At 74.0% G+C, this 107801-nt stretch carries 113 protein-coding genes (1 of these 113 running past the window's edge); 68 read left to right on the top strand and 45 right to left on the bottom strand.

Features of this window, described 5'->3' with window-relative positions; translation table 11 throughout:
* Nucleotides 1-1299, top strand: partial view of an FUSC family protein gene (locus ACZ6ZT_RS10895; RefSeq protein ID WP_469717652.1) — the 3' portion only. The gene continues 942 nt to the left of window position 1, outside the view; the window shows 1299 of its 2241 coding nt (coding positions 943-2241); its start codon lies beyond the left edge, outside the window; the stop codon is at nt 1297-1299.
* 15 nt (nt 1300-1314) lie between these two features.
* Here ACZ6ZT_RS10895 and ACZ6ZT_RS10890 read toward each other — a convergent pair whose 3' ends face one another.
* On the bottom strand, nt 1315-2187 hold the full coding sequence (locus ACZ6ZT_RS10890) for a D-hexose-6-phosphate mutarotase (RefSeq protein WP_469717649.1): 873 nt from the start codon (nt 2185-2187) through the stop codon (nt 1315-1317).
* Nucleotides 2188-2662: 475 nt separating this feature from the next.
* Here ACZ6ZT_RS10890 and ACZ6ZT_RS10885 point away from each other — a divergent pair, with 475 nt between their 5' ends.
* Both ACZ6ZT_RS10885 and ACZ6ZT_RS10880 read left to right on the top strand, forming a co-directional pair.
* A complete protein-coding gene (locus ACZ6ZT_RS10885; protein ID WP_469717647.1) occupies nt 2663-3727 on the top strand; it encodes a sensor histidine kinase in 1065 nt (354 codons plus the stop codon).
* Complete coding sequence (locus ACZ6ZT_RS10880) at nt 3724-4356, top strand: response regulator (protein WP_469717645.1); 633 nt, start codon at nt 3724-3726, stop codon at nt 4354-4356. Before ACZ6ZT_RS10885 ends, ACZ6ZT_RS10880 begins: the two co-directional genes overlap by 4 nt.
* A gap of 31 nt (nt 4357-4387) precedes the next feature.
* Here ACZ6ZT_RS10880 and ACZ6ZT_RS10875 read toward each other — a convergent pair whose 3' ends face one another.
* Nucleotides 4388-4840: a MarR family winged helix-turn-helix transcriptional regulator gene (locus ACZ6ZT_RS10875; RefSeq protein ID WP_469717644.1), complete on the bottom strand. Its 453-nt coding sequence runs from the start codon at nt 4838-4840 to the stop codon at nt 4388-4390.
* A gap of 102 nt (nt 4841-4942) precedes the next feature.
* On the opposite strand from ACZ6ZT_RS10875, the gene ACZ6ZT_RS10870 reads away from it, so the two are divergent.
* A complete protein-coding gene (locus ACZ6ZT_RS10870) occupies nt 4943-5797 on the top strand; it encodes an SDR family oxidoreductase (protein WP_469717642.1) in 855 nt (284 codons plus the stop codon).
* 21 nt (nt 5798-5818) lie between these two features.
* Here the strand turns inward: ACZ6ZT_RS10870 and ACZ6ZT_RS10865 are convergent, their stop codons facing one another.
* Nucleotides 5819-6595, bottom strand: a complete 777-nt coding sequence (locus ACZ6ZT_RS10865; protein ID WP_469717640.1) for a 3-hydroxybutyrate dehydrogenase — start codon at nt 6593-6595, stop codon at nt 5819-5821.
* 10 nt (nt 6596-6605) lie between these two features.
* Entirely contained in the window at nt 6606-7631 is a 1026-nt protein-coding gene (locus tag ACZ6ZT_RS10860) for an AraC family transcriptional regulator (protein ID WP_469717639.1), read from the bottom strand.
* Between the two features lie 102 nt (nt 7632-7733).
* Between ACZ6ZT_RS10860 and ACZ6ZT_RS10855 the strand changes: the two genes are divergently transcribed.
* Together ACZ6ZT_RS10855 and ACZ6ZT_RS10850 are read left to right on the top strand one after the other, a co-directional pair.
* Nucleotides 7734-8648: an MBL fold metallo-hydrolase gene (locus ACZ6ZT_RS10855; RefSeq protein ID WP_469717637.1), complete on the top strand. Its 915-nt coding sequence runs from the start codon at nt 7734-7736 to the stop codon at nt 8646-8648.
* A gap of 84 nt (nt 8649-8732) precedes the next feature.
* Complete coding sequence (locus ACZ6ZT_RS10850; protein ID WP_469717635.1) at nt 8733-9257, top strand: GNAT family N-acetyltransferase; 525 nt, start codon at nt 8733-8735, stop codon at nt 9255-9257.
* On the opposite strand, the gene rox is transcribed toward ACZ6ZT_RS10850, so the two are convergent.
* Nucleotides 9247-10677, bottom strand: a complete 1431-nt coding sequence (gene rox, locus ACZ6ZT_RS10845; protein ID WP_469717633.1) for a rifampin monooxygenase — start codon at nt 10675-10677, stop codon at nt 9247-9249. The two genes, ACZ6ZT_RS10850 and rox, sit on opposite strands and share 11 nt — an antisense overlap.
* A gap of 188 nt (nt 10678-10865) precedes the next feature.
* Complete coding sequence (locus ACZ6ZT_RS10840) at nt 10866-12095, bottom strand: serine hydrolase domain-containing protein (RefSeq protein WP_469718262.1); 1230 nt, start codon at nt 12093-12095, stop codon at nt 10866-10868.
* Between the two features lie 448 nt (nt 12096-12543).
* Between ACZ6ZT_RS10840 and ACZ6ZT_RS10835 the strand changes: the two genes are divergently transcribed.
* The 3 genes from ACZ6ZT_RS10835 to ACZ6ZT_RS10825 all read left to right on the top strand — a co-directional run bounded on the left by ACZ6ZT_RS10835 (nt 12544) and on the right by ACZ6ZT_RS10825 (nt 15432).
* On the top strand, nt 12544-13380 hold the full coding sequence (locus tag ACZ6ZT_RS10835) for a PP2C family protein-serine/threonine phosphatase (protein ID WP_469717632.1): 837 nt from the start codon (nt 12544-12546) through the stop codon (nt 13378-13380).
* Between the two features lie 86 nt (nt 13381-13466).
* Nucleotides 13467-14423 (top strand): MASE1 domain-containing protein, encoded by a 957-nt coding sequence (locus ACZ6ZT_RS10830; RefSeq protein ID WP_469717629.1) that lies wholly within the window; start codon nt 13467-13469, stop codon nt 14421-14423.
* A 52-nt stretch (nt 14424-14475) separates the two neighbouring features.
* Nucleotides 14476-15432, top strand: a complete 957-nt coding sequence (locus ACZ6ZT_RS10825) for an aldo/keto reductase (RefSeq protein ID WP_469718258.1) — start codon at nt 14476-14478, stop codon at nt 15430-15432.
* Between the two features lie 18 nt (nt 15433-15450).
* On the opposite strand, the gene ACZ6ZT_RS10820 is transcribed toward ACZ6ZT_RS10825, so the two are convergent.
* A complete protein-coding gene (locus ACZ6ZT_RS10820) occupies nt 15451-15708 on the bottom strand; it encodes a hypothetical protein (protein WP_469717627.1) in 258 nt (85 codons plus the stop codon).
* Nucleotides 15695-15958, bottom strand: a complete 264-nt coding sequence (locus tag ACZ6ZT_RS10815) for a DUF6400 family protein (protein ID WP_469717625.1) — start codon at nt 15956-15958, stop codon at nt 15695-15697. Before ACZ6ZT_RS10815 ends, ACZ6ZT_RS10820 begins: the two co-directional genes overlap by 14 nt.
* A 257-nt stretch (nt 15959-16215) precedes the next feature.
* On the opposite strand from ACZ6ZT_RS10815, the gene ACZ6ZT_RS10810 reads away from it, so the two are divergent.
* Complete coding sequence (locus ACZ6ZT_RS10810; RefSeq protein WP_469717623.1) at nt 16216-17424, top strand: cytochrome P450 family protein; 1209 nt, start codon at nt 16216-16218, stop codon at nt 17422-17424.
* A gap of 60 nt (nt 17425-17484) precedes the next feature.
* Here ACZ6ZT_RS10810 and ACZ6ZT_RS10805 read toward each other — a convergent pair whose 3' ends face one another.
* From ACZ6ZT_RS10805 to ACZ6ZT_RS10795, 3 genes are all read right to left on the bottom strand, one after another.
* Nucleotides 17485-18039: a YceI family protein gene (locus tag ACZ6ZT_RS10805; protein ID WP_469717621.1), complete on the bottom strand. Its 555-nt coding sequence runs from the start codon at nt 18037-18039 to the stop codon at nt 17485-17487.
* Nucleotides 18040-18186: 147 nt separating this feature from the next.
* Complete coding sequence (locus ACZ6ZT_RS10800) at nt 18187-19287, bottom strand: M20 family metallopeptidase (RefSeq protein ID WP_469717619.1); 1101 nt, start codon at nt 19285-19287, stop codon at nt 18187-18189.
* 57 nt (nt 19288-19344) lie between these two features.
* Nucleotides 19345-20538 (bottom strand): MFS transporter, encoded by a 1194-nt coding sequence (locus tag ACZ6ZT_RS10795; protein ID WP_469717617.1) that lies wholly within the window; start codon nt 20536-20538, stop codon nt 19345-19347.
* Nucleotides 20539-20643: 105 nt separating this feature from the next.
* Between ACZ6ZT_RS10795 and ACZ6ZT_RS10790 the strand changes: the two genes are divergently transcribed.
* Nucleotides 20644-21240, top strand: a complete 597-nt coding sequence (locus ACZ6ZT_RS10790) for a hypothetical protein (RefSeq protein WP_469717615.1) — start codon at nt 20644-20646, stop codon at nt 21238-21240.
* A 111-nt stretch (nt 21241-21351) separates the two neighbouring features.
* The gene (locus ACZ6ZT_RS10785; RefSeq protein WP_469717613.1) at nt 21352-21708 is read left to right on the top strand and encodes a hypothetical protein; all 357 of its coding nucleotides are present in this window, start codon (nt 21352-21354) and stop codon (nt 21706-21708) included.
* Between the two features lie 145 nt (nt 21709-21853).
* Here the strand turns inward: ACZ6ZT_RS10785 and ACZ6ZT_RS10780 are convergent, their stop codons facing one another.
* On the bottom strand, nt 21854-22777 hold the full coding sequence (locus ACZ6ZT_RS10780) for a hypothetical protein (protein WP_469717612.1): 924 nt from the start codon (nt 22775-22777) through the stop codon (nt 21854-21856).
* A gap of 281 nt (nt 22778-23058) precedes the next feature.
* On the opposite strand from ACZ6ZT_RS10780, the gene ACZ6ZT_RS10775 reads away from it, so the two are divergent.
* The gene (locus ACZ6ZT_RS10775; protein WP_469717610.1) at nt 23059-23325 is read left to right on the top strand and encodes a hypothetical protein; all 267 of its coding nucleotides are present in this window, start codon (nt 23059-23061) and stop codon (nt 23323-23325) included.
* A 41-nt stretch (nt 23326-23366) separates the two neighbouring features.
* On the opposite strand, the gene ACZ6ZT_RS10770 is transcribed toward ACZ6ZT_RS10775, so the two are convergent.
* Nucleotides 23367-23984, bottom strand: a complete 618-nt coding sequence (locus ACZ6ZT_RS10770; protein ID WP_469717608.1) for a TetR/AcrR family transcriptional regulator — start codon at nt 23982-23984, stop codon at nt 23367-23369.
* Between the two features lie 126 nt (nt 23985-24110).
* Here ACZ6ZT_RS10770 and ACZ6ZT_RS10765 point away from each other — a divergent pair, with 126 nt between their 5' ends.
* A complete protein-coding gene (locus tag ACZ6ZT_RS10765; protein WP_469717606.1) occupies nt 24111-25043 on the top strand; it encodes an alpha/beta fold hydrolase in 933 nt (310 codons plus the stop codon).
* A 152-nt stretch (nt 25044-25195) separates the two neighbouring features.
* Complete coding sequence (locus tag ACZ6ZT_RS10760) at nt 25196-26140, top strand: nucleoside hydrolase (protein ID WP_469717604.1); 945 nt, start codon at nt 25196-25198, stop codon at nt 26138-26140.
* 12 nt (nt 26141-26152) lie between these two features.
* Here the strand turns inward: ACZ6ZT_RS10760 and ACZ6ZT_RS10755 are convergent, their stop codons facing one another.
* On the bottom strand, nt 26153-26974 hold the full coding sequence (locus tag ACZ6ZT_RS10755; RefSeq protein WP_469718254.1) for a helix-turn-helix transcriptional regulator: 822 nt from the start codon (nt 26972-26974) through the stop codon (nt 26153-26155).
* Nucleotides 26975-27114: 140 nt separating this feature from the next.
* On the opposite strand from ACZ6ZT_RS10755, the gene ACZ6ZT_RS10750 reads away from it, so the two are divergent.
* Nucleotides 27115-28536 (top strand): MFS transporter, encoded by a 1422-nt coding sequence (locus ACZ6ZT_RS10750; protein ID WP_469717602.1) that lies wholly within the window; start codon nt 27115-27117, stop codon nt 28534-28536.
* 42 nt (nt 28537-28578) lie between these two features.
* Here ACZ6ZT_RS10750 and ACZ6ZT_RS10745 read toward each other — a convergent pair whose 3' ends face one another.
* Nucleotides 28579-29691: an alpha/beta hydrolase gene (locus tag ACZ6ZT_RS10745; protein ID WP_469717600.1), complete on the bottom strand. Its 1113-nt coding sequence runs from the start codon at nt 29689-29691 to the stop codon at nt 28579-28581.
* A gap of 200 nt (nt 29692-29891) precedes the next feature.
* On the opposite strand from ACZ6ZT_RS10745, the gene lpdA reads away from it, so the two are divergent.
* Complete coding sequence (gene lpdA, locus ACZ6ZT_RS10740) at nt 29892-31295, top strand: dihydrolipoyl dehydrogenase (protein ID WP_469717598.1); 1404 nt, start codon at nt 29892-29894, stop codon at nt 31293-31295.
* An 80-nt stretch (nt 31296-31375) separates the two neighbouring features.
* Here lpdA and ACZ6ZT_RS10735 read toward each other — a convergent pair whose 3' ends face one another.
* The 3 genes from ACZ6ZT_RS10735 to ACZ6ZT_RS10725 all read right to left on the bottom strand — a co-directional run bounded on the left by ACZ6ZT_RS10735 (nt 31376) and on the right by ACZ6ZT_RS10725 (nt 33255).
* Complete coding sequence (locus tag ACZ6ZT_RS10735) at nt 31376-32164, bottom strand: maleylpyruvate isomerase family mycothiol-dependent enzyme (protein WP_469717596.1); 789 nt, start codon at nt 32162-32164, stop codon at nt 31376-31378.
* A gap of 91 nt (nt 32165-32255) precedes the next feature.
* Entirely contained in the window at nt 32256-32762 is a 507-nt protein-coding gene (locus tag ACZ6ZT_RS10730; protein WP_469717594.1) for a GNAT family N-acetyltransferase, read from the bottom strand.
* Between the two features lie 61 nt (nt 32763-32823).
* Nucleotides 32824-33255, bottom strand: coding sequence for a MarR family winged helix-turn-helix transcriptional regulator (locus tag ACZ6ZT_RS10725; protein ID WP_469717592.1), 432 nt, complete (start codon nt 33253-33255; stop codon nt 32824-32826).
* A 90-nt stretch (nt 33256-33345) separates the two neighbouring features.
* Between ACZ6ZT_RS10725 and ACZ6ZT_RS10720 the strand changes: the two genes are divergently transcribed.
* The 4 genes from ACZ6ZT_RS10720 to ACZ6ZT_RS10705 all read left to right on the top strand — a co-directional run bounded on the left by ACZ6ZT_RS10720 (nt 33346) and on the right by ACZ6ZT_RS10705 (nt 37017).
* Nucleotides 33346-34269, top strand: coding sequence for a quinone oxidoreductase family protein (locus ACZ6ZT_RS10720; protein ID WP_469717589.1), 924 nt, complete (start codon nt 33346-33348; stop codon nt 34267-34269).
* Nucleotides 34270-34578: 309 nt separating this feature from the next.
* A complete protein-coding gene (locus tag ACZ6ZT_RS10715) occupies nt 34579-35385 on the top strand; it encodes an ABC transporter substrate-binding protein (protein WP_469718250.1) in 807 nt (268 codons plus the stop codon).
* Nucleotides 35382-36182 (top strand): amino acid ABC transporter permease, encoded by an 801-nt coding sequence (locus ACZ6ZT_RS10710; protein WP_469717587.1) that lies wholly within the window; start codon nt 35382-35384, stop codon nt 36180-36182. Before ACZ6ZT_RS10715 ends, ACZ6ZT_RS10710 begins: the two co-directional genes overlap by 4 nt.
* A gap of 7 nt (nt 36183-36189) precedes the next feature.
* A complete protein-coding gene (locus tag ACZ6ZT_RS10705; RefSeq protein WP_469717585.1) occupies nt 36190-37017 on the top strand; it encodes an amino acid ABC transporter ATP-binding protein in 828 nt (275 codons plus the stop codon).
* A 68-nt stretch (nt 37018-37085) separates the two neighbouring features.
* Here ACZ6ZT_RS10705 and ACZ6ZT_RS10700 read toward each other — a convergent pair whose 3' ends face one another.
* Nucleotides 37086-37565: an SRPBCC domain-containing protein gene (locus ACZ6ZT_RS10700; RefSeq protein WP_469717583.1), complete on the bottom strand. Its 480-nt coding sequence runs from the start codon at nt 37563-37565 to the stop codon at nt 37086-37088.
* Between the two features lie 247 nt (nt 37566-37812).
* Between ACZ6ZT_RS10700 and ACZ6ZT_RS10695 the strand changes: the two genes are divergently transcribed.
* The 3 genes from ACZ6ZT_RS10695 to ACZ6ZT_RS10685 all read left to right on the top strand — a co-directional run bounded on the left by ACZ6ZT_RS10695 (nt 37813) and on the right by ACZ6ZT_RS10685 (nt 41132).
* Nucleotides 37813-38658: an MIP/aquaporin family protein gene (locus ACZ6ZT_RS10695; protein WP_469717580.1), complete on the top strand. Its 846-nt coding sequence runs from the start codon at nt 37813-37815 to the stop codon at nt 38656-38658.
* A 106-nt stretch (nt 38659-38764) separates the two neighbouring features.
* Nucleotides 38765-40282 carry a glycerol kinase GlpK gene (gene glpK / locus ACZ6ZT_RS10690; protein WP_469717578.1) on the top strand — a complete coding sequence of 506 codons (1518 nt, stop codon included), beginning with the start codon at nt 38765-38767 and terminating at the stop codon, nt 40280-40282.
* A 61-nt stretch (nt 40283-40343) separates the two neighbouring features.
* Nucleotides 40344-41132 carry a VOC family protein gene (locus ACZ6ZT_RS10685; protein WP_469717576.1) on the top strand — a complete coding sequence of 263 codons (789 nt, stop codon included), beginning with the start codon at nt 40344-40346 and terminating at the stop codon, nt 41130-41132.
* Here ACZ6ZT_RS10685 and ACZ6ZT_RS10680 read toward each other — a convergent pair.
* The gene (locus tag ACZ6ZT_RS10680) at nt 41104-42315 is read right to left on the bottom strand and encodes an MFS transporter (protein WP_469717574.1); all 1212 of its coding nucleotides are present in this window, start codon (nt 42313-42315) and stop codon (nt 41104-41106) included. The two genes, ACZ6ZT_RS10685 and ACZ6ZT_RS10680, sit on opposite strands and share 29 nt — an antisense overlap.
* 56 nt (nt 42316-42371) lie before the next feature.
* Between ACZ6ZT_RS10680 and ACZ6ZT_RS10675 the strand changes: the two genes are divergently transcribed.
* Nucleotides 42372-43352 carry an ArsR/SmtB family transcription factor gene (locus tag ACZ6ZT_RS10675; protein ID WP_469717572.1) on the top strand — a complete coding sequence of 327 codons (981 nt, stop codon included), beginning with the start codon at nt 42372-42374 and terminating at the stop codon, nt 43350-43352.
* A 7-nt stretch (nt 43353-43359) separates the two neighbouring features.
* Here the strand turns inward: ACZ6ZT_RS10675 and ACZ6ZT_RS10670 are convergent, their stop codons facing one another.
* On the bottom strand, nt 43360-43806 hold the full coding sequence (locus tag ACZ6ZT_RS10670) for a MarR family winged helix-turn-helix transcriptional regulator (RefSeq protein ID WP_469717570.1): 447 nt from the start codon (nt 43804-43806) through the stop codon (nt 43360-43362).
* Nucleotides 43807-43932: 126 nt separating this feature from the next.
* Between ACZ6ZT_RS10670 and ACZ6ZT_RS10665 the strand changes: the two genes are divergently transcribed.
* Nucleotides 43933-44328, top strand: coding sequence for a nuclear transport factor 2 family protein (locus tag ACZ6ZT_RS10665; protein WP_469717569.1), 396 nt, complete (start codon nt 43933-43935; stop codon nt 44326-44328).
* 16 nt (nt 44329-44344) lie between these two features.
* Here the strand turns inward: ACZ6ZT_RS10665 and ACZ6ZT_RS10660 are convergent, their stop codons facing one another.
* Together ACZ6ZT_RS10660 and ACZ6ZT_RS10655 are read right to left on the bottom strand one after the other, a co-directional pair.
* Nucleotides 44345-45136: a polysaccharide deacetylase family protein gene (locus ACZ6ZT_RS10660; RefSeq protein WP_469717567.1), complete on the bottom strand. Its 792-nt coding sequence runs from the start codon at nt 45134-45136 to the stop codon at nt 44345-44347.
* A gap of 162 nt (nt 45137-45298) precedes the next feature.
* Nucleotides 45299-45724 carry a ribosomal maturation YjgA family protein gene (locus ACZ6ZT_RS10655; protein WP_469717566.1) on the bottom strand — a complete coding sequence of 142 codons (426 nt, stop codon included), beginning with the start codon at nt 45722-45724 and terminating at the stop codon, nt 45299-45301.
* A 367-nt stretch (nt 45725-46091) separates the two neighbouring features.
* Here ACZ6ZT_RS10655 and ACZ6ZT_RS10650 point away from each other — a divergent pair, with 367 nt between their 5' ends.
* From ACZ6ZT_RS10650 to ACZ6ZT_RS10630, 5 genes are all read left to right on the top strand, one after another.
* A complete protein-coding gene (locus ACZ6ZT_RS10650; RefSeq protein ID WP_469717564.1) occupies nt 46092-46865 on the top strand; it encodes a VanZ family protein in 774 nt (257 codons plus the stop codon).
* A gap of 210 nt (nt 46866-47075) precedes the next feature.
* Nucleotides 47076-47564 carry a hypothetical protein gene (locus ACZ6ZT_RS10645; protein ID WP_469717563.1) on the top strand — a complete coding sequence of 163 codons (489 nt, stop codon included), beginning with the start codon at nt 47076-47078 and terminating at the stop codon, nt 47562-47564.
* A 39-nt stretch (nt 47565-47603) separates the two neighbouring features.
* On the top strand, nt 47604-48185 hold the full coding sequence (locus tag ACZ6ZT_RS10640) for a hypothetical protein (protein ID WP_469717562.1): 582 nt from the start codon (nt 47604-47606) through the stop codon (nt 48183-48185).
* A gap of 14 nt (nt 48186-48199) precedes the next feature.
* On the top strand, nt 48200-49423 hold the full coding sequence (locus ACZ6ZT_RS10635) for an MAB_1171c family putative transporter (protein WP_469717560.1): 1224 nt from the start codon (nt 48200-48202) through the stop codon (nt 49421-49423).
* Nucleotides 49420-51024 carry an amidase family protein gene (locus tag ACZ6ZT_RS10630; RefSeq protein ID WP_469717559.1) on the top strand — a complete coding sequence of 535 codons (1605 nt, stop codon included), beginning with the start codon at nt 49420-49422 and terminating at the stop codon, nt 51022-51024. Before ACZ6ZT_RS10635 ends, ACZ6ZT_RS10630 begins: the two co-directional genes overlap by 4 nt.
* Before the next feature lie 234 nt (nt 51025-51258).
* Here ACZ6ZT_RS10630 and ACZ6ZT_RS10625 read toward each other — a convergent pair whose 3' ends face one another.
* Together ACZ6ZT_RS10625 and ACZ6ZT_RS10620 are read right to left on the bottom strand one after the other, a co-directional pair.
* On the bottom strand, nt 51259-53172 hold the full coding sequence (locus ACZ6ZT_RS10625; RefSeq protein WP_469717557.1) for a serine/threonine-protein kinase: 1914 nt from the start codon (nt 53170-53172) through the stop codon (nt 51259-51261).
* Between the two features lie 105 nt (nt 53173-53277).
* Nucleotides 53278-53601, bottom strand: a complete 324-nt coding sequence (locus ACZ6ZT_RS10620; protein WP_469717555.1) for a putative quinol monooxygenase — start codon at nt 53599-53601, stop codon at nt 53278-53280.
* A 165-nt stretch (nt 53602-53766) separates the two neighbouring features.
* On the opposite strand from ACZ6ZT_RS10620, the gene ACZ6ZT_RS10615 reads away from it, so the two are divergent.
* The 6 genes from ACZ6ZT_RS10615 to ACZ6ZT_RS10590 all read left to right on the top strand — a co-directional run bounded on the left by ACZ6ZT_RS10615 (nt 53767) and on the right by ACZ6ZT_RS10590 (nt 58659).
* A complete protein-coding gene (locus ACZ6ZT_RS10615) occupies nt 53767-53958 on the top strand; it encodes a hypothetical protein (RefSeq protein WP_469717553.1) in 192 nt (63 codons plus the stop codon).
* A gap of 331 nt (nt 53959-54289) precedes the next feature.
* A complete protein-coding gene (locus tag ACZ6ZT_RS10610; RefSeq protein WP_469717552.1) occupies nt 54290-55870 on the top strand; it encodes a sensor histidine kinase in 1581 nt (526 codons plus the stop codon).
* Nucleotides 55871-55876: 6 nt separating this feature from the next.
* Nucleotides 55877-56281 carry a roadblock/LC7 domain-containing protein gene (locus tag ACZ6ZT_RS10605; protein ID WP_469717550.1) on the top strand — a complete coding sequence of 135 codons (405 nt, stop codon included), beginning with the start codon at nt 55877-55879 and terminating at the stop codon, nt 56279-56281.
* The gene (locus ACZ6ZT_RS10600; RefSeq protein ID WP_469717548.1) at nt 56278-56637 is read left to right on the top strand and encodes a DUF742 domain-containing protein; all 360 of its coding nucleotides are present in this window, start codon (nt 56278-56280) and stop codon (nt 56635-56637) included. Before ACZ6ZT_RS10605 ends, ACZ6ZT_RS10600 begins: the two co-directional genes overlap by 4 nt.
* Entirely contained in the window at nt 56618-57238 is a 621-nt protein-coding gene (locus ACZ6ZT_RS10595; RefSeq protein ID WP_469717546.1) for a GTP-binding protein, read from the top strand. The genes ACZ6ZT_RS10600 and ACZ6ZT_RS10595 overlap by 20 nt, the downstream gene beginning before the upstream one ends.
* On the top strand, nt 57235-58659 hold the full coding sequence (locus ACZ6ZT_RS10590) for a cytochrome P450 (protein ID WP_469717544.1): 1425 nt from the start codon (nt 57235-57237) through the stop codon (nt 58657-58659). Before ACZ6ZT_RS10595 ends, ACZ6ZT_RS10590 begins: the two co-directional genes overlap by 4 nt.
* Nucleotides 58660-58716: 57 nt before the next feature.
* Here ACZ6ZT_RS10590 and ACZ6ZT_RS10585 read toward each other — a convergent pair whose 3' ends face one another.
* Entirely contained in the window at nt 58717-59901 is a 1185-nt protein-coding gene (locus ACZ6ZT_RS10585; protein WP_469717542.1) for a terpene synthase family protein, read from the bottom strand.
* Complete coding sequence (locus ACZ6ZT_RS10580; RefSeq protein WP_469717540.1) at nt 59898-60767, bottom strand: SAM-dependent methyltransferase; 870 nt, start codon at nt 60765-60767, stop codon at nt 59898-59900. Before ACZ6ZT_RS10580 ends, ACZ6ZT_RS10585 begins: the two co-directional genes overlap by 4 nt.
* A gap of 336 nt (nt 60768-61103) precedes the next feature.
* Between ACZ6ZT_RS10580 and ACZ6ZT_RS10575 the strand changes: the two genes are divergently transcribed.
* On the top strand, nt 61104-61421 hold the full coding sequence (locus ACZ6ZT_RS10575; RefSeq protein WP_469717538.1) for a LysR family transcriptional regulator substrate-binding protein: 318 nt from the start codon (nt 61104-61106) through the stop codon (nt 61419-61421).
* Here ACZ6ZT_RS10575 and ACZ6ZT_RS10570 read toward each other — a convergent pair.
* Entirely contained in the window at nt 61397-62491 is a 1095-nt protein-coding gene (locus tag ACZ6ZT_RS10570; RefSeq protein WP_469717536.1) for a winged helix DNA-binding domain-containing protein, read from the bottom strand. The genes ACZ6ZT_RS10575 and ACZ6ZT_RS10570 overlap by 25 nt on opposite strands.
* A 115-nt stretch (nt 62492-62606) precedes the next feature.
* On the opposite strand from ACZ6ZT_RS10570, the gene ACZ6ZT_RS10565 reads away from it, so the two are divergent.
* Nucleotides 62607-63629 (top strand): helix-turn-helix transcriptional regulator, encoded by a 1023-nt coding sequence (locus tag ACZ6ZT_RS10565; protein ID WP_469717534.1) that lies wholly within the window; start codon nt 62607-62609, stop codon nt 63627-63629.
* A 35-nt stretch (nt 63630-63664) separates the two neighbouring features.
* Here ACZ6ZT_RS10565 and ACZ6ZT_RS10560 read toward each other — a convergent pair whose 3' ends face one another.
* Nucleotides 63665-64561, bottom strand: a complete 897-nt coding sequence (locus tag ACZ6ZT_RS10560; RefSeq protein ID WP_469717532.1) for a D-alanyl-D-alanine carboxypeptidase family protein — start codon at nt 64559-64561, stop codon at nt 63665-63667.
* 274 nt (nt 64562-64835) lie between these two features.
* On the opposite strand from ACZ6ZT_RS10560, the gene ACZ6ZT_RS10555 reads away from it, so the two are divergent.
* The 3 genes from ACZ6ZT_RS10555 (at nt 64836) to ACZ6ZT_RS10545 (ending at nt 68598) form a co-directional block, all read left to right on the top strand.
* Entirely contained in the window at nt 64836-66266 is a 1431-nt protein-coding gene (locus tag ACZ6ZT_RS10555) for an MFS transporter (protein WP_469717530.1), read from the top strand.
* Between the two features lie 122 nt (nt 66267-66388).
* The gene (locus ACZ6ZT_RS10550; RefSeq protein ID WP_469717528.1) at nt 66389-67198 is read left to right on the top strand and encodes a response regulator transcription factor; all 810 of its coding nucleotides are present in this window, start codon (nt 66389-66391) and stop codon (nt 67196-67198) included.
* Nucleotides 67195-68598: a sensor histidine kinase gene (locus ACZ6ZT_RS10545; RefSeq protein ID WP_469717526.1), complete on the top strand. Its 1404-nt coding sequence runs from the start codon at nt 67195-67197 to the stop codon at nt 68596-68598. The genes ACZ6ZT_RS10550 and ACZ6ZT_RS10545 overlap by 4 nt, the downstream gene beginning before the upstream one ends.
* Here the strand turns inward: ACZ6ZT_RS10545 and ACZ6ZT_RS10540 are convergent.
* Nucleotides 68589-69563 (bottom strand): TAXI family TRAP transporter solute-binding subunit, encoded by a 975-nt coding sequence (locus ACZ6ZT_RS10540; RefSeq protein WP_469717524.1) that lies wholly within the window; start codon nt 69561-69563, stop codon nt 68589-68591. The two genes, ACZ6ZT_RS10545 and ACZ6ZT_RS10540, sit on opposite strands and share 10 nt — an antisense overlap.
* A 90-nt stretch (nt 69564-69653) precedes the next feature.
* Here ACZ6ZT_RS10540 and ACZ6ZT_RS10535 point away from each other — a divergent pair, with 90 nt between their 5' ends.
* The gene (locus ACZ6ZT_RS10535) at nt 69654-69974 is read left to right on the top strand and encodes a hypothetical protein (protein ID WP_469717522.1); all 321 of its coding nucleotides are present in this window, start codon (nt 69654-69656) and stop codon (nt 69972-69974) included.
* A gap of 96 nt (nt 69975-70070) precedes the next feature.
* Here ACZ6ZT_RS10535 and ACZ6ZT_RS10530 read toward each other — a convergent pair whose 3' ends face one another.
* The gene (locus tag ACZ6ZT_RS10530; RefSeq protein ID WP_469718246.1) at nt 70071-70625 is read right to left on the bottom strand and encodes a DUF6817 domain-containing protein; all 555 of its coding nucleotides are present in this window, start codon (nt 70623-70625) and stop codon (nt 70071-70073) included.
* Between the two features lie 27 nt (nt 70626-70652).
* Nucleotides 70653-71717, bottom strand: a complete 1065-nt coding sequence (locus tag ACZ6ZT_RS10525; RefSeq protein ID WP_469717520.1) for a hypothetical protein — start codon at nt 71715-71717, stop codon at nt 70653-70655.
* A gap of 226 nt (nt 71718-71943) precedes the next feature.
* On the opposite strand from ACZ6ZT_RS10525, the gene ACZ6ZT_RS10520 reads away from it, so the two are divergent.
* Both ACZ6ZT_RS10520 and ACZ6ZT_RS10515 read left to right on the top strand, forming a co-directional pair.
* Nucleotides 71944-72561 carry a GOLPH3/VPS74 family protein gene (locus ACZ6ZT_RS10520; protein ID WP_469717519.1) on the top strand — a complete coding sequence of 206 codons (618 nt, stop codon included), beginning with the start codon at nt 71944-71946 and terminating at the stop codon, nt 72559-72561.
* Between the two features lie 307 nt (nt 72562-72868).
* Entirely contained in the window at nt 72869-73654 is a 786-nt protein-coding gene (locus tag ACZ6ZT_RS10515) for an SDR family NAD(P)-dependent oxidoreductase (protein WP_469717517.1), read from the top strand.
* A gap of 3 nt (nt 73655-73657) precedes the next feature.
* Here ACZ6ZT_RS10515 and ACZ6ZT_RS10510 read toward each other — a convergent pair whose 3' ends face one another.
* The gene (locus tag ACZ6ZT_RS10510) at nt 73658-74272 is read right to left on the bottom strand and encodes a sigma-70 family RNA polymerase sigma factor (RefSeq protein WP_469717515.1); all 615 of its coding nucleotides are present in this window, start codon (nt 74270-74272) and stop codon (nt 73658-73660) included.
* Between the two features lie 87 nt (nt 74273-74359).
* Here ACZ6ZT_RS10510 and ACZ6ZT_RS10505 point away from each other — a divergent pair, with 87 nt between their 5' ends.
* Nucleotides 74360-75277 carry an alpha/beta fold hydrolase gene (locus ACZ6ZT_RS10505; RefSeq protein ID WP_469717513.1) on the top strand — a complete coding sequence of 306 codons (918 nt, stop codon included), beginning with the start codon at nt 74360-74362 and terminating at the stop codon, nt 75275-75277.
* Here the strand turns inward: ACZ6ZT_RS10505 and ACZ6ZT_RS10500 are convergent.
* Entirely contained in the window at nt 75205-76716 is a 1512-nt protein-coding gene (locus ACZ6ZT_RS10500; RefSeq protein WP_469717511.1) for an FAD-dependent monooxygenase, read from the bottom strand. The two genes, ACZ6ZT_RS10505 and ACZ6ZT_RS10500, sit on opposite strands and share 73 nt — an antisense overlap.
* 221 nt (nt 76717-76937) lie before the next feature.
* On the opposite strand from ACZ6ZT_RS10500, the gene ACZ6ZT_RS10495 reads away from it, so the two are divergent.
* A complete protein-coding gene (locus ACZ6ZT_RS10495; protein WP_469717509.1) occupies nt 76938-77804 on the top strand; it encodes a DMT family transporter in 867 nt (288 codons plus the stop codon).
* Between the two features lie 55 nt (nt 77805-77859).
* Here ACZ6ZT_RS10495 and ACZ6ZT_RS10490 read toward each other — a convergent pair whose 3' ends face one another.
* Together ACZ6ZT_RS10490 and ACZ6ZT_RS10485 are read right to left on the bottom strand one after the other, a co-directional pair.
* On the bottom strand, nt 77860-78105 hold the full coding sequence (locus tag ACZ6ZT_RS10490; protein ID WP_469717507.1) for a hypothetical protein: 246 nt from the start codon (nt 78103-78105) through the stop codon (nt 77860-77862).
* Between the two features lie 201 nt (nt 78106-78306).
* Entirely contained in the window at nt 78307-78723 is a 417-nt protein-coding gene (locus tag ACZ6ZT_RS10485; protein ID WP_469717504.1) for a TOBE domain-containing protein, read from the bottom strand.
* A 275-nt stretch (nt 78724-78998) separates the two neighbouring features.
* Between ACZ6ZT_RS10485 and ACZ6ZT_RS10480 the strand changes: the two genes are divergently transcribed.
* Nucleotides 78999-79592: a Rossmann-fold NAD(P)-binding domain-containing protein gene (locus tag ACZ6ZT_RS10480; RefSeq protein ID WP_469717502.1), complete on the top strand. Its 594-nt coding sequence runs from the start codon at nt 78999-79001 to the stop codon at nt 79590-79592.
* 258 nt (nt 79593-79850) lie between these two features.
* Nucleotides 79851-81113, top strand: coding sequence for an SLC13 family permease (locus tag ACZ6ZT_RS10475; RefSeq protein WP_469718243.1), 1263 nt, complete (start codon nt 79851-79853; stop codon nt 81111-81113).
* A 106-nt stretch (nt 81114-81219) separates the two neighbouring features.
* Here the strand turns inward: ACZ6ZT_RS10475 and ACZ6ZT_RS10470 are convergent, their stop codons facing one another.
* Nucleotides 81220-81699, bottom strand: coding sequence for a lamin tail domain-containing protein (locus ACZ6ZT_RS10470; RefSeq protein WP_469717500.1), 480 nt, complete (start codon nt 81697-81699; stop codon nt 81220-81222).
* Between the two features lie 316 nt (nt 81700-82015).
* On the opposite strand from ACZ6ZT_RS10470, the gene ACZ6ZT_RS10465 reads away from it, so the two are divergent.
* The 3 genes from ACZ6ZT_RS10465 to ACZ6ZT_RS10455 all read left to right on the top strand — a co-directional run bounded on the left by ACZ6ZT_RS10465 (nt 82016) and on the right by ACZ6ZT_RS10455 (nt 84896).
* On the top strand, nt 82016-82972 hold the full coding sequence (locus tag ACZ6ZT_RS10465; protein WP_469717498.1) for a GlxA family transcriptional regulator: 957 nt from the start codon (nt 82016-82018) through the stop codon (nt 82970-82972).
* A gap of 126 nt (nt 82973-83098) precedes the next feature.
* Nucleotides 83099-84097: a type I glyceraldehyde-3-phosphate dehydrogenase gene (gene gap / locus ACZ6ZT_RS10460; protein WP_469717496.1), complete on the top strand. Its 999-nt coding sequence runs from the start codon at nt 83099-83101 to the stop codon at nt 84095-84097.
* Nucleotides 84098-84287: 190 nt separating this feature from the next.
* Nucleotides 84288-84896: a hypothetical protein gene (locus ACZ6ZT_RS10455; protein ID WP_469717494.1), complete on the top strand. Its 609-nt coding sequence runs from the start codon at nt 84288-84290 to the stop codon at nt 84894-84896.
* A 68-nt stretch (nt 84897-84964) separates the two neighbouring features.
* Here ACZ6ZT_RS10455 and ACZ6ZT_RS10450 read toward each other — a convergent pair whose 3' ends face one another.
* Together ACZ6ZT_RS10450 and ACZ6ZT_RS10445 are read right to left on the bottom strand one after the other, a co-directional pair.
* Nucleotides 84965-86098 carry an FAD-dependent oxidoreductase gene (locus ACZ6ZT_RS10450; protein WP_469717492.1) on the bottom strand — a complete coding sequence of 378 codons (1134 nt, stop codon included), beginning with the start codon at nt 86096-86098 and terminating at the stop codon, nt 84965-84967.
* A 33-nt stretch (nt 86099-86131) separates the two neighbouring features.
* Entirely contained in the window at nt 86132-86836 is a 705-nt protein-coding gene (locus tag ACZ6ZT_RS10445; RefSeq protein ID WP_469717489.1) for a TetR/AcrR family transcriptional regulator, read from the bottom strand.
* Nucleotides 86837-86991: 155 nt separating this feature from the next.
* On the opposite strand from ACZ6ZT_RS10445, the gene ACZ6ZT_RS10440 reads away from it, so the two are divergent.
* From ACZ6ZT_RS10440 to ACZ6ZT_RS10425, 4 genes are all read left to right on the top strand, one after another.
* Nucleotides 86992-87870: an SDR family NAD(P)-dependent oxidoreductase gene (locus ACZ6ZT_RS10440; RefSeq protein ID WP_469717486.1), complete on the top strand. Its 879-nt coding sequence runs from the start codon at nt 86992-86994 to the stop codon at nt 87868-87870.
* Nucleotides 87871-87946: 76 nt separating this feature from the next.
* Nucleotides 87947-88534, top strand: a complete 588-nt coding sequence (locus tag ACZ6ZT_RS10435; RefSeq protein ID WP_469717483.1) for a TetR/AcrR family transcriptional regulator — start codon at nt 87947-87949, stop codon at nt 88532-88534.
* 119 nt (nt 88535-88653) lie between these two features.
* The gene (locus ACZ6ZT_RS10430; RefSeq protein WP_469717481.1) at nt 88654-90207 is read left to right on the top strand and encodes a carboxylesterase/lipase family protein; all 1554 of its coding nucleotides are present in this window, start codon (nt 88654-88656) and stop codon (nt 90205-90207) included.
* A 132-nt stretch (nt 90208-90339) separates the two neighbouring features.
* The gene (locus ACZ6ZT_RS10425; protein ID WP_469717479.1) at nt 90340-91347 is read left to right on the top strand and encodes a LacI family DNA-binding transcriptional regulator; all 1008 of its coding nucleotides are present in this window, start codon (nt 90340-90342) and stop codon (nt 91345-91347) included.
* Nucleotides 91348-91409: 62 nt separating this feature from the next.
* Here ACZ6ZT_RS10425 and ACZ6ZT_RS10420 read toward each other — a convergent pair whose 3' ends face one another.
* Nucleotides 91410-92363 carry an alpha/beta hydrolase fold domain-containing protein gene (locus ACZ6ZT_RS10420; RefSeq protein ID WP_469717477.1) on the bottom strand — a complete coding sequence of 318 codons (954 nt, stop codon included), beginning with the start codon at nt 92361-92363 and terminating at the stop codon, nt 91410-91412.
* Between the two features lie 311 nt (nt 92364-92674).
* On the opposite strand from ACZ6ZT_RS10420, the gene ACZ6ZT_RS10415 reads away from it, so the two are divergent.
* The 5 genes from ACZ6ZT_RS10415 to ACZ6ZT_RS10395 all read left to right on the top strand — a co-directional run bounded on the left by ACZ6ZT_RS10415 (nt 92675) and on the right by ACZ6ZT_RS10395 (nt 96259).
* The gene (locus ACZ6ZT_RS10415) at nt 92675-93913 is read left to right on the top strand and encodes a cytochrome P450 family protein (protein WP_469717475.1); all 1239 of its coding nucleotides are present in this window, start codon (nt 92675-92677) and stop codon (nt 93911-93913) included.
* A gap of 57 nt (nt 93914-93970) precedes the next feature.
* Nucleotides 93971-94660, top strand: a complete 690-nt coding sequence (locus ACZ6ZT_RS10410) for a M15 family metallopeptidase (RefSeq protein ID WP_469717473.1) — start codon at nt 93971-93973, stop codon at nt 94658-94660.
* 76 nt (nt 94661-94736) lie between these two features.
* Nucleotides 94737-94970 carry a hypothetical protein gene (locus ACZ6ZT_RS10405; protein WP_469717471.1) on the top strand — a complete coding sequence of 78 codons (234 nt, stop codon included), beginning with the start codon at nt 94737-94739 and terminating at the stop codon, nt 94968-94970.
* Between the two features lie 35 nt (nt 94971-95005).
* Nucleotides 95006-95539, top strand: coding sequence for a DoxX family protein (locus ACZ6ZT_RS10400; RefSeq protein ID WP_469717468.1), 534 nt, complete (start codon nt 95006-95008; stop codon nt 95537-95539).
* Between the two features lie 84 nt (nt 95540-95623).
* Nucleotides 95624-96259, top strand: coding sequence for a hypothetical protein (locus ACZ6ZT_RS10395; protein ID WP_469717466.1), 636 nt, complete (start codon nt 95624-95626; stop codon nt 96257-96259).
* 75 nt (nt 96260-96334) lie between these two features.
* Here the strand turns inward: ACZ6ZT_RS10395 and ACZ6ZT_RS10390 are convergent, their stop codons facing one another.
* A complete protein-coding gene (locus ACZ6ZT_RS10390; protein WP_469717464.1) occupies nt 96335-96733 on the bottom strand; it encodes an ArsR/SmtB family transcription factor in 399 nt (132 codons plus the stop codon).
* A gap of 187 nt (nt 96734-96920) precedes the next feature.
* Complete coding sequence (locus tag ACZ6ZT_RS10385; protein ID WP_469717462.1) at nt 96921-97295, bottom strand: hypothetical protein; 375 nt, start codon at nt 97293-97295, stop codon at nt 96921-96923.
* A gap of 301 nt (nt 97296-97596) precedes the next feature.
* Between ACZ6ZT_RS10385 and ACZ6ZT_RS10380 the strand changes: the two genes are divergently transcribed.
* Complete coding sequence (locus ACZ6ZT_RS10380; protein ID WP_469717461.1) at nt 97597-99171, top strand: purple acid phosphatase family protein; 1575 nt, start codon at nt 97597-97599, stop codon at nt 99169-99171.
* A 72-nt stretch (nt 99172-99243) separates the two neighbouring features.
* On the opposite strand, the gene ACZ6ZT_RS10375 is transcribed toward ACZ6ZT_RS10380, so the two are convergent.
* Both ACZ6ZT_RS10375 and ACZ6ZT_RS10370 read right to left on the bottom strand, forming a co-directional pair.
* Nucleotides 99244-99846, bottom strand: a complete 603-nt coding sequence (locus tag ACZ6ZT_RS10375; protein WP_469717459.1) for a TetR/AcrR family transcriptional regulator — start codon at nt 99844-99846, stop codon at nt 99244-99246.
* Nucleotides 99843-101387: an MFS transporter gene (locus tag ACZ6ZT_RS10370; protein WP_469717457.1), complete on the bottom strand. Its 1545-nt coding sequence runs from the start codon at nt 101385-101387 to the stop codon at nt 99843-99845. The genes ACZ6ZT_RS10375 and ACZ6ZT_RS10370 overlap by 4 nt, the downstream gene beginning before the upstream one ends.
* 310 nt (nt 101388-101697) lie before the next feature.
* Between ACZ6ZT_RS10370 and ACZ6ZT_RS10365 the strand changes: the two genes are divergently transcribed.
* The 6 genes from ACZ6ZT_RS10365 to ACZ6ZT_RS10340 all read left to right on the top strand — a co-directional run bounded on the left by ACZ6ZT_RS10365 (nt 101698) and on the right by ACZ6ZT_RS10340 (nt 107038).
* A complete protein-coding gene (locus ACZ6ZT_RS10365) occupies nt 101698-102069 on the top strand; it encodes a peptidase inhibitor family I36 protein (RefSeq protein ID WP_469717456.1) in 372 nt (123 codons plus the stop codon).
* A gap of 100 nt (nt 102070-102169) precedes the next feature.
* Nucleotides 102170-102382 (top strand): antitoxin, encoded by a 213-nt coding sequence (locus ACZ6ZT_RS10360; RefSeq protein ID WP_469717454.1) that lies wholly within the window; start codon nt 102170-102172, stop codon nt 102380-102382.
* A gap of 152 nt (nt 102383-102534) precedes the next feature.
* Nucleotides 102535-103344, top strand: coding sequence for a maleylpyruvate isomerase N-terminal domain-containing protein (locus tag ACZ6ZT_RS10355; RefSeq protein ID WP_469717452.1), 810 nt, complete (start codon nt 102535-102537; stop codon nt 103342-103344).
* Nucleotides 103345-103500: 156 nt separating this feature from the next.
* Nucleotides 103501-105177 (top strand): NAD(P)/FAD-dependent oxidoreductase, encoded by a 1677-nt coding sequence (locus ACZ6ZT_RS10350; protein ID WP_469717450.1) that lies wholly within the window; start codon nt 103501-103503, stop codon nt 105175-105177.
* The gene (locus ACZ6ZT_RS10345; RefSeq protein ID WP_469717448.1) at nt 105174-106688 is read left to right on the top strand and encodes an ATP-binding protein; all 1515 of its coding nucleotides are present in this window, start codon (nt 105174-105176) and stop codon (nt 106686-106688) included. Before ACZ6ZT_RS10350 ends, ACZ6ZT_RS10345 begins: the two co-directional genes overlap by 4 nt.
* The gene (locus ACZ6ZT_RS10340; protein WP_469717446.1) at nt 106685-107038 is read left to right on the top strand and encodes a UBP-type zinc finger domain-containing protein; all 354 of its coding nucleotides are present in this window, start codon (nt 106685-106687) and stop codon (nt 107036-107038) included. Before ACZ6ZT_RS10345 ends, ACZ6ZT_RS10340 begins: the two co-directional genes overlap by 4 nt.
* A 95-nt stretch (nt 107039-107133) precedes the next feature.
* On the opposite strand, the gene ACZ6ZT_RS10335 is transcribed toward ACZ6ZT_RS10340, so the two are convergent.
* The gene (locus ACZ6ZT_RS10335; protein ID WP_469717444.1) at nt 107134-107370 is read right to left on the bottom strand and encodes a chaplin; all 237 of its coding nucleotides are present in this window, start codon (nt 107368-107370) and stop codon (nt 107134-107136) included.
* Nucleotides 107371-107801 lie beyond the last annotated feature (431 nt).

Raw genomic sequence — 107801 nt, 5'->3', positions numbered from 1 at the left:
CACGACGGTCCGGCCCCGCCCGCCGACGCTCCAGCGGTCCGGGCGCTGGCCGCGGCCCGGGCGCGCACCGCCGACCGGCTGCCCCCGGCCCCGGCCGACCGCATGCGCCAGGCGGCGCTGGTGGAGATCGCCGACGCCGCCCTGGTCCTCGGCCGGGCCGCCGCCATCGGCGTACGCGGGCGGGGAGCCGTACCCGACACCGACGCGGGCCGCTTCTGGTACGCCGCCGAGGGCCCGCTCCGGCTGTGGTGGGTCCGCCTCTCCGGCCACATCGGGCCGAGGTCCGTCCACTTCCAGAACGCGGTACGGATCAGCCTCGCCCTCGCCGTGGCCCGTACGGTGGCCGGGGTGGACACCCTGCCCCACGGGTTCTGGGCCATGCTCGCCGTCCTGTCGCTGACCCGCACCACCGCCCTCCAGACCCGCTCCGCCGTCCGCGCCGCCCTCACCGGGACGCTGGTGGGCGCCCTCGCCGCCGGGGTGGTCCTCGCCCTCGCCGCCGGGTCGGCCACGCCGTGCGCGATCCTGCTGCCGCCGCTGATGTTCGTCGCGTTCTCCCTCGGCCCCGTCAAGGGCGTGGGCTGGACGCAGGCGCTGTTCACCCTGGTCGTCGCCGCGGCCTTCGCCCAGCTGGCCCCGACCACCTGGCAGCTCGCCGAGGTCCGCTTCCTCGACGTGCTCATCGGCAGCGTCATCGGCATCGTCTGCGGGCTGCTGGCCTGGCCGAAGGGTGCCCACGACGAACTCGGCCGGTCCGTGGCCCGGATGCTCAGATGCGCCGCCGAGGAGGTGGCCGCCCTCACGCGCGCGGTGACGGCGCCCGGCGGTGCGCCGCCCGTCGCCGACGGCGGCAAGGGGGTCCAGCACGCGCTGTTCCTCGCCGAGTCCGCGTACGCCCAGTACCAGGGCGAGGCCCAGCGCCCGCCCGGCCCGAGCCCCGACTGGCAGAGCGCCCTCATGGCGGGCCACCACGTGCTCTGGGGCGCCCGGCGGGTCCTGGACGCGGCCCACGGCCCGCCGCCCGACCGCGCCGCGGGCGACCGGGTGCGTACGTACGGGGCCTGGGTGGCCGACGGCTTCGCACTGGCCGCCGCCCGCTTCGACGCACCGAAGGGCGGCGGGGGCGGCCCGGCCGCCCCCGGGGCGCGCGCGGCCGGGGCGGGCCCGCAGCGTTCGGACGCCACCCGGGACGCGCCCGCGCTGTTCTTCACCGCGACGGCCTGGCTCGACTCGCTCACCACCGACCTGGGCCGGATGGCCGCCGCGCACGCCGTGGAGGACCGGCCGGGGAGCGGGTAGCGGCGCGGTGCGCGCTCAGGCGCCGGCGACGCTCAGCGTGACGCCGAGGCGGGCGGGCCGGCCGGGGGTGCTCTCCAGCGGGGAGTTGACGCGGCCGGTCTCCACGCACACGAAGCGCAGGTGGTCGTCCTCCGTCAGATCGGCCATCCCGGCGGCCAGTTCGGCGCCCGGATTCCAGACGACGACATCGCTCGCCTCGCGGTGCGCGAGCCGGACGACGCGGCCGAGGGCGTCGTCGCGGACGACACTGACCCCCTCCGGCTCCGTGTAGACGCGCTCGATGTGCCCCGTCGGCGTCACCGCGCCGCCTGCCTCGTCCACGTCCACCGCGAGGAGGTTGTCGCGGTAGTGCCCGCCGAGCCCGGAGACCTCCGCCTCGCCCAGGGCGCCGACCGCCAGGTAGGTGTGCAGGGCGGCCGTGCTCTCGTGCGCGCCCGTCGCCTCGATGTCGATGGCGCAGGTCGCGCCGAGTGCGATCCGGGTGGTCAGGGTGAACTCGTGTGGCCACAGCGCGCGGGTGACGTCCGAGGACTCCAGCCGCAGGACCAGGACGACACCGTGCTCGGTCGTCTCGTGCGAGACGAGTTCCCAGTCCAGGACGCGGGCGAAGCCGTGCGAGGGCTTGGCGACGGGGCCGAACCACGGCCAGCACAGGGGGACGCCGCCGCGGATGGCCGTCCCCGCCGTCCAGGCGTTCCGCTCGCCCAGCCACAGCCCGGGGGCGCCGCCTTCGGGCTGCCAGGTGAGCACCTGTCCGCCCTGGAGGCTGACCGCGCCGCGCACGCGCGGGTGGTCGACGACCAGGATCGGGATCTCGCCGATCAGACGCCGGGTGAGGGACGGCGACAACTGGTCGAGGACGGGCAGGGCGAAGAGGTTGTCGTTCATGGGGCGACTCTTCAGAATCCGCACAAGAGAGTCAAGCCGGGCGACGCGGAACGGAACTCCGCACGGTAAGCGGGGAAACGGGTGCCGGCACGGCGGGGCCTGAAGTCCGCCGTGCCGTGTGCCCCGCCGGGTGCCGCCCCGGCCCGTCGAGAGGACCCCCGTCGGGCCCGGGCCGGGACGGCACCCGGCCGGTCTCAGCCGCTGCGGTCGACGTGCCCGTGGTTCCACGTGGAGGTGGAGCGGCCCCGGCCGGTCGTCAGCACCGACTTGGTTTTCGAGCCACGGTCGCTCCTGTCTCACGACCGCCTTGACGCGATGAACCTAGCGAGATCCACTGAATACCCGGTACCCGCCCTTTCAGGGGGGTGTGTTCACTGCGGAGGCCGTGGGTGAGTGGGGGCTCGGGACTTCAGCGCGCCCAGCGGTTCATGATCCTGGCCACCGGGCCAGCCATCTGAGCGTCGGCGTCCTCTCCGTGGCCCGGCACTCGCCCGGCGCGCCCGCCGCCTGGGCCCTCCTCGCCACGGCCCTCGCGCTCAGCCTCCTGCTCTACGGCACGGCCCGCGGGCGCGGCTGGTTCGGCCGCCACTGGGTGTGGTGCGACGTCCTCGTGACGGGCTGCGCCCTGCCCTGGCTCGCCCTGTGGACCCTGGGCGGGGCGGCCGTGTCACAGAGCGGCTGGCTGATGCTGCTGGGCGGCTCGGCGAGCTCGGCCGTCGCCGTGGGACTCGGGGTGCGGGGCGCCGCCGCGTCGGTGGCCCTGCTGCTGGCCACCTCCGTCGCGCTGCACCTGCTGGTGGCCGGCTCCCGTTCGGCCGAGCTCGTCGGACACCTCGACGCGGTCGTCTCCTCCGCCGTGATGGCGTACGTGTTCTGGTGGTACCTGCGCCGTCAGGGCGCCCTGCTGGACGCCGCCCAGCGCCAGGCGGTCACCGCCGAGGCCGAACGGGCCCGGCAGGCCGAGCGGATGGCCCACCACGCGGCCCTGCACGACACGGTCCTGGCCACCCTGACCACGATCGCCGCCGGACGGGTCGACGCCAACGCCGCCCCGGTGCGCGAGCGGTGTGCCCGCGAGGCCGCCTACCTGCGCAGGCTGGTCCAGCAGGAGGACGGGACGGCGCACCGGCCGGGCGGCCCCGCGCCGGCCGTGTCCGCCCTGGGCGCCGCGCTGGAGGCGGCCGTGCGCTCCGCCGAGTGCCTGGGCCTGCGGGTCACCGCCCAGTACCACGCGCTGCCCGCCGTACCCCGCGAGGTGGCCGACGCCCTGACGGCCGCCGTCTCCGAGGCGCTGAACAACGTACGCGTGCACGCCGGGACGGGAGCCGCCTTCCTCACCGCCGTCGGCACCGGGGACGGGGGCCTGGCCGTCACGGTGGTGGACCGGGGCGCGGGGTTCGACCCCGTCCGGCCCGGCCGGACCCCCGGGACGGGGCTGCGCCGCTCGGTCCATGCCCGGATGACCGGGATCGGCGCGGCGGCCGAGGTGGAGAGCGCCCCCGGCGAGGGCACCCGCGTGGCGCTGCGGTGGCCCGCGTGATCACCGTGGCGGCGGTCGACGACGACCGGATGCTGCTGGACGGGATGCGCTCCTGGCTGGCCGGGGTCGAGCGGCTGCGGCTGGTCGCGGCGGTCGCCACGGTGGACGCGCTGCTGGCGGCCCCGGCTCCGCAGGGCCCGCCCGACGTGGTCCTCCCGGACCTGCTGCTGCGCGACGCCTCGGTGCCGGAGGAGAACGTACGCAGGCTGCGGGCGGCGGGCAGCCGGGTGCTGGTGATCAGTACGGTGGCCGACCGCGACCGGATCGTGGCGGCCGTGACGGCCGGCGCCGACGGCTACCTGACCAAGGACCACGACCTGGACACCCTGGTCAGGGCCATCGCGACGGTGGCCGCGGGCGGGACGGCGCACTCACCGGAACTGGCCTTCGCCTGGGCCTGCGACACGGGCCGGGAACGGCCGAGGCTGGCGCCCCGGGAGCGGCAGGTGCTGCTCGACTACGCCTCGGGGCTGACGCTCAAGGCCGCCGCGCGGCGGGCCGGCATCAGCCCCCACACCGCGAAGTACTACCTCGACCAGGTCAAGGAGAAGTACCGCGGGGCGGGCCGGCCCTCCTACACCAAGACCGACCTGGCCCGCCGGGTACGTGAGGACGGACTGGACCTCTGACGGCCGGCCCGGGCTCCGGTCCCCGTACGCCTCACTTGTTCTTGAGCTTGTCCCAGACCGTCTCCAGCGCCCGGATGTCCCCGTCGTCGAGCCGCTCGTCGAAGACCTCCCGCAGGGCTTCGCGGCGGGTGGCGTCGGCCTCGGCGTAGGCCGTGCGGCCCTCGGCGGTGAGCGCCACGCACACCGAACGGGCGTCGGTGGGGGAGGGGAGGCGCGCCACCAGCCCCCGGGCCTGGAGCTGGTCGAGCACCCGGGAGACCTGGCTGCGGCTGAGGAGGGTCTTGGCGCCCAGGTCGGACGCGGCGACCGGCTCGCGCTGGACGCTCAGCCACAGCATCACCTCGAACCACGAGAGCGGCAGTCCGTGGGCCCGGGTGAGGGCCTGGTCGATACGGGCCGAAAGCGTGGTGCCCGCCCAGATCAGGCCGTAGAAGGCATGATCGCGGGGGGTCAGGTCACCCAGGGAGAGATCGGTACGCGCCATGGGGCCGAGCCTACCCGTTTGTGTGTGCGCGCACATATCTCTATGGTGTGTGTGCACGCACTTAAATCTTGCGCCTCTGTGATCACACCCCTTGGAGACCCCATGAGCACGGCCCGCACCCCCCGTACCGTCCTCGTCACCGGCACCTCCTCCGGCATCGGCCTCACCGCCGCCGTGGCCGCGGCCCGCGCCGGCTGGCAGGTGATCGCCACCATGCGCGACACGCACAAGGCGGGCCCGCTGCGCGCCGCGGCCGTCGAGTCGGGGGTCCAGGACCTCGTCACCGTCAAGCGCCTGGACGTCACCGACGCCGCCTCCATCGACAGCTGCCTTCAGGAGGTGCTCGCCGCGTACGGACGCCTCGACGCGGTCGTCAACAACGCCGGCGCCGGCCAGGTCGGCACGATCGAGCAGGGCACCGTCCAGGACGTCCGCGACACCATGGAGGTGAACTTCTTCGGCGTCGTCCAGGTCACCCGCGCCGCCCTGCCGCACCTGCGCGCCTCGCGCGGCCGCGTGATCACGGTCACCAGCGTCGGCGGCATCGTCGGACAGCCCTTCAACGAGGCTTACTGCGCCGCCAAGTTCGCCGTCGAGGGCTTCATGGAGTCGCTCGCCCCCGTCGCCGCCACCGTCGGCGTGCACGTCACCGTCGTCGAACCGGGCGCGGTCGCCAGCGAGTTCGTCACCAGCATCGGCCTGGACCTCCCCGCGATGCTGGAGGCGGCCGGCCCCTACGCCCCGGCCCTGCGGAACTACGTCGAGCGCACCATGAAGTCCTTCGAGTCGGCGCAGACCTCCGACGAGGCCGCCCGGCCCGTCATCGACGCCCTGACCGCCGACCGGCCCCCGCTGCGGGTGCAGACCTCCGACTGGGCACGCGAGTTCGTCGGCACGAAGCTCGCCGACCTCGACGGATCCGCCGTCGGCGGCCTCACCGGCGACTGGGTCCGCTGACCGGCCCGGGGGGCGGCCGCCTCAGGCGGCGGTCCAGCCTCCGTCCATCGGCAGCGAGGCCCCGGTGACGTGCGCGGTGTGCGGGCCGCACAGCCACAGCACCACCGCCGCCACCTCCTCCGGCTCGATCAGCCGCTTGATCGCGGACCCGCGCAGCAGCACCTCGGACACCACCCGCTCGGCCGGGATCCCGTGCGCCCGCGCCTGGTCCGCGATCTGCCGCTCCACCAGCGGGGTGCGCACGTAGCCCGGGTTCACGCAGTTGCTGGTCACCCCCCGCTCCGCCGCTTCGAGGGCGGTGGCCTTGCTGAGCCCCTCCAGCGCGTGCTTGGCCGTCACGTACCCGGACTTGAAGGGGCTCGCCCGCAGCCCGTGCACGCTGGAGATGTTCACGACCCGGCCCCAGCCGCTCCCGTACATGTGCGGCAGCGTCCGGCGCAGCAGCAGGAACGGGGCGGTGACCATCACCCGGAGCATGGTCTCGAACCGCTCCGGCGGGAACTCCTCGACGGCCGCCACGTGCTGGAGTCCGGCGTTGTTGACCAGGACGTCCACGGCGGCGGGCAGCGCCTCGACGGCGGCCGGATCGGCGAGGTCGGCCGGATGTGCCCGCCCGCCGACCAGCTCCGCCACCTCGGCGGCGGCCCCCGCGTCGATGTCCACGACGTGGACGAGGGCCCCCGCGGCGGCCAGCGCCACCGCACAGGCCCGTCCGATGCCGCCCCCGCCCCCGGTCACCAGGGCCACGCGCCCCGAGAGGTCGACTCCCGCGGCCCCGGCCGCCCTTGTGCTCGTCATGGCCGCAACGTTAGAGTCCCGCGGCCCCGCTGCCGATGTGTGCCGTCGCCACAGTCCGTACCGGGGAGGTGGCGGCCGCCGCCACCGCCCCCTGGGCACGGTAGCGGCCCGGGGTGGTGCCGAACTCACGGCTGAAGGCGTGCGAGAGGGCGTACGGAGTGCCGTAGCCGACCCGGCGCGCGATGGCGGCCAGCGGATCGCCGGTGTCCCGCAGCAGGGTCGCGGCGAGGTTCAGCCGCCACCAGGTGAGGTACGCCATCGGCGGGCGGCCGACCAGCGAGGTGAAGCGCCGGGCCAGGGTGGGCCGCGACACCCCCGCCTCGGCGGCCAGCCGGTCGATCGTCCACGCGGCGGCCGGGTCCGAGTGCAGCGCCCGCAGCGCGGCGGCCGTCACCGGGTCGCCCAGGACGGCCGGCCAGGTCCCGGGGGTGCCCTCGGCGAGGACCCAGGAGCGGATCATGTAGACGAGCAGCAGATCCAGCAGGCTGGGCACCGCCACGCACGCTCCGGGGCGCCGCTCGTCCAGCTCCCGCCCCAGCAGGTCGATGGCCGACCGCAGTTCGGGGTGGCTGCCCACCCGGTTCGGGAGGTGGACGACCTGGGGGAGCTCGGCCATCAGCGGATGGGACCGGCTCCGGTCGAGCCGGTACTTGCCGCACAGCATCTCCACGGCGCCCGCGCCCGGGCCGCCCGCGCCGCCCGTGTCCGCGCCGTCCGGACCGGCTCCGAGCTCGCGCCCCCGCCGGCGCGCGGCGAGTTCCTCGAACGGCACCGCCCGCGCCACGGCCTCCGCGTCGAGGGGACCGTCGCTGATCACGTGCCCCGCCCCGTGCGGCAGCAGGACGGCGTCACCCGCGCCGAGGACGACCGGCTCGCCGCCGTCGGGCAGCAGCCGGCAGCCGCCCTCCAGCACCACGTGGAACCCGGCGCCCTCGTACGGCGCGAACCGCGCGCACCACGCGCCGGACACCCGTACCCGGTCGGAGGAGGGCCGGCCGATGCGTACGGCCGAGATCGCGTCGCTCACCACGTCCATGCGCACCAGACTACCCACGCCCGTCACCGCTGAGCCGTGTACGTATCCCAGTGAGCCGATCAGGCATTGAGCGGCTCATCACGGTCCGCCTAGAGTCGGATCATGGAGAACGAGAGCACGAGCATGGTCTTCGGGGACGTCGAGGTCATCCGGGTCGTCGAATGGCAGGGCGCGCTGGTACCCGCGCGGGGGCTCGTCCCCGGAGTGGACGAGCGGCTGTGGCGCGAGAACGAGGAGTGGCTCGCCCCCGACCACTGGCAGCCGCGGGACGGCCACGCGGTGCTGGCCCTGCAGACCTGGGTGCTGCGCAGCGCGGGCCGGACCGTCCTCGTCGACACCGGTGTCGGCAACGGGCGCGAGCGGCCACAGTCGCCGCACTTCCACCACTGGCAGGGCGACTTCCTCGGCGCCCTGGACCGCGCGGGCATCCGCCCGGAGGACGTCGACGTCGTCGTCAACACCCACCTGCACGTGGACCACGTCGGCTGGAACACCCGCGACGAGGCGGGGGAGTGGGTGCCGACGTTCCCCCGCGCCGAGTACCTCCTGCCGGCGGCCGACGACTTCCACTTCGGGCCCCGCGGCGACTACGGCGGGAACGCGCGCGTGGACGACCGGCTGATGTACGAGGACAGCGTCGCCCCCGTCCACCGGGCCGGACAGGCGGTGCTCTGGGACGGGTCCCACCGCATCGACGAGAACCTCACCCTGGAGTCCGCGCCCGGCCACACCCCCGGCTCCTCGGTGCTGCGGCTGTCCTCGGGCGGCGAGCGGGCCGTCTTCGTCGGCGACATCCTGCACAGCCCGGTGCAGATCCTGGCCCCGGACCACAACAGCTGCTTCTGCGCGGATGCGGCCGGCGCCGCGGCCACCCGCCGCCGGATACTCGCCCGGGCCGCCGGTGAACGGGAGCTCGTGGTGCCCGCCCATTTCGCCGGCCCGGGCGCCGTCGAGGTCCGCGAGGCGGGCGACGGCTTCGCCCTGAGCCGCTGGGCGGCGTACGGGCCGGGCCGGTGAGCCGGGCGGCGTATGAGCCGGGCCGGTGAACACCGCTCCGTACGGATTGCCCGGTCGGATGGTCCGACTGTTACCGTCCGGAACATGCCCCAGCTCATCGCCCCCACCCCCCGCCTCCACGCCTCGTGGCTCGCCGCACAGGAGGAATGGGGCCCGGACGCCCACATGGACGGCGCCGGGCTGGGCCACGAGGACGAGGTGGACACGCCCGAAGGCTTCGCCGCCTGGACCCGGCGGCTGCACGGCTACGGGGACCGCACGGTCCCCGTCGAACAGGGCCGCGTCCACGCCACCTACTGGTGGATCGCCGAAGGCGACACCTACCTCGGCGCCATCGACCTGCGGCACTACCTCAACGGCTTCCTCCTCGACGCCGCCGGCCACATCGGCTACAGCGTCCGGCCCTCCGCCCGCGGCCGGGGCGTGGCCGGCTGGGCGCTCGGTGCGGTCCTGTACGAGGCCCGGATCATGGGCATGGACCGCGTCCTGCTCACCTGCGACCCGGGCAACGAGGCCTCGGTACGCACCATCGAGCGGGGCGGCGGCGTCCTGGAGGACGTCCGCGAGACCCTCGTCGGCCCGAAGCGGCGTTACTGGATCACCCTCTGACGGCCGCCGCCCCGAACCACCGGGCCAGCGGACCGCGCAGCTCCGCCGGATCGTCGCCGGCCCACGCCACGTGCCCGTCCGGCCGCAGCAGCACCGCCGGTACGTCCAGCTCCGCGCCGACGCCGGTGACGTGGTCGACCCGGTCCTCCCACCCGGCCACCGAGAGCCGGCCGGTGGTGTCGAGCAGCAGGCCGCGGCCGCCGTGCATCCGCTCGTACAGGCGCCCCCGCTCCAGCTCCAGGTCCCGCATCCGCCGGCCCAGCAGTTCGTGGCCCTCGCCGAGGTCGTAGCGGACGTCCACGGCGGTGATCATGCCGGTGACGTACCGGTTGACCTCCTCGAAGTCCATCAGCCGCGCGAACAGCCGCCGCAGCGCGGTCGGCCCGGCGCCGTTCCCCATCAGGGTGATCTGGGCGCGGGTGTTGTCCAGTACGGCCGCGCCGACCGGGTGCCGCTCGGCGTGATAGCTGTCCAGCAGCCCCTCGGGTGCCCGTCCGGCCACCTCCGCGGCCAGCTTCCAGCCGAGGTTGAACGCGTCCTGGACGCCCAGGTTGAGGCCCTGGCCGCCGGTCGGCGGGTGGATGTGCGCCGCGTCGCCGGCCAGCAGGACCCGGCCCTCCCGGTACCGCTCGGCCTGCCGGGTGGCGTCCCCGAACCGGGACAGCCAGCGCGGCGAGTGCACCCCGAAGTCCGTGCCGCCGACCTCCCGCAGCCGCTGCCGGAACTCCTCCAGCGTCGGCGCGGCACGGTCCTCGGACACGCCGTCCCCGGGCACGATGACGCGGTACTGGCCCTCGCCCAAGGCGGCGACGCCGAACCGCATCTGCGTCTTGGCCACTTCCGCGACGACGGCGTCGACCTTCTCGGGGTCCTCCGTCAGCTCCATCTGCCCCAGCAGCGTCTCCACCGTCGCGGGCTCCCCCGGGAAGCCGACGCCGAGCAGCTTGCGCACCGTGCTGCGGCCGCCGTCGCACCCGACGACGTAACGGGCGCGCAGCCGCGTCCCGTCCGCCAGGCCGACGTCCACTCCGTCCTCGTCCTGCTCCAGCGTGACCACCTCGCAGCCGCGCCGGACCTCGGTGCCGAGTTCGCGGGCGCGCTCGCCCAGCAGCCGTTCGGTGACCGGCTGCGGGACGGCGAGCCCGTAGGGGTGCGCCGTGTCCAGCAGTTCCGGCCACGGCTTCGTGACGCCGCCGAACAGGCCGCCGACCTGGAACTTCTTGCTGATCTCCAGGAAGCGCCCCAGCAGACCCCGCTGATCCATGATCTCGACGCTGCGGGCGTGCAGGCCCTGCCCCCGGGACTCCTCGGTCGGCGCGGTCAGCTTCTCCAGCACGACCACCCGCACCCCGTGCAGCCGCAGTTCACTGGCCAGCATCAGACCGGTCGGCCCGCCGCCGGCGATGATCACGTCAATCACGCATGTCCCATTTCGCAGATCGTTGGCTGAGGCCGCTGATTCTGCGGTACGACCGGGGCCTTGCCGCAAGACCCCCTGTGCGCTATAAGTTGAAAGTGGCAAGGAGTGCGAAAGCTCCTTGCCTTTCTCTTTTACCGGGCCGGGGCCGCCGTGGGTGGTGTGTCCGCGGTGGCCCCGGCAGCGGGGCGTCAGCGGGAGTTGTGCTCCGGCAGGTCCACGTCGGCCGGGAGGGTCGCCGCGAAGCCGCGGGCGGTCGCCTTCACCGGCTTCTTGCCGCAGAAGGCCGCTTCGAGGGTGCCGCCGAGGGCGGTGTTCGCCGCTCCCTTGTTCGAGGTGTTCGCCATCGCCGCGAGGCTGCGCTCGCCGTCGCGGGTGGAGAAGGCGTACGTGTAGAAGCCCTGCACGGTGCCGGTGTGCCCGTACACCGAGGTGCCGCAGGACAGGTCGTACCGGCGCAGGCCCAGCCCGTAGAAACGCGTGTTGGTCGCGTCGGTCGGGGTCATGGTGAGCATCTGGTCCAGCAGCGGCGCCGGCAGCAGCTTGCCGGTGACCAGCGCCGAGGTGAAGGTGTTGAGGTCGGCGGCGCTGGAGATCATCGCGCCGGCCGACTGGGCCCAGGACACCGTCTGCTCGGTGGAGTCGACCAGTGGCTGGCCGGCCTCGTCGGGGTGCAGGTAGCCGTTGGCGTGCAGGCCCTTGATCTTCGTGTCGGGGTGCACGTACGAGGTGTTGCGGAGCTTCAGCGGCTTGATGATGCGGCGCTCGTACTCCGTGGCGACCGGGTGCCCGGTGGCCTTCTCGATGAGCATGCCGACGACCACGAAGTTGGTGTTCGAGTAGTTGTACGCGGCGCCGGGCTCCGAGGTGCGCGGCTCGTTCAGCGAGAGCCGCACCAGGTCCTGGTAGCCGAACACCTTGTTCCGTACGGCCTCGAAGCCCGGGACGGTGTCGTTGAACATGGCATTGGTGTAGTCCGACAGCCCGCTGCGGTGGGTCATCAGGTGACGGACCGTGATCCGGTCGTCCGGCAGCAGGCCCGGCAGGTAGTGGTTGACCGGCTGGTCCAGCTCGATCTTCTTCTCGTTCACCAGCTGGAGCAGCACGACGGACGAGAACGTCTTGGTGACGCTGCCGATCCGGAAGCGGGCGTCGGTGTCCATGGCGGCGCCGGTGACCTTGTCGCGGACCCCCTCCGTCTTGGTCCGGACGCCGCCGACGCCGCTGATCCGGGCCATCGCGCCGGGCGCGCCGGCGGCGAGGGTGTTGCGCAGGGCCGCGTCCAGGGCCTCCATGTCGGGCGCGGGCAGGGTGGCCGCGGCCCCGGCGGTGGGGGCCGGGGCGGCCTGGGCGGCGGTGGCGGGCACCACACCGCCGACCACGGCCAGGAGGGCGGCACTGACGGCCAGACGGCGGTTCATGGGCAGGAGCACGTGGATCCTCAGCTCTTCGGGTACTGGTCGGGGTACCCCGGGGCCGCCGACTGCTCGGTGAGTCCGGGCGGTTGGCGGCCGGGTTGATCATGAGCTTACGGAAACCGTGCGGAAGCCCGGCATCCGGTTAGCGAGCGGGCTCGGACCGGCTTCTTCCGGCCATCGCGTGGCCGGTAGAGGCCGGTACGGGCTGCACGGGCTGCACGGGCCGCTACGGGCCAGGCGGGTCAGCCGCGGCCGGGCGGGATCGGCCGGGCCGGGCGGGGTCGGGTGGGTCGGCGGGGCCGGTGATCGCAGGGCCGGAAGCGACCGCGCCGGGCCGGCACCCCCCGCCCCGCCCGCCTCCGCCTGAGCGGACCCGGGCGGGCCGAAATATGATGAGCACCGTTATGGCGGCGGCGGAGGCGGCGAGCATGGACGTACCCGGGAGCGGGCCATGACCTGGCGCCGCCCGCACCGGCCCGACAGCGCCGACCTGCTGAGCGTGCTCGGGCAGCTCACCGCCCGGGCCCGCGAGGGGGCGGAGCTCCAGCAGGCCCGGGTACAGCTGGCGGAGGCCCTGCAGCGCGAGCTGCTGCCCGCCTCCCTGCCCGCCCTGCCCGGACTGCGCGCCGCGGCCCGGTACGCGCCCGCCCGGCGCGGCCTCGACATCGGCGGCGACTGGTACGACGGCTTCCGGGTCCCCGGGGACGCCGTCGCGTTCTCCATAGGCGATGTCCAGGGGCACGACGTCGCGGCCACCGCCTTCATGGGGCAGGTACGGGTCTGCCTGCGCGCCGTGGCCGCCGTCGTCACCGACCCCGGCGAGGTGCTGGGCCGGGCCAACGAGGTCCTGCTCGCCATGGACAGCGAGCTCTTCGCCACCTGCACGCTGCTGCGCTTCGACCCGCTGACCGGGGTGCTCGCCAGCGCCCGGGCGGGCCACGTGCCCTCCGTCTGGGCCACGGTCGACGGCCGGTACGGCATCACCGAGGAGGACGGCGGCCCGCCCCTGGGCACCCTCCCCGGCGCGCGGTACGCGGTGACCCGGCGCAGGCTCGGGGACGCCGGGTCCATCGTGCTGCTCACGGACGGAGTGGTCGAGGGGCCTTCGTTCCCGATCGACGAGGGCCTGGAACGGGTGCTGCGCCTGGTGCGGGAGGCGGCCGGCGGGGATCCCGACGAGCTGGCCGCCGAGGTGATGAAGGTGGCCGATTCCACGGGCCACGCCGACGACGCCGCCGTACTCGTCCTCAGCCACGACGCCCACGGCACCACGGCCGACCACGGCTAGACCGTGCGCTGGCGGGCGGCACCGGCGCCGCGCGCCGCTCGCGCGTGTCACGCCCCGTCCCGGCGCCCCGGCTGTTGTCTGATGCAGTGATGCGCACCGTGGAATGGCGACGTCCGGCCCTGGCGCTGCTGCGGATCCTCGCCGTCGCCGCGGCCTACTACCTGTCCGGGCGGCTCGGCCTGCTGCGGCAGGTGGTCGTCGAGGGCGCGGTCGTCACGCCGCTGTGGCCGCCCACCGGCATCGCCCTGGCCTGTCTGTTCTGGTGCGGCCCACGGGTCTGGCCGGGGATCGCCCTCGGCACGTACCTGGCCGTCGAACGCCTCAGCGCCTTCCACCTCTCCGACCTCGGGATCGTCGCCGGGAACACGCTCGCCCCGCTGTGCGCCTACGCGCTGCTGCGCCGGGTCGCCTTCCGGCCCGAGCTCGACCGGCTGCGGGACGGCATGGCGCTGGTCTTCCTGGGCGGGCTGATCCCGATGACGATCAGCGCGAGCGCCGGGTGCGGGACGCTGGTGCTCACCGGCAACCTGCCGGCGGACCGTTTCTGGCCGGTGTGGTCGGCCTGGTGGGCGGGGGACACCATGGGGGTGCTGCTGGTCACCCCGCTGCTGCTCGCGCTGACCCGGCGCGGGCCGCTGCCCCGCGACCCGTACCGGATCGCCGAGGCGGTGCTCCTGATGCTGACCACCGCCGCCGTCACGCTCGTCGCCACCCGCAGTACGCAGTCCCTGCTCTTCCTCGTCTTCCCGCTGCTGATCTGGGCCGCCGTACGCTTCCAGCTGGCCGGCGCCGCCCCCTGCGCGCTGCTCATCTCGGTGCTCGCGATCTCGGCGGCCACCGACCACGCCGGACCCTTCGCCCGCCACAGCCTGCTGGAGGTCATGGTGAACCTCCAGGCCCTCAACGGGGCGGCGGCCCTGACCGGACTGCTCCTGGCGGCCCTGGTGACCGAGCAGAACAACATCCGGCTCAAGATCGAGGAAGTGTGCGAGGACCTGGCGGAGGTGGTGGCGCACCTCGCCCCGGGCGCCACCCGGAAGTAACCCGCGCAGCCGCCCGTGCGCACCGCCTCCTACCCTGGGCCGCGTGACGAACATGAGCGCGAAGGGCCCCGGCCGCGGCGGCCGGCTGCTGTACGGGTGCATGGGGCTGGGTGGCAGCTGGGAGCCGGAGCCGTACGGGCCGGCCGACATCGACGCCGCCGAGGCGGCCGTCCGGGCCGCCCTGGACATCGGGATCACGGTCTTCGACCACGCCGACATCTACCGGCACGGCAAGTCCGAGGCCGTCTTCGGCGAGGTCCTCGCCCGGACGCCCGGCCTGCGCGAACGGATCGTCCTGCAGAGCAAGTGCGGCATCCGCCTGGCCGACGGGGACCGCCCGGGGATGTACGACCTGCGCGCCGCGAGCATCACCCGCCGGGTGGAGGAGAGCCTGGCCCGGCTGCGCACCGACTCCCTCGACGTGTTGCTGCTGCACCGGCCCGACCCCCTGGCCGACCCGGACGAGATCGCCGCGGCGCTGATGTCCCTGCACCGGCAGGGCCTCGTACGCGCCTTCGGCGTCTCCAACGCGGGCGCCGCGCAGATCGCCCGCCTCCAGGCCCGCCTCGACGTGCCCCTCGTCGCCAACCAGCTGGAGATGAGCCTGCACAGCCGGGCCTGGGTCGAGGCCGGCGTCCTGCTCAACACCCCCGAGGGCGCGGACCACGGCTTCCCCTACGGGACGCTGGAGCACTGCCTGGAGCACGGCATCCGGCTCCAGGCCTGGGGCGCCCTCGCGCAGGGCCGTTTCACCGGCCTCCAGCAGACCCCCGCCGAACACGCGACCGCGGAGCTCCTGGCCGAGCTCGCCCGCCGCAAGGACACCACGCCGGAGTCGGTGCTGCTGTGGTGGCTGACCCGCCACCCGGCCGGTATCGCCCCAATCGTCGGCACCGCCCGGCCGGAGCGCATCGGGGCCTGCCGCGACGCCTCGCTGCGCGCCCCGGACCTCACGCACGAGGAGTGGTACGCCCTGTGGGCCGCGGCCCGCGGCGTCCCGCTGCCCTGAGCCGGCCGGCTCCGGCCCTCAGAGGCGCGGCAGGCCGCCGCCGAGCCGCCGCCCGAGGGAACGGGTCGCCCCGAAACCGCTCTCGTGGTCCCAGACGTGCGTACAGCCGGGGCACTGGAGGTGGAGCACGCTGCCGGTGTGGGAGAGCAGGTAGCGCCAGTGCGCCGAACAGGTCCGGCGCTCCCCGCACGGCCCGCAGCCACGGGCGTCGTCGCAGTTCGGGCAGGCCACCCAGGCGCGCCGGCCGATGTCGGCCTGCGGGTCAAGCGGCAGCACGGCCACCCCCGCGGGCGGGCAGCACACCGGCCGCGACCAGGTCGTCGTACAGGCGCTGCTGCTCGGCGTCCAGGCCCGAGTACAGCAGCCCGTACGCCGCCTCCTCGCCGCGCAGCACCTCGACGGGGTCCCAGTCGGGGCCGAGGGCGGCCATCACCTGGGCGCGCCGGAGCACCTCCTGGGACGTGAGGTCGACGTCGAAGTCCACCAGCCCGGGGCCGGTGGCAGGGGTGGGTTCGTGGGGGGTCATACCCTCGAACTTAGGTAACCCTTCCTTGCCGGGTCAAGTGAGGGTGGGCGGAGTCACAGCAGGTCATGGGCCCATGCGTACGGCGGTGCACCCGCCCGGGCCACCAAACGGATGGTCAGATTCCGTACGAGGACGGGGCGTTCACCGCCGGCCGGGGAGGGGGCGGCCGCCCCCGCGGGTGACGGCGCGACTACTGTGGGGGATACACGTATCGGCGTACCGTCGTCGCACGACTCATTCGATCCAGGGGGAATGGAATGGCGCCTCAGCCCGGCATGGTCGATCTGCTCGAACTCGGTCCGGACTTCGTCCGCGACCCGTATCCGGTGTACGCGCGACTGCGCGCCCGCGGCCCGGTCCACCACGTCCGCACACCCGACGGCGAGGACCTGTGGCTGGTCGTCGGACACGAGGCCTGCCGCACCGCGTTCACCGACCCGCGCCTGAGCCGCGACTGGCGGCGCCAGGGCGACATCGGCCAGATCATCAACGCCGACCAGGACCACCCGGCCCTCGCCCACATGCTGATGTCCGACCCGCCGGACCACACCCGGCTGCGCCGGCTCATCGCCCGCGAGTTCACCCCGCGGCGCATCGAGGCGCTGGCGCCGCGCATCCAGCAGATCACCGACGAACTGCTCGACGCCATGGAGGCCGTCGCGGAGCGGCGCACCGACCTGGTGAACGCCTTCGCCTTCCCCCTGCCGATGACCGTCATCTGCGAGCTGCTCGGCGTGCCCGAGCTGGACCGCGAGGCGTTCCGCGGCTGGTCCAACGAGGTGGTCGCCCGCACCAGCCTCGAAGCGGAGGCCGCCGCGTACGCGGAGATGCTCCAGTACCTGACGGAGCTCATCGACGCCAAGCGCGCCGCCCCCGGCGAGGACCTGCTCAGCGCCATGATCCACGCCGTCGACGAGGGCGGCGACCGGCTCTCGCCCCACGAGCTGATCGGCATGTGCGTCCTGCTGCTCATCGCCGGGCACGAGACCACCGTCAACATGATCGGCAACGGGATGCGCGCCCTGTTCGCCCACCCCGGGCAGCTCGCCGACCTGCGCGCCGACCTCGGCCTGCTCGACGGCGCGATCGAGGAGATGCTCCGCTACGACGGACCGGTGGAGACCTGTACCCCGCGACTCGCCCTGGAGGACGTCGAGATGGGCGGCGTGGTGATCCCGGCGCGCTCCACCGTGCTGATCGCGATGGCCGACGCGGACCGCGACCCGGCGCGCTTCGAGGAGCCGGACCGCTTCGACATCCATCGCGACGCCCGCGGCCACATCGCCTTCGGGCACGGCCTGCACTACTGCCTGGGCGCGCCGCTCGCCCGGATGGAGGGCCGCATCGCCCTGCGCTCGCTGCTGGAGCGTTTCCCGACGCTCGACGGCGACGCCGACGAGGCGAAGCTGTCGTGGGTGCGGGGGATGCTCATCCGGGGCGTACGGGAGCTGCCGGTCCGGTGGTGACCCGGGCCGGGGCGGCCCCCGTCGATCCGTTCGACGGCGCCTCCCCGGCCCACGGACGTCTCAGTCCTGCCGGATCGCGGAGATGTCGAACTCCAGCACCACCTTGTCGCCGACCAGGACACCGCCGCCCTCCAGGGCCGCGTTCCAGGTGATCCCGTACTCCTTGCGGCTGATCGGCACCGAGCCCTCGAAGCCCACGCGCGCGTTGCCGAACGGGTCCCGGGCGCTGCCCTGGTACTCGAACTCGATGGTGACCGGCCGGGTGACGTCCTTGATGGTGAGGTCGCCCGTCACGTTGTAGTGCGTGTCGTCGAGCGGCTCGACCCCGGTGGAGACGAACGTGATGTCCGGGAAGGTCGGCGCGTCGAGGAAGTCGTTCGTACGCAGGTGGCCGTCCCGCTGTTCGTTGCGGGTGTCGATGCTCTCGGCCTTGATGGTGACCCGCGCGGAGGACTTGGCCGGGTCGGCGCCGTCCAGGTGGGCGGTGCCCTCGAACTCGTTGAACGAGCCGCGGACCTTGGTGACCATCGCGTGCCGGGCCACGAAGCCGATCCGCGAGTGGGCGGGGTCCAGGACGTAGTCGCCTGTGAGCGAGGTGAGGGGGGCGGTGGTCATGGACCTGCTCCAGGGGGCTGGGGGACGGGGACGTGACGCGCGTCCACGCTAGCCAGCGCCGCCCCGAAGGGCGCCCGGCCACGCCCGCCGCATCACCCGATCGGCCAGATGCCGGGCCGCGCCGGGTCGGCCCGCCGCGCCCTCCGGCTACGCGTCCCGGATCGCGCGGACCAGGCCCGACACGAGGTTCGCCCGCTCGGCCATGGACGCGACCACCACGTACTCGTGGTCCGCGTGGGCCCCGCCGCCGACCGCTCCCAGGCCATCGAGGGTCGGTACGCCCAGCGCGGCCGTGAAGTTGCCGTCGCTGCCGCCGCCGACCGCCCTGCCCTCCAGGCCGGGCAGCAGCCGCCGCGCCACCGCGAAGAGCCCGGCCGACGCGGACTCGGGCATCGGGGGCCGGCCGATGGACCCCTCGACCGTGATCCGCGCGCCGTCCAGGTGCGGCGCCAGCGCCGCGAAGGCCGCCTCGATCCGCTCCCGTTCCCCGGCCGACTCGACCCGGACGTCGACGATGACGGTCGCCTCCGCCGGCACGACGTTGTCCAGGGTCCCCGCCGACGCGACCGTCGGGGTGACCGTCGTACCGGCCTCGGGCCGGCCGAGCGCGGCGATGTCCAGCACCTGGTACGCGGCTTCGACCAGGGCATTGATCCCGGCCGCGGGCTCCAGGCCGGCGTGGGAGGCGCGGCCCTCGACCCGGACCCGGAAGGTGCCGCAGCCCTTCCGGCCGGTCTTCAGCGCTCCGCCGTCGGCGGCTCCCTCGAAGACGAGCACCGCGCCGCAGGCGAGGGCGCGTTCCTCGATGAGCGCCCGGGAGGAGTGCGAGCCGACCTCCTCGTCCGCGGTGACCAGGATCTCCACGCCGGACCGGTCGTCGAGCGCCGCCAGGCCGTGGACGGCCTGCACCAGGCCGCCGAGCATGTCGAAGACCCCGGGACCGGTCGCGTGCCCGTCCGCGACGCGGAACGGGCGGCGTTCGAGGGTGCCCAGCGGGAACACCGTGTCGTGGTGACCGAGGATCAGCACCCTGGACTCACCCCCGCCCCGCCAGTGGACGTGCGGCCCGGCCTCGCTCTCCAGGATGACGGCCCGGCCCCCGAGACGGCTCTCGATGAACGCGGCGACCACCTTGGCCGATGCCGCCAACGCGTCCAGATCGCGCGACGGGGACTCGGTCTCGACCAGGGTCCTGAGGTCGTCGAGCATCGCGTCCACGCTCACCGCGGCGGTCTTGCGCATCGTCATGTCGCACAGGGTAGCTGGCGGCCCGTCGGCCGGGGCGCCGCCCCGGGGGCCCGCCGGTCACGACGCCGGATCCGGCGCGGGGCGGCGCAGCAGGTAGAGGGCCGCCCCGGAGACGAGGACGGCCATGCAGGCGAGGAACACCAGCCCCGCACCCTCCAGTCCGACCGGGCCCGACAGCACGCCCACGCCGATCACCGGGAGGGATATGCCGGTGTACGCGACCACGAACAGCGTCGAGATCACGGCCGCGCGCTCGTGCTCGGGAGACGCCGCGGCCACCGCCGAGAGCGCCCCGCGGAACGTCAGCCCCTGCCCCATGCCGCCCACCACCGCGCTCAGCACCACCAGCACCAGCAGGTCCGCGTACAGCGCGCCCGCGAGCAGCGCCAGCCCGGCGAGGAGCACCGCGCAGCCCAGCGGCAGCGAGCGCCGCACCCCCACCCGGGGCACCGCGGACTGCCCGGCCGTCGAGGCGAAGAAGGCCAGCGCCACGACGAGCCCGCTCACGGCCGGGTCGTGCACGCCGAGGGACTGCGCGAGGAACGCCGGGCTGACCGCCGTGAACACCCCGAACAGGGCGAACCCCGCGAACGCGGCGGCCGCCGCCGGCCCGAACACCGGCCGCACTTGCGCCGGCAGCCCCGGCCGCTGCGGCCGTACGGTGCTCAGCGGCCGCCGTTCCCGCACGGTCTCCGGAAGCCACAGCAGCACGGCGAACGCCCCCGCCACCAGGGCGAGGTGCACGGCGAACGGCAGGTACAGCGGCCACGGCGCGTACTTCGCGAGCACCCCGGCCAGCAACGGACCGCAGCCGAGGCCGCCCATGTTGGCGGCCGTCGCCACCAAGGTGGCCCGCGAACGGCCGCCCGCCGGAGCCAGCTCCATCACGTACACCGTCGCCGCGCCCGTGAACAGCCCGGCGGACAGCCCCGACAGCAGCCGGCCCGCGTACAGCCAGCCGAGTCCGGAGGCGCAGAGGAAGCAGACGGCGCTCGCCGCAGAGCAGACCAGACCCGCCCGGAGCACCGGCCGCCGGCCCACGGAGTCCGAGGCGTTGCCCGCGAGAAGCAGGACGCCGATGACGGCGAAGGCGTACACGGCGTACACCACGGTGACCGTCAGCTCGGAGAACCCGAACTTCTCCTGGTAGAGCCCGTAGAGGGGGGTCGGCAGCGTGGTGCCCGCCATGCACACGGCGAACACCGCGCCGGCGAGGGAGCACCGGCGCCACCCGCCGCGATCACCGTCCATGCGCCCGACGGTACCCCGCGCCCGGCCGCCCGCCCACCGGTACCGGGCCGGGCGGAGCAACCGGAGGAGGGGCGGCGGGCGTCCCCGTGGCGGGGGGTGGTGCTCATGCCGGAGACGGACCGGCGGTGGCGAGGACCCGGTACGGCGGCGTTGCCCGCGCCGGCCGCCGCGGCGGTGTACGGATGGGCGGCCTGGTGCTTCGGGGGCTCCTCACCGCCCCCGGACACCCTCGTCGTCGTGGGCGGGGCGGTACTCCTCCTCGGCGCCTGCACGGGGTACTTCGCGCTCGTCGGGGGGAGCGGGGGCTTCTTCGGGGCCCTGCTGCTGTCGTTGGGGCTGCTGCTGGTGGTGGCCTGCGCCGACCAGGCGGCGTCCCGTCCGGCGGTCGCCTCCTGCGCGGTGCGCGAGGTCGAGTCGAAGGCCGAACACTCCTCCGGCGAGGGCGCTCCGCCCACCCGGACGGTGTACCGCCTGCTGCTGGACTGCCCGGGCGGCTACCCGGCCGAGCTGAAGGAGGGTCGGGCCGTGGCCGCGAAGGGAGACACGATCCGGGTCGCCTACGACCCCAGGCACCGGATCTCCCCGGAGCTGGAGGGCCGGACCACGCCGTGGACGGCCGCCCTGTGGGCCGCGGCGCTCCTCGCCCTCAGCACCACGATCGCCTGGCTGAAACGGGGCCCGTCGCAACCGGGCGCGCACTGAGCCGGCGGACCGCGCGGTTCATCCGGCCGGCCGCGCAACGGATGCCGTCGGGGCCCGGCCGGGGCAGGCTGCGGGCAGGAGAGCCACCACCGCACAGACGAGGACCCCGACATGTCCCTGTCCCACCACCGGCGCATCGGCGTCATCACCGGGGCCGCGGCCCTGCTGCTCACCGCCACCGCCTGCTCGGGCCTGGGCCGGAGCACCGTCGGCGTGCTCACCTTCCGCAGCCACGACTCGCCGGTCGCGCTGTCCTACGGCAACACCCCGGTGAAGGGCTGCCACCGCATCAACTTGCCCCGCGGCGCCACGCGCGTCGAGAACAACACCCTGGTCGACGTGGTCCTGTACCGGACGGAGAACTGCGCGAAGGGCGAGCGGGAGGACGGCACCTACGTCGCCACCACGCTCTCGAACGTGACGGCCCCCGCGGCCCTGCCCTGGCGCAGCTTCAGCGTCATCCACTGAGCGCTCCCGGCGCGGCGCCGCTCTCCGCGTGCCGCGCCGTCGGGGCGCCGGGTGGAACGGGCGCCGCGTGGCACGAGCGCCGGGTAGCACGAGCGCCGACCGCTCCCGGCGCCGCGCGGGGCGGCGGGAGCGGGCGGCGGTGGGGTCACCAGTAGATGACCACGTACCCGTTGCCGCCGTTCTGGCCGTCGCCGCCGGGGAGGGGGACCGTGGCGGCCGTGCCCGGCGCGCCGCCCCTGCCGCCGTGCGCGGCGTGCGGGGGCAGGCCGACGATCCCGTCGGCGGGCGCCCCGCCGGCGCCGTTGGCGTTGCCGTTCCCGCCGGGGATGTTGACCCCGCCGGTGGAGCACGTGGCGGTGCCGCCCGTGCCGGGCGTGCCGTTGGCGCCGTTCGTGGCCGTGGCGCCCCGGCCGCCACCGCCCCCTCCGCCGCCGCCCGCGTTGAGCAGGACGGTGTTGTCCGTCGCCCGGGTCAGCGTGCTGGCGCTGCCCGCGGTGCCGTTGCCGCCGTCGCCGCCCGGGCTGCCCATGGTGTTGCCCGGGGCGCCGCCGCCTCCGCCGTCGCCGCCGTCACCGACGTCCACGCCGTAGTCCGCCTGCGGGGTCACCTTGACGGCGCACCAGGTGAAGCCACCCGCGCCGCCGCCACCGCCGGTGCCGCCGTTCGCGGTGACGGTGCCGCCTCCGCCGCCCCCGCCTCCGCCGCCCGCGCCCCACGCCTGGACGAACACGGACGTGACGCCCGGCGGCGGGGTGAAGGTGTTGTCGGACGTGAACTGCCGCAGCCCGTGGATGACCGGGGTGCGCGGCCTCTTCTTCTCCTTGTCCCTCCCGTTGTCACCCCAGTCGTCGTGGTCGTTGTCCCGGCCCTTGTCCTTGTCCTGCGGGGACGCGCCCGTCTTGGGCTGGGCGGCGGAGGGGACCGAGGGGACGGGCCCGTCGGCGGACGCGGCCGGTGCCAGCGCGATCACTTGCCCGGTCAGGGCCGCCGCGGCGGCCAGGGAGGCGAGCAGGACGCGGGAGCGTACCCGGGGCCGTCTCGTCGTCTCGTGGTGCTCGTTCAGGTTCATGAGTTCCTTACCCGCCGGCGCCGGGGGCGGCCGCGGGATCGTGAGGGGACGGATGCGTGGTCGGCTCCGGACATCCCCGTGGGCCAGGGCGGGACCGTCACGCGCCGTCATCCCAACCTTCCTCGGCCCGCCCGCCGCGCCGACGGGGCCGACGGTGTGGACCAGCCAGGTGAGCGGTTCGCCGGGCCGGAGCAACGCCGCGCCCAGACGGCGCTGGGCCGGCCGGGGTAGCCGGTGTCACGGACCCGGCCGGCCGTCGTTGCCCTGATATGACCGACGTGATGGTGAAGATCCCCGCCGACTGGCTCGCCCGTGTGTTCCTCTCCCTGCGCCGCAGCGCCCTGGACGACGCCCAGGCCGTCGCCGCCGAGCTGCGGCCGTTCACGGAGCGGCCCGGCCAGCGGGTCCCCGTACCGCGCGCGACGGTACTGCGTACCGCGCAGGCCCTGCGGGTGGAGCTGGCACGCGTCGCGGAACCCGTGGAGCGGGCCCGGCTGCACGAGGCCGCACAGCTGATCAGCGCCCGGCTGGGCACCCCGGAACCCTGATCCGGTGGGGCCTCAGGCGGCGCGGAGCCGTACCCGCCCGGCTACGCGGGCCGTCGGCCGGGGGAGAAGACGCGGTCCAGGTGGTGGCGCAGGACGGCGACGGCCGCCTCCGGGGTCCGCTGGCCGACCAGGATGCTCGTGCCCATCGTCGCCGCCATGGCCAGCAGGCTGACCGCCTCGATCCGGGCGTCGACGTCGGGATCCGCGAGCCCGGCCTCCTGGGCTCCGCTCAGCAGTCCGGTCAGGGCGTCCTCGGCGGCGTCGGGGTTGTCGATGAACGGCTGGGCGGCCAGCGCCTCGTCGGTGACCGACAGGATGGCGTACGAACTGTAGAGCAGGTGGAAGGTGCGGCTCTCCGGGTCGGTGGGGAGGGAGGCGAGGAGCAGCGCCTCGGCGGTCGCGCGCGGCCCGGGCGCGGGCCCGGCGGCGCGCAGGCGTTCGCCCACGCGGGCGGTGAAGCGCTCGGTGAGGTGCTGGAGTCCGTAGAGGAGCAGTTTCTCCTTGGTCTCGAAGTAGTACTGCACGAGCCGGAGCGAGACCCCGGCCTCGGCGGCGACCTCGCGCATGCCGACCGCGTGCAGCCCGCGCCGTCCGGCCACCCGGACGAGTGCCTCGGCGATCTGGGTGCGTCGTTCCTCGTGGTCCACGCGCTTGGGCATGAGCGTTCTCCGGCCGTAGGTGCTGCTGCTGGGCGTCCGGCGGCGCCCGGGCCCATTTGATGGTACCGCCGTATCAACAACGTGGTACGGTCGTACCACGAAATGGTGATCACCAGGAGGTACCCCGTGCCCGAGAAGTCGGCCCGCGCGCGACGCGACATAGGCCACTACGTCAACGACACCCTGCGCGACCGGTACTTCGCCGCCTGCGACGCCCTGTACGCGCTGGGCGCCCCCGCCCGCTCCGAAACGGACGTCGAGACCAGCTTCGGCACCACGCACGTCTACCGCTACGGCCCCACGGACCCCACCGCCGATTCCCGTACGCCCATAGTCCTCATCCACGGCTCCGGCGGCTGCTCCGCCCAGTGGTACCCCAACACCCCGGCACTCAGCGCCGAACGACCCGTCTACGCGCTCGACACCCCGGGCGACCCCGGGCGCAGTGTCCACCGCGAGCCGATGTGGCAGCCCGAGCGCGCGGCTCAGTGGATGGACGAGGCCCTGGACGCGCTCGGCCTCGACCGGGTCCACCTCGTCGGCTCCTCCTACGGCGGCTGGCTGGTCATCAACCAGGTCCACCTGCGTCCCGGCCGGCTCGCCTCCGTCACCGCCCTCGACCCCGGCGGCCTGGAGAAGGTCGGACTGCGCTTCTTCGTGTGGATCTTCGCCAGCCTCTTCGCCACGTACGCCCCGAAAGCGCTGCGCCCGCGCCTGGCCGCCTGGCTGGAGCAGCCCGTGATCGTCGTTCCCGAGCTGCGCGCGATGATCCAGGCGAGCGTCCGCGCCTTCCGGATCCGCCGTCCCGCCCCGTTGCCGCTGTCCGACGCCGAACTGGGGTCGATCCGGACGCCGTTCTACCTGGTCATGGGCAAGCGCAGCCTGCTCGTGCACCCGCAGCGGCAGCTGGAGCGGGTACCGCGGCTGATTCCCGGCGCCCGCGCCGAGATCGTCGCCGCCACCGGCCACGGGCCCCAGATCGACCACCCCGACCTGGTCAACGCCCGCATGCTGAGCTTCATGGAGGACGTGGACTCCCTCGACCCCGCCCGCGCCTGACACACGGGAGCGGGCCGGCCCGGCCGGCCCCTCCCTACGGCGGCGGCGTGAAGCGTACGCGAGGTTGCCCGGGAACAGGCGGCCGGAGCGGCCCGGCAGCGGCAGACTGGGCGGGGCAGCAGCACCGCAGCCACGCGCCAGGAGGACCGCCCGTGCCCGTCCCGATCATCATCGACTGCGATCCCGGGCACGACGACGCCCTGGCCATCATGCTGGCGGCAGCCGACCCCGCCGTCGACCTGCTGGCCATCACCACGGTCGCGGGCAACCAGACCCTCGACAAGACCACCCTCAACGCCCGGCGCGTCTGCACCCTCGCCGGGATCACCGACGTGCCCATCGCCGCCGGGTGCGACCGGCCGCTGCTCCAGCCGCTGGCCGTCGCCGACGACGTACACGGCGCCTCGGGCCTGGACGGGCCGCGGTTCCCCGAGCCCACCGTGGACGCCGTGGACGAGCACGCGGTGGACCTCATCCACCGGATCCTCCTCGCCCACCCCGAGCCGGTCACCCTGGTGCCCACCGCACCGCTCACCAACATCGCCCTGCTGCTGACCCGCCACCCCGACAGCGCCTCCCGCATCCGCGAGATCGTGCTGATGGGCGGCTCCACCGGCCGCGGCAACCGCACCCCGGCCGCCGAGTTCAACATCCTCACCGACCCGGAGGCCGCGGACATCGTCTTCCGCAGCGGGGTGCCCCTGACGATGTGCGGCCTGAACGTCACCCACCAGGCCCTGGCCACCCCCGAGATCCGGGCCCGCTTCGAGGGCCTCGGCACCGAACTCGGCCTGGTCTGCGCCGAACTGCTGGCCTACTTCGCCTCCACGTACCAGCGCCTGTGGGCCATGCCCCACCCGCCGCTGCACGACCCCGTCGCGGTGGCCCGCGTCATCGACCCGACGCTCGTCGGCGTGGTCGACGCCAACGTCACCGTCGAACTGCACGGCCGCTACACGCGCGGAGCCACCGTCGTGGACCTCCACCGGTACCTCGGCCGGCCGGTCAACGCCCGGGTCGCCACCACCCTGGACGCCGACCGCTTCTGGGACCGCATGATCACGGCCGTGGCCACCCTCGGCTCCCGCACCGCCTGACGGTGCTTCCGATCAGCCCGCGAGCGGGTACATCAGGCCGCGGCGGCCCTCCGGTGAGGTCAGCCACTCCAGCTTCTCGGCGGTCCCGGTGTCCGGGAGCGGGGTGTGGAGCACGATCGAGAGGTCCGGGCGGGCCGGGACGCGCAGCTGCGTCGACTCCACCTCCAGCATGCCGACGAGGGGGTGTTCCAACTGCTTGCGCAGCAGGCCGCCCGGCCGGACGTCCCGGCGCTTCCACAACTCCGCGAACTCCGGGCTGAGTTCCCGCGCCTCCTCCAGGACCGCCCGGAACCCCTCGTCCTGCGGGCGCTCGGAACAGGCGGCCCGGAACTGCGCCACCACCTCGCAGGCGATCTCCTCCCAGTGCGGGGAGCGCGCCCGGTAGACCGGGTCGGTGAAGAAGGAGATCAGGCAGTTCTGGACGATCTCCGGGCGCATCCCGAGGACCAGGGCCGCCGCGTCGTTGTACATCACGGTGTTCCAGTACGCGTCCATGATGTGCGCCGGGAACGGCATCCAGGCGTCGATCAGCCGCTTCAGCCCGTGGCACATGTCCCGGTCGCCCGGCGCCACCTCCAGCGCGGGCGGGTTGAGCCCGGCGAGCACGTACAGGTGCCGACGCTCGGCGCTGCTCAGCCTGAGCACCCGGCTCACCGCGTCCAGCACGTGCGCGGACACCGTGATGTCCCGCCCCTGCTCCAGCCACTGGTACCAGGACACCCCGACCCCGGCCAGGACCGCCACCTCCTCCCGGCGCAAGCCCGGCGTCCGCCGCCGCGCCCCGCCGTCCGGCAGCCCCGCCTGCGCGGGCGAGACCCGCGCGCGCCTGCTCATCAGGAACGCCCGCAGTTCGCTCCTGCGGTCCTCTTCGGTCGGCGTGGCCACGACATCCCCCTCGGATCGTGCCTGGTGGTGGCGACAACAGGATAAGTTCCCGCTCTTCACGGGCAGTCCCGTACCGCGAGGGTGTGGACATGACGATCGACACACCGACGACGACCGCCCCCGCCCGGGCGACTCCCCCCGCCGCCCCCGGCGACGGCCGGCTCACCGGCCGCGCCCGGCTGGTCCTCTTCGTGCTCTGCGCCGCCCAGTTCATGGTGGCGCTGGACTTCTCCGTCCTCAACGTGGCCCTGCCCGTCCTCGGCAAGGACCTGGGCCTCAGCCCCTCCGCCCTCCAGTGGGCGGTCACCGCCTTCGCGCTGCCCTCCGGCGGCTTCCTGCTCCTCTTCGGCCGGATCGCCGACCTGTACGGACGCAAAAGGCTCTTCCTGAGCGGCCTCGTGCTCTTCGGCGCGGCCTCCCTGCTCGCCACCCTCGCCTGGGACCCCGCGTCCTTCCTCACCGGCCGCGCCCTCCAGGGCCTGGGCGCGGCGGTCGTCGTACCGACCGGCATGTCCCTGCTGACCACGACCTTCCCCGAGGGCCCGCTGCGCGAAAAGGCGCTCGGCATCTCCGGCACCCTGCTCTCCCTCGGCTTCACCGTCGGCATGGTGCTCGGCGGCATCATGACCGACACCCTCGGGTGGCGCTCCACGATGGGGCTGCTCACGGCCGCCGCCCTCATCGTGCTCTGCCTCGCCCCCCGGCTGCTGCCCGAGTCCCGCACCCCGGACCGGCCGCGGCTGGACGTACCCGGCGCGGTCACCGTCACCGGCGGCCTGCTCGCGCTGATCTACGCCCTCTCCACGGCCGCCGAGCGCGGCTTCGGCGGCACCGACGTCCAGGCCGCGCTCACGGCCGGGATCGTCCTGCTCGCCGCCTTCGTGGTGGTGGAGTCGAAGGCCGCCGCCCCGCTGGTCTCGCTGCCGATGCTGCGGCGGCGTACGGTCGCCTGGGGCAACATCGGGGGACTGGTGACCTTCTCCATGATGTCGACGGTCGTCTTCGTCCTGACCCTCTACCTCCAGGAGACCCTGCGCCTGTCGTCCTTCGTGACGGGCCTCGTCTTCGGCGTCCAGGGCCTCGCCTCCGCCCTCGCCGGCTCGTACGCGCCCCGGCTCATCGGCCGCTTCGGCCCCCGCCGCACCCTCGTCGGCTCGCTGCTGGGCCAGGGCGTCCTCACCGCCGCGCTGCTCGGCGTGAGCCCGCACTCCGGCGCGCTGCTGGCCACCGTGGCCGTATCGGTGGCCAGCATGTTCCACCTCTGCGCGATCATCTCGTACGGGGTCCTCGTGACGAGCGGCGTACCGGACGAGGAGCAGGGCCTGGCCACCGGTCTGGTCACCACCACCCAGCAGGTCGGCCTGACCATCGGCATCCCGCTGCTCGGCGTCCTGGCCACCACCGGGCCGTCGCTGTTCGACGGGGTGCGTACGGTCCTGGCCGTCGACGCGGCGCTCATCGTCGTGGCCGCACTGCTGGTGGCGGCGGGGACCGCCCGGCGCAGGGCGTGACGCCCGGGGCGCGCACCCCGGGCGGTCGGCGCCCGTCTTCCGTCAGCCGGCGGTGAGGCGGGCGCTGACCCATTCCAGGGAGGGCGGGATCTCCCGCCGCCAGGTGTTGAAGTTGTGCCCGCCGTGGTCGAGCGTGATCGAGGAGACCCGGGCGGGGGCCTTCACCTTCTCGATGAACTGCCGCGTCGGCTTGAGGTTGCTCTCGCCCTGGAGCGAGGTGGTGACCAGGAAGGACGACTTGCCCTGCGGCAGGTGGTCCAGGCTCCACAGCAGGTCGGCCCGCTTCTCCTCCGCCTTGTTCCCGTGGAAGAGGTCACCGGAGTCCGCGTCGATCTCCGGCTTGTAGTCCGCCGAGAGGCCGACGCCGGCGGCGTACCGCTCCGGATGCTCCAGCGCGATCTTCAGGGCGCAGTACCCGCCGGTCGAGTCGCCCATGATGGCCCAGCTCGACGGCGCGCTCTTCACCCGGTACGCGCCCGCCACGGCCTGCGGGAGGTCGATGCCGAAGTAGGTCTCGCTCTGCGGCCCGCCGGGGACGTCCACGCACTGGGTGTTGCGGGTGGCGATGACCGACGGCCGCGTCATCACCAGGACCATCGGCTGCGTCTTCTTGTGCTTGGCCAGCTTCCAGGCCGTCTTCGGGTAGTCGAGACCCTTGATCAGGTTCTCCGAGGTGCCCGGGAACCCGGTGAGGACCACGGCGGCGGGGAACGTCTTGTGCTCGTAGCCCTTCTGGAAGTACTCCGGCGGCAGGTACACGTAGGCCGAGGTGGCGGTCTTGGAGCGCTGGCCCTGGATGGTGACCTTCTCGATCACGCCGCCGACGCGCGGCGTGGCGCCGCCGGGCACGTCGACCGGCTGGCGGCCGAGGACCTTGACGCCCGAAGCGTCGCCCTGGCCCTTGTCGAGGGCCGGCGGTGCCTGCGCGTGCCCGGCCAGCTCGGCCCACGAGCCGTAGATCAGGAAGCTCCGGTTCGCCGCCAGTCCGATCGAGGCCACGAGCAGCAGCTGGAGCACGACGAGCAGCCCGATCCGGCCGGCCACCGCGCGCGGCCCGCCCCCCGCCAGCCGTGGCCAGAGCCAGACCGTCAGGGCGAACAGCAGCAGCGTGCACAGCAGGGCGAGTACGAGGGGAGCGCCACTCGTCAGCTTCATGGATCGGTAAGACCTTCTGTGGGCGATCGGTCCGGGCCCGGGGCCCGCCGGCACACGTCGGCGTGCCACCCAAGGAGAGGGCCGGGCGGCGCAAAAGGTTGCGGGCGCGGGAGTGATCTTCGAACACCCGCTCCCGGAACCCGGCGTAACGTGGGGGTGAACTGACTTGCGTACCACTTGTGATGGGAAGGAATCCGTCCATGCAGGAGCATTTCGACGTCGTCGTCCTGGGGGCCGGCCCCGGCGGCTACGTTGCCGCCATTCGTGCCGCTCAGCTGGGCCGCAGCGTGGCGGTCGTGGAGGAGAAGTACTGGGGTGGAGTCTGTCTCAACGTCGGCTGCATCCCCACCAAGGCGCTCCTGCGCAACGCCGAACTCGCGCACATCTTCACGCACGAGGCCAAGACCTTCGGGATCAAGGTGGACGGCGAGGTGTCCTTCGACTACGGCGAGGCGTTCCGGCGCAGCCGGCGGGTCGCGGACGGCCGGGTCAAGGGCGTCCACTACCTGATGAAGAAGAACGGGATCACCGAGTTCGACGGCCGGGGCACCTTCCTGGACGACCGGAACCTGCGGATCGCCCAGTCCGACGGCACCACCCGTGAGATCTCCTTCGACCACTGCGTCATCGCCACCGGCGCCACCCCGAAGCTGCTGCCCGGCACCCGGCGCTCCGAGCGCGTGGTGACGTACGAGGAGCAGATCCTCGCCGAGGACGTACCGGGCTCCGTGGTGATCGCGGGCGCCGGTGCCATCGGCATCGAGTTCGCGTACGTGCTGCACAACTACGGCGTGAAGGTCACGATCGTCGAGTTCCTGGACCGGATCGCCCCGCTGGAGGACGCGGACGTCTCCGCCGAGCTGGCCAAGCGGTACCGCAAGCTGGGCATCGACGTCCTGACCTCGACCCGCGTCGAGTCGATCGACGAGTCGGGCCCGCAGGTGCGGGTGAGCGTCACCGGCCCGGACGGCGCGACGAAGGTCCTGGAGGCCGACAAGGTCCTCCAGGCCATCGGCTTCGCGCCGAACGTCACCGGTTACGGCCTGGAGGCCACCGGCGTACGGGTGACCGAGCGCGGCGCCATCGACGTCGACGGCCGCTGCCGCACCTCGGTGCCGCACATCTACGCCATCGGCGACGTCACCGCCAAGCTGATGCTCGCGCACACCGCCGAGGCCATGGGCGTCGTCGCCGCCGAGACCATCGCGGACGCGGAGACGATGGAGCTGGACTACCCGATGATCCCGCGGGCGACCTACTGCCAGCCGCAGATCGCCAGCTTCGGCTGGACCGAGGCGCAGGCGAAGGAGAAGGGCTTCGACGTCCGCGTCGCGAAGTTCCCCTTCGCCGCGAACGGCAAGGCGCACGGCCTCGGCGACTCGGCCGGTTTCGTGAAGCTGATCAGCGACGCCACGCACGGCGAGATCATCGGCGCCCACCTGATCGGGCCCGACGTCACCGAGCTGCTGCCGGAGCTGACGCTGGCCCAGCAGTGGGACCTCACGGTCCACGAGGTGGCCCGTAACGTGCACGCGCATCCGACGCTGGGCGAAGCGGTCAAGGAAGCCGTCCACGGTCTGGCCGGACACATGATCAACTTCTGAGGCGCGGCACCCGGCCCCCGCTCCCGGCTCCCCGCCCGCCGACCGGAGATCGGGGGCTGGGGCCTCGGGCCGGGACCGGCTCAGAACGCCGAGTTCGCGAACCAGAGGTCGAGCAGCTCGGCGTCGCCCGTGGCCCCGACCTCCGGGGCGCTGCGGGCGGTGCGGCCGTAGAGCACGAGCAAGAGGGCGGCGGCCGGAGCCAGGACGGTGGCCTCGGCGGGCTCCGCCTCCCCGCCCCTGACGAGGCCGAAGCCGTCGGGGCGCAGCCGGACCAGCCACGAGCCGTCGGCGTCGGAGCACCGGAAGCGGATGGTCCGGCCGTTGCCGCGCAGCCGCGCCACGCCCGGCGCGAAGGGGGTGGCGTAGGGGAGGTTCGTGAGGAACTCGTCGACGCCGTCCCGGGCGAGCGCGGTGTCGACCGTGGACGGCAGCCCGAGGGTCCGCTCGGCGTCGACCCGGTGCACGAGGGTCTCGAACAGCATCCGGCGCACCCAGAACCGGGCGTGGGCGTCGGCGCCCCAGACCCACATGGGCGCGTCCAGGTCGGTGCCGGCGAACACCTCCGCCGCGGCCGCGCCGCCGGCCGCCAGCCAGTCCGCCAGCTCCTCGTCCCGCTCCGGGAGCCGCAGGTCGACGTCCCGGGTGGCCGGGCGCTCCTGGACCTTCTGGAGCAGCAGCGCCGAGAACCAGCGGTGGACCCCGCCGCAGTGCCGGACCAGATCGCCGAGGGTCCACCCCGGGCAGGTCGGTACGGGCAGCGTCAGGTCGGCGCCCCGGACCAGCTCCACGAGGCGGGCGGTCTGCGCCGCGACGGCCGCCGCGTGGTCGGGCTGCTGCTCGGCTGTGCTCATCGGGTGCGCCGTGCTCATCGGGTGGGCCTTCCTGACCTGTCGGTTCGTCTCTCCCGGCACTCTGTCACAGCGGCCGGGAGGCGTCCGCGCGGGGGCGCCGCCCCGCGGGTCAGCAGGTCCGCTCGTACTCGACCTGTTCGAGGGGGTTGCCGTCGCCGAAGTCGTACGGGCGCGTCGCGCCGGTCTCGCGGAATCCGCGCGCGGCGTAGAAGCGGCGGGCGCGGGGCGTGTCGCGCAGGGTCCACAGGTGCGCCGAGGTGAAGCCGTCCGCGCGCAGCCGGCTCAGCGTCGCCTCCATCAGGACGGCCGCCACACCGCTGCCCCAGCCGTCCGGGTGGGCGTAGACGGAGAGGATCTCGGCGAGGCCGGGCCGCCGCGCTCCGGGGGAGGCGGCGAAGAAGGTCAGGGCGAGGGGGCGGCCGTCGAGGGAGGCGAGCAGCACCGTGTCGGGGCTGCCGGGGGCCAGCCGGGCGTGCCAGCGGTGACGCCGTTCCTGCACGGCCCGCGTGGCGAACTCCGGGGCGAAGAAGGGGGCGTAGGCGGCTTCCCAGGCGGCGGCGTGGATCTCCCCGGCCGCGTCCCCGTCGGCCGGGCCCGCGCGACGTACAGCGATCATGCGGTCAGCGTACCGGCAACAGGACGGGCCGACACGGGAGTTGAGGCTGCCCGGGGCGGCTTTACGGGGCCTCGTGGAGCCGGGTCAGCAGGGTGATCAGCTGTCGTCGCTCGTCCGGGGCGAGCGGGGCGAGCAGCGCGGCGTTGGCGGTCTCGGCGAGGGTCGCGCAGCGGGCGAGGACCTCCGTGCCGCGCGGGGTGACGGTGACGGCGTTCTTGCGGCGGTCCGCCGGATCCGGGGTGCGCAGGACGAGCCCCGCCTCCTGGAGGTGATTGAGGAGGCCCACCATGTCCTTGGGGTCGACGGCCAGCCGGCGGCCCAGCTCGGCCTGGGTGACGGGCCCGTACTCGGCGGTCGCCGCCAGGACCGCGTGGTGCATGAGCCGCAGCCCCTCGGCGGCGAGCGCCTCGGCGACGAGGCCGCGGCCGCGCGCGGCGACCCGGCCGACGAGCCAGGTCGGGAGGGACTGGATGTGCGCGAGGGGTGAGGTCATGCGGGCCACTCTAACGACAATCGTTGGACATCCCCATGACTTCCGGCTTATCGTTGGGGTCCCCAACGAAAACCCCACCAGGGAGGTCCTGTGCTGCGCATGCGTCACCAGGTCGACGCCGGCCCCGAGAGGCTGGGGGCCGAGTACGTCGACCCGCCCGTGGCCGGTCCCGGCGAGGTACTGGTCCGCAACGAGGCGATCGGAGTCACGCTGCCCACCGTCCGCAAGATCGGCGAGGGCGGCGGCCCCGTCCCCCTCGGCGGCGAGGTCGCCGGGGAGGTCGTCGCGACCGGCGCCGGGGTGACCGGCTTCGCCGTGGGCGACCGCGTCACGGGGCTCTGCTTCGCCGACGCCTACGCCGAGTTCGCGGTCCTGGGCGCCGCGATGGCCTCCCCCGTCCCCGACGGCGCGAGCGCGGTGGACGCGGTCGCGCTGGTCCGCAGCGGCCTCGTCGCCCGGGGCGCCCACGCGGCGGCCCGCGCGGAGCCCGGCGAGTCCGTCCTCGTCACCGCCGCGGCCGGCGCGGTGGGCGGTCTCGCCGTCCAGTACGCCAAGGCGGCGGGGGCCGGCCGCGTCGTCGCCGCCGTCAGCAGCGCCGCCAAGGCCGACTTCGTACGCGGCCTCGGCGCCGACCGGGTCGTCCTCTACGAGGACGCCGACTGGGGAGCCCCGTACGACGTCATCCTCGACGGCGTCGGCGGCGACCTGCTCGCCCCCGCCGTGCGCGCCCTCGCGACCGGTGGCCGCATCGTCGCGTTCAGCTCGGGCGGCGGGACCGTGGAGGCGTACGAACTTCTCGTCCGGGGCGCGTCGGTGATCGGCTTCCAGATGCGGGCCATCGCCACCGGACAGCCGGACCTCTACGACCGCTGGCGGCGCGAGCTGTGGCGGCTGCACGCGGCCGGGACACTGCGCCCCGCCGTCCACGAGTTGATCCCGCTCGCCGAGGCGGCCCGCGCCCACGCCGCGATCGGACAGCGGCGCAACCTCGGCAAGGTGATCCTCGTCCCCTGACCCGCCCGTACCGCCGCCCAGCGGGGGAAACGGACGTCCGGCCGCTCTCCGCGCCATCCATGGCGATCACCCGGACGCGCGGCCGGGGCCGATCGGGTGAGCGGGCGCAACAGTCCCTCTCCGGCCGCCGAAGGGCGAAGTCCGGCCACGTCTGCGCCGCGTCCCGCACGCTCCGCCGTCACGGCCCGCCGGGGGCTTACGATCCCGACGGACGGCCGCGCCCCACGGTCGCCCCCCACCCCGCATCCGTGGAGGTCAACCGTGTTCCGGACGGCCGCAGGACACCGCAGCCAGCGCAGCAGCACCCGTATCCGTGCCACGGCCGGCCTCGCCGCCGCCACCGCGGGCGTGTTCCTCGCCGCGGGCTGCTCCTCCGGCGGCAGCGGCCCGGGGGAGGCGGCGGGCGGAGTGCCCGTCGTGGAGAAGGGCAAGCTGACCACCTGCACCCATCTGCCCTACCCGCCGTTCCAGTTCGAACAGAACGGCAAGGTCGTCGGTTTCGACGTGGCGCTCATCGACCTCGTCGCCAAGAACCTCAAGGTCGAACAGAAGATCCTCGACACCCCGTTCGAGAACTTCAAGACCGGTGCCTTCCTGAACTCCGGCCAGTGCGACCTCGCCGCCGCCGGCATGACCATCACCGACGAGCGCAAGAAGAACGTGGACTTCTCCGTCCCCTACTTCGACGCGACCCAGGCCCTCCTCGCGACCAAGAAGAGCGGGATCACCTCCCTCGCCGACCTCAAGGCCAAGGGCAAGAAGCTCGGCGCGCAGGCCGAGACCACCGGCGAGAGCTACGTCAAGGCCCAGGGCTTCAACCCGGTCGCCTTCGAGAGCTCGGACGCGGTGCTCAACGGGCTGCGCACCGGCCAGGTCGACGCGGTCGTCATCGACTACCCCGTCGTCCAGGGCTGGCTCAAGGACAAGACCAACGCGGCGGAGTTCGTCCTCGGGCAGAACATCGACACCGGCGAGAAGTACGGCTTCTCCGTGAAGAAGGGCAACACCGCCCTCCTCGCCGCCATCGACAAGGCCATCACCACGGCGAAGGCCGACGGCACCTACAAGAAGCTCTACGAACAGTGGATCGGCCCGCTGCCCCAGGCCACCTCGTGACCTCACGGCTGACCCGGCGCCAGCGGCGCCGGGTCTGGCAGGGCGTCCAGTACGCGGTCTTCGTGGCCGTGCTGGTCCTGGTGGTCGTCCTCGCCGACTGGGACCGGCTGCGGAACCAGTTCGCGCAGACCCACCTGGCCGTCCGCCTCTTCCCGGAGATCATCACCACCGCCCTGCGCAACACGGTGGTGTACACCTTCTCCGGGTTCCTCTTCGGCCTCGTCCTCGGACTGGTCGTCGCCATGATGCGGCTGTCCTCGGTCGCGCCCTACCGCTGGGCCGCCGGCGTGTACATCGAGCTGTTCCGGGGCCTGCCCGCGCTGCTGATCTTCATCTTCGTGGGGGTCGCGGTACCGCTGGCGTTCCCCGGCACCGAGATCCCCGGCGGGACCTACGGCAAGGTCGCGCTCGGCCTCGGCCTGGTGGCGGCCGCGTACATGGCGGAGACCATCCGGGCCGGCATCCAGGCGGTGCCCAAGGGGCAGATGGAGGCGGCCCGCTCGCTGGGCTTCTCGCACGGCCGCGCCATGGTCTCGGTGATCATCCCGCAGGCGTTCCGCATCGTCATCCCCCCGCTCACCAACGAACTGGTCCTGCTCTTCAAGGACTCCTCCCTGGTGCTCTTCCTCGGCGTCACACTGGAAGAGCGGGAACTGACCAAATTCGGCCGGGACCTCGCCAGCGAGACCGCCAACTCCACCCCCATCCTGGTCGCGGGCCTGTGCTACCTCCTGGTGACCGTGCCGCTGAGCTTCGTGGTGCGCCGCCTGGAGGCCCGCGCGGACAAGGCCACGTGAGGACGACATGTCACAGAAGACGGGAACGGCGGACGTGCGGGACGCGCCGGACGACGCGGGGCGGCCGGAGATCGAGATCCGCGCCCTGCACAAGTCCTTCGGCGACAACCACGTCCTGCGCGGCATCGACCTGGACGTGGCCCGCGGCGAGGTGGTGTGCGTCATCGGCCCCTCCGGCTCCGGCAAATCGACGCTGCTGCGCTGTGTGAACCTGCTGGAGGAACCGAGCGGCGGACAGGTCTTCGTCGGCGGTACGGAGCTCACCGACCCCGACGTCGACATCGACGCGGCACGCCGCCGCATCGGCATGGTCTTCCAGCAGTTCAACCTGTTCCCGCACGTCAGCGTCACCGGGAACCTCACGCTGCCGCAGCGGCGGGTGCTGGGCCGGGACAAGGACCGGGCCGCCGCCGTCGCCCGGGAGAACCTGGAGCGGGTCGGTCTCGGCGACAAGGCGGACGCCTTCCCCGCCCAGCTCTCCGGCGGCCAGCAGCAGCGGGTGGCCATCGCCCGGGCCCTGTCGATGGGGCCGGAGGTGATGCTCTTCGACGAGCCGACCTCGGCGCTCGACCCGGAACTCGTGGGGGAGGTGCTGTCGGTGATGCGGCGGCTCGCGGGCGAGGGCATGACGATGATGGTCGTCACCCACGAGATGAGCTTCGCCCGCGAGGTCGCGGACCGCGTGGTGTTCATGGACGGCGGGGTGATCGTCGAGCAGGGGCCCGCGGCGCGGGTCATCACCCGCCCGGAGCACGAGCGGACCCGGAACTTCCTCGACCGCATCCTCGACCCGGCGGCCGTGGACCCCCCGGCCGAGGCGGCACCGCCGGAGTGAGGGCCCCTCCAGGCCGTCCCCGTGCGGGTCTTCCCCTCGTGTGACGCCCGCCGACACGGGCCGCTGAGTCAGCCCCCGAGCAGCCGGGCGAGATGGGCCAGCGCCATGCGCGTGCCCGTCTCGTTGTCGGCGGCGGGCACCGCGTCCGGGACGCCCTCGTGGACCATGACCACGTCCGTGCCGCCGTCGTCCGCGTCGCCGAGGGTGGTGGTCAGCGTCATCCGGCCGCGCAGCCCGGGCTCCGCGCTCTCGAACGCGAAGGACTCCACCACCCGCTCGTCCGGCACGAGTTCGACGAAGTGGCCGTGGTAGGTGTCGGTCCGCGCCGAGGACTTGCCCCGGCCGTCCGGCGCGCCGTGGCCGTGGTCCTCGTACGCGTACGTGAGGGAGACGCGGAACCGTCCCCCTTCCCGAGGGTCGAACTCGTGCACGTGGCCGCTCATCCCCTCCGGCACCCGCCAGCGTGCGAGCGCCTCGGGGTCCAGCAGCGCCCGGTAGACGGCGGAACGCGGCGCCTTGATGTGCCGGGAGACGCGAGTGGCGTACATGCGGGCCAGCCTAGACCGCGGGGCGCGGCGCGACAGCAGGCTCGGAAGCCGTCACCGTCCGCCAGTAGTCCGTCACCGTACGGAACCATCGCCCGATCGGGTGTATGAGACGGCTCCGACCGGGTAGACATGCGGCGTATGCGGAGCTTTATGTTCCGCTTAAGCGACCGATCGCCGGGCCCCGCGGCAGGCGGCGGCACCGACGGGCCGATGACAGCCGGTCTCGCCGGCAGGAAGCAGGCTCTTCATGGCTGATCGTCTCAAGGCATCGGGGCTGGTGGGCGAGCTATCCGCCGAATTCGCCGGCACGATGGTCCTGATCCTCTTCGGCTGTGGTGTGGTGGCCCAAGTGGTTGCGGGCGGCGCACTCACCACCCCGCCCGGCGGCCTCGGAAACCACGACAGCATCGCCTGGGCCTGGGGACTGGGCGTCACCCTGGGCGTCTACGTCGCCGCGCGGCTGAGCGGCGCCCACCTCAACCCGGCGGTCACCGTCGCGCTGGCGGCCTTCAAGGGCTTCCCGTGGAGCAAGGTGGCCCCGTACGCGCTGGCGCAGACGGCGGGTGCCTTCGTCGCCGCCCTCATCGTCCGCTGGAACTACACCGAGGCACTCGCCAAGGCCGACCCCACGCACACCATCAAGACGCAAGGCGTCTTCTCCACGCTGCCCGCCAACGGCAACCCGAACCTGCCGGTCACCGAGTGGGGCGCGCTGCGCGACCAGATCATCGGCACGGCGATCCTGCTGCTGCTGATCCTCGCGATCACCGACCTGCTCAACACCCCGCCCGGCGCCAACCTCGGCCCGTTCATCGTCGGTCTCGTCGTCGTGGCGATCGGCATGGCCTGGGGCACCAACGCGGGCTACGCCATCAACCCGGCCCGTGACTTCGGTCCGCGGCTCGCCAGCTTCCTCACCGGCTACGGCGGGGCGTGGCGGGATCAGTACGGGAACTTCTACTTCTGGGTGCCGATCGTCGGACCGCTGATCGGCGGCCTGCTGGGGGCGGGCATCTACAAGACCTTCATCGGCCGGTTCCTGCCGACCGCCGAGCCCGAGCCGCCGGGACGCGTCCCGGCCCCCGAGGCCTGACCCACCCGGACTCCCCGACCCCGTCCGCGCCAGGGGCGGCACCACCGTCCCGGGCGCGGCCGGGGGGTTCCCACAGCGAGGGCCCCACACGAGAGGCGGCACCATCATGGCGGACTTCGTCGGCGCAGTGGACCAAGGCACCACGAGCACCCGGTTCATGATCTTCGACCACGCGGGCAACGAGGTCGCGAAGCACCAGCTGGAACACGCGCAGATCCTGCCCAGGTCCGGCTGGGTCGAGCACGACCCGGTGGAGATATGGGAGCGCACCAACTCGGTGATCCAGAACGCGCTCCGGCACGGCAACCTCTCCCCGGCCGACCTGGCGGCCATCGGCATCACCAACCAGCGCGAGACGACCGTCGTCTGGGACCCCCGCAACGGCCGCCCGTACTACAACGCGATCGTCTGGCAGGACACCCGCACCGACTCGATCGCCGCCGCGCTGGACCGCTCGGGCCAGGGCGACGTCATCCGGCGCAAGGCCGGACTGCCACCGGCCACCTACTTCTCCGGCGGCAAGATCCAGTGGATCCTGGAGAACGTCGACGGCGTCCGCGAGGCCGCCGAGCAGGGGCACGCCGTCTTCGGCAACACCGACTGCTGGGTGCTGTGGAACCTCACCGGAGGACCCGACGGCGGCATCCACGCCACCGACGTGACCAACGCCAGCCGCACCATGCTGATGGACCTGGAGACCCTCGACTGGGACGACGAGCTGCTCGGCTTCTTCGGGATCCCGCGCGCGATGCTCCCCTCGATCCACCCCTCCTCGCACGCGAGCGCCTACGGAGTCACCCGCACCTCCCGCCCCCTGCGGGCCGCGATCCCCATCGCGGGCGTGCTCGGCGACCAGCAGGCCGCGACCGTCGGGCAGGTCTGCTACGAGCCCGGCGAGGCGAAGAACACGTACGGCACCGGCAACTTCCTGGTGCTCAACACGGGCACCGAGCTGGTCCGCTCCCAGCACGGACTGCTGACCACCGTGGCCTACCAGTTCGGGGACGCGCCGGCCGTCTACGCTCTGGAGGGCTCCATCGCGGTCACCGGTTCGGCGGTGCAGTGGCTGCGCGACCAGCTGAAGATCATCAGCGACGCGGCGGAGACCGAACGCCTGGCCGCGACGGTCGAGGACAACGGCGGCATCTACTTCGTGCCCGCCTTCTCCGGCCTGTTCGCGCCCTACTGGCGCTCCGACGCCCGCGGCGCGATCGTCGGTCTCGCCCGTTACAACGACGGCGGACACCTGGCGCGCGCCACCCTGGAAGCCATCTGCTACCAGAGCCGGGACGTCGTGGAGGCCATGGAACAGGACTCCGGGGTCCACCTCGACGTGCTCAAGGTCGACGGCGGCGTGACGGCCAACGACCTGTGCATGCAGATCCAGGCCGACGTCCTCGGCGTCCCCGTGAGCCGCCCCGTGGTCGCCGAGACCACCGCGCTCGGCGCCGCGTACGCCGCCGGACTGGCCACCGGGTTCTGGCGGGACACGGCCGAACTGCGCACCCACTGGCAGGAGTCCAAGCGCTGGGAGCCCCAGTGGTCGGAGGAACGGCGGGCGGAGGGCTACGCCGGCTGGAAGAAGGCGGTCGAGCGGACCCTGGACTGGGCGAAGGTCGAGTGACCGGCAGCCCCGGCGGCGCAAGCGGCGGGAGCGGCAGGGGAGCGGCGGGAGGAGGACGACCATGGTGCTGGTGACGGCGAACGTGCTCGGCGCGCCGTGCTGGCTGAGCCTGATGGCCCGTGACCGCGAGGCCTCGGAGCGCTTCTACGGCGCCGTGCTGGGCTGGAGTTTCCGCCGGGGCGGCCTGGGCCGGGCCTTCTCGGTGGCCGAGGTGGACGGCGTGGCCGTGGCCGGCATCGGGGCGATGGCCGGGGAACTGGCCGTGCCCGTCGCCTGGACCGCGTACTTCTCCGTCGACGACGCCGACGCGACGGTCGCCCGGGTGCGCGAGCGCGGGGGCACCGTGTCGGTGGGGCCCGTCGCCTACCCGCCCAGGGGACGGGCGGCCCTCGTCGCCGACCCGGACGGAGCGGTCTTCGGCGTCTGGGAGGGGCGGGTGCTCTCGGAGTGGACCACCGGCGAGGGCCGCACGCCGGCCTGGCTCGAACTCCACACCCGCGACGCCTTCGACGCGGCGCTCTTCTACGGGGAGGTCCTGGAATGGGCCGACGGGACCACGGGCTGCTGCGAACCCTCCTACGAGGGGGACCAGGTGGTCCTGCGGGCCGGCGAACAGGCCGTCGCCCGGCTCCACAGCCGCCCGGTGGAGACCGCGGCCCCCGAGGCGGGCCGCCGGCCGCGCTGGCTCGTCCACTTCAAGGTCCCGGACCTGGCGGCGGCGACGGCCGCCGCCCTGGCGCACGGCGGCACCCTCGCGCCGGGCGCGCCCCCGCCGGACGGCGGCCGGCCGGTGACGCTGCGCGACCCGGAGGGCGCCCTGTTCACCCTCGACGCGCTCCCGCCGCCGTGAGCAGACGGACCAGCGCGACCCCGGCCAGGCACGCCACGAGCCCGCAGACCCCCGGCCATCCGGCCCGGCCGTAGATCCGCAGCCCGGCCCAGGAACCGGCGCTGCCGCCCAGGTACGCGCACGTCATGTACGCGGTGTTGAGCCGGCCGAGGGCGTCGGGGCGCAGGGCGAAGACCCGCGCCCTGTTCGCCACCATGCCGGACTGCATCGCCACGTCGAGCAGCAGCGTGCCGACCACCAGGGCTGCCATGCCCCCCGCCCCGCCCGAGGCGCCCAGGGCGAGCACGGGGGCCGCGACGAGGACGCCGAATACGCAGACCAGCCCGACGGGGTCCGGCCCCTTGCGGTCGACCAGCCGTCCGGCGTACGGCGTGCAGAACATGGTGACCGCGCCGACCAGGGCGAGCGTCCCGACGGCCTGGGCGCCCAGCCCGTACGCGGGGCCGGTGAGGAGCAGGGCCAGGCAGGTCCAGACGGCCGAGAACCCGGCGAACACCGTCGCCTGGCAGAGACAGGAGCGGCGCAGGTCCGGCTCGGTGCGCAACAGACGCAGCGACCCGGCCAGCAGGGCCGCGTACGACGGGCGCGAGGGCGGGGTGGTCGGCGGCAGGGCGCGGGCCAGGACGGCGGCCAGGAGCAGGACCACGACGGCCGCCACCAGGTAGGGGGCGCGCCAGCCGAACCGTTCGCCGAGCGTGCCGCTGAAGGTACGGGCGAGCAGCATGCCGCCGATGGAGCCGCCGAGCAGGGTGCCCATCACCGCCCCGCGCCGGTCGGCGGGCACCATCCCGGCCGCCAGCGGCGCGATCACCTGCGCGGCGACCGTCGCCACGCCGACCAGCGCACTGGCCGCCACCAGCGGCCCCAGGCCCGTGGCGCAGCCCGCGGCGAGGAGACCGAGGCCGGTGAGGGCGAGCAGGGTGACGAGCAGGGGCCGGTACGGGATCCGGTCGCCGAGCGGCACCAGCAGCAGCATCCCGGCGGTGTAGCCGGCCTGGGTGGCGGTCACGATCAGGGCCGCGGAACCGGCCGGTTCGCGCAGGCCGGCGGCGACCAACGGGCCGATGGCCTGCGGGAAGTAGACGTTGCCCACACCTACGGCGCCGGTGAAGGACAGGAGCAGGAGCATGCGCGTACTCAGGGTCCGCCGCTCCACGGGTGCGGTGGTGGTCGTCGGTGTCATGCCCGGAAGTCCACGTCACCCGGGGCCCACCGCCAATGGATGTAGCGTAGGGCTACATGATCAGCTTCGGGCTCGGCGTGGAGGACCTGGCGGACACCCGGTTCGCCGTCTCACCCCTGCACGAAACCGTGCTCAGCCTCCGGGTCCTGCGCGACCCGGGCCTCTCCGCCCTGCACCTCCCGTGGCGCCGGACGGTCCTCGGCTCGCTCGGCGGGCTCGACACCGCGCTGCTGATGTCGCTCGTCGCGGTCCGGCGCACACTGCCCGACTTCCTGACCCCGCGCCCCACGGTCTTCGAGCCCGCCTTCGAGGACGAACTGGCCGTCGCGGGCCGCACCCCGGCCGCCCTCGTCCGGCGCGACCTGCTGGCCACTCACGCGCCCGACCCGCCGCCCGGGCCGCTGCACGACGCGGCCGCCGGGGACGACGCGGCCGTCACCGCCCTCCGCGACACCGTGTGCGCCCTGCTGCGGCAGTACTGGGAGGTGGCCGTCGCCCCGATGTGGCCCCGGATGCGGCTGCTGCTGGAAGCCGACATGACCTACCGCGCGCGCCAACTCGCCGTCGGCGGCGCCCGCCTGCTGTTCACCGACATGCATCCGAACCTGCGGTGGCACGAAGGGGTCCTGCGGATCGGCCAGATGATCGGCCGGCACCACGTCGAGGCCGCCGGCCGGGGGCTGTTGCTCGTCCCCTCGGTGTTCGCGCACAAGCCCGCCCCGCCGGTCAGCGCGGAGGAGGCGCCGATGCTGTCGTACCCGAGCCGCGGGGTCGCGACGCTGTGGACCCCGGAGCCGGTCGCGGACCCGTCGGCCCTCGTATCGCTGCTGGGCGCGTCCCGGGCCCGGCTGCTCGGGCTCCTCGACACCCCGCAGCCCACCGTCGAACTCGCCCGCCGCCTTCGGGTCACCCCCAGCGCCGTATCGCAGCACCTGCGCGTCCTGCACGCGACGGGCCTGGTCACCCGGGCCCGCGCCGGCCGCCATGTCCTCTACCACCGCAGCCCGTTGGGCGACCGGCTGGCCGGCTGGCGCTGAGGACGCGTCAGCCGAAGGGGCCGTCGGTGACGAAGCGGCGCAGGTGGCGGGCGAAGGCCTCGGCTTCACCCGGAGGCCAGGACGAGAGGGCGGCCCCGATGTGCTCGGACAGACGGCGGCGCAGGAGGGCCACCGCGGCCTCCCCCTCCGGGGTGAGGGCGAGCAGCGTGGCGCGCCGGTCCCCGGGATCCGGTGCGCGGCGTACGAGGCCCGCGTCCTCCAGCCGGGTGGCGCGCCGGGTGACGCCGGAGCGGTCGAGCCCCACTTCGGAGGCCAGGTCGGCGGCGCTGCGCGGGCCCGTCCTGCCCAGGCCGCTGAGGATCGGGTACGTCACCTCGTCCACGGCCTCCCCGACGCCCTCGGTCAGGGCCCGGTAGAGCCCCTGGCGGGTGCCGCGCCGGAGCAGCAGGCCCAGCGCCTCGGCGATCTCGTGCCCCACGTCGTTCTTCTCCATCTCCGAAGATTAGCGTGCGCTGCGCACGGATGTGGGGTACGGTGCCGAAAGAGCGTGCGCAACGCACGCATTCTCGCGTCGTCGTCGTCGTCGTCGTCATCGTCATCGTCAGCGAAAGGACCCGTCATGGACCGCCGCACCGGCATCAGCGCAGCCCTCACCGACCTGCTCTTCACTCCCGGACTCGACCTCCACCAAGCCGCCGACCGGCACTTCGCCCCGGACTACCGCCAGCGCACGGACGGCCGGTGGGACGACCGCGACGCGTTCCTCGCGCACATCGGGCACCTCCGCGAGGTCCTCACCACGGGTACCGTCCAGGTCCACGAAGAGCTCTACGACGGCCCGCGCTACGCCGACCGCCACACCGTCCACGTCACGAAGCGGGACGGGTCCGAGGTGAGCATGGAGGTCTACCTCTTCGGGGAGTTCGCGCCCGACGGCCGGTTCCGCCGCATCGAGGAGACGACCCTCCTGCTGGCGGGCTCCGACGCGGACCGGAACCTCGGCAGCGCCCGCTGAACCCGCCGGGCCGGCTCTACGGCGCGGTGCGGGCCGGGAAGGTGAAGGAGTAGCCCTGCGCACTGAGCCAGGGCAGGTACTCCTTGAGCGCGGCGACGGTCTCGCCGCGGTCGCCCCCGCCGTCGTGGAACAGCACGGTCGGCTGTGGCGGCAGCTCGCCCTCCACGGTGGCGAGGATGGCCGGCAGACCCGGCCTGCTCCAGTCCTTGGGGTCCACGCTCCAGCCCAGTGGCCGCATTCCGCTCTCGGTGGCGATCGCCCGGCTGGCGGGGGTGAAGGCGCCGCCCGGCGCCCGGTAGTAGTTCACGGCGACGCCCGGGACGGCCTTCTCGATCATGTCCTTGCCGTCGAGTATCTGCTGCCGCTGGTAAGGGACCGGCTTGTGGTCCATGGTCACGTCGTGGTCGACGGAGTGGTCGCACAGCTGGTGCCCGTCGGCCGCGACCGCGCGCACCAGGTCCGGGTACTTCTGCGCCTTGGTGCCGATCATGCAGAAGGTGGCCTTCACATGGTTCTGCCGGAGCACCTGAAGGACCTGCGGCGTCCAGCGCGGGTCCGGACCGTCGTCGATGGTGATGGCGACGGCGCGGCCCGGCCCCTCGGCCAGCCGGGAGATGCTCTGCGGGATCGCGGGGGCGCCGTGCGCGGGGCGGGTGACGTCCGTGGCCGAGGGGCGGTGGGCCGCGCCGGCGGTGCCGTCGGTGGCGGCGAGGGCGGGCGCGCCGGCTGCCGCCAGGAGGCCGAGGGCGGCGGCCGCGACGACGGATCCCGCCCGCGGGCGACGTACGGAACTGCTGGTCTTGCCCATGGACGCGCTCTTCCTTTGCGCTCGGCCCCCGGTTCTCGCGTTGCCGGTCCAGGCTAGGTCATGCGTACGGGCGCACCCCCGGGCCGAACGGCCCCCGAGGCGGATCCGGGACCCGCCGTCGCCGCTGCCCGCACGGGTCGGTTCTACGGGCCGTGGCATTGGTCACAGGGGACGGCGCCGGGGCCGGAACACCGAGAGGACCAGGCCGCCGACGGCCGCTCCGAGGGCGTACCAGAGGAGGTCGGGGGCGTTGAAGGTGGAGCCGAGCACCAGCCGGGCGGCGGTGCTGTGCCGGGAGATCGCGGCCGGTACCGGGGTGAGCTGGAGGAGCTCGACGGCCCAGCTGATGGCCAGCGCCGCCCCCGCGGCCCGCACCGGCGCCGCCCGGGGCGCGGCCAGGACGACGAGGGCGAGCACCAGGACGGTGTACAGCGCGTCGCCGCCGTACTTGGCCACGTCCCCCGCCGCCACCGCCCGAAGCCCCAGCCCCGCACACACGACCAGCACCGCGACCCCGCCCGCCACCGCCCGGGCCCGCCCGGCGGCGCTGCGAGGAAGACGGCCATGACCACGAGCACCAAGATCCATCCCCTCATCCTGCCGAACCCACTCCCGCGGCCCGAAGCCGGTCCGCCCGCACGATCCGCGGCCGGACATCCGGCGCCGGCCCGGCGGGCGGCGCCTGCCCGGGCGGGGGAGGTGGCCGGTTCTCGGCGGTGCCGGGTAACTGCGCCTGTACGTAAGGAGGTTGACCTGACTGCGGCGTGGTGGGGGAGTCCACCGGCATTTCGTCACCGCCCGGCGGTGCCCGGTCGCCCGGGCGTCGGACCGCCGTTCCGCTGCCCCCGCCGCGACGGGTGACGGGGCCCGTGTGGGAAGCCGGTCCAGGGGTACACGCGGCAGCCCCGGGGCGTCCGCCCCGCCGGGACCGGAGCGGCCGCCGAGGGAGTGACCCGTGGACGAGCGCAAGACCCCCGCCCCCACCCTGACCTGGCGCCCCGGGTGGCTCCGGGGCCTGCGCGACGGCACGCGCACCGGCACGCCCGACGGCGCGACGGTCCGCAAGCCGGCGCAGGACTCGCCCCGGGTGCCGGCGCCCCCGCCGGAGAAGCCGTCCGGGCGGCCGCAGGCGCGGCCCTCGGCCCGGCCGGGGTGGTGGCGCCGGCCGTCGGCGCCTCCGGCCGGCTCGTCCGCGTACGCGCCCCGGCGGCCCGCCCATCCGCTCGTGCGGGCCCTCGCGGTGCTCGCCGCTTTCGTTGGCACGGTCCTGTTCAGCATCGCCCTGGCCCGGGTCACCCTGGAGCCGTCGGCGGCCTCCGCCGCGCTCGTGCACAGCAACGTCCACCCCGGTGCGTCGATCGGCGCCTACCTCGACGGCGCCTCCGTCAAGGACGCCGCCAAGCAGCTCGGCGGGAACGTCCTGCTGGGCGTCCCGTTCGGGATCCTGCTGCCCGTGCTCGTGCCGCAGACCCGGGGCCTGCTGCGGGTGGCGCTGACCACCGCCGTCGTGATGACCCTCGTGGAACTGATCCAGGGCGCGCTGGTGACGGGCCGCGCCTTCGACGTGGACGACGTCATCCTCAACACGGCGGGCGCGCTGATCGGTTTCCTCGTCCTTGGCCGCCGCGCGAGCCGCGCCGTCCATCCGCGTCGGCACCACTGGTGGCAGCGCCGCCCCCGCGCCTCCGCCCCGCCCCGCGGAGCGGAGGCCGGCGAGGGCACTCCGTAACCGGACCGGGGCGGCCGACGCCTCCCCCGCCCCGGCGCCCGGCGGCCTCCCCGCCGCGGGGCGCCGGGCGCCTTGGTGTGCCACGGCCGAACGGTGCCGTGCGGGCGACCTTCCCCGACCCCGGGGGACTTCCGCATTCCAAGCCGTCAACTATAGTTACGGCAACGGGCGTCAACTATAGTTACGCCTGAGAAAAGGGAGTAGCACGCGGTGGCGGACTCAGACGGCAACCCCGACGGACCGGACGCACCACGACCGGGCCCCGTCCCGGTCCCGGGACCGGGCGCCGCCTTCAGCGACCGCCTCAACTTCCTGTTCGACCGGGTGCGCCCTCCGGGAGCGGAGGAGTACACCAACGCACACGTGGCCCGCACCATCTCCTCGTACGGCGAGGACAGTTACACCCGCTCCCACATCAGCTATCTGCGTGCGGGCAAGCGGACCCCGACCATCACCATGGTGCCGCTCCTCGCCCGCTTCTTCGGCGTGGAGGCCGCCTACTTCGTCGAGGACGAGGTGACGCGGAAGATCGCGACGCAGTTCGAGATCCTGCGCAGGTTGAAGGAGAACGGGGTCGAGCAGATCGCCCTCCGCGCGATGGGCGTGTCCGCCGCGGGCCAGCGCAAGGTCCTGGCGGCCCTCGAAGCCGTACGGAAAGAGGAGGGCCTGCCCGCCGAACCCGAAAGGGAACTGCCGTGACCGGTGGCGTCCGTCGTCACGCCGAGAGGAGGAAGCCCCATGTGGTTCAGCCGTCGTGAGCGCGGCGCCCGCCGTGACCCCGGCCGCCGGCCCGACCGGGCGGCCGCCCGCGAGGCCGACGAAGCCGAGCGCCGCAGCCGCGCGTTCGTCGAGGGCCTCGACCTGCCGGCCGTCGACAGCGTCCTGGACCTCGTACCGTTCATGGAGGAGCGCCTCGACCGCTCGATCCGGCTGATGCCCTTCGCCTCGGACCCGGCCGACCCCGACTCCCTGGACGCCTCCTCCCCCTGCGGCCTGTGGCTCGCCACGGCCGAGACGGACTACGTCTTCTACGACACCGCCATCAGCCGGGCCCACGCCGAGATCATCGTCGGCCACGAGTTCGGCCACATGCTCAAGCGCCACCGCGGCACCGCCCCCCTCGCGACGGGCGACCTCGGCGGCCTCATCACCGACATCGACCCGGCCACCGTGCAACTCGTCCTCGGCCGGACCCGCTACAACGAACCCGAGGAGTTCGAGGCCGAACTCCTCGGATCCCTCCTGCAGGAGCGCCTCGGCACCTCCCGCGCCACCGACCGCGGGGAAGCCGACCCCATAGCCCGCACCCTGCTGCGCTGACCGGATAGGGACCCGTGAAAGACATCCTTCACCCCCTGTGCCTGGCCATCGCCGGTACCGGCTTCCTCGTCCTGCTGCGCGACCTGTTCAAGGACCGCCGCGAACCGGCCCTGGTCGCCCTCGCGTTCACCTACGGCTTCTCCGCGATCAGCTACGCCGTCTCGCTCACCTCCGTCTGGGTACGGGTGGACGGGCTGCTCGGCGTCCCCAACGTCGTCGTGCCGATCGCCCAGGGCTGCGTCATCCTCGTCTTCGCCCTCCAGGCCACCGTCCTCGCGCACTGGGCGAAACCGCCCGCCGAGGCCCGCCGCCGCAGCCGCCTGCTCCTCGTCGCGGCCGCCGGGGTCATCGCCGCCATGGCGCTGCTGTTCGTCCTGCTCACCCCGGCCACCACCCGGCCCACCGACTTCTCCCTCTACTACGCCCACGACCCGTTCTTCCAGGCCTACGTCCTGCTCTACTTCGGCACCTACAGCGTCGCCGAGGTCTACCTCGCCCGGTCCTGCTGGACGTACGCCCGCACCGCCACCAACCGCTCGATCGCCTTCAGCCTGCGCCTGGTCACCATCGGCGCCGTCATCACCCTCGGCTACAGCGGCATCCGCATCGCCGCCGTCGTCGGCGCCGACACCGGCTTCGGCGTCGACGGCCTCAACGGGTTCGCCTGGGCGTGCGGGGACATCGGAGCCACCCTCACCCAGATCGGCTACCTCATCCCCACCCTCGCCCGGCGCACCGCCGGCGCCCTCGACTGGACCACCGCGCACCTGCGTTACCGGCGCCTCGCCGCGCTGTGGTCCGCGCTCGACCAGGCCGACCCCGGCATCACCCTGCGCCGCCCCGCCCGCCAGCGCGCGGAACTCCTGCGGGGCCGCAGCGCCCACTTCCCGCTGCTGCGCCGCCGCGTCGAGATCCGCCAGGGCCAGAAGCTGATGCGCCGCTACCTCGACCCCGCCGTCCGGGAACACGCCGAGACCCGGCGCCGCGCCGAAGGCCTCACCGGCGCCGACCTCGTCGCCGCCGTCACGGCCGACCAGATCCACGCCGCCCTCGTCCGGCACCGGGCGGACGACCCGGTCGCCGCCCCCGCCGAATTCGCCGACGCGGAACTCGGCCTGGACACCACCGAGGACGAGCTGCTCCACCTCCAGCGCGTCGCCTCCCACTTCATCCCGCCCACCCCCGAGCGCCGCGCCGCCCCCGACTCCCGCGGCATCACCTCAGGAGCCCGCCCGTGATCCTCCGCCGCACCCTGATCGTCGCCTGCACGGCCGTCGCCGCGGCCGCCGCCATGGCCAGCACGCCCGCCGCCGCCCGCTCGGGCCCGGGCTCCGCCGCGCCCACCGGCTCCGGCTCCGGGGCCGGACCGGCGAAGCCCCCGCGCGAGGACCTGCACCTGGCACCCGCCCGCGAACAGCTGGCCGCCCTGCGCCGGCGCACCGTCACCAGCCGCGCCCTGCTGGAGCAGTACCTGCGGCACATCGCCCGTGCCAACCCCGCGCTCGGCGCCGTCGCCACCCTCGACGCCGACGGGGCGCGCGCGGCCGCCGACGCCGCCGACCGCCACCTGGCCGCCACCGGAAAGCCGCTCGGCGCCCTGCACGGCCTGCCCCTCACCCTCAAGGACGCCCTTGAAACCAAGGGCCTCCTCACCACCTGCGGCTCCCCGGACCTCGCCGGGCACGTCCCCGGCCGGGACGCGGACACCGTCGCCCTGCTGCGCGCGGCCGGCGCCGTCATCGTCGGCAAGACGAACGTCCCCGTCCTGTGCCAGGACATCCAGACCGCGAACCCGCTCTTCGGCCGCACGAAGAACCCGTACGACGACACCAGGACGGCGGGCGGCTCCTCCGGCGGCCCGGCCGCCGCCGTCGCCGCGGGCCTCAGCGCCCTCGAAGTCGGCTCCGACCTCGCCGGCTCGCTGCGCCTCCCGGCCGCGTACTGCGGTGTCTACGCGCTGCGCACCAGCGGCGGGATCGTCCCCACGCGCGGCCACATCCCCCGGCCGCCGGGCTGGCTCACCAGCTCCGACATGCTCAGCATCGGCCCCCTCGCCCGCGACGCGGAAGACCTCGACCTCCTCCTCGACGTGCTGGCCGCGCCGGCCCCGGCCGACGCCGCCGCCTGGCGGATCGACCTCCCGGCACCCGCGCGCGGCCGCCTCGCGGACTACCACGTCGGCCTGTGGCGGGACGATCCGTACTGCCACGTCGACGAGGACACCCGCGCTCTCCTCGACCGGGTGGCCGGGATCCTGCGGTCCGCGGGCGCCACCGTGGACGGCGCCACCCGGCCCGTGCGCCTCGCCGAGAGCGACCGGCTGTTCCAGCGGCTGATGTACGCCACGGCGAGCGCCACCGCCACCGACGGCGCCTTCGCCGACGACATCGCGGCTGCCGACAAGATCCCCCCCGACGCCCCCGCCGGCCTCTTCCTGCACTCGCGCACCATGCGCCACCGGGACTGGCTGCGGGCGAACGAGGAGCGCGAGCAGCTGCGCGGCCAGTGGGCCGACTACTTCGCCACCCACGACGTCCTCATCACCCCGGCCACCCCGACGGCCGCCGTCGAGGACCAGACGGACGTACCCGTCCCCAGCCGGTACATCACCGTCGACGGGGAGAAGCGCTCGTACTTCGACCAGACGGCCTGGCTGAACCTGGCCGGCCCCGCCCGGCTCCCCGCGCTCGTCATGCCCGCCGGCCGGACCGCCGCCGGCCTGCCGCTCGCGATCCAGATCATCGGCCCCTATCTGGCCGACCGCACGGTCATCGACCTGGCCGGACACCTCGCGCGACGGCTTCCCCAGCCCGTGCGACCGCCCGCGTTCACCGCGTGACCGGGCGCCTTTGACCGGGCCCGTTCTGCCTCCACGGGGGTGGGGCGGGGCGGGCCCACACGGCGGAGGGGCCCCGGGTGAACCCGGGGCCCCTCCGCCGGCCGTACGTGAGCCGTACGCGCGACGTCCTGAAGGGCCCGGATACCGACGGGGGATGCGGTACCCGGGCCCTGCGGCCATCCTAGCCCCCCGGACCCCGGCGACGGCCGGCGGGACCGGAGAGGCGTGCGCGGCTCAGGCCTGCCTCGTCCAGCGCTGTGAGGCCTTTCCGGAGCACGTGGACGTCACCAGGCCCCCGCTCATGCCGAGATCGAGGCAGCCGCCGTTGGCCGCGCTGCGCAGACTTCCGTCCGCGCCCGACCGCCAGATCCGGCCGGCATCCTGCGCGCAGTCGCCCACGAAGACGGCCTGGCCGAGCATGTTGGCGTAAAGGCACTGGCCGGACTGCTCGTTGGCCAGCTTGAAGCCGCCGTCGCCGGTGCTGCGGACGGTCCACCGGGCCGAGGAGTCCGAGCAACTGCCCGAGTCCGAGGAGCCGTAGACCTGGGTGATGCAGCTGCCGTCGTTGCCGTTGCGGTAGCGGCCCGTGCCGGACTGCGGGGGAGCCGGGGGCTTGGGAGCCGTGGGCTGGCCGCCCCCGGAGGGCCGGGTGCCGCCGGCCGCGCCGCCCGGGTTCCCGGACGCCGGCGGGCCGCCGGAGCCGTTCTGGGCGCCGCCGTTCCCGCCACCGGCACCTCCGTTGCCATTGCCGTTGCCATTACCGGTGGCGGTGCCGGTGCCGGCGTCGGCTCCCTGGCCGGGTCCGGTACCAGGCCCCGCTCCCGCGGTGGCCGCGGCCGGGGGAGCACCCGTACCGCCCTGGGCCTCACCGGGGCTCGGAAGGGGGGAGGGCGACTGCCCGGGCGGAGCCGAACCCGACGGGCCGGTGCCCGCCGCCGGTGCGGCCGGGTTCACCGCCGCCGGTCCCGAAGCGGAGGGGGAGTGCTGCGCCCGGGCTTCCGGGGAGGCGGTGAACGGCAGGTTCTGCAGGGCGAGCGTCGTACCGCCCGCGACCACCACGACCGGCAGGACGGCGAGCAGCACCCGGGTGCGGCGCCGCCGTTCGGGTCGCTCCGGGCGCGGACCGGCCGTGGGCGTGACCTCCGCCGCGGGCGCCATCTCCGGCTCCGCCCCCTCCGCCCCGGCCCCCGCCTTCCCGGCACCGAGCGGGAGGGTGGGTACGTCGACGTCCTGCACGTGCGCGGCGAAGGCCGCCCGCTCGGCGAGGCGCTCGGCGATGGCCCGCGGCCACCGGGGAGAGCCGGACGGGACGTGTCCGGCGGCGCGTTCGAGGAGTTCGGCGGCGGTCGGCCGCCCCTCGGGGTCCTTGTCGAGGCACTGCGCGACCAGGTCGGCGAGTTCCGGCTCCAGCGCGCGCAGCGGCTCCAGGTCCGGCTCCTCGTGGACGATGCGGTACAGCACGCCGTGCCCCGACTCGTCCCCGAAGGGGGGCCGCCCGGACGCCGCGTACGCGAGGACGGAGCCGAGCGCGAACACGTCGGTCGGGCCGCCCACCCGCTTCTTGCCCGAGGCCTGCTCGGGCGCCATGTAGGCGGGAGTACCCACGACCATGCCGGTCCGGGTCAGCTGGCTCTGTTCGGCGGCCCGGGCGACGCCGAAGTCGATGAGGGTGAGCCCGTCGAGGGTCAGCATGACGTTGGACGGCTTCAGGTCGCGGTGCACCATGTCGAGCGCGTGCACCGCCGCCAGCCCCTCGGCGGTCTCCCGCAGCAGCAGCCACAGCGCCTGGGCGGGTAACGGGCTCCCGTTCAGGTCGAGGGCCTCGCGCAGGGTGAGGCCGGGGACATAGGTCGTGGCGAACCACGGTGGCCGCGCCGTACGGTCGCTCACGAGCAGCGGAGCGGTGGCCTTCGCCGGCAGCCGGGCGAGGTTGTCCAGCTCGTGCCCGAACCGGCGCAGGAAGTCCGCGTCCTCACCGACCACCGAGGACAGCAGCTGTTTGACGGCGACGTACCGGCCCTCGTACACCCCGAGGTACACCCGCCCCATGCCCCCGGCCCCGAGCCGGCCCGCCAGCGGGACCGGCCCGATTCGGCGCGGATCGTCCGCCTCCAGCGGTTCCGCCCCGCTCCCCCTGAGCTCCAACACGTCAGCCCCGTAGCCTCGGAATCGTTTTCCAGAAAGCTACCCGATGCGCCCCGGAGTCCAACGGGCAGATCCACGCTGGAAGTTCACCGAGGCCGCCACCGCCGCTCAGTCGACCTGGAGCTCGCCCATCCGGCTCCAGCCCGTGGCGCCCTCGATGGTGGTGCTGACGATCTCGGGCGTACGGGTGACCAGCGGGCGCATGGTCTCCAGCGCGGCGCGGAAGTGGTCGGAGCCGACGTGCGCCTCCGCCGCGTCGTCCTGGAAGGCCTCCACCAGCACGTACGTGTCGGGCTCCGCCAGGCTGCGCGACCACTCGAACCACAGGTTCCCGGGCTCGGCCCGCGTGGCGCGGGTGAACTCCGCGACCTTCTCGGGCCACTGGTCGGCGTATTCGGGCTTGACGGGGAATTTCACCACAATGAAGATCATTCACCCATTGTATGCACACGTGTATGTACGCCTGGCTTCACACGGGGATGTACGTGTGGATGTACGTGTGGACGCACATGTCGACGCACCTGTGGACGCGCGGGCGGCTGATGACGATTCGGACACCGGGCGCCACGACGGCACCGGCAGAATCGTTGCGCCTGTATGAAGGAGACGAGGTTCGCCGCACCGGCGACCACAGCGCGGCCGGCCGAGGAGCCCCCGGCGCAGACCGGCACACCGATCTACGACCGTCTCGTACGGGAGTGGGCGCGCTCGGGGCGCACGGTTCCGGCCCGTCAGGCCCCGGCCGGACGTCATCGCGGCTACGAACACGACCGGTTCGGGCGGGCCTGACCGGCCCCCGCCGCTCCGCACCGGGGGTGCCTTTTAGCACGGCCCGTTCCCGGATGCCACTGCCCGATTTTCACTCCGAGGCCGAAATCGTATGGGAATGCGTTCGAATTCCATGGTGTGTGTACGAGCGGGCATGCCGTGGACCACCACTTTCGGGGAAGTTCCCGTAATGCGCCGCCGCCGACGGCGGAACACCCGCGCCGTCAATGGCGCGTAGTGGATCCTCCGGTCCGATGAACTCCAACGAAAGTGCCGAACCGGAGAGTTGACCGCCGTTAAGCTCCCGCCCACCGGTCATAAGATCCCCTCTTTCGATGGTTCGAGGAACTTGATGGCGCAACAAAACTTTCCACCCGAAGCCTCCCGCCCGGCGGCGGGAATAAGGTGGCCGCTGCCCGCCATCGCGGTCGTGGCCGCCGTGTGCGTGGTCGGGGCCCTCGCCTCCCCCTGGGATCCGGCCCGTATCGCCTGGGTCGCCCTCGGGGCCGTGTGCACCGCCACGGCCGTCGCCGAGGCCCTGCGGCGCGGCCGTGCCCTCGACGCGCGGCACGCCGAGATCGCCGCCCTGCGGCACGCCCTGACCCGGCAGGAGGCCGAAGCGGTCCGCCTCGCCGACGTGGTGCTCACCGAGGCCATCGAACGCCTGCGCAGGGGCGAACTCCCCGAGGAGATCCTGACCGCGCTGGGCGGCCGGGGCGGCCACGGCAACCGGTGGGGCAACGACTCCGCCCTGACACCGCGGTTCAGGGTCGCCCTGCAGACCGTGCTGGCCCGCGTGATCGACGCCGTCGACAACGAGGAGAACCTCCGCGACTCGGCCCAGCGCGCCTTCGTCAACATCGCCCGCCGTGTCCAGGCGATCGTCCACCAGCAGGCCCACGAGATGCGCGAGATGGAGGACCGGCACGGCCGCAACCCCGACGTCTTCGGCGACCTGCTGCGCCTGGACCACGGCACCGCGCTGATCGGCCGGCTCGCCGACTCCATCTCCGTCCTCGGCGGGGCCCGCCCCGGACGCCAGTGGAGCAGGGCCGTGACGCTGTACAGCGTGCTGCGCGGAGCGATGTCGAGGATCATCGACTACCAGCGCGTCGAACTCCACTCGGTCACCGAGGTCGCCGTCCTCGGCCCCGTCGTGGAGCCGCTCATCCACATGCTGGCCGAGCTGCTGGACAACGCCACCCGCTACTCGCCCCCGCACACCCGGGTCCACCTGACCGCCGTCGAAGTCCAGTCGGGCATCGCCGTCGAGATCGAGGACGGCGGCCTCAGCATGAGCGAGGAGGCCCGCAAGCGCGCCGAACGGATGCTCGCCCAGGCCCAGTCCGGGATCGACCTCAACGACCTCGGGGAGACGCCGCGCCTCGGCCTCGCGGTCGTCGGCCGGCTCGCCCAGTCGTACGGACTGCAGGTCTCCCTGCGCTCCTCCGCCTACGGCGGCGTCCGGGCGGTGGTCATCGTCCCCCAGCACCTGATCACCACCGCGGCCGCCGCGACCGGCCTCGCCCACGGCATCGGCTCCTCCTCCGGCCCCCGGGCCGTGGCGCCCGCCCCGCGCGAGCACCCCGTCGACCACCTCTCGGCCGGCGCGCCCCCGGCCCCGCCGGCCGCCCGGCCGCAGCAGGCCCAGGCGCCCGCGCCCCGGCCGCCGGCCCCGCCTCCCGCGCCCGCCCGGACCGCCTCGTACGAGGACACGCCGGTCACGGAACGAACCGCCACGGGTCTGCCGCAGCGACGCCGGAAGGACCGCGCCACCAGCTCCGACTACCCGCCCGTCGCGGCGCCGCGGTCCGCTCCGGACGAGGGACCCGGCATGTGGCTGGAGGCCTTCCACAGCGGATTGGCCGGCACGTCGGGCCAGGGCGGACCCGACGGCGAGGACGCGTCGGACTCAGTGACCAAGGGGATGTAAGCAGTGATGACACAGCGAAGCAGCATGGACTGGATGCTCAAGGACCTGGCTGCCGGAGTGCCACAGACGCGGCACGTGATCGTGCTGTCCGCCGACGGCCTGTGCGTGGCCCAGTACGGAGCCGAGACCGACACCGCCGACCGCCTCGCGGCGGCCTGCGCGGGACTGCAGAGCCTCGCCGGCGCCGTGGCCTCGGAACTGCCCCACTCCGAGGGCAGGATGCGTCTCGTCGTCATCGAGATGGACGGCGGGTTCTTCTACCTCATGGCCGCCGGTGACGGCTCCTACCTGGCCGTCCTCGCCGACGAGGGCGTCGACGCGGGCCTCATGGGCGCACAGATGCGCGGCCTCGTGACCCGGATGGGGGACCACCTCAGCAGTCCGCCCCGACATGACGGACAGCCCGCGTGAGTGAGCCCCCCGCCAGCTGGGAGGACAGCAGCCCCGAACGGCTCTACGTCATCACCGGCGGCCGCAGCGAGCCGTCCACCGCCACCCACCTCGACCTGGTGACCCTGGTCGTGGCCAAGGCGGCGGCCCGGCCCGAGATGCAGCCCGAGCACGCCGTGATCCTGCGGCTGTGCCAGGCCCCGCTGTCGGTGGCCGAGATCGCCGCGTACGCCCGCCTGCCCGTCAGCGCCGTCACCGTACTCGTCGGAGACCTGCTCGCGACGAAGCGCGTGCAGGTCCGCCCGCCCGTCCCCGCCGCCCAGCTACCCGACCTTGCTCTGATCGAGGCAGTGATCGATGGACTTCAAAAGCTCTGACGTGATCGCCGGTCCCCGCAGCGCGGACATACTCCCGCAAACGGCGACCGCCGCCGTCAAGCTCGTCATCGTCGGCGGCTTCGGCGTCGGCAAGACGACGATGGTCGGCGCCGTCAGCGAGATCAAACCGCTGACGACCGAGGAGACCATGACGCGGGCGGGCATCGGGGTCGACGACACGCGCGGCGTGGCGCGCAAGACCACCACGACCGTGGCCATGGACTTCGGCCGCATCAGCCTCAACGACGAACTCGTGCTCTACCTGTTCGGCACGCCCGGCCAGGAGCGCTTCTGGTTCCTGTGGCGCGGCCTCTTCGAGGGCGCGCTCGGCGCCGTCGTCCTCCTCGACACCCGCCGGCTCGAAATCAGCTTCGACGTCATCGGACGGCTGGAGGAGCGGGGCGTGCCCTTCGTCGTCGCCGTCAACTCCTTCCCCGGCGCGCCCGACCACTCCCTCGAAGAGCTGCGCCAGGCCCTCGACCTGCCGCCCTCCGTACCCATCCTCTCCTGTGACGCCCGCAGACGGGACTCCTGCCGCGATGTCCTGCTGACCCTGATGCGCTACCTGCACTCCCAGGCAGCCACCCCGGAGGCAATGTGAGCACCAACCCGACCCCGCCGCCCCAGTGCCCGGCCCACGCCGCCGGCGGGGGCGGCCTGTACCGGCTCCACGGGCCGGAGGCGGAAGCCGACCCGATGGGGCTGTACGAGAAGCTGCGGGCCGAACACGGGCCGGTCGCCCCCGTCCTCGTCAGCGGCGACCTCCCGGCCTGGCTGGTCCTCGGCCACCGGGAGAACCTGGACGTGGCGCGCACCCCGTCGCGGTTCGCCCGCGACCCGCGCGGCTGGCGCGACCTGAAGGAGGGCCGGGTCCCCGCCGACACCCCGCTCGGCCCCATGGTCTCCTGGGTGCCGGTGTGCAACTTCACCGACGGCCCCGTCCACGAACGGCTGCGCGGAGCCGTCGTGGAGTCCCTGGAACGCTTCGACAAGCGGGGCATCCGCCGCTACGTCACCCGCTTCGCGAACCAGCTCGTCGACCGCATCACCGCGGACGGCCACGCCGACCTGGTGTCCGGATTCTCCGACCAGCTCCCCATGCTGGTGATGACCCAGCTCGTCGGCGCCCCCGACGAACACGGGCCCCGGCTGGTCAACGCGGCGCGCGACATGCTCCAGGGCACCGAGACCGCACTGCAGAGCGACCGCTACGTCACCGCCACCCTCGAACAGCTCGTCAGGGACCGCAAGACGGAGCCCTCCCGGGACCTCGCCTCCTGGCTGCTGGAGCACCCGGCGGACCTCAGCGACACCGAGGTGCTCATGCACCTGCGGGTCGTCCTGATCGCGGCGTACGAGACCACCGCGAACCTCATCGCCAACACCCTGCGCACCGTGCTCACCGACCAGCGCTTCCGCGCGAGCCTCTCCGGGGGCCACATGACCCTGCCGGACGCCATCGAACAGGTGCTGTGGGACGACCCGCCGATCAACACGATCATCGGACGGTGGGCCACCGGCGACGCCCTCCTCGGCGGCAAGCAGATCAAGGCCGGCGACATGCTGCTGCTCGGCCTGGCCGCGGGCAACGTCGACCCGCAGATCCGGCCCCACCCCGACACCTCCGTCCGCGGCAACCGCTCGCACCTCGCCTTCAGCAGCGGACCGCACGAGTGCCCCGGCCAGGACATCGGGCGCGCCATCGCGGACACCGGCATCGAGGTGCTGCTGGACCGGCTGCCCGACCTCCAGCTGGCCGTCGACGCGAGCGACCTGCGCTGGCGCGGCACCCTCATGTCGCGCCACCTGCTGTCGCTGCCGGTACGGTTCACCCCGCGCCCCGTCCCGGACGCCGAGGCCGCCGACGCCGCCGACGCCGCTCGGGGCTACCCGCACCCCGAGCAGCCCTCGGGCCACCCGGGGCACGTGCAGATCCCGCCGCCTCGGCCGGCCGTCCGGCCCGCCCCGGCCGGCGAGCCGCGCCGGGCCGGCTGGTGGCGCCGCCTGCTCGGCCGGCTCTGAGGCGCGCACCGCGCCCGGGGGGCCCCGGCACCGGCGTCCGGGGCCCCGCCGTGGCGTTCAGGCGCCGGCCTGCTGCCACCACCGGGCGAGCGCGGGCAGGGCCGGCGGTCCCGTCGTGGGATCGCTCGGCGTGTCGGCGTACCGGATCTCGAACCGCGCCTCCGGGTCGGGCAGGGCGTGCCGGTTGCGCGGGCTCGCGTACCGGGGCGCCCGGCTCTGCCAGGCGATGGAGCCCGCGACGTACTGCCCCAAGCCCTCCAGGTGGCGCGCGAGTTGCGGGTCGGCCCCGTCCTCCAGCCGGGCCCGCAGGCGCAGGAAGAGGCTCATCACGCGGTCCCGCAGGGCCACCGCCCGGGGGACGGCCTCGGCGGGGGAGCAGCCGTCCTGATGGGCGAGGACGTTGACCAGGTTCACCTCCGGCGGCTCCAGGTGGTCGTCCTTGTCGTAGGAGAAGAGGTCGTTGTCCGTGCTGACGACGAAGCCCGCCGCGTCCGTCAGCGCCTGCAGGGCGGGGGAGTAGAGGACGTCCGCCGGCAGCCGGATCCCGCGCGCCACGTCCGACCAGGTCAGGGAGAACCGGGTGCCGTTCGCCAGCCCTCCCATGGCGGCGAAGTCGTTCGGCCCCGGCATGCCCGCCCCCTCGGCCCGGGCCGCCTGCCAGGCCGCCCCGAGCAGCCAGTCCCGGGTCCCCTCGATGAACCTGCGCAGCTCGAAGGGGGTCAGGAGGGCGTGCGTACGGGTCACCAGGTCGGCCAGCGCCCGCGTCATCGGGCCGTCGGGCAGGACGGCCGCGGCCGGGTTCTCGATGGTCCGCAGCAGCCGTACGCCGTGTTCCGCGACGGCGGCCGTGCGGACCTCGCTCGCGCCCGAGTCCTGCCAGTCGTCGACGGCGTTGGCCCAGTAGTTCCACTGCGTGAACAGCAGGACCGCCTCCGCGTCCCCCTCGGGGATGATGCGGCAGGAGAAGTCGGCGCTGTGCGTGGCGAGGCCCCAGGCCCGCTCGACGGGATCGGGGTACAGGCCGAAGGAGTCCAGCCACGCGACCGCCCGGGCCTCCACCTCCTTCGCCTCGGGGTGGACGAGGTCGCGCGGCAGCGGGCAGTAGAAGGCGGGCAGCCGCTCCCCGAGACGGGAGGGGCGGGGCGTTGGCGGTCGCGGCGGTACGGCCGCCCCTGCGGCCACGGTCGCCGGCGGGCCCGGGTCGGCCGCGCTCGTCCGGGGGTCCGGGACGGCAGCCGTCATCGGCCACCTCCGGCCCGGAAGAGCAGCAGCCGCGTTTCCACGGCGTGATCGCGCCAGAGGCGGAAGAACTTGCTGTGCGTGACCGTCGACTCCGCGAGCCGCTGACGGCTCCAGGCCACGGGTGCGCCGCCCGCGCGCAGCCGGTCGAGTTCGGCGGTGTTCCAGGCCATCGACTGCATCCAGAACTCGGCCACCGCGTCGGTCACGTCCTCGTCCGCCTCCAGCGCGAATCCGGCCGCCTCGGCCGCGGTCAGGTACTCCTCCCGCGTGCCCAGCCGCGTCCGGTAGTAGCCGTCGATGAAGTCGAGCCACTCGGGGCGGCGCACGAAGTGCTCCTGGATCCCGAACCACCCGCCCGGCACCAGCGCCTTGGCGACGACCTCGAAGAGTCTGTGGCGATCGGTGTAGCCGCTGCTCTCGTTGGCGTACGCGGCGTCGTAGGCGTGGGTGTCGTCCAGCCGGTGTACGTCCCGCACCAGGGGGCGCACGCGCCGGCCGACGCCGGCCTGCCGGGCGAAGTGCGCGATGAGCGGAACGTGTTCGGCCGCGACGGTCAGGCCGGTGACCTCGGCCCCGTGGGCCTCGGCCCAGTACAGGGAGGTGCCGCCCAGGCCGCAGCCGATGTCCAGGACCCGGCGGGGTGGCTTCTCGTACGCGCCCCAGGAGCGGGCCGCGTGCTCGACTATCAACTCCTGCGAGGCGAGGATGCGTTGCGCGAGCGTCCGCTGGGAGACGGTGGCCGAGGGCAGCTCCCCGCCGGGGAACATCCCGACATGGAAGTGGACGCGCGGACCCGGACCGTACTTGTGCAGGATCTCCTGCGTCTTGCGGTGGTAGTAGAGGCTCACTTCCGCGTCATCGCTCATGCCCTGACCACTGCCTAAGGACGCTACGTACGGTGTAACGCGCATGTGGGGTCGGCCCTTTCACGGCGTAGGCTGCCGACACGTGCGCCCTCACTGCTCCGGGGCGCACGCACCGGCACTTAGTCGAAGCACCGATCATGGTGGCACTTCGCCGCCGCCGCGTCAGCCCTTTCGGACTGGCCGGATCGCGATGTTTTTCCCGCCTGTGACGTGAGGTGCCTGGTGCGGAACAAGTCGAGCACCGCGTCGAACGCCTGCCTGGTCAGCCGACCGGGTAAGTCGACCGGACCCTCCGTCAGGACCACGTAAAGGCGCCGGACTTCAGCCATACGCGGTGTGCTGGACCGGGCGTGCGCGGCGGCGGGGTTCCGGCCGCACATCGCCTTCGAGGCGGCCGCGCCGCCCTTCCTCGCCCGGCTCGCCGCCCGGGGGCTCGGCGTGGCGGTGGTTCCGGCCCTTTCCGCCGACGAGGCGACGGCCCTCGGGCTGCGGACGCTGGAGATCACCGAGCCCCGCCTGCGCGGCCGGGTCGCCCTGGCCTGGCGGGCGCAGGGGCACGCCGGGCCCGCGGCGGCCGCCGTCCTGGAGCTGCTGCGGGCGCGGCTCGACGGGCCGGCGGCCGCCGGAGGTCAGGTGGCCACCCGTACGCGGTGAACCTCCCCGTCCGAGAGGAAGGCGGCCAGCTCCCGGCCCTCGTCGCCCACCGCGTCCCGCTCGGCCCGGGACAGCGGCCGCAGCGGGGCGACGACCACCGCGCCGTCCGCCACCCGCCACGTCGCGGCGGCCCGCCCGTCGACCAGGACGGCGCGCTCGCCCGCGACGGACAGGCCGCGGTGGGCGTCGTCCACGATCCGGCCGCGTTCGCGGTAGCCGAGGACCGCGTTGTCGAAGGCGGGCAGGAAGCGTACCGGCGCCGGAGTGTCCGGGTCCGGGCGCGGCGCGTCGGGCAGGTCCAGCAGCTCCCGGCCCCGTACGTCGCGGAAGGCGACCAGTTCGCCCCGTACCGCCGCCACCGCGGCCGGCAGCCCGGCGAGGCCGCACCAGGCGCGCAGGTCGGCCGGGGCGGCCGGCCCGTAGGCCGCCAGGTAGCGGCGTACCAGTGCCTCCCCGACCGGATCGGAGCCCGCCGGGGCGGGCGGGTCGACGTCCCGGCCCAGCCAGGCGGCGAGCGGCAGGTAGCGCGCCCCCGCCTTCGTCCGCCACAGCCCGCGCGGCGGCAGCTGCGCCACCGGGACCAGGGCGGCGGCCAGCATCTCCCCGAGCGCCCGTGTTCCCGGCTCCGGCCACCGTCCGGCGACCGCCCGGGCCAGCTCGCCCATCGAGCGGGGCACGCCGTCGGCCAGCACCGCCCGGCCCGCCGCGGCGAGCTCCGCCAGGTCCACGCCGTCGAGCTCGCGCCGGTAGACCCCGAGCACCCGCCCGCGCAGCATGGCCTCGTGGCGGGAGCGCCAGGCCAGCGCGTCCTGGGCGGTGACCAGGTGGACGGTGCGGCGCATCAGGTGGGTCCGTACGGCCCTCCGCCCGGTCAGCAGCCCCGACAGCTCCGCCGCCGCGAAGCCGCGCAGCCGCGACCAGAGCCCGGTGAACGGCTCCTGCGGCTCCTGCGCCTGGAGGCCGCCCAAGTGGGCGACGGCGTCGAGCGCGGGCAGGACGGAGCGTTCGAGCAGCAGCTGACGGGCCAGGGTGGCCCGGCCCAGCGCCCGGTCGTCGAGCACGGTGGTCACGGTGGCGGTGTTCCCCTCGGTCGTTTGTGTATGTCGTGACGCGCGGTCCGTCACAGGACGACACTCGCAGCGGTAGCGGTCAGGAAGTGGCCGCTACCCGGGGCACCATGGGCGTGTGCCGAAGACCTCAGCGCGACTGCTGTCGCTGCTCTCCCTGCTCCAGGCGCGCCGCGACTGGCCGGGCGCGCTCCTCGCCGACCGGCTCGACGTCAGCCCGCGCACGGTGCGCCGCGACGTCGACCGCCTGCGCGAGCTGGGCTACCCCATCGCGTCCACGAAGGGCCCCGAGGGCGGCTACCGCCTCGACGCGGGGACGGAGCTGCCCCCGCTGCTGTTCGACGACGAGCAGGCCGTCGCCCTCGCCGTGGCGCTCCAGACGGCCTCCACCACCAGCGGCGCCGGCATCGAGGAGGCGGCGGCGCGCGCCCTGAACACCGTCCGGCAGGTCATGCCGGGCCGGCTGCGCCGCCGCATCGACACCTTCCGGGTCACCGCCCTGGAGCGGCCCGCACCCCGGCATGACCCGCCGGTCGACAGCGGTGTGCTCGTCGCGCTGAGCGCCGCCATCCACGCCCGCGAGGTGCTGCGCTTCGACTACGCCGCGACCCCGCCCGGGGGCGCCGGCGACCGCGCCGCCGCCCCGCCGCGCCGGGTGCAGCCCCATCACCTCGTCACGCGGAACGGACGCTGGTACCTCGTCGCCTGGGACCTCGACCGCGAGGACTGGCGCGTCTTCCGCGCCGACCGGCTCACCCCGCGCACTCCCACTGGCCCCCGGTTCACCCCGCGCGAGCTGCCCGGCGGGGACGTGGCCGCCTTCGTGACCGACCGGTTCCGGGGGTCCGGGGGCGCCGACGGCGCCGGCGGCTGGCCCTGCCGCGGGGAGGTGGTCCTCCACCTCCCCGCCGACACCGTCGCCCGCTACACCCGGGAGGGGACCGTCGAGGAACTCGGCCCGGACCGCTGCCGGCTGACGCTCGGCTCCTGGTCGTGGGCCGGCCTGGCCGCCGCCTTCGGCGCCTACGACGCCGACATCGAGGTCATCGGGCCGCCCGAACTGAAGGACGCCTTCGCGTACCTGGCCCGCCGTTACGCCCACGCGGCGTCCGGACGGGGCGAGGCGGAACCGGAGTCGTAAGACCCCGTCCCGCCCCGCCCCGGCCGGCCCCCGGCTCAGTCCCGCACGTCCGGGATCGGGTCGGTGTTGCCGCGCTGCAGAGCGGCCTTGGAGCCCGAGACGGAGCCCAGGGCCCAGTCGGAGAGCGCCATGGAGTCCACGTAGCGTTCCTCGTCGTTCAGCAGGACACCGATGATCGTCTTGCCGTTCCGGGTCACGGAGAAGACGAGGCACTTGCCCGCCGCCGTGCCGGTGCCGGTCTTGACGCCGATCGCCCCCGGATAGCCGTAGCCGGTGGGACGCGGCTGGACCAGCAGGTTGCTGTTGCTCCAGGTGGCCAGGGCCGAGGTGCCGCCGGAGCTGTAGGAGGTGGTCCGCACGATCGACTGGAACAGGGAGTTGGCCATCGCGGCCTGGGTGAGCTTCGCGAGGTCGCGCGGGGTGGTGAGGTTCCGGCCGGTCGGCGAGATGCCGTCGAAGGTGTCGTACACGGTGTTGGTCAGGCCCAGCGCCTTCGCCTTGGCGTTCATCTTCGCGATGAAGTCCGCCTTGCGGGCCGCGATGGTGGTGCCCGAGCCGAAGGTGTCCGCGAGCGCGTACGCCGCGTCGCAGCCCGAGGGCAGCATCATCGCGTACAGCAGTTGACGGACCGTAGGCGTGGCGCCCGCCTTCAGCTGGGCGGAACTGGCCCCCTCCCGATAGACGTAGTCGAGGTACTCCTGCTTGACGGTGACCTTCCGGTCGAGGTCCAGGCCGGGCAGCGTGGTCACCACCGTGGCCGTCATGATCTTCGTGGTGCTCGCCATCTGGCGCTGGGTATCCGGGCTCTTGGAGGTGAGCGTGGCCCCGTTGCCGGCGTCCATCACGAACGCGCCGGCGGCGGTGACGGGCGGCGCGGCCGCCGCGTGGGCGGGTACCGACACCGTGAGCAGGGCTCCGGCCGTGAGGGTCACGGCGAGCGCCGCGCGAGAGCGCCGGATGAGGTGAGTTATCAAAACCGTCCCCGAGTTCGATGGAGGATCCCAAGCGGGCGGGAAAGCCTGGGTCACCACCCCATCTCTCCGCCCGTGCCGCGGTTCATGCGGCCGCCGGCCTCCCTTCCTTATCGGGACGTTAGATCTGCGGGGCGGACCTTGTCCGGCCGCGCACCCCGCCGCATGCTCTGGGGAACCCCCTCCGCGGGGCGATCCCCCCCCCGTCCACCAGGGACTTCCCTCTGGAGCCGCCATGTCCGCGCACCCCGTCGCCCCGAACTCCCCGGGCTCCCCGCCCGCCCCGAACTCGCGGCCCTCCGACTCCGACGAACGCAGGAAGCGGCGTACCGCCCTGATCGGCGGATCGCTCGGCAACCTCGTGGAGTGGTACGACTGGTTCGTCTACGCCAGCTTCGCGATCTACTTCGCCGACTCCTTCTTCCCCGGCGACAACCCGACCACGCAGCTGATGAACACGGCCGGCATCTTCGCGGTCGGCTTCCTGATGCGTCCCGTCGGCGGGTGGATCCTCGGCCGGGCCGCCGACCGGCACGGACGCAAGAGCGCCCTGACGCTCACCGTCACCATGATGTCGGCCGCCGCCCTGCTGATCGCCATCGCCCCGACCTACGGCCAGGCCGGCTACTTCGGCGCCCTGGTGCTGCTGCTCGCCCGCCTGCTCCAGGGCCTCAGCATCGGCGGCGAGTACGCGGCCAGCGCCACCTACCTCACCGAGGCCTCGGCCCGCGACCGCCGAGGCCTCGGCTCGTCCTTCCAGTACGTGTCGATGACCTGCGGCCAACTGCTCGGCCTGGGCATCCTCATCACCCTGCAACACACGCTCACCACCGCCCAGTTGGAGAGCTGGGGCTGGCGGATCCCCTTCGTCTTCGGGGCGCTGTTCGCGGGCGTGGTGTTCTGGCTGCGGCGCCGGCTCCAGGAGACCGACGCGTTCACGCGGGAGCGGGGCGCCGGCGGCGACACCCGGCGCGGCACCCTGAAGGCCCTGTGGCAGCACCGGCGCCAGGCCGGTCTGGTGATGGCGCTCACCCTCGGCGGCACCGTCGCCTACTACACGTACACCACCTACCTCACCAAGTACCTCGTCGGCAGCGCGGGCATGCCCAAGACGACCGCCACCCTGGTGAGTTTCACCGCCCTGACCCTCTTCGCCGTGCTCCAGCCCTTCGCCGGGATGCTGTCCGACCGGATCGGCCGCCGCCCCCTGCTGATCACCTTCGCGGTGGGCTGTACGGTCGGCACGTACCCGATCATGACCGCCCTCGGCTCGGCGTCCTCGTACTGGTCCGCCCTCGGCCTCTCCCTGCTGGCCCTGGTGATCGTCACCGGCTACACCTCCATCAACGCGGCCGTCAAGGCCGAACTGTTCCCGACCCGCGTGCGCGCCCTCGGCGTCGCCCTGCCGTACGCGATCGCCAACGCGCTCTTCGGCGGGACCGCCGAGTACGTGGCGCTGTGGTTCAAGAACGGCGGCCACGAGAAGATGTTCTTCTGGTACGTGTCCGGCTGCGCGCTCGTCTCCCTCGTCACCTACCTCCTGATGCCCGACACCCGCGACGCCGAGCTCAGCCCCGCCGGGACGCAGGAGGCGGAGACCGGGGGCGCCCCGGGCCCGGGTCCTGGCCCGGAGCCGCGTGCGGCGGCCGGCGCCGAAGCGCGCTGACCGGCCCCGGTGACCGGGGGCGACGGCACCCGTAAGCTGCTGTCCCCTGGCCATGGGTCACCCGTACGGGGGCACCCCGGGTCACCCCCGCCCCCGGCCACCGCTCACGAGGAAGTCCGCCCATGCACGCGCTGCTCGTCGAGGACGACGACCGGATGGCCCAGGCGCTCGGCACCGCCCTCACCCGGCGCGGCCACACCGTCCGCCGGGTGGACCGCGCCCTGGACGCCCTGCGGCACGTGCACGAGGCCGGGTTCGTCCTCCTCGACCTGGGCCTGCCCGACCTGGACGGCCTCGAACTGCTGCGCCGGCTGCGCACCCTGTGCGACGCGCCGCTGATCGTGGTGACCGCCCGCTGCGAGGAGCGGGACATCGTCCAGGGGCTGCGGGCGGGCGCCGACGACTACGTCGTCAAACCGTTCCGCATGGCCGAACTGATGGCCCGCATCGACACGGTGCGCCGCCGCACCGACCACCACCCCGGCCGCCACCCGGACACCGGCCCCGGACAACACCCCGGCGGCGGCCGACCCGTGCGCGCCGGTGACGTGGAGATCGACCCGGCCGCCCGTACCGTCACCGTGGCCGGGACCGGGATCCGGCTGACCCGCCGCGAGTTCGACGTACTCGCCCTCCTCGCCGCCCGCCCGGACGAGGTCCACCCGCGCGCGGAGATCCTCGACCGGATCTGGGGCGACGTGCTGCTCGCGGCCTCCCGCTCGCTGGACGTGCACGTGGCGGGCATCCGATCCAAGACCGGCCGCCCCGGACTGGTCCGCACCGTCCGGGGGTACGGCTACCAGCTCGGTCACCCGCCGCCGCCCGGAGCGGACGGTGCGACGGCTGGCGCGGCGGACGTGGCGGGCGTGGCGGGCGCGGCGGACGATGCGGCGGCCGGCGTGGCGGGCGGTGCTTCGGACGGCGAGCCGTGAGGCGCAGGCTGCTCCTCGTGCTGATGGTGCTCATGGGCGCCGCCGCGCTGCTGCTCTGCGCCCCGCTCGCCGACGCCTACGCCCGCGGCCGGACCGAGCACCTGCTCCTGCAACGCCGCTCGGACGCCGTCCGGTTCGCCGATCTCGCCGACCGGATCCGTACCCGCGCCGACCGGGCGGAACTGGACACCGAGCTCGGCCGTTACGCCCAGCTGTACGGGGCCGGCGTCGTCGTGGTCGACACGGCCGGCGCGACCGTCGCCCGGGCGGGGGCGGAGCCCTTCCGCCCCGGCTCCCCGGCGGAGGAGGCCTGCCGCCGGGCCCTGACCGGCCGCTCCACCGACCGGCTGCCCACCGTCCGCCCCTGGGGTCCGCGCACGGTCGTGATCGCCGAACCGGTCGGCCGGGACGAACAGGTCAGCGGGGCCGTGCTGGTGACCGTACGCACCGACGCGGCCCGCCGGGACGTCACGGTCCGCTGGTCGCTCATCGCCGCCGGGGCCCTCGCCGCCTTCGCCGCCGCGGCCCTGGTCGCGGCGGGCATCACGCGCTGGCTGATGCGCCCGCTCCTCGACCTGGACCGGGCCGTGGCGGGACTGACCGCCGGGAGCCTGCGGGCGCGGGCCGTCTCCGACACCGGACCGCCCGAACTGCGGCGGCTGCGGCAGCGGTTCAACACGATGGCCGAGGCGCTGGCCGACTCCATCGGCCGCCAGCGCGACTTCGTCGCCGACGCCTCCCACCAACTGCGCAACCCGCTGGCCACCCTGGTGCTCCAGCTGGAGAACGTCGAACCGTACGTGGCCCCCGGACCCGGCCGGGACGACCACGCCCGCGCCCTCGACGAGGCGGAACGCCTGGAGGAACTGCTCGACGGCCTGCTCGCCCTGGCCCGGGTCGAGTCCGGGACGGCCGCGCCGGCGGACCAGGACGTGGGGCGCGCGGTCCGGGACCGGGTGACCGCCTGGACGCCCGTCTTCCGCGCGGCCGGCCTCACGCTGACGCTCACCGGGCCGCCGGCCGAACTGCGGGCCCGAGCCCTGCCCGACGCGGCGGCCCGGATCCTGGACTCGCTCCTCGACAACGCCGTCAAGTTCGTGCCGACGGACGGCCGGGTCGAGGTCCAGGCCGCACACGGCGCCGACGGGCAGGCCGTCGTACGGGTCCGCGACGACGGCCCGGGGGTCGCGCGGGAGCACCTCCCGCTGCTGCTGCGGCGGTTCGCGCGCTGCCCCGAGCACCAGAACGTGCCCGGCAGCGGACTCGGACTGGCCATCGCCGAGGAGATCGCCCGCCTCAGCGGCGGCAGCCTCGGCGTCCGCGGCAACACGCCGCACGGTCTCGTCGTCGAGCTGCGGCTGCCGCCCGCCACCGGCGCCGCGGCCCCCGTTCAGCCGTAGACCGACCGGTAGTACCGAGCCGCCCCCGGGTGCAGGGGGACGTTCCCGGTGGAGATCGCGAACCGGGGCTCCAGGCGCACCCCCGCCGTCACGTCGCGCAGCAGGTCGCGCCACCGGTCGAAGACCACCGCGAGCACCGCGCGCACGGCGTCGTCGGGTACGCCGGCCCGGGCCAGGAGGAAGTTGGCGACCCCGATGGTGCCCACCGGCTCGGCCAGCCCGTATGCCGCCGCCGGGAGGGTGACCGCCGAGTAGACGGGGCCGAAGGCCTCCCGTAGCGCGCCCACGTACCCGTCCAGCGCGAGGAACCGCAACGGCACCTCGCGCGCCGCCCCCGCCAGCGCCGGCGTGGGCACGCCCCCGGACCAGAACAGCGCGTCGACCGACCCCTCGCGCAGCGCCGCCACCGACGCGCCCAGGCCCAGCTGCCAGTCCCGCACCGCCGAGGGCCCCGGCCCCAGCCCGGCCGCCCGCAGGACCCGCCCCGCCACCACCTGCACCCCCGACCCGGGCGCGCCCGCCGCGACGGGCCGCCCGGCGAGGTCCGCCACCGACCGCACGGGCCCGCCGGCCGGGACGAGCAGGTGCGTGTAGTTGACGTAGGTCCGCGCGAGCGCCGTCACCGCCGCCGGGCGGGTGAACGACTCGCGCCCCAGCACCGCGTCCTCGGCCACGTCCGCCATCGCCAGCGCCAGTTCGACCGACCCGTCGGCGAGTTTGCGCAGGTTGTCCACGCTCGCGGAGGTACTCACCGGCACGATCTCCAGCCGGGCGCCACTCGCCCGGACGGCCCGCGCCAGCGCCTCGCCGAAGGCGTTGTACGGACCTCCCTCGGGCCCCGTCGCAAGCCGCAGCCGCAGCCGCCGCGCCGGCCCGGCGCCGGTCCCACATCCGGCCACCGCCGCCAGCCCCGCCCCGACCCACCCGGCAGCCACGCGCCGCCGGCTCAACTCCACCCCGCTCACGCGGGAAGCCTACGCACCCCCGGCGGCGGGGGACATCACGGTGTGGCTACTATGGGATTCAAGTCAGACACAGAGTGTAATGGAGGCGTAATGCTGGGTCTTCTTCCCGGCGCCAAGCCCGATCAGGACACGTGCGCCCTGGGACTCGGCGAGATCACCGCGAATCCCTGGATCTTCAAGTGCATGGGCCGCAGGTACAGCGCCAGCCGGTGCGACGACACGGTCGTCATCCAGGACATCACCGACATCACCCGCCCCTTCCCCCTCGGCAAGGCCCAGCCGGACACGGGCAGCCTCTGGAACGTCCACACCCCCCGCGGCCAACTGGCCGGCCGCACCGGAGGGACCCTCCACGCCATCGCCGCCCTCCGCGAGGCCACCCAACCCCCAGGCGTCCTCAACGACGCCTGACGCCCGCCGCCGCCCCCTCCGGCCGGCTCAGGGCTCGCGTGTCGCCGGCCACCCGCACAGCCTGGCCGGCGGCTGGATCCCGCCATGACGCCTCGGTCAGGGGTCGGCCGGGGGAGGGGTGAGGACGCGTACGCAGTCCTGCCACGCCGGTGGGCTCAGCAAGGGCCGCAGCCGGGTGAGCAGGGCCAGCAGTCCCGCGCCGTGTGCGGCGCGGAAGGCGTCGTCCACGGAGGCGATGTCCACCTCGTTGGCGGCGGTCAGCTCCGCGAAGTCGCGGCGCTGCTGCGGCGCGGGGACGAACGCCCGGCCGGTGAAGCGGTCGTGGAAGACAGGTTCCGCCGCGTCGAGCGCCGGGTACGACGCCGCGCGGTCGCAGCTCGCGTAGAAGTGGACGATCGCTTCGGCCTCCGCGCCGATGACCGCCACCAGCCTGGACCGCTCCCCGGCCGGCAGTGGCGCGAGGGGGAATCCGTCCGTGCCGTAGAAGGCGTGGCACAGCCCCGCGAGCTGGAGGGCCGGCCGCGCCTCCCACTCCGCCAGCCGCCGCCGCACGCGCAGCAGATGGGCACCGAGCGTGCCACCGGGATGCGGGGTCCGCGCGGCGCCCGTCTCCTCCAGAAGACGCAGGGCGCCGCGGACGGGGTCGGCCATGGGGGTCATCGCGGTCGGTCCTCTCGCTCAGCCGGTGAACTTCGTCCCGTCAAAGGAGTACGGCAGATTGGAGAGCGCCGCGACGGAGACCTCCGCCGAGCCGCCCGCCGGCGGAACCTTCAGCACGGTCAGGCCCATCACGCGCTGCGTGTACGAGGACCAGGGGATCCCCGCCGTACCGGCCCAGCCGCTGGCGCTGAAGGTCTGCGCGCGCCCGGGGCCCAGGTCCGTACGGAGCGTGGTGACGGCGGTGCAGGCCACGAGGGCGCCGCCGTCGGTGGTGCGCCAGACCGGCCCGTGCGGGGCGCGGGCCACATCGGCGCCGGCTTCGGCCTTGCCCTGCCCGCCGAGTTCCTTGCGGAGGGCCGCGAGAGCGTCCGCGGAGGACGCGCGCAGGTCGGTGACATCCTGGCTCCACTTCACGCCGCCCGCGCCGAGGTCGGTGTGCAGGTAGTCGCCGTAGCGCCCGCACACGCTCGCCGGGCCGGCGGCGAGGCCCTTGACGTCCCCGCCGGTGACGGCCCGGCCGTCCGGACCGATCGCGACCTGGGGCAGCGCCGTCGTCTCGGGGGCGCGGGCCAGGAAGGTCGCGTGCCAGGGGGAGCCCGTCCGCTCCTGGTGGAAGAGGGACCAGCGCAGGACGGTCTCCTTCTTCGCGCTGCCGACCGTCTGGCCGGACACCTCGTGGGCGCCGAGGATCCAGCGGTCGCTGCCGTCGTCCTTACCGGTCGTCCACGTGTGCACGGCCGGATCGGTCGCCGGCGCGTCGGTGGGGTCCGCGTCCCGCTCCGTCCCGTACTTCTCGGCGGTGGCCACGACGGCGAGCTGCTGCTCCAGCAGCGGACCCTCGGTGACGCCCTTCCAGTACTCGGCGTCGAAGCGGTCGGCGTCGACCTTCCCGGCGAGATCCTTGACGACGCCCCGCGCCTCGTCCTCGCTCAGGGGCGCAGCCTTGGCGGGGGCCGCCGCGCTGCTCGGCACGGGCCCGGGCGTCGCCGGTCCGGCGCCCGCCCGCGGAGTCTGCCCGGCGCATCCCGCCGTCGCGGCGAGCGTGAACAGTACGGCGAGGGCCGCGGGTACGGAACGTCTCATGAATTTCCCCAGGGAGCGGTGTACAGGCCCCTGATCATGCACTATGCCCTGCGGCCGGAAGCCCTCGGTCACCGCCCGGATCCGGCATGAGCGGCCCCGGCGAGGGAAGGCGGCGGCGACACCGGACCGGGCCGGCGCCAAGTCGGGTGCGAGGGCCCTCCCCGCTCCGTAAGCTCGTGCCGCTCAGGGACGTATGGGATGCGGACGGACGGGACGTGGAGCCTTCATGACGACACCGCGGGACTTGCTGATCGTCACCATGGACACGGCGTCGGACCGCCCTGTCGAACAGGGCGACCTGTCATTGGCGCTCGCGGGCGCCGAACTAATCGACCTCCTCGGCGCCGGCGCCACCGCACTGGACGGCGACCGGATCGTGCCGGGCGACCCCACGACCCAGGCCGACCGCCTGCTCGACGAGGCGGCCGGGTCGCTCGACCGGAAGACCCCCCACGAATCCGTCGAGGACTGGCTGTGGCGCAGGGGCCGCGGGCTGTCCGAGACGTACCGGACCGCGATGGAGGGGGAGGGCGAGCTCGTACGGGAACGCCACCGCGGGATCTCCTTCCGGGCCGGCAAACTCGCCCCGGCCGATACGCCCGCCCGCCGCCGGGCCGCGGACCGCTGGGCCTCGGACGAACCGGTCCTCGTCCTCCTCGCGGAGGCCCTGGGCGTACGGAGCGAACGGGGCGCGGGCGCGGACACTCCGGACGTGGCCGACGACTCCGTGGCGACGGTACTCGCCGCCGTCAACGACGCGCTGGTGGAGCTGGGATCCGTACGACAGCGGCGCGCCATCGAGGACGCCGCATTCGACAACATCTGGCGGGGCGGAGGCGGCTGACGGAGCGGCTGACGCGGCGGCCGGCGGAACGCGCCCGGCGGGCGGCCCGTTTGGCGGGGGCCGCCGCGACGTGTTAGATTGATCTTGTTCCCGCGGCCGTACGCCACGACAGCGGGACCGGCGTTGGTGGTCCAAGGAAAGACACCCCACTTCCCGTGGGGGGATGCAGGTGCAAGGCCTGCCCAGCGCTCAACCACGAAAGGCCCCGGCCTCCTTAGGGAGACCGGGGCCTTTCGGCGTACGCCATCTGCCCGACTGTTCCGCGCCCGTCGGTTCCGGGTCGGGCCGTGCCGGGTAGGGGGCGCGCATGAGGCGATTTGAGGGGTATGGGGTGCTGGTCACCGGTGCGGGGCGTGGGATCGGTGAGGCCGTCGCACGGCGGCTGGCCGGGGAGGGGGCGCGGGTCCTCGTCACCGATGTGGACGGCGACCGGGCCGAGAAGGCGGCCGCCGGCATCCGGGAGGGCGCGGGCGCGGCCGAGGCGCTGGTCTGCGACGTGGGCGACCGGGCCTCCGTCGAGGCGGCCGTCGCGTACGCCGTCCGGCACTTCGGCACGCTCGACGTCCTGGTCAACAACGCCTACGCCTGCCACCCCGACGCCCCCCGCTTCGAGGACGAGACCGACGAGGTCTGGCAGCGGGACCTCGACATCACCCTGACCGGCGCCTACCGCTGCGCCCGGGCCGCCCTCCCGCACCTCGCGGCCGCCCCCGGCCGGCGGGGAGCCATCGTCAGCATCGGCTCGGTCAACGGCGAGCAGGACTTCGGCAACCACGCCTACAGCGCGGCCAAGGCGGGCCTGGCCGGGCTGACCCGTACGCTCGCCGGCCACGCGGCGCCGCGCGGTGTCCGGGTGAATCTGATCGCCCCCGGCACCGTACGGACCGACGCCTGGGCGGGGCGCGAGGAGATCCTGGAGATCGCCGCGGGCCAGTACCCGCTCGGCCGGGTCGGCCTGCCCGAGGACATCGCGGCGGCGGTGGCCTTCCTGGCCTCCCGGGACGCCGCCTGGATCACGGGGGTGACCCTGCCCGTGGACGGTGGCATTCTGGTCAGCCGGCCCGGCTGGTCGCGGGCGCTGGCCGGGGAGTGAGGCTTACGCGCCGTCCCCCAGCCGGTCGCGCTGGATCCGGTGGGCGAGGGCGCGCCGTACGGAGGCCGAGCCGGCGGCGGTGTCGGCGGGAGCGGCCTTCGCCGGTGCGTCGAGACCCCGGCTGATCCGGTCGTACGCGTCCCGGTACCCGCCGGGCAACTCCGCCCGGTGCGCCGCCAGGTCCGCCTCCACGAGGCGCCGCAGCTCATCGACGTCGCGCGGAGTGAACCGCTTCCGGCTCCGGGCGAGGGCGTCGACGTGACCGGCGCAGCGGGCGGCGCCGCGCAACGTCTCGGCGAGTTCCTCGGCGAGGCCCCACAGGCGGCCCTCCAGCCACGGCAGGTCGTACTGGTCGAGGGAGAGGTCCATCGGAGCGGGAGCCCCGCCCGGCCCGTGCCTCGTCACCTGCTTGGACACGGCAGGCTGGCTCATCCCGGTCAGCCGGGCGATCTTGTGCTGGCTCCAGCCCAGGGCCGCCAGCGCCCTGATCAGCTCGGTGCGCCGCCCGCGCATCTCCTCGCCCGCGCGGATCACCTCGTTCATGTCCGCGAACACGCGCCCCGCCTGCTCCTCGGTCAGCGTGCCGGGGTCCCGCGCTGCCTGGTCCTCGCCTGTCATGACTCGGTTATACACCGGACTGCCGGGCTGGCGAGACTGCCGATAACCAGGTTGTACAACCTGGTTATAAGTGGCACGCTCCGCACCATGCCCACCTTCACCGCACCCGACGGAACCCGCCTCGCCTACCGCGTGAGCGGGGACGGCGACCCGCTCCTGTGTCTCCCCGGAGGCCCCACCGACTCCCGCTACCTCGGCGACCTCGGCGGCCTCTCGGCACACCGCCGGCTGATCGTCCTGGACCTGCGCGGAACCGGCCGCTCCGCCGTCCCCGAAGACCCCGCGAGCTACCGCTGTGACCGCCAGACCGACGACGTCGAGGCCTTGCGCGCCCACCTCGGGCTCTGCCGTGTCGACGTACTGGCCCACTCCGCGGGCGCGAACCTCGCGGCGCGCTACGCCGCCCGGTACCCGCGGCGCATCGGCAGGCTCGCGCTGGTCGGCCCCGGCATCCGGGCCGTCGGCATCGAGGCCACCGGGGAGGCGCGGCGTGCACTCGCCCTGCGCCGGGCGGCCGAACCCTGGTTCCCCGAGGCCTTCGCCGCGCTGGAGGCGATCACCACCGGCACGGGCGCCGACTGGGAGGCCATCGCCCCCTTCTTCCACGGCCGGTGGGACGCGGCGGCACGCGCCCACCACGCCGCGGCCCGGCCGTCCGACATGGAGGTCGTCGCCCACTTCGGCGCGGAGGGCGCCTTCGACCCCGAGGGCACCCGCCGCGCCCTGGCCGCCCTCACGGCCCCCGTACTGCTGCTCGTCGGCGAGCTCGACCTGAACAGCCCGCCCGGAACGGTCGCCGAGTTCGCGGAACTCCTCGCGGACCCCACCCTGGTCGTCCAGCCGGGAGCGGGCCACCACCCCTGGCTCGACGACCCCACCCGCTTCGTGACGACGACGACCGCCTTCCTCGACGGTCCGCCGGCGCGGCCGACTTACGCGTCAGTCCGGCCCGGGTTGCCGAACCAGGTGGTGGCGGAGCGTTCGAAGGCCGCCGGGTCGGGCTGAGGGGCGTCCGCCCAGGCGACCACGCCGTCGGGGCGGACGAGGACGGCGCCCAGTCCGAGGTCGTCCCGCGCGGGCCCGGCCGCGTACCGGATCCGGCCTTCCCAGCCCGTCGCCGCGTCCCGCAGGAGCCGGCCGGCGCTGAAGTCCAGTACGACGCCGCGCCCCTCCCGCAGCAGCTCGCCGAGCTGGGTGCCGTCCTGGAGGCACAGCTCAGGGGCGTTGCGGCCGATCAGCGGATGGGTGCCGCCGAGGTCGTAACGGATCGACGTCCCCGAGAGCCTCTCGACCACGTAGGCCGTTCCGTCGGGAGTGGAGACCAGGTCGCGCACCACCTTCTGGATGGCCTGGGCGTGCGGGTCCGGGTCCATGACCGCCACCTGGGCGCGCGACCAGTCGAGGACCCGCGCGCCGACCGGATGGCGCTCACCGGTGTAGGTGTCGAGGAGCCCCTCGGGTGCCTGCCCGAGCACGGTGGCCGCCAGCTTCCACCCCAGGTTCAGGGCGTCGCCGAGACCGGTGTTGAGTCCCTGGCCGCCGAGCGGGGAGTGGATGTGGGCGGCGTCGCCCGCGAGCAGGACGCGTCCGCGCCGGTAGGACGTCGTCTGCATCGCCCGGTCGGTGAAGCTCGTCGCGAGCCGGACGTCGTCCAGCGTCACGTCGGCGCCGGACACCCGGCGCAGCACCGTCTGGAGGTGCTCGCGCGTCGGCTGCCGCGAGCGGTCGAACGCGCCCGCGTCGAAGTCCATCATTCCGATGGCCCCGTTCGGGACGGAGAGGTACATGCCCATGGGGGTCAGGTGGAACCCGGGGCTCAGCTTCTCGGGGTCGGCGAGGGTGGCGTCCATGAGGAAGCCGGTGAACCTGGGCTCCGTACCGACGAATTCGAAGCCCGTGAGCCGGCGCACCGTGCTGCGTCCGCCGTCGCAGCCGACGAGCCAGCGCGCGGGATACGCTTCGCCGTCGGCCTGCGCGACCACGCTCTCGTCGTCCTGTGCGACGGCCGAGACCGTGACGCCGCGCCTTATGTCCACGCCGAGCTTGGCCGCCTGCTCGGCCAGTACCGCCTCGACCGCGGCGAGGTGCGTCGCCACGTTCTCCGGCGCCGGGCTGGGCAGCCGGAACGGCGCGTCGTCATCGATCCCGGTCGAGTCGAGCACGATGCCGGCGAAGTGGCCCCCGCGCCGGGGGAACGGCGACCTCTCCCCGCCGGGGCCGCGCGGGCCGCCCGAGGCCGTCAGCATCCGGTCCAGCATCCCCCGCCGGTAGAACGCCTCGGCCGAGGCGGCGGTCAGCCCGCGCAGGCCGAGCGGAAGCGCCTTGAGCGGGGAGCCGGGCTCCGGCTCCCGTTCGAGCACGAGGACCGAGCAGCCCGCCAGCCCGAGCTCGCACGCCAGGAACAGACCGACCGGACCGGCGCCTACGATCACTACGTCATGCACGAGGGTTCCCCTTCCCCTGCCGACCGCCGGGCGGCTGCCCGGCGGATCCCTGCAAAGGTCCCAAACCCCACCGACACCGGACCGACAGCCGCAACCGCGCGACCGACAGCGAACCGACACGCACCTGGGCGGCGCGCCGTCTCCGCGGCCCCGTGGGCCCGGACGGGGGACAGGGCGGTGTCACGGCGGGGCGCGGCGGCGGGCGCGGTGAGGATCGGGGGATGGGCTTCGTACTGCCGGTCCTCTTCGCGCTGTTCGCGGCGCTCAGCAACGCCCTGGCGACCGTCCTCCAGCGGCGGGCCTCGCTCACCGTGCCGCAGAGCGGCCGCTTCCGCTTCGGGCTCGTCCTCGATCTGCTGAAGCGGCCGCTCTGGATCGGCGGGATCCTCGCGGTGATCGCGGCCGGGGTGGGGCAGGCCGCGGCGCTGGCGACCGGTGCGCTGGCCCTCGTACAGCCCTTGTTCGTACTGGAGCTGCCGCTCGCGCTGCTCATCGCCTCGCTGGTGACGCGGAGCCGGCTGCCGGGGAGGGTGTGGCTCGCGGTGGCGGGCGTGGTGGCCGGGCTCGGGGTCCTGCTCGTGGCCGCCTCGCCCGCCGGGAACCGTACGCACGTCCCGCTCGACCGGTGGGGCCTGGCGCTGGCGGCGTGCGCGGGCGCGGTCGCCGTGCTGGCCACGGCCGGACTGCGGCGGCCGGCCGGGCGGATGCGGGCCGGCTGCCTCGGCGCGGCCACCGCCGTCTGCTACGCGCTCACCGCCGCCCTGATGAAGTCGGCCGTGCACGTGCTCCAGGAGCGTGGCGCCGTCGGGTTCCTGACGGCCTGGGAGACGTACGCGTTCGGCGCGAGCGGGGTCTGTGCCCTGCTGCTCCTCGAACACGCCATGCAGGGCGGCCCGCTGGTCGCCTCACAGCCCGCGCTGACGCTCGGGGACGCGGGCGCCAGCGTCGCGCTGGGGGTGCTGCTGTACGAGGAACACCTGCGGGCGCACTGGTGGCTGCTGCCGCAGCTGCTCGGCCTGGCCCTGATCTGCGCCGGGGTGTTCGCCCTGGCCAGAGCCGGCGCGGGAGCCGAAGCCGGCGGGACGTGAGGCGCGGAGGCGGCCGGCGCGATCGCCGACCGCCCCCGTCCGGCGTACTCCTGGCTCAGTTGGTGCCGAGGTGGGCGAACTCCGCCCACTCCTTCTCGCCTTCCTTGGCGCACGCCGAGGTGTAGACGGGGCCGAACATGGCCGGGATGGCGGCGGCCGACGAGCAGTTGGACGCGAAGGCGGCGTGGCCACCCTCGAAGTGGCCCAGGTCGGCGCCGTCGTCCGCCAGGGCGGCACCGGCGCCGCCCAGCATGATGCCCGCGGCCAGGACGGTGGCGGTGAGGGCAGAGCGCATACGCATGACTACTCCTAAGGATTTCCGGATGGCGCGTCGGGAAGGTGCGCGTCGGCCGGTTAAACGTCACACCCGGTCCACCGGAAACGGCGTTTCACTCCAATGCCGGACAAGCGGCGCGGAAGGGCGTCAATGCGACGCCACCGTACGCATCGCATCGCATCGCATCGCGCCGCCCGCCCGCCCGCCCCTCGCTCGTGAGGCGGATCAGACGGAGAGGGAGATCTCGGTCGACTTGATCAGCGCGACGACGGGGGAGCCGGAGGCGAGGCGGAGGGCCTCGACGGCGTCCTTGGTGATCGCGGCGGTCAGTTCGCCGCCCGCCACGGAGACCTTGACGGTGCCCATGGCGCCGCCGGTCGCCACGTCGGTGACGGTGCCCGCGATCTGGTTGCGGATGGAGATGCCCTCGACCGGTCCGGTCGCCAGGGAGACCTCGGTGGACTTCACGAGCGCCTTGACGGCGGTGCCTTCGGCCAGGCCCAGGTCCTTGACGGCGTCGGTGGTGATCGCGGCGGTGATGTCCTGACCGCCCGCCAGGCGGATCTTCACCGCGGACATGGCTTCACCGGTCGTGACGGAGGTGATGGTGCCGGGAATCTGGTTACGGATGCTCAGGCTCATGTAGACAACGCCTCATTCGGAATCGGTGGGTCATGCGAGGCGACCTGCCGGCCGCCCCATCCGGCACGCTAGCCGCACGCGTTCCACCCCGCGCGGACCCCTTCTCATCCGCGAGGCGCAACCCGGGTACGGCATCGCAATTCCGTCCCGACCGGACGTCGCGAAGAATCCGGTGGCACGGGGGAGTGTGGTGACCTCGTCGATGGGCCGGCCCGGCGAGCCGCGGCCCCGGCGGCCGGCCCTCCGGCACCCGACTCCTGTGCCAGGGTGTTCGCATGAACGTTTCCTCCGACTCGACAGCGCGCGGGCCGGCCCTGGTGGTCGGTGGCACCGGCATGCTCGCGGGGGTGGTGACCGGCCTCCTCCAGGACGGCCGCACCACGGCGGTGGTCTCCCGCCGGCCCGGTCCGGCGCGTCCCGGTCCGGCGCGCTCCGGGGTGGCGGCCCGTGGCCGTCTGGTGCCGGTGAGCGCCGACTACGCCGACCCCGCCCGCTTCGCCCAGCGGCTCCGGGACGCCGCCGCGCGTACGGGCCCGTTCCGCCTGGCGGTGCTGTGGGTGCACGCCGGGGGGCGTCCGCACGCGTACGCCGCCGTCGCCGACGCCCTTGCGGACGACGCGCTGGTCGTCGAGGTCCTCGGCAGTGGCGCCGCCGCGCCGACGGCGCCCGCGCACCGGCCACCGGAAGCGCTGCGCCACCTGCGCCACCGCGCCGTCGTCCTCGGGTTCACCGGCGACGGGCCCCGGACCCGGTGGCTCGACCACCGGCAGATCAGCGAAGGCGTGCTGGCCGCGGTGCGGGACCCGGGCGGCGGCGGCCCGCACGTCGTCGGTCGCGTCCGCCCCTGGGAGCACCGGCCCTCGGGCTGACGCGGGGGCGCTTTGTGTCGGGTGCGTACGTCCTCGTCCGGGTCGGTCAGGCGGCGAAGCGGCCGCAGAGCCAGTTCCTGGGGTCAGCCGGGACCGGCACCTGCGGGCGGGATACGCTCCCGGACCGCTGGGCACATCCGCCCGGTCCGTCACCCGCCGGCCTCGGGCGTCGCGGGCGTCACGGGCGTCGCGGGTGTCATCCTGGAGAGGTTCGTGGCCGTCGTCCGGCCGGGTGGGTTCCGTCGCCGGGAGGGCGCGCTGAGTACCGTCATAGCCGAGTCGCTGTCCCTCGCCGTGCTGCTGGGGGTGCTGGCGTTCGCCGTCGTCCGGCCCCGCGGGCTGCCGGAGGCGGTGGCCGCCGTACCGGCCGCCGGACTGCTCGTGGGGCTCGGGGCGGTCGCCCCGAAGGCCGCCTGGGAGCAGACCCGGGAGCTGCTGCCCGTCGTCGGCTTCCTCGCCGTGATCCTGGCGCTGGCGCGGCTGTGCGCCGACGAGGGGCTGTTCCGGGCGGCCGGCGACGCGGTGGCCCGCCGGTGCGGGCGCAGCCCGAAGACCCTGCTGGGCGGGGTGTTCGCGGTCGCCGCCCTCGTCACCGCTTCGCTGAGCCTGGACGCCACGGTGGTGCTCCTGACCCCGGTCGTGTTCGCCACCGCGGCCCGCCTCGGCGCCCGGCCCGGGCCGCACGTGTACGGGACCGCGCACCTGGCGAACTCCGCCTCCCTGCTGCTGCCGGTCTCCAACCTGACCAACCTGCTCGCCTTCACTGCCAGCGGCCTGTCCTTCACCCGCTTCGCCGCCCTGATGACACTGCCCTGGCTGGCCGCGATCGCCGTCGAGTACGCCGTCCTCCGCCGCTTCTTCCGGACCGTCCTGGCCGAGCCCGTGGACCCGCCACGGGCCGTGGCGGCGCCCCCGTCCGTACCGCGCTTTCCGCTGGTGGTGCTCGCGCTGACCCTGGCCGGGTTCGCGGTGGCCTCCTTCGCGGGAGCCAGTCCCGCCTGGGCCGCCCTCGCCGGCACCCTCGTCCTCGCCTGCCGCGCGCTGTACCGCCGCGAGACGACGCCCCGACGGCTCGTCGCCTCCGCCGCGCCCGCGTTCTGCCTGTTCGTCCTCGCGCTGGGCGTCGTCGTACGGGCGGTCGTCGACCACGGCCTGGGCGACGCCCTCGGGACCGTCCTGCCCGGGGGAGCCTCGCTCCCCGCCCTGCTGGCCGTCGCCGGGATCGCCGCGGTACTGGCGAACCTGATCAACAACCTGCCCGCCGTCCTGGCCCTGCTTCCCGTCGCCGCCCCGGCCGGCCCCGGGCCCGTCCTCGCCGTACTGATCGGCGTGAACATCGGCCCGAACCTCACCTACGTCGGCTCGCTCGCCACCCTGCTGTGGCGGCGCATCGTGCACGAGCACGGCGAGCGGGTCTCCCTCGGCGAGTTCACCCGGCTCGGCCTGCTCACCACCCCGGCCGCCCTCGCCGCCGCCGTCACCGCCCTCTGGGCGTCCCTGCGGCTCCTCGGCACCGGCTGAACCGGGCCGCACGCGCGTGCGGCGCGCCCCGGCCGGTGGCCGTGACGCGCCGCACGCGCGGGGGCGGCGGCCTCACCCTCGTCGTCGGTGAGGCCGCCGGTCCGGGTCAGCCGCGGTGGTGGCCGCCATGGCCCCACGAGTTGGTGTCGATCACCTTGTTGCGGTCGTCGCGCAGGGTGGCGGTGTCCACCTTGTCCCAGATCTGCTGGCGGCGGCCCTGGTACACGTCACGGCTGGTGTTGCGGCCCTGGCCGGTGTGCACCTTGACGGCGGAGTGGCCCGCCAGCCGGAACTCGCCGAAGCGGTAGCGGTTGCCCTGGCGGTCGGTGAGCGTGTAGCCGCGCAGGTTGACGGTGTGCTTCCCGGTGTTCTTCACCTCGACCCATTCGCCGTTCAGCGCGTGGTTGGAGCGGTCGTCGCGGCCGGGGCCGTCGTACTGGACGTTGCCGATGGCGATCGCGGAGTGCGCGCGGCCGTGGTCGCGCCCGTGGTCGGCGGCGGCGGCCGGCAGGGCCGCCGAGCCGAGGAGGACGCCCGCGGCCAGGAAGGCGGTGACGGCCCGGCGGGTGGCGAGAGAAGCAGACATGAAGATGACCCCTTCAACTTCAACAGACAGCACCGACCGGTCTGGTGAATGCGGTCGGGCTCCGAACGGTCCCGGCGTCCAGCCGGGCAGGCACACTCTGGCCCCCCGGACGGGCCGGGGCGTGGCTGCACGCGACGCGTTTTACCAAATAGGGACATGTCCGTAACTCTCCCTTGTAAGTGTGCGGATGGCATCGTTCCGCATGAGCGGTGCGCCGGGCGTTGTCCGCCGGGCCGTACGCCGGGCCGTACGCCAGGCGGTATGCCAGGCCGTCCGGCGTCCCACCAGCGCGCCCGCCCCGCGTACGCTCGTTCCCGTGCCAGCTCCCCGCCTGCGTCGTGTCGCCGTCCTCGTGCTCGAAGGCGCCAAGCCCCTCGACGTCGGCATTCCGGCGCAGGTGTTCACCACCCGCGCGAGCGTGCCGTACGAGGTACGGGTGTGCGGCGCGGAGCCCGGCCTCGTGGCCGGCGGCGACGGCCTCTCCTATCACGTCGGGCACGGCCTGGAGGCGCTGGCGTGGGCCGACATCGTCTTCGTCCCGGGCTACCGGTTCCCCGACCGCGAGGAGCCGCCGCCGGCCGTGGTCGAGGCGCTGATCGCCGCCCACGACCGGGGCGTCCGGCTCGCCGCCATCTCGACCGGCGCCTTCGCGCTCGCCGCCACGGGCCTGCTCGACGGCAAGCGCGCCACGACGCACTGGCACTACGCGCGGGCCCTGGCGGCGAAGCGCCCGCTGGTCCGCGTCGACGAGAACGTGCTGTTCGTCGACGAGGGCAGCGTGCTGACCTCGGCCGGCGCCGCCTCGGGCATCGACCTGTGCCTGCACGTCCTGCGGGGCGACCTCGGCGTGGCCGCGTCGAACCACACCGCGCGGCGCCTGGTCGCGGCCCCCTACCGCAGCGGCGGCCAGGCGCAGTACGTACCGCGCAGCGTGCCCGAGGCACTCGGCGAGCGGTTCGCCGCCACCCGCGAGTGGGCGCTGCGCCGGCTCGGTGAGCCCCTCACCCTGGAGGCGCTCGCCCGGCACGCCGCCGTGTCGCCGCGCACGTTCTCGCGCCGCTTCGCCGAGGACACGGGCTACACGCCGATGCAGTGGGTCATGCGCGCCCGCGTCGACATGGCCCGCGAGCTGCTCGAACGCTCGGAACGCGGTGTCGAGCAGATCGCCGCCGACGTCGGCCTCGGGACCGGCGCCAACCTGCGGCTGCACTTCCAGCACATCCTCGGCACCACGCCGACCGAGTACCGGCGCACCTTCACCCGGGGCGAGTAGCCGGCCCTCGGGGCAGGCCGTGGCAGGTCGTGGCGGGATCCTTGCGGACCATGGCGATCACGCCGCTTCCACCGGTGGCCGCGGCGCGCGAACCTGGAGGCGAACGCACCCGAAAGGACATGCCTCATGACCCGCATCGCCATCAACGGATTCGGCCGCATCGGACGCAACGTGCTGCGCGCGCTGCTGGAGCGCGACAGCGACCTGGAGGTCGTCGCCGTCAACGACCTCACCGAGCCGGCGACGCTCGCGCGGCTGCTCGCGTACGACACGACGTCGGGACGGCTCGGCCGCCCGGTGAGCGTCGACGGGGACGTCCTCGTGGTCGACGGGCGGCGCATCACCGTCCTCGCCGAGCGCGAGCCGGAGCGGCTGCCGTGGGCGGAGCTCGGCGTCGACATCGTGCTGGAGGCGACCGGCCGTTTCACCTCCGCCAAGGCCGCCCGCGCCCACATCGACGCGGGTGCCAGGAAGGTGCTGGTCAGCGCGCCGGCGGACGGGGCCGACGTCACGCTGGCGTACGGAGTCAACACCGACGCCTACGACCCGGCCCTGCACACGATCGTCTCGAACGCCTCCTGCACGACCAACGCGCTGGCCCCGCTGGCCGCGGTGCTCGACGACCTGGCTGGCATAGAGCACGGCTTCATGACGACGGTGCACGCCTACACGCAGGAGCAGAACCTGCAGGACGGCCCGCACCGCGACCCCCGCCGCGCCCGCGCCGCCGCCGTCAACATCGTGCCGACCACGACGGGCGCCGCCAAAGCCATCGGCCTCGTGCTGGCGAACCTCGAAGGCAAGCTGTCGGGCGACTCGATCCGGGTACCCGTCCCGGTGGGGTCGATCGTGGAGCTCAACACGACCGTCGCCCGCGACGTGACGCGCGAGGACGTCCTGGCGGCGTACCGCGCCGCGGCCGAGGGGCCGCTCGCCGGGGTGCTCGAATACTCCGAGGACCCGCTGGTCTCCTCCGACATCACGGGCAACCCGGCTTCGTCGATCTTCGATTCGGCCCTCACCCGCGTCGACGGCCGCCACGTCAAGGTGGTCGCCTGGTACGACAACGAGTGGGGCTTCTCGAACCGCGTGATCGACACGCTCCAGCTCCTCGCCGGGCGCTGAGCCACCGGGGCGGGCGTGGTGTGCCCGCCCGGTTCCCCGCGGCCGGTGGTGGACAGGCCCCGGCCTCGGGGACGCCGTACGGGGGCGGGGCGCCGACCCGAGTCGATTCGAAAGCCCGTCCCATTTCGCCCTAGAGTGGCCTCTGGTGACGGGCGATCAGCCCGGGCCGACCGCACAGGAGAGAGCCACCGTGTCAGCGCAGCCGCCGTTCGCCCAGAGGACCCGTACGATCCGAGCCGGACGGGGGGCCGTGGCGGGCGGGGCCCTGCTCCTGTCGGCGCTCCTCGGCCTTCAGCTCGGCACCGGCGTCGTGGCCCAGGCAGCAGGTCACGGCGGCCGCGCGGGTTCGCGTACGGGCGCCGGGTCCGAAGTGGCCGGCGCGGTGACGGTCACGGAAGGGCAGGTCGGCGAGGCCGCGCCCGGGGGCGTGATCACCTACCCGAGCGTGACCAGCTGCCTCACGGTGACCGTACGCCTGCGGGGCGGCGGCCTGATCGGCGCGCACGCGAGCCTGTTCCAGGTGCCCGGCGCCCTGCGCTCCGACGCCATCCTCGCCGCCCTGAAGGACCGCGTCGGCGACCGCCCCGTGGCCGCGGTCGAGGTCAGAGGGGCCGTCGGGGCCTGGGACCCGAGCTACTTCGTCAAGGCGATCGAGGCCTACGGCGAGGACGAGCCGGTGCCGGTGCCGCGAGGCCGGGACTTCGACGGTCTCGCCGAGGCGGTGGCCGCCGGACTCGGGCAGCCGCGCGCCCGCGTCGGCGTCGAGGACGTCCCCGACGGGGACCAGAGCGTCCGCTGACGCAGGCCGTCGGGCCCCGGGCGGGACCAGACCGTCCGCTGACACAGGCCGTCGACCGGACCGGGGATTCAGGCGAGTGCGCTGAACATGTCGAGCAGCGGCTGCGGCGCCTCGGCGTTGAAGATGGCCTCCAGGCCCGCCGCCGAATCCCGGGCCTTCTCCTCGGCGCGCGGGAACAGCCGTGCCTCGTACGCCGCGAGAGCCGCTTCGGTGTCGCCCGGATGCGCGGCCAGGCACTCCCCGAGGTCCGCGCCGTCGATCATCGCGAGGTTGGCGCCCTCCCCGGCGAAGGGCGACATCAGGTGCGCCGCGTCACCGAGCAGGGTCACGCCCGCCACCCGCTCCCAGCGGTGGTCCACCGGCAGCGCGTGGATCAGCCGCGGCACCAGCGGCCCGTCCGCCTCGGCGACCAGCCGGCGCAACGCGGGCGCCCAGTCCGCGAAGTGCTCCAGGACGCCGGACTTGGCGGCGTCCGCGTTCGAGAAGTCGAGGGCGGCCAGGCCGGTTTCGGGGGTGCGCAGGGCCGTGTAGACGTGCAGGCTGCCGTCGCTCTCGCGGTGGGCGAGGAAGCCCTTGTGGTCGCCGAGGGCGAAGAACATGCCGCCGCCGATCAGTTCGGCGCACGCGGGGTGGCGCGCGTTGGCGTCGACGAGGTCGAGTTCGACGAAGGAGATGCCGGTATAGGCGGGGGTCGCGGCCGACAGCAGCGGCCGGATCCGGGACCAGGCCCCGTCGGCGCCGATCAGCAGGCCGGTGGTGAAGGCGCCGCCGTCGGCGAGCGTGACCTCGTGCCGGCCCCCGCCCAGCGGCCGGGCCCCGGTGACCTTCGTGTCCCAGCGCACCGTGCCGTCGGGCAGCGAGCCCAGGAGCAGGTCGCGCAGGTGCCCGCGGTCGATCTCGGGCCGGCCGCCGGTGCCGTCGTCGGTCTCCTCGTGGAGGACGCGGGCATGCCGGTCGAGGACGCGCAGGGCCTGGCCGCCCGGATGCACCCCGGCGCGGAACTCCTCGTACAGCCGCGCCGAGCGCAGGGCCGCCTGACCGGACTCCTCGTGGATGTCGAGCATCCCGCCCTGGGCGCGGGCGGTCGCGGAGGCGTCCAGGTCGAAGACGGCGGCCTCGATGCCGTGCACGTGCAGGACGCGGGCCAGGGTCAGGCCGCCGAGTCCCGCGCCGATGACGGCGATGGGGTGGTGGGTGCTCATGGTGTCCTCGCTCGGGGTGGGGGTCGGTGGGGGTTACTCGGCGGCGGCCGGCGCCGTACGAGGCGTGGCTGACGTGCCGTTGATGACGGCCCGGAAGATCCAGGCCAGGCGCTGCTCGGGACCGCCGGACACCAGATCGCCGCCGATCGCCGCGATGCGCGGGTGCGTGGTGGCGTCGGCGCCCAGCAGGGCGGAGGTGAGGGCCGTGTGGTCGTCCCCGGCCCCGGCGTCGCGGTCGCGCGTGGAGTGCTCGACGGCGGTGGCCGTGGCCACCTGGAGCAGCACGTCCACGCCCCAGGCCGCCTGCGCGTCGGGGACCCCGCCCTCGTGGAGGAGCGCGAGCAGCGCTTCGACCAGGGCCAGGTAGTTCGGGCCCGAGGGGCGCGCCGTCAGCGCGGCGAGCCCGAGGCCGGGGCGGGCGAACAGCACGTCCGTGTACGAGGTGAGCACACCGGCGAGCCGGTCCCGCCAGTCGCCCCCGCCGGTCGCCGCGCCCAGGTCCACCGCGCCGAGCAGTTCCTCCAGGACGGCCGCGTGCAGCTCGGCGGTGTTGGCGACGTACACGTACAGCGAGGCGGGCCCGGTGTCGAGCTCCTGGGCGAGCCGCCGCATCGTGACCCGCTGGAGCCCCTCGGCCTCCATCAGCCGGACCGCGGTGGCGACGATGCCGCCGAGGGTGAGCGCGGGCTTCGCGGGGCGCTCGCGGCGGCTGCGGGGGGAGGGGGTGCGCGGTGTCATGGTCCGACCGTAACGAACATGTTCGTTACGAACAAGTTCGCTGACGTCCACGGGGCGGATGGGAGGTGAGAGCTATGTGGATAGCTCATCCGGATTCGTGTTAGCGTCCAGGTAACCGGATGGAGTATCCGTATGCCTCGAAGGGGTGGGCGATCATGAGAAGGACAGCCGTGGTCACGGCGGGGACGGCCGGTATCGGACTGGAGACGGCGGTGGGGCTGGCCGAGGCCGGTTTCGCGGTCACCGTGGTCGGACGGGACCCCGAGCGCGGCGCCCGCGCGGTGGACCGGATCAACCGGTCGGAGCCCGCCCATCCCGCCCGGTACCTCCCGGCGGATCTCGCCTCCCTCGACGGGGTCCGCGCCCTCGCCGGCCGGATCGCCTCCGGCGAGCCGCTGACCGTCCTGGTCAACAACATCGGGGCGATGTTTCCCGACCGGCGGGACCTGGGCGGCGTCGAAGCCTCGTTCCTCGTCAACCACCTCTCCCCGTACCTGCTCAGCGAACTGCTGCTGCCGACGCTGACCGCCGGTGCGCCGAGCCGGATCGTGAACGTGACCTCCGGGGCCGTCGGGCTGGCGAAGCGGGTGTTCGACGCCGTCGAGCCGCCCGGCGGCTACTACGGCTTCCACTGGTACGGCCGCGCCAAGCTCGCCGCTCTCGCCCACACCCTCGACCTGGCCGCACGGCTGGACGGCACCGGCGTCTCGGTGTTCGCCGCCGACCCCGGGGGAGCCGCCACCGACATGACCGCCGGCACCCTGACCGACCCCAGGATCGTCTCGCCCGGGCTGCGCCTGCTGTGGCCGCTGGTGCGCCGCAGGTTCGAGCGTGCGACCTCCGGCCCGGCCTCGGTCGCCGCCAGGTCTTCCCTGTACGCCGCCACCGACGCGGCCCTGGCCGGCCGGACCGGCGTCGTCATCGGGCCGCGGGTGCGCCCGGTCGCACCGCCGCGCGCGGCGACCGACCCCCGTATCGCGGCGGCCGTACGCCGCCTCAGTGAACGGCACGCACCTCTCGCCGCAGCCGGGTGAGGCAGGGCGCGGGCGGGGTGACTCCCCGCGACGGCAGCCAGGCGATGCGGATGGGACATCCGATTAAACTGGCCCCATGAGCCCCACTCCACCGCTGCGCAAGGACGCCGCCCGCAACCGGGAGCGGATCCTCGCCGTCGCCCGCGAGCTGGTGGACGCGGGAACGCCGTTGCAGCTCAATGACGTTGCCCGCCGCAGCGGCCTCGGCGTCGGCACCGTCTACCGGCACTTCCCCACGGCCGAGGCCCTGTTGGAGACCGTCGCCACCCCCTGCCTGGAGGCCCTCGCCGCTCACGGCGAAGCGGCTCTGGCCGACGCCGACCCCTGGCGTGCGCTGGAGGGCTACCTCCTGCGCGTCGTCGAGGCCCAGGTCGGCGACGCGTCCCTCTCGGCCGTCGCGGCCGCGCCGGCGGACGCCCTGCCGCGCACCACGGAACTCAAGGAGTCCGTGAGCGCGGCGGGCACCGTCCTCGTGGAGCGGGCCCACCGCGCCGGTGTGGTCCGTACCGATGTGACGGCCGGCGACCTCGTCCCCCTGATGTGCGGCATCGCCTACGCCGTCCACGTCCATGCCGCCGCCACCCCCGCCGACCGGGCCGGCACCGCGCGCCGCTACCTGACCACCCTGCTCGAAGGAGTGCGCGCCGCGCCCCCGAGCGGATGAGGCCGGAGCCGTAGCGTCGCCGGCCTCCCGTATCGCGAATCGTTGACGGCCGGAGAACGTACGCGGCATCTTGAGGGGATCGCCACGCGTCCGGCGCGCGGCCCAGGGAGGATCGGCTCATGGCTCTCACCCCCGACCCGGACCACCCGCTGGTGCGCCTCCCCGCAGGCCGTCTGCGGGGCGCGCGCGAAGGCGGGGCCGCCGTCTTCCGGGCCGTGCCCTACGCCGCGCCCCCGGTCGGTGACCTGCGCTTTCGACCCGCCCGGCCGCACCCCGGCTGGAGCGGCGTCCGGGACGCCACCGCCGACGGCCCCAGCGTCCCGCAGCCGTACGTGGACGGCGGGGACCCGGTCCTCGGCGGCCACGGTGCGCCGCCCTTCGACGAGGACGCCCTCACCCTCAACATCTGGACCCCGGCGGCCGACGAGAGCCGCCGCCCGGTCCTCGTCTGGATCCACGGAGGCGGCTTCGTCTCGGGCTCCGGATCGATGCCGAACTACTCCGGCGCGACCTTCGTCAGGAACGGCGACCTCGTGGTGGTGTGCGTCAACTACCGCATCGGCCCCCTCGGTTACCTCTACACCGGCCCCGAGGAGGGCAATCCCGAAGGCGCCGGGAACGTCTGGCTCGGGGACCAGCTCGCCGCCCTGCGCTGGGTCGCGCGGCACATCGCCGCCTTCGGCGGGGACCCGGAGAACATCACCGTCGCCGGACAGTCGGGCGGCGCCCTGTCCACCGCCGCCCTCGCCGGACTCCCCGAAGCCCAGGGGCTGATCAAGCGGGTGATCCTGCAGAGCCCGCCCTTCGGGCTCGACCTGCCCGGCCCCGACGCGCACCTGGAGCGGACCGCTGCCTTCCTGGAGCAGGCCGGCGTCAAGACCGTCGCCGAGCTGCGGGCCCTGCCCTGGCCCGCGCTGATCGGCGCGGCCGCCGGCTTGTCCGCCCGCACCGCGCGCTGGGGCTACTGGCCGACCCCGTTCCTGCCCGTCGTCGACGGTGTCACCCTCACGCGCCACCCCGCCGAGGCCCTGCTGCACGGAGCCGCGACCGGCATCGACGTCATGATCGGCTGGACCCGCGAGGAGGCCAACTTCGGCTTCGCCCTCGACCCCGGGTACGCCGCGGCCGACCGGGAACGGGTGACCGCACGCATCGCCGAGACCTTCGGGGCCGGGGCCGCGCCCGAGGTGTACGCCGCGTACGAGCGGGCCCGGCCCGGCGCCCGACCCGTCGACGTACTGATGGACCTGATCACCGACGAGCTGTTCCGTGTCCCGGCCCTGCGGCTGGCCGAGGCCAGGGCGACGGCGGGCCGGCCCGTCCGGGCCTACCAGTTCGACCTCCCCACGCCCGCCTGCGGGGGGCGGCTCGGCGCCGCCCACTGCCTCGAACTCCCCTTCGTCTTCGCGAACTTCGACCAGTGGGCGCACGCCCCGTTCCTGGCCGGGCTCGACCCCGCCGTCCGCGACGGCCTGGCGGACACCATGCACCGGGCCTGGATCGCCTTCGCCCGCACCGGCGACCCCAACCACCCCTCGATGCCCGCCTGGAGCCCGTACGAGACCGGTACGCGGACCACCATGCGCTTCGACTCCGTCGTCACGGCCCTCCCCGACCTCGCCGGCGACGTGCGCCGCCTGCACGGTCCGGCCGCACGCGGCCCCGTGTCCTAGCGCAGGCGCAGTACTTGGGGCCGTCCGGTGCGGACGGCGGCCCCCGCCGCCATGCCCTTACTCGTGTAACGTCGAAGGAGAAAAAGGAACCACAGCAGCACGGACCCACCGCAAGGAGCGTCGAGGGACGTCATGGCCGAAGAAGTTTCCGTCCCCGCCTCGATCACCAGCGCCGACGTGGCCCGCCTCGCCGGGGTCTCGCGCGCCACCGTCTCCTTCGTCCTCAACGACACCCAGGGCCACCGGGTCAGCGAAGGCACCCGGGCCCGCGTCCTCTACGCCGCCCGCAGCCTCGGCTACGTCCCGCACGCCGCCGCCCGCTCCCTGCGCGCCGGACGCAGCAACCTCGTCCTGATGCCCGCGTCGATCTCCGCGATCGGCCGGCTCGTCAGCGACTGGGTCGACGACCTGCACAGCGAGCTCGACCGTCGCGGCTACACGGCCGTCCTGCACGCCGGCCGCTTCGACGACCCCGTCGACGCCGCCCGGGCCTGGGCGGAGCTGCGTCCGGCCGCGGTGATCGCCCTCGACGGCGACCGCCTCACCCCGCAGGCCGCCGAACTGCTCAGGCGCGCGGGCGTGCGCGGGCTGCTCGCCTTCGCCGCCCGCCCCCTGCCCGGCGTCCACACCGTCGGCTTCGACCACGCCCGCATCGGCGCCACCGCCGCCGAGCACCTGATCGCCCGTGGCCGCACCCGGATCGGGGTCGTCATGCCGCGGGAGCGCGGCCTCGCCGCCCTCGCCCGGCCGCGGCTCGCGGGGGCCGAGTCGGTGGCCGCCCGGCACATGGCCACCGTGACGCCCGTGGAGCTGGCCTATACCCGGCAGTCGGCGAGCGCGCTGGCCGGCCGGTGGGCGAGCCTCGGCCTCGACTCCGTCTTCGCCTACAACGACGAGTACGCCGCGCTGCTCCTGCACGCGCTGCGGGCCGAGGGCATCGCGGTACCGGAGCAGGTGGCGGTCGTGGGCTCCGACGGCCTGGTCCTCGGCGAACTCCAGGAGCCCGCGCTCACCACGATCCGCCTGGACCTGCCGTCCCCCGCGCGGATCGCGGACGCCCTGCACGAACTGGTCGAGACCGGCTCGACCCCACCGCTCCCCGAGACCGAGCCCGTCCTCGTACACCGCGGTACCTCCTGAGCGGTGCGCCGCCCGGGCGGAGCCGCAGCAGTGGCCCCACCGCCCGGGGTGGGCTATGACCGTCAGGCGTCCGCACCCAAGTGCCGGGCCAGGAAGGCGACGCTCTCCGCGACGATCCCCGCGATGTCGGGGGAGCCCAGGAAGATGTGGTCGGCGCCTTCGACGGGCCGCAGGGTCACCTCGCCGCCCGCGCCGGTCAGAGCCTGCGCGAGCGCCTCGCTCTGGCTGAACGGAACCAACCCGTCGTGCGTGCCGTGGACCAGCAGGAACGGCGGCGGCGTCGCGTCACCCGCGTACGTGACCGGGCTCGCGGCCCGCGCCAGCTCCGGGCGTTCCTCCTCGGTGCCGCCGAGCAGGGCCTCGTACGGGTCGGGGAAGTCGGCGCCGGACGGCATCGCGGGCATGGGGTGCCCGGCAAGGGCGACCAGGTCGGAGACCCCGTACCAGTCGACGACGGCCCGTACGCCGGTGTCCCCGGTGCCCACCCCGTGCGTACCCTCCAGCGCCCCGGCGCCGGCGGTGGCCGGACCGACCAGGCCGGCCAGTGCCGCGAGGTGGCCGCCCGCCGACTCGCCCCACGCGGCCAGCCGGTCCGGGTCGATGCCCAGGGGCCCGGCGAAGTGGCGGACGTAGCGGATCGCCGCCTTGACGTCGTGCAGCTGGGCCGGGAAGGGGGCTTCGAGGCTGTGCCGGTAGTCGATGGAGACGAGGGCGAGCCCGGCCGCCAGGACCGAGCCGTGCAGCAGGGCGGCGGGCACGGTCGGCGGCGGGTAGCGGCGGTCGCCGTCCAGCCAGCCGCCGCCGTGGATCCAGACGACCGCCGGGAAGGGACCCTCGCCGGCCGGTAGCCGGACGTCGAGCAGGCGCGGCCGGTAGCCGGGCGTGGTGGCGTACGTGACCCCGTCGAAGTGGCGCACGCCGTCCGCGTCCGTCACGGGCGGGGCCGGCGGCTGGTAGGGCGGGGGAGGCCAGGTCATATCGGCCGGGTCGAGCTCGGCCGGGTGGGAGTGCGTCATTGCGGCCCTTCTGCCGGGACCCGGGCTCCGTCTCGCTCCGGTCTGAACCGAGCGAGTGCGCACGATGCCCGGGAACACTGGACGTGTTACACGTGTAATCATCACTCTAGCGACGCCCTTCCGCCGACGACACCCCCCGGGAACACCGCCGCGCGGCCCCTGGCCGAAAGGCGGCCCGCCTCCCCGACGATCGCCGGGGCTGACGGATCCGCTCGCGGGAGAGAGGAACAGGAACGGGCATTCCGCAACAATGGGACATGAGTCCTCGTGCTTCGCGGCGCGGGCGACGCGGACGCACCCCTGGAGGCGACATGACTGAGCGGCCGGTCCTTCTGCCCTACGCCGATCCGGCCTTCGTCGCGGACCCCTTCCCGCTGTACCGGCAGCTGCGCGAGGACGGTCCCGTGCGCCGCGCCGTCATCGCGGGCGGAGTGGAGGCCTGGATCGTCACCCGCTACGAGGACGGGCTCGCGGCCCTCTCCGACTCCCGCCTCAGCAGCGACGTACGCGACGCCTCGGACACCCGGCTGCTGCGCCAACTGCCCGGCACCGAACGCGAGGCGATGCTCGGCAACATGCTCCGCAGCGACCCGCCCGACCACACCCGGCTGCGCCGCCTGGTCTCCAAGGCGTTCACGGCCCACCGCGTCGCCGGCCTGCGGCCCCGGATCCAGGAGATCACCGACCGGCTGCTCGACGCCGTCGTGCCGGCGGGCCGCGCCGACCTCGTCGCGGAGTTCGCGCTGCCGCTCCCGGTCACGGTGATCAGCGAACTGCTCGGGGTCCCGGTCGACGACCGCCACGACTTCCAGCGCTGGACCGACCGCATGATCATGCGCGGCGCCGAGCCCCCGGACCCCGAGGTGGTGAACGAGGCGTGGCGGCACATGCGCGCCTACCTGGGCGACCTGATCCGGGACAAGCGGGCCGACCCCGGCGACGACCTGCTCAGCGGCCTGATCACCGCCCGGGACCAGGAGCAGCGGCTGTCCGAGGACGAGCTGGTCTCCATGGTGTTCCTGCTGCTGGCCGCCGGCTACATCACCACGGTCAACCTCATCGCCGGCGGCATCGCCACCCTCCTCGCCCACCCCGACCAGCTCGACCTGCTGCGCTCCGACCCCGGGCTGCTGCCGGGAGCGATCGAGGAGTTCCTCCGCTACGACGGCCCGGTCAGCCCCGGTATCGCCCGGTTCGCGCGCGAGGACGTCGAGATCGCGGGGGTGGCCGTCCCGCGCGGCGCGACCGTGCTGATCGCCTCGGCCATCGCCGACCGCGATCCGGACCACTTCTCCGACGCCGACCGTCTGGACATCACCCGGCGCGACAACACCCACCTGGCCTTCGGGCACGGTATCCACTACTGCCTCGGAGCGCCGCTCGCCCGGCTGGAGGGGCAGATCGCCATCGGCACCGCCCTGAGCCGGCTGCCCGGCATCGCCCTCGCCGTGCCGCCGCAGGAGCTCCGCTGGCGGCCCGGCGGACTGCGCGGCCCCGTGAGCCTCCCGGTGACGTTCAGCCCCGACGGCGTGCGGGGCGGCGCCGGCTGAGCAGGGTCCCCGCCGCTACGCCGTGCCGGGCGCGAGGGGCGGATCTACGGTGGATCAGTGCGCTACCGCCTCGCGGCCGTGGCCCTCACCGCCGCGCTCTGCGTGTCCACGTCGTCGTCCTGCGGCGGCCCGGAGCCGGCCGCGCCCGGGTTGCGGGCGGTGGCGCCGGGGAAAGCGGTGGCGGAGCTGGCCGCCGAGGTCTCGTCGGTCCCGAACGCCGACCTGGGCGCGAGCTACCGGCCCGGCTGCCCCGTACCGCCGGATCTGCTCAGGCTCGTACGGATGAACCACTGGGGCTTCGACGGCCGGATCCACCGGGGCGAGCTGGTCGTCCACCGCGACGCGGTCGGCCCCCTGCTCCGCGTCTTCGCGCAGGCCTTCGAGGCCCGGTTCCCGATCCGCCGGATGCGCGCGATGGCCGCGTACGGGGGCAGCGACGAGCGGGCCATGGCCGACGACAACACCTCCGCCTTCAATTGCCGCCAGGTCACCGGCGACTCCGGGCGGACGTCCCGGCACGCCTGGGGCGACGCCGTGGACATCAACCCCGTCGAGAACCCGTACGTCGACCGCCACGGCGCGGTGCACCCGCCGAACGGGCGGGCCCACCTCCGCCGCGACCGCCCCGTCCCCGGCCTGATCACCCCCCACTCCGCCGTGACCAGGGCTTTCGCGAAGGCCGACTGGTTCTGGGGCGCCCGCTGGTCCGAGCCGGACTACCAGCACTTCTCGGTGAACGGCGGCTGACGCGGCCGCGCCGCCCGGGGGGCCGGGTGGAGCACGCCGGGCTGCGCCCCGGCCGCACAGCTGGTCGCATCAGGGCATGAAGGACCCTTTCGGCTGTGACGACCCGTCCCTGCTGGCTCCCGCCGACCCGGGCGACCGCGCGGCCGCGCGCCGCACGGTCGCCGCGCACGCCACCGATCCCGCCGCACTCCTGCTCCTGCTCGACATGCTCGGCCTGCACCCCGACGACGACCCGGCCCCGCCGACGCGCGGGGGACACCGTACGGCCCAGGGGCGACGGCCCCCGCCCGAGCACGGGTCACCCTCCTGACCGCCCTCTCCCACCCCCCGACAGAAAGCGCGCCGATGACCACGACCCGCTACTCCGCCGGACCTCGCTTCACGAACGAGAGCGCCACCTCCTACGACGTCGGCCTGCCGGTGCTGCGCCTCGTACTGGGCGCGATCATGGCCGTCCACGGAACGCAGAAGCTGTTCGGATGGTTCGACGGTCCCGGCATCAAGGGCACCGGCGTGTTCTTCGCCAAGGCCGGCTATCCGTGGGGGGAGGCCATGGCGACGCTCGCGGGCCTGACCGAGGTCCTGGGCGGTCTGGGCCTGATCCTCGGGCTGTTCACCCCGCTGGCAGCGGCAGCGGTCGTCGGCGTCATGATCAACGCGGTCTGCGCGAAGTGGGCCGGCGAGATGATCGGTCTGCGGGGCGTGGAGTTCGAGTCCCTGATCATCGCCGCGGCCGTCACCCTCGCCCTGACCGGTCCGGGCCGTTACGCACTGGACCGGTTCGTGCCCGTGCTCCGCGACCACCGGCCGGCCTACGGCGTCCTCGCCCTGTTCCTGGCGGTGGCCCTGGGTGCCGTGTTCCTGCTGCTGCGGAACTGACGCCCGCCGAGCGCCCCGTCCGGCTCGCGCCGGGCGGGCGGCGGGGGGAGCCTGGAAGGAGCCGCGAGAACGGGAGGCCGCCCCATGGAGACCGAGGCCCCTTCCCGGTCCGGGGGACCGCTGGCCGGCCTGCTGGACAGCCCCGTCATCGGCATGTCCCCGTGGATCATCTTCTCGGTGCTGGTGGGGCCGGGCCGCTTCGAACTTGCGGTCGGCCTCGCGCTCGCCACCTCGCTGTTCCTGGTCATCGCCGGCCGCCTCGTGCGCCGCGGCGGCTCCTGGAAGCTGCTGGAATGCTGCGACGTGGTGTTCTTCGCCGTCATGACGGTCATCGGAGCCCTGGTGGGGGACGACACGCACCGCTGGCTGGAGACGTACGCCGGCGAGGTGTCGAACATCGCCCTCGTACTGATCGCCTTCGGTTCGATGGCGGTGGGCGTGCCCTTCACCCTCCAGTACGCGCGCGAGCGGGTCGACCCCGAGTACTGGCACACGCCCGCCTTCCTGCACGCCAACTACATGATCACCGGTGCCTGGGGGCTGGCGTTCCTGATCGCGGCCGTCGCCGGGGGCTACGGCGACCTGGTGCTGCACGATCCGAACAACATCTGGACGGGCTGGGTCATCCAGATCGCCGCCATCGTGGCGGCCGTGCGCTTCACGGAGTGGTACCCGGGCGTGGTCCGGGCCCGCGCCCGCCGCGAACACCCCGCCGCCTGATCCCGCGCCGGCCCTCGCGGTGCCAGGGTTACGACGGTTTCAACCCCGCCCCGCGGTGCCAGGACTACGACGGCTTCACCCTCGCCTCGTCACCGACTGACGCGGAACGCCGGCGGAAGTCGGGCGCGTGCTTCCGTGCGCCAGGGGTTCGTTCTGCCGGAGTTCGGCGAGGAGTTCGCTCTGCCCGGCCAGGAGCTCGGTGAGGATGCGCCGGGCCGCCCTCAGCAGGTCGGCGACATCGCCGCCGGCGAGGGCGTAACTCACCGTCGACCCCTCGCGGATGGAGACGACGATGCCCGAACGGCGGAGCACGGCCAGCTGCTGGGAGAGGTTGGACGGCTCCACGTCGATCTCGGCGAGCAGTTCGCGCACCGGCCGGGGGCCGTTCTGCAGCAGTTCCAGGACCCGGATGCGCACGGGGTGCCCGAGCATGCGGAAGAACTCGGCCTTCGCCTGGTACAGGGGTACCTGCATGCCCACGCCGCCCGCTCCCGCCCTCGCCCTCGAACCCGCCGCCCCCGCGCCGCGGTTCCGGCCGAGAGCTGTCATGCCCATCATCGTGGCCGCGGGGCCCACGCCCGCCCGGAGTCGACCAGTTTCGGATGTGCCCAGTTGAAGAATTCTTCAACTCGTGGGCATGCGTGGGCCCGCAGGACCCCGGCTAGAGCTCCAGCGCCGCCTCGATCCGCTTCAACTGGTGGCGCGCCATGGCCAGGTTGGAGCGGGACCGGTCCAGGACGAGGTACAGGAACAGGTTGTGCATGCCGTTGCCTCCCAGCAGGCGGATCAGGTGGTACTGGGTGCCGAGCGTGATCAGCAGGTCCTCGATGCCGTCCTGCAGACCCAGCATCTCCATGGTGCGGAGCTTCGCCCGGATCACATCGGTGTTGGCCGCGGCGGCCACGCCCAGATCAAGGTCCTTGCCCCCGCCCAGGACCCCGAGCGCCATCCCGCTGGTGTAGTCGACGAGAGCGGCGCCCAGCGCGCCCTCGACCGAGGTCATGATCTCCTTCAGGGACACTTCCACATTCGCCATCGGCGCCCGCTCCCTCACGTCATACGTCACACGACCGGGCCCGGCACCCGTCCTGCCGGACGCCGCGGCCATTAGCCCGGTTCACGCTACTGATCACTTCCGGCGCCGTGCGCGGAACGGAGGATCTGGCGGAAAACACCCCCTGTGCGGCCGGGCGGGCGCCGAACACCGTCCTACGGCCTGTCACCTCCGCGTTCCGGGGCCCGTTCGCGAAGATTCTGGGAGTCGCATGGGGGTCCGTATCCCCCTCGTTCACCCGGCGGTGGGATGCGCTTCGCCCGAGCAGAGGATGTTTCACGTCATGGACCTTCCCGATTTCGGTATCCCCCAGAAGCTCGCGTCCCGCCTGAGCATGGCCGAGCAGCACGACTACCTGCGCGCTCGGTTCACCCGGCGCGGCGCCCTGCGCGCGGGCGCGGTCACCGCGGCCGTGGCCGGCGTCGGCCTCGGCACGGGGGCCGCCTCGCCCGCCTACGCGGCCCCGGCCGTCGTGCAGACCTCCGCCGAGCGCCGCGGCGTCGACGGTTCCCTCACCGCGCCGTTCGGCCGCCACTTGCAGTACGGCGCCGACCCCAAGACCCAGATGCGGGTCTCCTGGCAGGTGCCCTTCGCGGTGAAGCAGCCGTACCTGCGCATCGGTACGAGCCCCTGGGCGCTGAGCCGGAAGATCGACGCGGAGGTCCGCCACCTCACCACCCCCGTCCTGAACGGCGGCAAGATCGCGGCGGCCGAGCAGTTCTACCTGCACGTGGGCCTGGACCGGCTGCGGCCCGGACAGACGTACTACTACGGTGTCGGCCACGACGGGTTCGACCCGGCCGACCACCGCAACCTGGGCACGCTCGGCACCTTCACCACGGCCCCCGCGCGCGCCGAGAACTTCACCTTCACCGCCTTCGGCGACCAGGGCGTGAGCTACCACGCCCTCGCCAACGACGCGGTGCTGATGGCCCAGAACCCCGCCTTCCACCTCCACGCGGGTGACATCTGCTACGCCGACCCCTCCGGCTCGGGCGGTACCGGCGACACCTACGACGCCCGCACCTGGGACCAGTTCCTCGCCCAGACCGAGTCGGTGGCCAAGAGCGTCCCGTGGATGGTGACGACCGGCAACCACGACATGGAGGCCTGGTACTCCCCGCAGGGCTACGGCGGCCAGAACGCCCGCTGGTCCCTGCCCGACAACGGCCCGGACCCCGTCAACCAGCCCGGCGTCTACTCCTTCGTGCACGGCAACGTCGGCGTCGTCGCGCTCGACGCGAACGACGTCTCGTACGAGATCCCCGCCAACTTCGGCATCAGCGGCGGCAAGCAGACCGCCTGGCTGGACCGGCGCCTCGGCGAGCTGCGCCACCACCGCGACGTCGACTTCATCGTGGTGTTCTTCCACCACTGCGCGTTCTCCACCACCAGCTCGCACGCCTCCGAGGGCGGCGTCCGCGACGCGTGGGTGCCGCTGTTCGAGAAGCACACCGTGGACCTGGTCATCAACGGCCACAACCACGTGTACGAGCGCACCGACGCCATCAAGGGCAACAAGGTGGGCCGCAAGGTCCCGATCGGCGAGCGCACCGACCCGACCCGGGACGGCATCGTCTACGTCACCGCCGGCGCGGCGGGCCGCTCGCTGTACAGCTTCCCCGTCCCGGACTCCTACGAGGGCCAGGTCGCGGACCGCGACAGCGTCGACACCTTCCACTGGGCCAAGGGCGGTGCGAAGGAGACCGAGACCGTCGAGTGGTCCCGGGTCCGGTACACCAACTACTCCTTCCTCGCGGTCGAGGTGGAGACGGGCCGCTTCCCGAAGCTGAAGGTGAGCGCCCTCGCCGAGACGGGCCAGCGCGTCGACCACTTCGAGATCCAGCGCGGCCGCTAGCAGGCGCCCGGACCGGGACACGACGAAGCCCGCTCCCACCAGGAGCGGGCTTCGTCGTGGGCGGATCCGGTCTCAGGGGCCGTCGATGAGCCGCTGGAGGCCGGGGGCGTACAGGTCCGCCAGGCGTTCGGGGGTGGCGTGGACGCCGGCGCCGTCGGGGCGGTGCAGGCTCAGGGTGGCGCCGAGGCCCAGCAGCTGGCCGGCGATCAGCTCGGCCCGCAACCCGGTGTCCGGGCCGGTCAGCGCGGCGGCCAGCCGGTCGGTGACCTGCTCGCGGAAACGGGCCCGCAGCAGCGTGCGCTCGTCCTCGATGCCCAGGGAGAACACGACCCGCAGCAGCGGGTCCCCGCGGAACCGGTCGCGCAGCTCGACCATCGTCAGGACCAGGTGCCGCCCGAGGACGGGCGGCGGGGCGGCGAACAGTTCGTCGGCGGCCGCCCGGAAGTCGGCGACCGTGTTGAACAGGGCCTCCTTGCTGCCGAAGCGCTTCACGATCAGCGACGGGCTCACCCCGGCGGCCGCCGCGATGCCGCGCATCGTGACCTCGGCGTACGGCCGCAGCGCGAACGCCCGGCGCGCGGCCCGCACGATGGCCTCGCGGCCGGTCTCGGCGCCCGCCCCGGCATCGCCCGGGGCGGGTGCCGGCGCGGCGACGGATTCCTCGGTACCGCTCATGCGCTCTCCTGGGCGGCGGTCACGGACGCTGACACCGTGACCGTACCGCTCGCGCAGCCGCGCCCGCGCAGGGGCCCGCGGCGGGCTCCCGTACGGTCCGAGGGCAGGAGCAGCGTGGCGACGAGGGCGGCGAGCGCCGTCCCCGCGGCGATCAGGAAGATCAGCAGGTAAGCGTGCAGCGTCGGCGCGGTGCGGCCGCCGGCCACGAAGGTCACATGGGCCAGGACGGCCGCGACCACGGCGCTGCAGCAGGCCTGGCCCACGGAACGCATGAGGGTGTTGAGGCCGTTGGCCGCGGCCGTCTCGCCCACCGGTACCGCCCGCATCACGAGGGCGGGCAGCGCCGAGTACGCGATGGCGGTGCCGGAGGCCACCACGGTGGCGCCGGCCACGATCAGCCAGAGGCTGTGGCTGGTGAAGAAGCGGACCACGTAGCCGACGGCCATGACGACGGCGGCGAGCGCGAGCGCGGTGCGCGGCCCGTAGGCGGCGGAGATCCGTGCCGAGACGGGGGAGAGCGCCACCATGGCGAGGCCGCCGGGCAGCAGGCACAGACCGCTCACCACCAGGGACGCCCCGAGCCCGTAGCCCGTGCTGGTGGGCTCCTGCACCATCTGGCCGGTGACCAGGGAGTTCGCGTAGAAGGCGAAACCGATCAGCAGGGCCGCCACATTGGTGAGCAGGACCGCGGGCCGGGCGGAGACGCGCAGGTCGACCATGGGGGAGGGGGTGCGCAGCTCGAACCAGCCCCAGAGCAGGCCCACGGCCACGGAGGCGCCGAGCAGGCCGAGGGTGCGCGCGGAGGTCCAGCCCCAGTCCGAGCCCTGGGTGATGGCGAGCAACAGCCCCACGAGGGTGGCGGCCAGCCCGAGGGTGCCCGGCAGGTCGAAGCGCCCGCGGGAACGCACCGGCGACTCGGGGACGATCCACAGCACCAGCAGCAGATCGAGCAGGCCGAGGGCGGCCGACGCCCAGAACATGGTGTGCCAGTCGAAGTTCTCCATGACCACCGCCGCAACCGGCAGGCCGATCGCCGCACCGATGCCGAGGGTCGAGCTCATGAGCGCGATCGCGGACAGCACCCGGTCGGCGGGGAGCTCGTCGCGCAGGATGCTGATGCCCAGCGGGATCACCGCGAGCGCCGCGCCCTGGAGGGCCCGGCCCGTGATCAGGACGCCGATGTCGGAGCTGACCGCGCAGAGCACGGAGCCGGCGGTGAGCACGCCCAGCGAGGCGAGCAGGACGCGCCGTTTGCCGTACATGTCACCGACGCGGCCGAGGACCGGGGTGAAGACGGCCCCGGTCAGGAGCGTGATGGTCACGAGCCAGCCGGCGGCGCCGGGGCTGGCCCCCGTCAGGTCGGGGACGTGCGGCAGCAGCGGGACCACGAGGGTCTGCATGACGGCGACGACCATGCCGCAGAAGGCCAGGACGGGCATGACCAGCCGGGGATGGCGGGAGTGCGGGTCGGGCGCGGCGGTGGACCCGGGGGCGGGCGCGGCGTCGGGGGCCGGACCGGGTGCGGGTATCGCGGGGGGCATACGGCTCCAGACACGGGCGAGACGCAAGGGTGTACGACTGTTCACCCCCAGGGTAAACGATTGTGCACCCCTGCGGAGTGCCCGCAGTCCGGCGTGCGACGGCGCACTCCCGCGCAACGGGTCGCGCCACCGAACAAAGTCGCGGTATTCGTCGGCCGGTGCCCGCAATACGGTGACGGGAAAAGGCCTCACGCGGAAGCCGTTTCACCCCCCAAGCTGGAGGGAGCCCGGACGGTTCCGCGGCCTGCGTTCCGTCCCTCATTTCCGGGGCCCTGCCCCGGCCTGGATGTCGAAAGGGGCTCGTTCCGTCATGCGCCGAAGCACCTCATGGGCCGCCGCCGGATTCTCCCTCGCCGTCTTGCTGGGGTCCGCCCCCATCGCGGCAGCCACCGAGAGCCAACCCGCCGCCTATACCTGCAACTCCGGGAACTTCTGTATCTACAGCGGCTGGAACGGCGGCGGTGAACGCTGCGAGTTCCCAGATGCGCAGAAGGCCAACACGGCCGACAGCTGCGGTTTCATCCAGAACGGGCACAACGTCCTTTCCGTGTGGAACGGAAAGAACAACCGCGTCCAGTACTACACGCAGACCAACTACAACGCGCGCGTCGGATCGACGCCGGGAGGCGCGGGCGGCAACCTGATGGGCAACTACCAGATCCGGTCCTTCAAGAAGCAGTGACCGTCTCGACGGCCTTTCGGTGACGGTCCGGGACCGCGCGGATGCGGTTTGCGGGACGGGCCGCGATCCTGGAGGTGCCGAACCACGGGAAGGAATCATCATGTCGATGATGGACAAGCTCAAGCAGATGCTGAAGGGCCACGAGGCACAGGCCGGCCAGGGCATCGACAAGGCCGGCGACTTCGTCGACGGAAAGACCCAGGGCAAGTACAGCGGCCAGGTCGACACCGCCCAGGAGAAGCTCAAGGAGCAGCTGCGGCACGAGGGCGGACAGGGCGGAACCACACCGCCTCCCCCTCCGCCCGCGCAGTAGCGGCGCACCCGTACGTTTCACACCCGACGACCGCCGGGGCCCGCGCTGACGTCGGCCCTGGCGGTCGCCTGCCGGGCCGCCCGGACGGGCGGGGAAGCGGGCCGGAGGAAATTCGCTGTCCGTCGCCGGGGCCCCGGTGGTAAACAGCGGGAGTGCATACGCCTCTTGAATTCCCCGACCTGCTGCGGCTGATCGACGAACGCTCGGCCGCCTTCCGCGCCGCCGTCGCCGCCGCGCCCAGCCTCGACGTCCAGGTGCCGAGCTGCCCCGAGTGGACGCTGGCCGACCTGGTACGCCACATCGGCGACGGGCGCCGCAGCTGGGCCGCCACCGTGGCCGCCGGGCCGGCCGCCGACAAGGCCCCCATACCCGACGACGCCCCGGCCGAGCCCGAGGACCGCGAGGCCCTGACGGCCTGGCTGGCCGCGGCGACGGAGGACCTGCTGGCCGCACTGCGGGAGGCCGGGCCGGACCGCGGCTGCTGGGGATGGTGGGACCCCTCGCAGTCCCCCCGGACCTCCGGCACCGTCGCCCGGCACCAGCTCCAGCAGATCGCGGTGCACACCTACGACGCCCAACTCGCACTCGGCGCCCCCCAGCCGCTGCCGGACGAGGTGGCGCTCGACGGGGTCGAGGACTTCCTGTTCACCTGCTGCACCACCCCGAGCGCCTGGCCGCACGAGCCCGCCACCGTCGAATACCACGCCACCGAGGGCCGGTCCTGGCGCCTGCTGCTCTCCGCCGACGGCGCACGGACGGTCCGCCTCCCCCCGCACCCCACGACCGCCGGCGAGGACGCGCCCGGCACCCCCGCCGGCGAGGGCACGGCCGACGCCTCCGCCCGGGGCACGGCCTCCGAGCTGGTCCTCGCCCTGTACGACCGGATCCCGATGGACTCCCTGAAGCTCGACGGCGACCCACGGATCTTCGACCGGCTTCAGGCCTGGGAGCCCGAAGACTAGGACCCCGCGCGACGGCCCGCACACCCCGCGTGCGCGGGCCGCGCGGGGCTCCGCGTCCGGCAGCGGACCCCGACGATCGAACATACGATGGGCGGGAACCGGCGCGGGCGGCTCGCCGTGCCGCCACCGCGCCGCCGACCCCCCGGGTGGAGACGTATGACAGAGGTCGCCGACACAGCGCGGACCGTCATCCTGACCGTGGACGACGACCCGGGAGTCTCCCGCGCCGTCGCCCGCGACCTGCGCCGCCGCTACGGCGCCTCGTACCGGATCGTGCGCGCCGAATCCGGCGACTCCGCGCTGGAGGCGCTGCGCGAGCTGAAACTGCGCGGCGACCTGGTCGCCGTGATCCTGGCCGACTACCGCATGCCCCAGATGAACGGCATCGAGTTCCTCGAACAGGCCCTGAACGTGTACCCAGGCGCGCGGCGCGTGCTGCTGACCGCGTACGCCGACACCAACGCGGCGATCGACGCCATCAACGTCGTCGACCTCGACCACTACCTGCTCAAGCCGTGGGACCCGCCCGAGGAGAAGCTCTACCCGGTCGTGGACGACCTGCTCACGGCCTGGCGCTCCAGCGACTACCGGCCCGTCCCCGCCACCAAGGTGGTCGGACACCGCTGGTCCGCCCGCTCCTCCGAGGTGCGGGAGTTCCTCGCCCGCAACCAGGTGCCCTACCGCTGGTACTCCTCCGACGAACCCGAGGGCCGCCGACTGCTGGAGGCGGCGGGGGCCGACGAGCAGCGGCTGCCCCTGGTGATCACCCCCGAGGGCGCCGTCCTCGTCGAGCCGGAGGCCCCCGAGCTGGCGGCCCACGTCGGCCTCGCGACGACCCCGGCCGCCGACTTCTACGACCTCGTCGTCATCGGCGGCGGTCCCGCCGGACTCGGCGCCGCCGTGTACGGGGCGTCCGAAGGGCTGCGTACCGTACTGGTCGAGCGGTCGGCGACCGGCGGCCAGGCCGGGCAGAGCTCCCGCATCGAGAACTACCTCGGCTTCCCCGACGGCGTGTCGGGCGCCCAGCTCACGGACCGCGCCCGCCGCCAGGCCGGCCGCTTCGGCGCCGAGATCCTCACCACCCGCGAGGTCACGGCACTGGAGGCCAACGGCCCGGCCCGCGTCGTCCGCTTCTCCGACGGCACGTCCATCGCCGCGCACAGCGTCATCCTGGCGACCGGCGTCACCTACCGGCAGCTCCACGCGCCGGGCTGCGACGACCTGACCGGCTGCGGCGTCTACTACGGCTCCTCCCTGACCGAGGCCTCCTCCTGCCAGGGCCAGGACGTGTACATCGTCGGCGGCGCCAACTCCGCCGGACAGGCCGCGATGTACCTGGCACGCGGTGCGAAATCGGTGACGCTGCTGGTGCGCGGGGAGTCCCTGAGGGCGTCGATGTCGTACTACCTCATCCAGCAGATCGAGGAAGCTCCCAACATCACCGTCCGCACCCGTACCACCGTCGACGCGGCGCACGGCGACGGACACCTGGAGCAGCTGACGCTGCGCGACGTGGACAGCGGCGCCACCGAACTCGTCGACGCCCAGTGGATGTTCGTCTTCATCGGCGCCGCCCCGCTGACCGACTGGCTGGACGGCACCGTCCTGCGTGACGCGCACGGCTTCATCCTGGCGGGGCCGGACCTCACCCCGGACGGCCGGCCCCCGGCCGAGTGGGAACTGGACCGGCCGCCCTACCACCTGGAGACCAACATCCCCGGCGTGTTCGTGGCGGGTGACGCGCGCGCCCGCTCGGCGAAGCGCGTCGCGTCGGCCGTCGGAGAGGGAGCCATGGCAGTGATGCTCGTCCACCGGTACCTGGAGCAGTCATGAGCGGCCGGATCATGCCCTGCGCCCCGCAGGAGATCGCCTCGCTGTTCCTGTTCGAGAAACTCACCCCCGAACAGCTGGGACGCCTGTGCGCCGAGGGGCGGGTGGAACTCTTCGAACCCGGACCGGTGTACACCGAGGGCGACCCCGCCACCTGCTTCTACGTGATGATCGAGGGCACCCTCGTGATGTCCCGCCGGGTCGGCGCCGACGACGTGGAGGTCAGCCGCACCTCCCAGCGCGGCGTGTACTCCGGGGCCATGCAGGCCTACCTGGGCGACCGGGTACCGCAGACGTACACCAACTCCATGCGGGTGACGGAGCGCACCCGGTTCTTCGTCCTGCCCGCGCAGTCGTTCGCGGACGTCATGCGGGAATGGTTCCCGATGGCCGCCCACCTGCTGGAAGGGCTCTTCTTCGGCTCGAAGAACACCCAGCGGGCCATCGGACAGCGCGAACGGCTGCTGGCCCTCGGCTCCTTGTCCGCCGGACTGACCCACGAGCTCAACAACCCGGCCGCCGCGGCCGTCCGCGCCACCGCGACCCTGCGGGAACGGGTCGGCAAGATGCGCCACAAGCTGGCCGTCATCGCCCAGGGCCCCTACTCCCGCGAGGCCCTCGCCGAACTCATCGAGATCCAGGAACGTACGGCCGAACGGGTCGCCAAGGCACCGGCACTGAGCCCCCTGGAGGCCTCCGACCGCGAGGACCAGCTCGCCGACTGGCTGGAGGACCACGGCATCGCGGAGGGCTGGCGGATCGCGCCGACCTTCGTCCAGGCGGGCCTGGACACCGACTGGCTGGAGCAGGTCGCGGCGACCGTCGCCGAGGACATCCTCCCGGGCGCCATCGGCTGGCTCAACTACACCGTCGAGACCGAACTGCTGATGGACGAGATCGACGACTCCACCACCCGGATCTCCCACCTCGTGGACGCCGCCAAGCAGTACTCCCAGCTCGACCGCGCCCCCTACCGGACCGTGGACGTCCACGAACTCCTCGACAGCACGCTACTGATGCTCTCCGCCAAGACCGGCCCCCGCGTCCGGGTGGTCAAGGACTACGACCGCTCCCTGCCGCCGGTGCCCGCCTACCCGGCCGAACTCAACCAGGTGTGGACCAACCTCATCGACAACGCCGTCTTCGCCATCGGCAGCACCGGCGGCGACGGCACCCTGACCGTCCGCACGGCACGCGAGGGGGACCGGCTGCTGGTGGAGTTCCGCGACACCGGCCCCGGCATCCCGGCGGACATCCGCGGCCGCATCTTCGACCCCTTCTTCACCACCAAGCCGGTGGGCGAGGGCACCGGTCTCGGCCTGGACATCTCCTGGCGGATCGTCGTCAACAAGCACCACGGCAGCCTCCAGGTCGAGTCCGTACCCGGTGACACCCGCTTCCAGGTCCTGCTGCCGCTGACCGACCCGGAACCCGAGACCGTACCGACGACCGTCTCCGTGACCGACAGCACCGATCACTCCGCGAACTCCGACCACCCCGAGGAGCCCGTATGAGCGACATCAGCGGAATCGACCCGAGCGCCGCGCCCGGCGGCCCCGGCTGCGCCGACTGCGAGGCGGCGGGCGGCTGGTGGTTCCACCTGCGGCGCTGCGCGCAGTGCGGCCGCATCGGCTGCTGCGACTCCTCCCCGGCGCAGCACGCCACCGGGCACTGGAAGTCCAGCGGCCACCCCCTGGTGCAGAGCTTCGAACCGGGCGAGGACTGGTTCTGGAACTACGACACCGACGAACTGTACGAATCCGGCCCCGCCCTCGCCCCGCCGGCCTCCCACCCCGCGGACCAGCCCGTGCCGGGCCCCGCGGACCGGGTTCCGCCGGACTGGACGCGGCGGCTGCACGCCTGACCCCAGGGGTCAGGACCGGATGGCCCCGCCCGGGGCATGCGTACGGTTCTCGCTCCCCGGGCGGGACACGCGGGCCGGCTACGGCCGCACGGGCGTCAGCTGTTGACGCAGGTGTTGCCGAACGCCGGGTTCAGCAGGCCGATCACGTTGATGCTGTTGCCGCACAGGTTGATCGGGATGTGGATCGGGACCTGGACAACGTTGCCGGACAGGACGCCCGGGGAGCCGACGGCGGCACCCTCGGCGTGGGCATCGGCGACGGCGGCACCGGAGGCGCCCAGAATGCCGGCCGCGGCCAGGACGGTAGCGGCGATCGCGGTTCGAATGCGCATGTCACTCCAAGGTCGATGACGGAAGGTCGAACCCCGGAATCACACCCCCTCAGGGGCCTTTCCGACGGGCATTCACCTGACCTACGGCGTGTTCCGCAGGAGCGGCCTCACCGGCATGCGGCACGCGTCACGCATGGCAGCTGGCCCTCTCGGGGCCGTGGCCCGCCCGTGCCGACGGCATGCCGACAGGCTCACACCGCCCCGGTACGGCACCCGTGTTCAGGGCCCCGGGTCGTCGGCATCACGCGAGACACGGCGGCTCGAAGACACTTTCAGCCTCGCCCAAGGCGGCTGGTGCCGAGCGGAGTTGAAGCCTAAGGAACCGTAATGGCGTGTCCCGGGCGCCCATATGGACTTCCGCCCAGTTCAATGCCCGCACGTGCTACGCCACTTGGGCCGCTTGCCGCCCACCGTGATGCGCCGGGTAGCGG

It is taken from the genome of Streptomyces sp. NPDC102258 (assembly GCF_055584685.1).
This window is presented reverse-complemented; position numbering and strand designations above follow the sequence as displayed.

What these genes read in the sequence shown, in the direction of transcription:
- ACZ6ZT_RS10890 (WP_469717649.1), bottom strand. Translation starts at nt 2,187, where the DNA reads ATGAACGACAACCTCTTCGCCCTGCCCGTCCTCGACCAGTTGTCGCCG.
- ACZ6ZT_RS10875 (WP_469717644.1), bottom strand. Translation starts at nt 4,840, where the DNA reads ATGGCGCGTACCGATCTCTCCCTGGGTGACCTGACCCCCCGCGATCAT.
- ACZ6ZT_RS10870 (WP_469717642.1), top strand. Translation starts at nt 4,943, where the DNA reads ATGAGCACGGCCCGCACCCCCCGTACCGTCCTCGTCACCGGCACCTCC.
- ACZ6ZT_RS10865 (WP_469717640.1), bottom strand. Translation starts at nt 6,595, where the DNA reads ATGACGAGCACAAGGGCGGCCGGGGCCGCGGGAGTCGACCTCTCGGGG.
- ACZ6ZT_RS10860 (WP_469717639.1), bottom strand. Translation starts at nt 7,631, where the DNA reads ATGGACGTGGTGAGCGACGCGATCTCGGCCGTACGCATCGGCCGGCCC.
- ACZ6ZT_RS10855 (WP_469717637.1), top strand. Translation starts at nt 7,734, where the DNA reads ATGGAGAACGAGAGCACGAGCATGGTCTTCGGGGACGTCGAGGTCATC.
- ACZ6ZT_RS10850 (WP_469717635.1), top strand. Translation starts at nt 8,733, where the DNA reads ATGCCCCAGCTCATCGCCCCCACCCCCCGCCTCCACGCCTCGTGGCTC.
- ACZ6ZT_RS10840 (WP_469718262.1), bottom strand. Translation starts at nt 12,095, where the DNA reads ATGAACCGCCGTCTGGCCGTCAGTGCCGCCCTCCTGGCCGTGGTCGGC.
- ACZ6ZT_RS10835 (WP_469717632.1), top strand. Translation starts at nt 12,544, where the DNA reads ATGACCTGGCGCCGCCCGCACCGGCCCGACAGCGCCGACCTGCTGAGC.
- ACZ6ZT_RS10825 (WP_469718258.1), top strand. Translation starts at nt 14,476, where the DNA reads ATGAGCGCGAAGGGCCCCGGCCGCGGCGGCCGGCTGCTGTACGGGTGC.
- ACZ6ZT_RS10815 (WP_469717625.1), bottom strand. Translation starts at nt 15,958, where the DNA reads ATGACCCCCCACGAACCCACCCCTGCCACCGGCCCCGGGCTGGTGGAC.
- ACZ6ZT_RS10810 (WP_469717623.1), top strand. Translation starts at nt 16,216, where the DNA reads ATGGCGCCTCAGCCCGGCATGGTCGATCTGCTCGAACTCGGTCCGGAC.
- ACZ6ZT_RS10805 (WP_469717621.1), bottom strand. Translation starts at nt 18,039, where the DNA reads ATGACCACCGCCCCCCTCACCTCGCTCACAGGCGACTACGTCCTGGAC.
- ACZ6ZT_RS10800 (WP_469717619.1), bottom strand. Translation starts at nt 19,287, where the DNA reads ATGACGATGCGCAAGACCGCCGCGGTGAGCGTGGACGCGATGCTCGAC.
- ACZ6ZT_RS10795 (WP_469717617.1), bottom strand. Translation starts at nt 20,538, where the DNA reads ATGGACGGTGATCGCGGCGGGTGGCGCCGGTGCTCCCTCGCCGGCGCG.
- ACZ6ZT_RS10790 (WP_469717615.1), top strand. Translation starts at nt 20,644, where the DNA reads ATGCCGGAGACGGACCGGCGGTGGCGAGGACCCGGTACGGCGGCGTTG.
- ACZ6ZT_RS10785 (WP_469717613.1), top strand. Translation starts at nt 21,352, where the DNA reads ATGTCCCTGTCCCACCACCGGCGCATCGGCGTCATCACCGGGGCCGCG.
- ACZ6ZT_RS10780 (WP_469717612.1), bottom strand. Translation starts at nt 22,777, where the DNA reads ATGAACCTGAACGAGCACCACGAGACGACGAGACGGCCCCGGGTACGC.
- ACZ6ZT_RS10775 (WP_469717610.1), top strand. Translation starts at nt 23,059, where the DNA reads ATGGTGAAGATCCCCGCCGACTGGCTCGCCCGTGTGTTCCTCTCCCTG.
- ACZ6ZT_RS10770 (WP_469717608.1), bottom strand. Translation starts at nt 23,984, where the DNA reads ATGCCCAAGCGCGTGGACCACGAGGAACGACGCACCCAGATCGCCGAG.
- ACZ6ZT_RS10755 (WP_469718254.1), bottom strand. Translation starts at nt 26,974, where the DNA reads ATGAGCAGGCGCGCGCGGGTCTCGCCCGCGCAGGCGGGGCTGCCGGAC.
- ACZ6ZT_RS10750 (WP_469717602.1), top strand. Translation starts at nt 27,115, where the DNA reads ATGACGATCGACACACCGACGACGACCGCCCCCGCCCGGGCGACTCCC.
- ACZ6ZT_RS10745 (WP_469717600.1), bottom strand. Translation starts at nt 29,691, where the DNA reads ATGAAGCTGACGAGTGGCGCTCCCCTCGTACTCGCCCTGCTGTGCACG.
- lpdA (WP_469717598.1), top strand. Translation starts at nt 29,892, where the DNA reads ATGCAGGAGCATTTCGACGTCGTCGTCCTGGGGGCCGGCCCCGGCGGC.
- ACZ6ZT_RS10735 (WP_469717596.1), bottom strand. Translation starts at nt 32,164, where the DNA reads ATGAGCACGGCGCACCCGATGAGCACAGCCGAGCAGCAGCCCGACCAC.
- ACZ6ZT_RS10730 (WP_469717594.1), bottom strand. Translation starts at nt 32,762, where the DNA reads ATGATCGCTGTACGTCGCGCGGGCCCGGCCGACGGGGACGCGGCCGGG.
- ACZ6ZT_RS10725 (WP_469717592.1), bottom strand. Translation starts at nt 33,255, where the DNA reads ATGACCTCACCCCTCGCGCACATCCAGTCCCTCCCGACCTGGCTCGTC.
- ACZ6ZT_RS10705 (WP_469717585.1), top strand. Translation starts at nt 36,190, where the DNA reads ATGTCACAGAAGACGGGAACGGCGGACGTGCGGGACGCGCCGGACGAC.
- ACZ6ZT_RS10700 (WP_469717583.1), bottom strand. Translation starts at nt 37,565, where the DNA reads ATGTACGCCACTCGCGTCTCCCGGCACATCAAGGCGCCGCGTTCCGCC.
- ACZ6ZT_RS10695 (WP_469717580.1), top strand. Translation starts at nt 37,813, where the DNA reads ATGGCTGATCGTCTCAAGGCATCGGGGCTGGTGGGCGAGCTATCCGCC.
- glpK (WP_469717578.1), top strand. Translation starts at nt 38,765, where the DNA reads ATGGCGGACTTCGTCGGCGCAGTGGACCAAGGCACCACGAGCACCCGG.
- ACZ6ZT_RS10685 (WP_469717576.1), top strand. Translation starts at nt 40,344, where the DNA reads ATGGTGCTGGTGACGGCGAACGTGCTCGGCGCGCCGTGCTGGCTGAGC.
- ACZ6ZT_RS10680 (WP_469717574.1), bottom strand. Translation starts at nt 42,315, where the DNA reads ATGACACCGACGACCACCACCGCACCCGTGGAGCGGCGGACCCTGAGT.
- ACZ6ZT_RS10675 (WP_469717572.1), top strand. Translation starts at nt 42,372, where the DNA reads ATGATCAGCTTCGGGCTCGGCGTGGAGGACCTGGCGGACACCCGGTTC.
- ACZ6ZT_RS10670 (WP_469717570.1), bottom strand. Translation starts at nt 43,806, where the DNA reads ATGGAGAAGAACGACGTGGGGCACGAGATCGCCGAGGCGCTGGGCCTG.
- ACZ6ZT_RS10665 (WP_469717569.1), top strand. Translation starts at nt 43,933, where the DNA reads ATGGACCGCCGCACCGGCATCAGCGCAGCCCTCACCGACCTGCTCTTC.
- ACZ6ZT_RS10660 (WP_469717567.1), bottom strand. Translation starts at nt 45,136, where the DNA reads ATGGGCAAGACCAGCAGTTCCGTACGTCGCCCGCGGGCGGGATCCGTC.
- ACZ6ZT_RS10655 (WP_469717566.1), bottom strand. Translation starts at nt 45,724, where the DNA reads ATGGATCTTGGTGCTCGTGGTCATGGCCGTCTTCCTCGCAGCGCCGCC.
- ACZ6ZT_RS10640 (WP_469717562.1), top strand. Translation starts at nt 47,604, where the DNA reads ATGTGGTTCAGCCGTCGTGAGCGCGGCGCCCGCCGTGACCCCGGCCGC.
- ACZ6ZT_RS10620 (WP_469717555.1), bottom strand. Translation starts at nt 53,601, where the DNA reads ATGATCTTCATTGTGGTGAAATTCCCCGTCAAGCCCGAATACGCCGAC.
- ACZ6ZT_RS10615 (WP_469717553.1), top strand. Translation starts at nt 53,767, where the DNA reads ATGAAGGAGACGAGGTTCGCCGCACCGGCGACCACAGCGCGGCCGGCC.
- ACZ6ZT_RS10610 (WP_469717552.1), top strand. Translation starts at nt 54,290, where the DNA reads ATGGCGCAACAAAACTTTCCACCCGAAGCCTCCCGCCCGGCGGCGGGA.
- ACZ6ZT_RS10605 (WP_469717550.1), top strand. Translation starts at nt 55,877, where the DNA reads ATGACACAGCGAAGCAGCATGGACTGGATGCTCAAGGACCTGGCTGCC.
- ACZ6ZT_RS10595 (WP_469717546.1), top strand. Translation starts at nt 56,618, where the DNA reads ATGGACTTCAAAAGCTCTGACGTGATCGCCGGTCCCCGCAGCGCGGAC.
- ACZ6ZT_RS10585 (WP_469717542.1), bottom strand. Translation starts at nt 59,901, where the DNA reads ATGACGGCTGCCGTCCCGGACCCCCGGACGAGCGCGGCCGACCCGGGC.
- ACZ6ZT_RS10580 (WP_469717540.1), bottom strand. Translation starts at nt 60,767, where the DNA reads ATGAGCGATGACGCGGAAGTGAGCCTCTACTACCACCGCAAGACGCAG.
- ACZ6ZT_RS10555 (WP_469717530.1), top strand. Translation starts at nt 64,836, where the DNA reads ATGTCCGCGCACCCCGTCGCCCCGAACTCCCCGGGCTCCCCGCCCGCC.
- ACZ6ZT_RS10550 (WP_469717528.1), top strand. Translation starts at nt 66,389, where the DNA reads ATGCACGCGCTGCTCGTCGAGGACGACGACCGGATGGCCCAGGCGCTC.
- ACZ6ZT_RS10535 (WP_469717522.1), top strand. Translation starts at nt 69,654, where the DNA reads ATGCTGGGTCTTCTTCCCGGCGCCAAGCCCGATCAGGACACGTGCGCC.
- ACZ6ZT_RS10530 (WP_469718246.1), bottom strand. Translation starts at nt 70,625, where the DNA reads ATGGCCGACCCCGTCCGCGGCGCCCTGCGTCTTCTGGAGGAGACGGGC.
- ACZ6ZT_RS10525 (WP_469717520.1), bottom strand. Translation starts at nt 71,717, where the DNA reads ATGAGACGTTCCGTACCCGCGGCCCTCGCCGTACTGTTCACGCTCGCC.
- ACZ6ZT_RS10520 (WP_469717519.1), top strand. Translation starts at nt 71,944, where the DNA reads ATGACGACACCGCGGGACTTGCTGATCGTCACCATGGACACGGCGTCG.
- ACZ6ZT_RS10515 (WP_469717517.1), top strand. Translation starts at nt 72,869, where the DNA reads ATGAGGCGATTTGAGGGGTATGGGGTGCTGGTCACCGGTGCGGGGCGT.
- ACZ6ZT_RS10510 (WP_469717515.1), bottom strand. Translation starts at nt 74,272, where the DNA reads ATGACAGGCGAGGACCAGGCAGCGCGGGACCCCGGCACGCTGACCGAG.
- ACZ6ZT_RS10505 (WP_469717513.1), top strand. Translation starts at nt 74,360, where the DNA reads ATGCCCACCTTCACCGCACCCGACGGAACCCGCCTCGCCTACCGCGTG.
- ACZ6ZT_RS10495 (WP_469717509.1), top strand. Translation starts at nt 76,938, where the DNA reads ATGGGCTTCGTACTGCCGGTCCTCTTCGCGCTGTTCGCGGCGCTCAGC.
- ACZ6ZT_RS10490 (WP_469717507.1), bottom strand. Translation starts at nt 78,105, where the DNA reads ATGCGTATGCGCTCTGCCCTCACCGCCACCGTCCTGGCCGCGGGCATC.
- ACZ6ZT_RS10485 (WP_469717504.1), bottom strand. Translation starts at nt 78,723, where the DNA reads ATGAGCCTGAGCATCCGTAACCAGATTCCCGGCACCATCACCTCCGTC.
- ACZ6ZT_RS10480 (WP_469717502.1), top strand. Translation starts at nt 78,999, where the DNA reads ATGAACGTTTCCTCCGACTCGACAGCGCGCGGGCCGGCCCTGGTGGTC.
- ACZ6ZT_RS10470 (WP_469717500.1), bottom strand. Translation starts at nt 81,699, where the DNA reads ATGTCTGCTTCTCTCGCCACCCGCCGGGCCGTCACCGCCTTCCTGGCC.
- gap (WP_469717496.1), top strand. Translation starts at nt 83,099, where the DNA reads ATGACCCGCATCGCCATCAACGGATTCGGCCGCATCGGACGCAACGTG.
- ACZ6ZT_RS10450 (WP_469717492.1), bottom strand. Translation starts at nt 86,098, where the DNA reads ATGAGCACCCACCACCCCATCGCCGTCATCGGCGCGGGACTCGGCGGC.
- ACZ6ZT_RS10445 (WP_469717489.1), bottom strand. Translation starts at nt 86,836, where the DNA reads ATGACACCGCGCACCCCCTCCCCCCGCAGCCGCCGCGAGCGCCCCGCG.
- ACZ6ZT_RS10440 (WP_469717486.1), top strand. Translation starts at nt 86,992, where the DNA reads ATGAGAAGGACAGCCGTGGTCACGGCGGGGACGGCCGGTATCGGACTG.
- ACZ6ZT_RS10435 (WP_469717483.1), top strand. Translation starts at nt 87,947, where the DNA reads ATGAGCCCCACTCCACCGCTGCGCAAGGACGCCGCCCGCAACCGGGAG.
- ACZ6ZT_RS10430 (WP_469717481.1), top strand. Translation starts at nt 88,654, where the DNA reads ATGGCTCTCACCCCCGACCCGGACCACCCGCTGGTGCGCCTCCCCGCA.
- ACZ6ZT_RS10425 (WP_469717479.1), top strand. Translation starts at nt 90,340, where the DNA reads ATGGCCGAAGAAGTTTCCGTCCCCGCCTCGATCACCAGCGCCGACGTG.
- ACZ6ZT_RS10420 (WP_469717477.1), bottom strand. Translation starts at nt 92,363, where the DNA reads ATGACGCACTCCCACCCGGCCGAGCTCGACCCGGCCGATATGACCTGG.
- ACZ6ZT_RS10415 (WP_469717475.1), top strand. Translation starts at nt 92,675, where the DNA reads ATGACTGAGCGGCCGGTCCTTCTGCCCTACGCCGATCCGGCCTTCGTC.
- ACZ6ZT_RS10405 (WP_469717471.1), top strand. Translation starts at nt 94,737, where the DNA reads ATGAAGGACCCTTTCGGCTGTGACGACCCGTCCCTGCTGGCTCCCGCC.
- ACZ6ZT_RS10400 (WP_469717468.1), top strand. Translation starts at nt 95,006, where the DNA reads ATGACCACGACCCGCTACTCCGCCGGACCTCGCTTCACGAACGAGAGC.
- ACZ6ZT_RS10395 (WP_469717466.1), top strand. Translation starts at nt 95,624, where the DNA reads ATGGAGACCGAGGCCCCTTCCCGGTCCGGGGGACCGCTGGCCGGCCTG.
- ACZ6ZT_RS10390 (WP_469717464.1), bottom strand. Translation starts at nt 96,733, where the DNA reads ATGCAGGTACCCCTGTACCAGGCGAAGGCCGAGTTCTTCCGCATGCTC.
- ACZ6ZT_RS10385 (WP_469717462.1), bottom strand. Translation starts at nt 97,295, where the DNA reads ATGGCGAATGTGGAAGTGTCCCTGAAGGAGATCATGACCTCGGTCGAG.
- ACZ6ZT_RS10380 (WP_469717461.1), top strand. Translation starts at nt 97,597, where the DNA reads ATGGACCTTCCCGATTTCGGTATCCCCCAGAAGCTCGCGTCCCGCCTG.
- ACZ6ZT_RS10375 (WP_469717459.1), bottom strand. Translation starts at nt 99,846, where the DNA reads ATGAGCGGTACCGAGGAATCCGTCGCCGCGCCGGCACCCGCCCCGGGC.
- ACZ6ZT_RS10370 (WP_469717457.1), bottom strand. Translation starts at nt 101,387, where the DNA reads ATGCCCCCCGCGATACCCGCACCCGGTCCGGCCCCCGACGCCGCGCCC.
- ACZ6ZT_RS10365 (WP_469717456.1), top strand. Translation starts at nt 101,698, where the DNA reads ATGCGCCGAAGCACCTCATGGGCCGCCGCCGGATTCTCCCTCGCCGTC.
- ACZ6ZT_RS10360 (WP_469717454.1), top strand. Translation starts at nt 102,170, where the DNA reads ATGTCGATGATGGACAAGCTCAAGCAGATGCTGAAGGGCCACGAGGCA.
- ACZ6ZT_RS10350 (WP_469717450.1), top strand. Translation starts at nt 103,501, where the DNA reads ATGACAGAGGTCGCCGACACAGCGCGGACCGTCATCCTGACCGTGGAC.
- ACZ6ZT_RS10345 (WP_469717448.1), top strand. Translation starts at nt 105,174, where the DNA reads ATGAGCGGCCGGATCATGCCCTGCGCCCCGCAGGAGATCGCCTCGCTG.
- ACZ6ZT_RS10340 (WP_469717446.1), top strand. Translation starts at nt 106,685, where the DNA reads ATGAGCGACATCAGCGGAATCGACCCGAGCGCCGCGCCCGGCGGCCCC.
- ACZ6ZT_RS10335 (WP_469717444.1), bottom strand. Translation starts at nt 107,370, where the DNA reads ATGCGCATTCGAACCGCGATCGCCGCTACCGTCCTGGCCGCGGCCGGC.